The following is a 115,343-nucleotide window of genomic DNA, read 5'->3' as shown; positions in this document are numbered from 1 at the left end:
AATGGGCTTGGTTAAATCCCCCTGCGATACCGACAGCGCGGCCTCGGCGGCTTCGGCCGGCTCTCCGCCGACGGTGCGCAGTACCTTGCGGGTGAAAATAACGCCCACCACGGCGGAAACCACGACGATGCTCAGTAGGGTCAGCAGTATGGCGATATTGCGCTGCTTCACGGCTTCCGCCATCACCTGATTGACCGGGATCGCCAGGCCCAGCACCCAGGGCGTGCCGGTATTGCCGATGGCGATCGGGGCGTTGATGTTGAACACCTCGGTATTCAGCGTGTCGCTATGGCGCTCCTGTATGCTGATTTTTCCGTTCGCCACGCTCTCCAACAGTGCCTGACTACTTTGGGACCTCTCACCAATCCGCTTCGCATCCGGATGCGCGATAAAGACGCCGGTGTGGGAAAACATCTGGGCGTAGGCGCCGGGATAGGGACGAATGAGGCCGACGAACTGTTGCAGGCTGGCGAGCGAGAAGTCGGCGGTGACGGAGCCGTAAAACTTGCCGTTGATCATAATGGGGACGGCGAGGGAGGTCAGCAGCGTATCCACGCCGTTATAGCTATAGCTGTAGGGGTCCAGAATAACCTCTTTTTGCAGCTTGCGCGGCAGCAGATAGTAGTCGCCGCTGCCGGGCGTTTCGTAGTCCGTCAGGTTGTGCAGCGCGATGTTGCCGGCGGGGTCGCGGTCGACGTAGCGGACGAAGCGGCCGTTGGGGTCCTGATCGGGCAACGCGGCGTACTGGCGATCTTTTCCGTCGAACGCGTCGGGCTCCCAGGCCAGCGACATGGAAAGCAGTTCAGGATTATTTTTAAGCGTATCTTTTAACATAGCCTCCGCGGTGCGGCGATCGGGGTTGCCCACTTCCTGCAACGTTTTTACGTTTTGCACCAGCGAGCGGGCGGCGGAAAAGGCGCTATTGAGTTTATTCTGCATCGAAGAGATATTCGAATACGTCATCTGGGTCAGGAATTCCTGGGCGATATACTTTTGCTGCTGGCCGGATTGCCAGAGCAGCAGGCCGACGGTAATCATAAATCCCAATGCGATTGCGGTGATGGTGCTGATTAATACCAGGGCCCGGGTGGAAAGTTTCTTTTTTTTAGAAAATAGCGGCTGAGATGAAGAATAGGAAACCAATTCGTTTGACATCGGGTCGTCCCCTTTTAACCAAAATGCCTAATAGTAAGAGCAGCCGGCCGCGCTTTTTTCACCGTCGAATGGCATGTTATGCCGGTGGATTTCAAGGCCCGGAGAGGGGCGAATCATAAGGCCAGCTCACCGGCGGCCGGGGATTGATGTGATAAAGATCACTTGAAATTTATCGACCCAATCCCTTGTTTCTTTAGTGGTTTTCAGCCGCCGGTTTGAAGAAATATTTATTACGCTATCGCTACACAAATTCGCTTACCGCCGCGGATAGCGTTTTTTTTCGCCGTAAGAAAAGTTGTAAAAAGGGCTGTAATCCGTCGGAAACGTTATATCCGCTATTATTCTCTGACGAATCCCTGGTTTTCCGCCGGCTGGCGCGCGGAGAAGAGAGGGCGATTCGCCGGTATGACGGCCGTTAACGCTAAACAATTCGCATTCGCGTATTGCATTTTTCGGGCTTTCATTGCTGAATCGCGTTAGCATAAAAACAGTCATGTGCTGCTGGAAAAACTATGTCTATTAAACTGATCGCTATTGATATGGATGGGACGCTGCTGACGCCCCAGAACCAAATTTCGCCCGCCGTAAAATCCGCCATCGCCGCCGCCCGGGCAAAGGGCGTCCAGGTGGTGTTGGCTACCGGCCGTCCGTTTATCGGCGTGGCTCCTTACCTGGCCGAGTTGGATTTACAGCAGGAGGGCTGCTACTGCATTACCAACAACGGCGCGCTGGTGCAGCGCGCCGTCGACGGCGAGTGTGTGGCGCAGACCACGCTGAGCTTTGACGACTATCTCTACTTCGAAGCGCTGGCGCGTAAGCTCAATGTTCATTTCCACGCGCTGGATTTCAATTTCGTCTATACCGCGAATAAAGACATCAGCGCCTATACCGTCCATGAGTCGAACCTGACCGGGATGCCGCTGAAGTATCGCGCGGTGGAGGAGATGGACCGCAGCCTTCGGTTTCCGAAGCTGATGATTATCGATGAGCCGCCGGTGCTGGATCGCGCTATCAGTCAGATTCCCCCGGAAGCGTTCGAGCACTACACCCTGATGAAGAGCGCCGAGTTTTATCTGGAAATTCTGGATAAGCGGGTTAATAAAGGCGAAGGCGTGAAAATGCTGGCCGAACACCTGAAGATTCCCCGTGAAAGCATCATGACGATGGGCGATCAGGAAAACGATCTGGCGATGATTGACTACGCCGGAATTGGCGTAGCGATGGGCAACGCCATCGATAAGGTGAAAGCGGCCAGCCAGTTCGTCACCAAAACCAATGCGCAGGACGGCGTGGCCTACGCGATTGAGAAATTCGTTCTCAACGCCTGAATCTCTTCTTATCCCCGATAGCGGGTCGGGGATAGTTATTTCACCCATCGTCTCTTAGCGCCGCTCATCGCACTTTGTCAGCGAACTCAAACGCTTTCGGCGTTTTTGTCCCGTAATTCGAATTATTCGGCGCGTAACCATTTTAAATAGATAAATTTCGCAATTAATTATTCGATAAAAGCAATTGGGGGATAATTGAGCGAAATATATATAGTGTCCTAATTTATTTTAATGTCAGGCAATTCGCTATTTTTTCCTTCATCACTTCGGTGACCTGATTGACTAACAGGCTTCTGGGAATTTGCGGCGGGTAAACCGCGCAGTACGCTATTTTTATATTAGGATTAAATGGCTTAACAATAATCGGCAAGGGACTGTTCAATGCGGTAATAAAATCCACGATGCCGATGCCGATATTTTTCGCCGCCAGCGCGCAGCTGTTGGCCATCGAGGTTTCAATCGGATTATGCAAATAGCCAATTTCGTTGCGGATCGATATATCGATTTGCGCCCGTAGCGGCGTGGTTCTCCCCGGCAGAATGGCCCGGTAATGGATGAGGTCGGCAATGGTAATCCGCTCCGCTTCCGCCAGAGGATGCGCCATCGATAGTACGGCTACGGCGCTGGCTTCACCCAGCGGTTCGGCCTCCAGGCTCTTGTTGCCGCTCTGGCCAAAGATAAAGCCCACGTCGTAGTGGTTGGCCGCAATGGCCTCGCTGATATGGCTTGTGCTTTCTATGTCTAAAAACAAAGAGATATCAGGATACTCCTTGATTAGGGCCGGGAGCATATCCTGCGAACAGAGCGGCGATAGCGCCTGAACCGAGGCGATGCGCAGCACGCTGCCCTTGGCGTGACGGATTTCATCGGCGATGAGGGCGATGTGATCCAGCCCCAGATAAAGGCGATCCACCTCCCGATAGAGCTTCATCGCTTCGGCGCGGGGAATCAGGCCGCGCTTGTCCCGGTCGAACAGCTTCAGGTTCAGGGCGTCTTCAAAGTCCCGAATCAGGCGGCTTACCGCAGGTTGGGTAATGTGCATCATGTGGGCGGCCGCCGTGATCCCGCCGGTAAGGATGACTTTATGAAAAGCCTCAACCTGGCGGGGATTGATTCGCATATCCTTCACTCCGAAACATAATATTTGGTTATCGATTTAACAGAAAATGTAATTTTTATTTGTTTAGTCTAACGCATAGACTTCAGGAATATAATATTTTATGCATGACATAAATCCGCCATGGAATAGAGAGGTTAGTGCATGAAACAATCAACAATGGCATTATTTTTTACGTTTTTATTTTCATCTTCACCTTTGGTTTCCGCCGCCGATTTGAATATCGGCTTGGCGACATCCACCACGTCAATGGATCCTCAGTTTTATGTGGGCGGACAAAATAGCGCAATGGCGCGTAATATTTTTGACGGTTTAGTTTCTCAGGATGAAAAACAACAAATTTCTCCGGCTTTGGCCGTATCGTGGAAAATTATTGACGATAAAACCTGGGAATTTTCATTACGACCGGGCGTGAAGTTTCATGACGGCGGCGATTTTACCGCCAAAGATGTTATCGCCAGTATCAAACGCATCGCGCTGGCGTCAAAAAACAGCCCGAGTTCTTACGCGCCTTACGTCAACGAGATTGCCGACGTTAAGGCGATCGATCCGTTAACGGTTCAGATCGTGACCAAGGGGCCGGCTCCCCTGCTGCTGAATAACTTAAGCCGGATTTCAATTTTGCCCGCCCGTCTCGAAACGGTGCCGACGGAGACGCTGAATGCCGGGAAGGACGTGATTGGAACCGGCCCGTTCAAGTTTGTTTCCTGGGTGCCCGATGACCGGGTCGTTCTTGAGCGTAATGACAACTATTGGGGAGAAAAAGCCGAGTGGGACAAGGTTACCGTTCGCGTATTTAAAAACAGCAGCGCTCGCGTAGCCGCCATTTTATCCGGTGATGTGGACATGATCGAAAGCGTTCCAACAGCCGACAGCCGTAATATTTTAAAAAATAATCAGTTACGTACGATTTCAACACCAGGGAATCGTATTATTTATCTGCATATGGACCAGCAGCGCGACGTATCTCCGTTCGCCAAAGGTCCTGACGGCAAAAATCCGTTATTAAAAAAAGAGGTCCGCGAGGCGATGTCTTTGGCGCTTAATCGTCAGGCCATCGTCGACCGTATTATGGACGGGCAGGCCACGCCGGCTTCCCAACTGGTGCCTAAAGGGTATTTCGGCTACTCCGCCTCCATTCCTGCGCCGGTTTACAACCCGGAGAAAGCCAAACAGGAGCTGGCGGCGGCGGGCTACCCCGACGGCTTTACGCTGACGTTTCATGCTTCAAACGACCGTTATCCCAATGACGCTAAAATCGCCCAGGCCATCGGTCAGATGTTTACCCGCGTCGGGATAAAAACCGACGTGGTGACGATGCCGGGCAGCGTCTATTTCTCGCGCGCGGCGCGCCTTGAATTCAGTTTGATTATGGGCGGCGCGGCCATCGAAACCGGGGAAGCGTCGGGCGTTCTGGGGCCGCTGCTGGAGACCTTCGGTCCCAACGGCGGGCAGGGCAACCGCGGCCGCTACTCCAACCCCGCGTTTGATAAAGCGCTGCTTGAGGCCCGCGCTACGATGGATAGCGCGCGGCGGGAGGCGCTCTTGGACGAGGCGATGAACATCGGTATGGACGATCGGGGCGTGATTCCGGTGATGTTCCTGTCCAATACCTGGGCGATGAAAAAGCAGTATACCTACGTGGGGCGCTCCGATGCCTACACGCTGCCCTATTTCGTTCGCTCCGCCAAATAACCAACGGCTAAGCAAGAGGACCGCCATGAGCGCATTCCGCGGCGTTTTTCCCTATCTGGTATCACCGATTACGCCGCACGGTCAGGTTGACCGTGCGGTATTGGCCCGGCTGACGGAGCATCTTATCGGCTGCGGCGTTCACGGCCTGGTGCCGCTGGGCAGCACCGGCGAGTTCGCCTATCTCTCCGCCGCGCAGCGGGAAGAGGTGGTCAAAACGGTGATCGACGCCGCCCGCGGCCGCGTGCCGGTGATAGCCGGCGTGGCCTCGACCACGATTCGGGACGCGCAAGAGCAGACCCGGCGCTATTGCGATCTGGGCGCCGACGGCATTCTCGCGATACTGGAAGCCTATTTCCCGCTTCAGGACAGCGGCGTGGAGAGCTACTTCCGCGCCATTGCGGACGCGGCGCGCAACAAACCGGTGGTGCTCTACACCAACCCCCAGTTTCAGCGCTCCGATCTCAGCCTGCCGGTGATTGAACGGCTGAGCCAGGTCGATAACATCCGCTATATCAAGGACGCCTCCACCAATACCGGGCATCTGCTGTCCATCATTGAACGAACCCGCGGCCGGATGGAGGTTTTCTCCGCCTCCGCCCATATTCCCGCCTGCGTGATGCTGATCGGCGGCGTTGGCTGGATGGCCGGTCCGGCCTGCATCGTTCCCAAGCAAAGCATTGCCTTGTACGAAGCCTCCCGCTCGGGCGACTGGGTAACGGCGATGGCGCTGCAGCGCCCGTTGTGGCGTATCAATGAAATTTTTGCCCGTTACTCCATCGCCGGCTGTATTAAGGCGGCGCTGCAATTGCAGGGATTCGCCGTGGGGGAGCCGTTGCCTCCGCAGACATCGCTGGATGAGCGGGCGCGCAAAGAGATCGCCGAAGTTCTGGCGTCCGTCGGCGCGTTATAAGCGCCATAAAGTCTAAAAGTTTAAAAAAAGGAACGGTCGTCGGATGAGTTCTGTGCCGATTATTATTGATTGCGATCCGGGAATTGACGACGCTATCGCGCTGCTCAGCGCCTTTGTCTCCCCTGAGCTGGAGATTCTCGGGATCTGCGCGGTGTGCGGCAACCAGCCGCTGGCGCGCACGCTCCATAACGCGTTGCAAATTACCGAACTGGGGAGACGCGCGGATATTCCCGTCTACGCGGGGTGCCACCGTCCCCTTTTCCGCGATCCCATTCATGGGCAGTTTCATGGGGAAAACGGTTTGGGGAACATGCGTTTACCCGAACCGCGCAAGTCGGCCGAGTCTCAGCATGCGGTGAGCTTTATCATTGAACAATGCGAACGGGCCGCGGCCGCCGGTAAGCCCATCACCCTATGTACGCTGGGGCCGCTGACTAACCTGGCGACCGCGCTGATTATGAAACCCGATATTGTCAACGGCATTGCGCGCGTCGTGATGATGGGCGGAGCCTACCGGGAAGCGGGCAATCGCAGCCTGACGTCGGAATTCAATATGCTGGCCGACCCTCACGCGGCGTACGTGGTGTTTTCTTCATCCCTCGCCATTGTCGCGCTGCCGTTGGACGCGTCCCATCAGGTGATTCTGACGCCGGCGCACGTGGCGCGGTTTATCGCGCTTTCCGGGCGAATTTCCGCTCCGCTGGGGGAAATGATGGCGTTCTGGGATCGCAACGATATTCGCCGTTACGGCTCCCGCGGCGGGCCGTTGCACGATCCGTTGGTTATCGCCTGGCTACTGGCGCCGGAGTGTTTTCAAGCCGAAAAAGCGCGGGTCTACGTTGAGCATGAAAGCGAGCTGTGCATGGGGCAGACCGTGGCCGACTGGTACGGCAAGACCGACGAACAGCCCAATGTGGATGTGGTGACGCGCGTTGATGCCGAAGGGGTTTTCGCGCTGTTTGCCGAACGTCTGAGCCGCTATGAAGAGTCAGCCTGATATGGTCAGAGAACGTATTATTATTGATACCGACCCCGGTGTGGATGATGCGATCGCCATCTGGCTGGCGATGGCGGCGCCGGAGCTGGAGATCCTGGGCGTCACGGTGGTGGCGGGCAACGTGCCGCTTGCGGATACGCTGGTTAACGCCTGCAAGGTGGTGGGGCTGAGCGGCAGACGCGACGTGCCGGTTTTCGCCGGCGCGCCGAGGCCGCTGGTGCGCGCGCAGGTCTACGGAAAATACGCGCATATCGGCGCATTCTCGTCGGAGCTGGTGCCGGACTCCTCTTTCCGTTCGCAGCGGGAGCATGCGGTCGACTTTCTGGTGCGCGCCGCGCGCCAGGCCGCGGCGGACAACAACCCGATTACCCTGTGCGCGCTGGGGCCGTTGACCAACCTGGCCTTGGCGCTGCGCCATCATCCGGATGTCGCCCGCGGCATCAAACGGATTGTGACCATGAGCTGCGCCTTTGGCGCGTTGGGCAACCGCGTTCCCTGGGCGGACTTTAACGTTTATGCCGATCCTCATGCGGCGGAAATCGTGTTTTCCTCCGGCGTGCCGGTGGTGATTATGCCGCTGGATATGACCTTTCAGGCGCTGATTCAGCGGGAGCAGGTCGATGACCTGGCGCGCCGCGGCGGTGCGCCGGGGGCGGCTCTGGCGGCGCTGTTACGCCGCTTCGATCGCAACGAGGTGGCGCGCTTCGGCCGTGAAGGCGCTCCGATTCACGACGCCACGGTGGTGGCGTGGCTGCTCCGGCCGGAACTGTTTAGCGGCGTCAACGCCGCCGTCGGGGTGGAGGTGTGCGGCCGTACGGCGGGCTATGTGTTTGCCGACTTTTATCATAAGCTCGCCGAGCCCGCCAACGCGCTGGTGATGCGGGATATCGACGAGCAGGGCTTCCTGTCGCTGCTTGCCGACTACCTGAGCCGCTATGGTGGCGAGGAGAGCTGATGATTGCCTACCTGTTGAGCCGTATCGGACAGACGTTCCTGACGCTGATCGTCATGTCGGTGCTGGTATTCGCGGGGGTTTATCTGGTGGGGAATCCGGTGGATATGCTGCTGGGGGCTACGGCGACGCCCGCTGAAAGAGCGGCGGTGATCCAGTCATTCGGTCTGGACAAGCCGGTCTGGGAGCAGTACGGACTCTTTGTGCTGAACGCCGTGCAGGGCGATATGGGGAACTCCTTTATCTTTAACCAGCCGGCGCTGACGCTGATTTTTCAGCGTATGCCCGCCACGCTGGAGCTGGCGATGACGGCGTTCGTCATCGCGCTGGTTATCGGCGTCCCGCTTGGCATTTATGCCGGCCTGCGCCCGGACGGCGCGGTATCAAAATCGATCATGACGTTTTCCATCTTCGGCTTTAGTCTGCCGACCTTCTGGATTGGTCTGGTGATGATTATGCTGTTCAGCGTCAAGCTGGGGCTATTGCCGGCATCGGGGCGCGGACAAACCGGCGATCTGTTCGGCGTTCCCTTCAGCTTCTTGACCAAAGACGGCCTAGAGCACCTGATCTTGCCGGCGTTCAATCTGGCGCTGTTTAAAACCTCGCTGATTATTCGCTTGATGCGCGCGGGCGTGATCGAGTGTCTGCAGCAGGATTACGTGCAGTTCGCCCGCGCCAAAGGGCTGTCGGAAACCCGGATTGTGCTGGTGCACGTGCTGCGCAACACCCTGATCCCGCTGATTACCGTTATCGGCCTGGAGCTGGGGTCGCTTATCGCCTTTGCCGTGGTGACGGAGACCATCTACGCCTGGCCCGGCATGGGCAAGCTGATTATCGATTCGATAGCGGTGCTCGACAGGCCGGTGATCCTCTCTTATCTGATGATTACCGTGGTGATGTTCAGCGTCATCAACCTGCTGGTCGACCTGCTGTATGTGCTGGTCGACCCGCGTGTCCGGCTGGGAGGGAACCGCTGATGCCCGCCAATACGGTACATCGACGCGCGCCCGGGCGGGAGCGCAATCGCTCCTCCCTGACGCGGGTTTCGATCGCGCTGCTGAAAAACAGACTGGCGCTGTGCGGCCTGATTATGCTGGCGCTCTTTATCCTGCTGGCGCTGTGCGCCCCGCTGCTCTCGCCGCAAAATCCTTACGATTTGATGCAGCTTGATATCATGGACGGACGTCTGCCGCCGGGCTCCGACAGCCTCGGCGGAATCACCTATTGGCTGGGGACCGACGATCAGGGGCGCGACTTGCTTAGCGCCATTTTGTATGGCACGCGCATCAGCTTGGCGGTCGGTTTTTCCAGCGCGCTGCTGGCCCTGCTGATCGGCGCGTCGCTGGGGCTGATCGGCGCCTATGCCGGCGGCAAAACGGACGCGCTGATTATGCGTATCGTCGATATTCAGCTCAGTTTCCCGCCGATTCTGATCGCGTTGATTTTACTGGCGGTGCTGGGGCAGGGCGTCGATAAAATCATCCTGGCGCTGGTGGTGACCCAGTGGGCTTACTACGCGCGAACCATCCGAGGGTCGGCGCTGGTCGAACGGCGCCGCAGCTACGTGGATGCCGCGCGCAGTATGGCCTTATCCAATCGACGGATCCTGTTTCGTCATATTCTGCCGAATTGCCTGGCGCCGTTGATTGTGGTTGCGACGATGCGCATTGCCTACGCCATTATGCTGGAGGCGACGCTCTCTTTTCTCGGCATCGGCCTGCCGGTGACCGAACCGTCGTTGGGGTTATTGATTGCAAACGGTTTTGAGTACCTGATGTCGGGCGACTACTGGATCAGTTTTTTCCCCGGGCTGACGCTGCTGCTGCTGATTGTGGCGATCAATCTGGTTGGGGACGCGCTGCGCGATATCCTCAATCCACGGCATGAAGGGGGGAGTTCATGACGTCGCCAATTATGTCGGTATCGCATCTCACCACGGCCTTTCGGGTGAACGGCGAGTGGATGGATGTGGTGCGCGACCTCTCGTTCGCTATCGGCGAGAAAGAGACCGTCGCCGTCGTGGGAGAGTCCGGCTCGGGCAAGAGCGTGATGGCGAAATCCATCATGCGGCTATTGCCTGTCGGGCAGAGCCGCATCGCCGGGGAGATTCATTTCGGCGGCGCCGAGCTCCTCTCCTTGTCGCCGCGCGAAATGCGCGATGTGCGCGGCAATCGCATCGGAATGATTTTTCAGGAGCCGATGACCAGCCTTAATCCGGTATTGCCGATCGGCTACCAGATTACCGAGGTGCTGCACCGCCACCGCGGCATGGATGGCGCGCGGGCCAGGGCGGAAGCCGTGCGCCTGCTGGAGAGGGTGCGTATTCCCGGCGCGAAATCGCGGCTCAATGAGTATCCGCAAAGTTTTTCCGGCGGCATGCGCCAGCGCGTGGTGATCGCCATCGCGCTGGCCTGCAATCCGCGGCTATTGATCGCCGATGAGCCGACCACGGCGCTGGATGTCACCATTCAGGCGCAGATCCTGGCTTTGATTAAAACCCTTCAGGAAGAGGAGGGGATGTCGGTACTGTTTATTACCCATGATATGGGCGTGGTGGCCGAGGTCTCCGATCGCACGTTAGTCATGCATCAGGGCGAGATGGTGGAGAACGCCGTCACCCGGGAAATTTTTCACCATCCCAAACACCCTTACACCCGCATGCTGCTCTCCGCCGTACCCAGACTGGGCGCCATGTCGGGCTGCGGCCTGCCGCAGCGTTTCCCGCTGGTGGATCGCCAGACCGGCGAGAGCCTGCCGATACCGAAAACGGTCGACACCGTCGGCGGCGGCCAACCGATATTGGCGGTGAAAAACCTGGTGACCCGCTTTGCTATTCGCTCCGGTTTTTTCCGGCGTTTGGCCGGGCGGGTGCATGCGGTGGAAAATGTCTCTTTCGATCTCTGGCCCGGCGAAACCTTGTCGCTGGTGGGGGAGTCGGGCTGCGGGAAATCCACCACCGGCCGCTCGATCGTCCGTCTGACCGAGGCGGACGGCGGGGAGATTCTGCTGCGGGGGCGCAATCTCCTGACGGCGGATAAGCATGAGCTGTCCGAATATCGCCGGCAAATTCAGATGGTTTTTCAGGATCCCTACGAAAGCCTGAACCCGAGAATACGGGTGGGCGACGCCATTGCCGAGCCGATGCTGGCGCACGGGCTGGCCGGGGCGAAAGAGGCCCATGCCCGCGTCGGGAAACTGCTGGAACAGGTCGGTTTGCCGGGCTGGATGGCGGAACGCTTCCCCCACCAGTTCTCCGGCGGGCAGCGGCAGCGGGTATGTATCGCCAGGGCGCTGGCGCTGGAGCCGAAAATTATCATCGCCGATGAGTCTGTCTCGGCGCTGGATGTTTCCGTTAAGGCGCAGGTCATTAATCTGATGCTGGATTTACAGCAGCAGCTGGGGCTCTCTTTCCTGTTTATTTCCCACGATATGGCGGTCGTTGAGCGGATAAGCCACCGCGTGGCGGTGATGTATCTGGGAGAGATCGTCGAGATTGGGCCGCGCGCCGCCATCTTCGGCAACCCGCAGCATGAGTATACCCGGCGGCTGATTGCGGCGGTGCCGATCCCCGATCCCGACGTCCGGCCGGCGCGCGCCGCGGCGAGCGACGAACTGGAAAGCCCGGTAAGAGCGCCTGATTTCGTCTGCCCGCCGCGGCGCTACCGGGAAGTCTCTCCCGGCCATTTCGTGCAGCTGTGACGGGCCGTTCCCGGCCTGTTAACTTTGCGACGCCTTGCCCGGCGCATAGCGGTTGGCGACGACTTCGCCGGAGGCTTTCACCGCGCGCAACGGCGCGGGATGCGCCAGATCGAGGTGCGGGAACAATAGCTCGCCGACCCGATAAGCCTCTTCCAGGTGCGGATAGCCGGAGAGGATAAAGGTGTCGATGCCGAGATCGGCGTATTCCCGAATACGCGCGGCGACCGTCGGCCCGTCGCCCACCAGCGCGGTGCCGGCTCCGCCGCGCGCCAGCCCCACCCCGGCCCACAGATTGGGGCTGATTTCCAGACGATCCTTGCTACCGCCGTGCAGCGCGGCCATGCGCCGCTGTCCGACCGAATCGAAGCGGGCGAAGGCGGCCTGTGCCGCGGCGATGGTGTCATCATCCAGGCGGGCGATTAACCGTTCGGCGGCGCGCCAGGCCTCCTCGGTGGTTTCGCGCACGATCACATGCAGGCGGATGCCGAATCGCACCTGACGGCCTTTGGCCCGCGCCTTGGCGCGCACTTCATCCAGTTTCTCCTTCACCTGCGCGGGCGGCTCGCCCCAGGTCAGATAAAGATCGACCTGTTCGGCCGCCAGATCCTGCGCCGCCGCGGACGATCCGCCGAAATAGAGCGGCGGCCGCGGCTGCTGCACCGCAGGATAAATCAGCTGCGCGTTTTTTACCTGAAGGTGCTTGCCGGCAAAATCGACCGTTTCGCCCTCCAGCAGCCGGCGCCAGATTTGGGTGAATTCGGCGGCGGCCTCATAACGCGCGTCGTGATCGAGAAACACGCCTTCGGCGGCCAGCTCTTCAGGATCGCCGCCGGTCACCAGGTTGAACAGCGCCCGGCCGTTCGACAGCCGATCCAGCGTGGCGGCCTGGCGCGCGGCGATGGTCGGCGAGATAACGCCGGGACGCAGGGCGACCAAAAATTTCAGCCGCTGGGTCACCGGAATCAACGACGCGGCAACCAGCCAGGAGTCCTCGCAGGAGCGGCCGGTCGGCAGCAATACGCCGCCGAAGCCCTGCTGCTCGGCGGCCTGCGCCACCTGCTGCAGGTAGCCGTGGTCCACATGGCGCGCGCCCTCCGCGCTGCCGAGATAGCGGCCGTCGCCGTGCGTAGGTAAAAACCAGAATACGTTAAGACTCATGGGGTTATCTCCTGAATGACCGTGCATGCGTTGCGGCGATGCGCCGTGGCGTAACGTTTTCGTCGCACCCCTCATCGTGAATACCGTCCGTACGCAGACCGCTTATAACCAAAAATTAAAATAAAGTGACGATTCGCAACATAAAGAGGATAAACATAGCAGGCGCCGCGCGGGTTTTTTAAATCTCAATTTCTGGTTTCGATAGTCACAAAAGGGAAAAGACATGGATGGCGCATTTTCCTTTCCACTCCGGCCCACTTTGTAAAAATCTTTCGAATATATTCATGTCTATTTTGTTAAATTGCCTGTTTTGTGATCTTGATTGTAGTACTGATTTATTTATTGGTACTACAATCATCAGCAAGAAGAAGGAACAGTGATAAATATTGTGCAGCACTTCAGCGACGCTCAGCGGTGTGCCGGGTAAAGTAGCAGCGATATGTAGCAACGTGTTTTTATTCCGCTGAGGTGACGATGAACAAACATGAACTAAGCAAAACCGACCGCATCATTCTGGCTATCGGCCAACAGATTGTCGGCGGTAAGTACGCGCCGGGAGCGCCTTTGCCGGCGGAAGCGGAACTGTGCGAAGAGTTTCAGACCTCGCGCAACATTATTCGCGAAGTTTTCCGCGCGCTGATGGCGAAACGCCTGATTGAGGTTAAACGCTATCGCGGCGCATTCGTTGCTCCGCGCAACAAGTGGAACTACCTGGATACCGACGTTTTGCAATGGGTGCTGAGCAGCGATTACGACCCGCGCCTGATCGGGGCGATGAGCGAAGTACGTAATCTGGTTGAACCGGCCATCGCCCGCTGGGCGGCGGAACGGGCGACCTCCAGCGAGCTGGCGGTGATTGAACAGGCGCTGAACGACATGGTTACGCACCACCAGGACCGTGATGCGTTTAATGAAGCGGATATTCGTTTTCACGAAGCGGTGCTGGCATCGGTACATAACCCCGTATTGCAGCAATTGAGCGTGGCGATCAGCTCGTTGCAACGGGCAGTATTTGAACGCACCTATATGCCGGATAACGAAAATATGCCGCGAACATTGCGTGAACACCAGGATCTTTATGATGCCATCCGGCATCAGGATGTTGAAGCAGCGGAACGGGCGGCATTCGGTATGATCGCCAGCTCGACCAAACGGTTAAAGGATATTACATGAATGACGGTTATATCGCGATTGACTGGGGATCGACCAACTTGCGCGCCTGGCTTTATCTGGACGGCGTCTGCGTCGATAAGACGCGGTCCGAGGCCGGGGTAACGCGTTTAAGCGGCCAAACGCCGCAGCAGGTTTTTCAGCATATTGTCGCGCCCTGGCGGCAACATGACGTGCCGGTATTGATGGCCGGCATGGTCGGCAGCAATGCCGGCTGGCTGTCGGTGCCTTACCTGCCGTGTCCGATCCGCTTGACGGAGGTGGCGCGCCGCTTAACCCGAGTGGACGCGGCGCAACCGCTGGCGGCCTGGATTATTCCCGGGTTGAGCATCGATCGCGAAGATAACCGTAATGTGATGCGCGGCGAGGAGACGCAGCTGATCGGCGCTTACCGCGAATGCCCGTCGTCGCTCTACCTGATGCCGGGCACGCACGCCAAATGGGTGCGAACGGATGGCGACGCCGTGATCGATTTTCGTACCGTGATGACCGGCGAACTTCATCATCTGCTGATAAAGCAGTCGCTGATCGGCGTCGGCATCGGCGAACAGCGTCCGTCTCCGGACGCCTTTCAACGCGGGTTGGAGCAGGGATTCGCTGATGAAAACCTTATCCGTTGCCTGTTTGAAACCCGCGCGGCGCACGTGTTGGGGCGGCTGGAAAAAAGCGCCGTCAGCGACTGGTTGTCCGGATTGCTGATCGGCAATGAAGTGGCGCAGATGCAGCGTCAATATCAGGTCGCCGCCGGGACTACCGTAACCGTTATCGGCAATCCCGCCCTTGGCGCGCGTTACCAACAGGCGTTACTTAAAGCCGGACTGCGCTTTCAGCCGCTCGACGGCGACCAGGCTTTTCAGGCAGGTATAAGGAGTATTGCGAATGAGTTGGAATACTGATCTCCCCTTAATCGCCATTCTGCGCGGCATCACGCCGGAAGAGGTGCTGGCGCACGTCGCCGTGCTGTTGGAGGCCGGTTTTGACGCGGTGGAGATTCCGCTGAATTCGCCGGACCCCTACCGCAGCATTCAGTTGACGATCGAGCGTTTCGGCGGCCGGGCGCTGATCGGCGCGGGTACGGTGCTGAAGCCGCGGCAGGTTGATGAATTGAATCATATTGGCGGCAAATTGGTGGTTACGCCGAGCACCAATCAGGCGGTGATCCGCCGGGCAGTTGATCACGGCATGACGGTTTGTCCCGGCTGCGCGACGGCAACGGAGGCGTTCGCTGCACTGGATGCCGGCGCCCAGGCGTTGAAAATCTTTCCCTCCGTCTCTTTTGGCCCGGGTTACATCAAGGCGCTGAAGGCGGTGTTGCCAAAAGAGATCCCGGTGTTTGCCGTCGGGGGCGTGACGCCGGCGAATTTGGCGGATTATCTTGGCGCCGGCTGCATCGGCGCGGGGCTGGGCGGCGACCTCTATCGCGCCGGCCAATCTGTTGACGTTACCGCACAACACGCTCGTGCATTTGTTAAAGCTTATAAGGATGCTGTTCAATGAAAATTACCAAACTCACCACCTACCGGTTGCCGCCGCGCTGGATGTTTCTGAAGATTGAAACGGATGAAGGCATTGTCGGCTGGGGCGAACCGGTGATAGAAGGCCGAGCGCGTACGGTCGAGGCCGCCGTGCATGAGCTTGCCGATTATCTGATCGGTCAGGATCCGGCGCGGATAAACGATATCTGGCAGGTGCTTTACCGCGCCGGTTTTTACCGCGGCGGCCCGATTTTGATGAGCGCCATCGCCGGTATCGATCAGGCGTTATGGGATATCAAGGGCAAGGCGCTTGGCGTGCCGGTCTATCAACTGTTGGGCGGTCTGGTGCGGGATAAAATCAAGGCCTATAGCTGGGTGGGCGGCGATCGTCCTTCGGAAGTCATCGCCGGCATCAATAAGCTGACCGAAATTGGCTTTGATACCTTTAAGCTGAACGGTTGCGAAGAGATGGGCATTATCGATAATTCGCGCAAAGTCGACGCCACGGTCGCGGTGGTGGCGGAAATTCGCGCAGCCTTTGGCAATCGTATTGAGTTCGGGCTGGATTTCCACGGACGCGTTGATGCGCCGATGGCGAAAATCCTGATCAAAGAGCTGGAGCCTTATCGTCCATTATTTATCGAAGAGCCCGTTTTGGCCGAACAGGCCGAGTATTATCCGCGCCTGGCAGCGCAGACGCATCTGCCGATTGCGGCGGGAGAACGTATGTTTTCGCGTTTTGACTTCAAACGCGTTTTGGCGGACGGCGGTCTGGCGATTATCCAGCCCGACCTATCCCACGCGGGAGGCATTACCGAATGCTTTAAAATCGCCGCGATGGCGGAAGCCTATGATGTGGCGCTGGCCCCGCACTGTCCGCTGGGACCGGTTGCCCTGGCCGCGTGTTTGCACCTTGATTTCGTTTCCCGCAACGCGGCGTTCCAGGAACAGAGTATGGGAATTCATTATAATAAGGGCGCGGAACTGCTGGATTATGTGGTGAATAAAGAGGACTTCGCCATGAGCGACGGCCATTTCTACCCGTTGAATAAACCAGGACTGGGGGTGGAAATTAATGAAGAGCTGGTGATTGAACGTAGTAAACATGCGCCGGACTGGCGTAACCCGGTATGGCGTTATTCTGACGGCGCCGTAGCTGAATGGTAATTGGCCAACATTAATAAAACGTAATTAATAAAAATTAAATTTATTTTAATTGTCACTGTGTATTCAGTGGCGCGGCTTGTTATTGCTGTAATGCTGAATACCCTATTATTTGAGGTAATAAATAATGACTGCCGATCTGTACTCGACAACCCTCAAGCAACTTAATGCGAAGATAATACCATTTATAATTATATGTTATTTTGTTGCTAATTTAGATAAAACCAATATATCTATCGCCGCATTGCAAATGAATGCCGACCTGGGCCTTTCAACCAGTATGTATGGGCTTGGCGTGGGAATGTTTTACATTTCTTATATTATATTTGAAGTACCCAGTAATATTTTAATGACTAAAGTCGGGGCGCGTATTTGGATCGCCAGGATTATGATAACCTGGGGGATTATCAGCGCCGGCATGTCATTTATTCAAAGCGCTAATCAATTATATGTTATGCGCTTTCTATTAGGCATGGCGGAAGCCGGGTTTACGCCGGGGATTATCTATTATATTTCCTGCTGGTTCCCTAAAAGCAATCGCGCGCGGGCCATGTCGTTCTTTTATATGGGATCCGTACTGGCCTCGGTTATCGGCCTGCCGATTTCGGGCAGTATCCTCAATATGCACGGCATTGCCGATATCGCCGGATGGCGCTGGCTGTTTGCCCTTGAAGGGATACCTGCGGTGGTGCTGGGCTGCCTGGTTTTGTGGCGTTTGCCGGACACGCCGGAACATGCCGACTGGTTAAACCAATCTCAGAAAAGCTGGCTAATGGCACAGTTGAAAAAAGATAATGCCGGCGTTGAAGTGGGGAAAACGCATTCATGGGGCAGCGCATTAAGAAATAAAACCGTATTGTTGCTGAGCGTGGTTTGGTTCTTGCAGGCATTTGGATCCATTGGCATTACGCTATTCCTGCCGCTGATTATAAAAAGCGTCGTAACCGAGCAGAGCAATTTTATCATCGGTGTATTGTCAGCTATCCCTTTTATTTTTGCAGCGGCTTTTATGTATTTAAATGGACGCCACTCCGATCTGACTAAAGAACGTCCGTTGCATATGGGATTGCCGCTTATTTTTTCCGGAATATTGCTGGCGACATCGATTTATACCAGCAATCTGTTTGCCGCCTATATTCTTCTGGTGCTGACGGTCGGGTTTAATTTTGCATTAACTCCGATATTTTGGGCGGTTACGACAGAGAAATTGGCAGGCGTGGCGGCGGCGGCGTCCATTGCGTTTATTAATGCAATCGCTAATTTCGCCGGTCTGGGGCTACCTCCTATTCTGGGGAAAATAAAGGATGCGACAAACAGTTATGAGTATGGACTATTGATTGTCGCGGTGGCGTTAATCATTGGCGGAATTATCGGAATTATTATTGCCCGCCCTGGCAAGTCTATTGGTCAGAGCACATCGGTCTCTTCACTCTCATAGTTTTAAGGCTTATGTATTAAGGTTAATTATGAAACATAAAATATTAAAGCAGGCATCGCTACCGGCACAGTTAGACGAAGAGCTGAATGCGCTGTATGACGTGTATGAATACGCCGCATTGACGCCGTCCGGATTTTCGCAGTTGGCGGAGGAGTTTCGCGTCGTCATCACCAACGGCGAAGCGGTGGTGACGCGGGAGTTCATTAACACTTTGCCTAATCTGGCGCTGATTGCGGTTTTCGGCGTGGGCTATGACGGCGTGGACGTCGCGGCGGCGAAGGCGCGAGGGATTGCGGTGACGCATACGCCCGGCGTATTGACCGACGATGTGGCCGATCTGGCCCTTGGGCTGTTGCTGGCGACGTCCAGACAAATTGTGGATGCGCAAACCTTTATTCAGCAAGGCGGCTGGAAACGGCAATCCTATATGTGGACGCGTAAAGTGTCGGGGTCGACGCTGGGAATTATCGGCCTGGGGCGAATTGGCCGCGCGGTGGCGCAACGGGCATTGGGTTTTAATTTAACTATCGCTTATACCGATCGTCAGGCGGCGCACGATGTGGATTTCGCCTTTTATCCGACGGTGGAGGCCTTAGCGGCCGCCAGCGATTATCTGGTGGTGTGTACGCCGGGTGGTTCCGATACCCAATGCCTGGTCAATGGCGACGTATTGCGCGCATTGGGAGCGGATGGGATGTTGATTAATATCTCCCGCGGATCGGTGGTGGACGAGCAGGCGCTGATTGAGGCGCTTGAACAGGGAACCATTGCCGGCGCGGGCCTGGATGTTTTCGCCCATGAACCCAATGTGCCGGCGGGGCTGCTGGGGAAACCGAATGTGGTCGTAACGCCGCATATGGCCAGCGCCACCTGGTCGACGCGCGGAGAGATGTCGCGTCTGGTGATGGAAAATGTCAACGCCTGGTTTGCCGGGCAGGCGCTGGTTACTCCAATCCCTTAAGTTAACGACAAAAAAAACGGGTTTTCGCCTAATGTGGGAAAACCCGTTTAGTTCTTATTATTGCGTATGATTAATTATAAATTACCGCGGTGCCGCGCAGCTGGTTGTTGCCGGTGGCGGAAGTGATGGTAAAGGCCTTGGCGCCCGCTTTATCGGCTTTTTCAGCCAACTGCGCTTTCAGCGAGTCCAGATCGAACGCCGTAGCGGAAACCACGCCCACTTTGTTCAACTGATTGGCCTGCTGCGCCGAGACATATTCGGCAGCGGAAGCGCCGAAAGATACGGTGGCGAGAACAACGGCGGCGGCGATAGTTTTGATGTTTTTCATAATAGTTATCCTGTTCAGAGTGATGGAATGAAAGGTCATCGCCTTTCGATGGAAGAAAGGTTACGCCGATGTTTACAGACTGAAAATCTAATGTTTCTGACATCATTATTCAATTTTTTTGAATAAAAACAATCTCGTTATCTCTTATTTTTTAAATATAAAACAAATGGTTATACATAAAACTGAAAAATATTTACAATGTGTTGATATTTTTTGATTATACGGTTTTATATGTTTAAATATGATTATTTTTTGATATTTAATTCTATTTAAATTTTATTTAATAGCGTTATTTTCTGATTTTATCGCTAAGTGTCGGCTATTTATGGCGTTATCCTCGCCAATTTTCATCCATAAGGCTGATTATGTCGAATGCGCCATTCTGCGGCCGGCAACGGGTAGCAACGCCGGCCGGCGCCGCGCGCGAAGAAAATTGCGCGGCGGAGGTCGCGCCCAGGCCGGTTTTTATGGCAACTTATGGCGAGTGAGCGGTTAGCGTTTGCTGATAGAGTAAACGAAATGGATGGGGTGATATTTTGCACGAAGAGTTACAGTTAACATTTAATGCCGCCGGACATCAGATCACTAATATTAACGTCTGGTCATGTGATGGAAACTGGCTGGTTTATGATGTTCGCCCTCAAGGGGCTCTGTTCACCGGAGAGACGATCGAACGGGTAAATATACATAGCCGGGAAAGCGAAGTGATTTATCGTGCGCGCGACGGCGCGCATGTGGGCGTCGTAACCTGTAGTCCGGCGGCGCCGCTGCGCTATGCGTTTATCCACGGGCCGGAAAACCCGGATAGCCGCTGGCGATATGATTTTCATCACCGCCGGGGAGTGATAGTCCGCGACGGGGAGCGTGACAAAGCGACAACGCTGGATGCGCTTGCGATTACGCCGCCTTATCAGGCGGGAGCGCTGCGCGGCGGCTCGCACGTGCATGTCTTCAGCCCGGACGCCAGCCGCCTGAGTTTTACCTATAACGACCATGTGCTGCATGAATACGATCCGTCGCTGGATTTACGCAACGTCGGCGTCGCCGTGCCGCTGCGCTCCGTATCGATCGCGAAGCGGCATCCCCGCGAGTATGACGGCAGCCATTATTGCGTGCTGGTGAGCCGCACTACGCCGCATCCCCGCCCTGGCAGCGACGATATCGATCGCGCTTACGAAGAGGGCTGGGTCGGTTCGGCGGGGTACCGTCGGCCGGATGGCACGCGGCAGCGCTGGGCTCTGGCTTTTATCGGCGATACGCGCGCGGCCGACGGCGGGAGAGTCCCTGAAGTGTTCCTGGTCGATTTACCCGAACAACTGGCCGATTACGCCCGAGCCGGCGACGCGCCGCTGGCGGGCACGCCGACCACCATGCCCGCCCCGCCTTTGGGCGTTCAGCAGCGTCGGTTGACGTTTACCCATCATCGGCGTTATCCCGGTTTGGTGAATCAGCCCCGTCACTGGCTGCGCGCCTCGCCAGACGGCAGCGAGATCGCTTTTTTAATGAAAGACGATGCGGGGATTGTGCAACTGTGGTCGGTTTCGCCCAACGGCGGCGAACCCCGGCGGATTACCGCCGCCGAATCCGGCATTCAGTCGGCTTTTAACTGGCATCCGCGGGAGCGTAAATTAGCCTTTGTTTGCGATAACAGCATTATGCTGTGCGATGCCGATAGCGGGAAATTAGTCCGCCAGACCGCGCGTACCGAAATCGCGCCCAGCGCGGATGCGGTGGTGTTTTCCCCGGACGGGGGGCATATCGCTTATATGCGTGAAATCGACGGTTTTAATCAGATATTCGTCGTGGCGGTAACGCCATACTGAAGGTCGCCGCTTATCAAGCAGACGTTCGTTTACAGCTGATTGTTGGGCTCGGTGGCGGCCTGCGAGCTGGCCGTCTGGTTTAGCTGCTCGCTTTGCAAAATACGGTCATGCGTGCTGGCGTCTTTATTGTCCGCCCGGTAGTAGTCGTAAGGCAACAATAGGGTGTCCGCCACGGCGGAAAACGGCAGATCGAGCGCGACCAGCGGCAGCATCGCCCAGCTGGTGTCGTCGTCGCGCAGTATGTTCATGCTGGCGCGCGTTCCCGGATAGTACCCCTGATTGTTTCCGGTGTGCGTCATGACGCTGGAACAACCGCTTGTCGCCACCATTCCGCCGCCGGCGATGATGAAAGAGAATAAAGCACTTTTCAGCATGGTCATACTTACCGTCCGTTATGGGGTAGGGAGGGCATCTCCGCCCTGACTTTCAAGATAACTTTATCGCCAGAGTCCACCAATCTTGCTTGCCGGTTTCTCTTACCCCGATTGGCGCAGAGGCATCGGCAGCTTTGCGGCTGCGCCGGATAAGCGTAATGCCCAGATTACATTATGGCGTCGAATGCTTTAAGTGTATGTGATAACAGAACCCTTATCGGTGAATTTTATATAAAAAGCGACAATTTTTTCTATTTGCCTATTGAAAACCTGAGAACGGCTACCATTTTGATAACAGGTTCGGAGAGAAAGATATGCCGTAAGGGTATCCATCCGAACGACGGCCTGTCCTGAGGGAAGGCTAATTGCGAATCCTCGCTGAATTTTTAGGAGGCTGTTGTGCGTAACCCCGATTTTTCGCCGCTTTATCGTTCCGCTATTGGTTTCGATCGTTTGTTCAATCTGTTGGAGACGGGTCAAACCCAGAGTAATGGCGGCTATCCCCCTTACAATGTCGAGCTGGTCGACGAAAACCAATACCGCATCGCTATTGCCGTCGCCGGTTTCGCCGAGCAAGAGCTGGAAATTACCGCGCACGATAATTTATTAATCGTGAAAGGCGCGCATGCCGATGCGTCAGCGGCCCGCAACTACCTATATCAGGGCATCGCCGAGCGTAATTTCGAGCGCAAGTTCCAACTGGCCGAGCATATTCAGGTCAAAGGCGCCAATCTGGAAAACGGTTTGCTGTATATCGATCTGGAACGTATTGTGCCGGAAACGATGAAACCGCGGCGCATCGAAATTAAATAAGCGTTAGCGTAACAAATTAAGGTAAACACCTCTCGTTCGCCGCATGGGAACGGGCCCGGTGACCTTGTCGTGACCGGGAGAGATTATCTCGCTTCATAGAAGGAGTAATGAGTATGCGTAACTATGATTTATCCCCCTTACTGCGTCAGTGGATCGGTTTTGACAAACTGGCCAGTTCGATGCAGGGCGGTCAGGAACCCGTCGAGTTTCCTCCCTACAACATTGAGAAAAAAGACGATAACCATTATCGCATTACGCTGGCTTTGGCCGGCTTCCGGCAGAGCGATCTGGATATTGAGGTCGAAGGTCCGCGTCTGACGGTAAAAGGCGCTCCGACGCCGCCGGAAGAGAAAGTGGAATATCTGCACCAGGGGTTGGTGTTCAAACCCTTCTCCCTGAGTTTTACGCTGGCGGAGCATCTGCATGTTTCTGCAGCGAAGTTTGAAAACGGGTTGCTGCATATCGACATGGTGCGTGAAGTGCCGGAAGCCTTGCAGCCGCAGCGGATCGCCATCGGCGGCGCGCGCCCGGTATTGAGCCAGCCGGCCGAAGAGGAGACGACGCAGCCTGCGGCCGAGTCATAACCGCCGAATATGACGGCTATACGGGGCCGCTCCCCGTTGTGACTGAGAAAGATGAGTCGCCCGCGCAGGCGATGGCCGTAAGACGCCCGCCTACGCGGGCGTTTTTTATGCTGGAAATTTTTTGTGTCGCCCGCCACGTTTCCCGCCTGGCTATTCTGCCAGAATCAATAACGGTACCCTGTTGATGTTTCACGGAACCGCTTATGCCAGCTTCCCCTCTCGATCGGATGAAGGATTCGAAGTATGAGTGATATCGCGCTGACCGTCAGTATGCTGGCGCTGGTGGCCGTTTTGGGGTTATGGATCGGCAACTGGCGAATTTACGGCGTTGGTTTAGGGATCGGCGGGGTGTTGTTCGGCGGCATCATCGTCGGGCATGTCGCTCAGCATTACCGGTTCGCGCTCAATGACGACATGCTGCTTGTTATCCAGGAGTTCGGGCTCATTCTGTTTGTTTATACCATCGGTATTCAGGTTGGGCCGGGATTTTTCTCTTCATTACGCGTTTCCGGCCTGCGTCTTAACGGGTTCGCCATTCTGACGGTACTGCTCGGCTGCGTGGTGACCGCCGTCATTCATAAAATCTTCAATGTCCCCCTGCCGATTATTTTGGGGATCTTTTCGGGCGCGGTAACCAATACGCCCTCTCTGGGAGCGGGACAGCAAATTCTCAGCGACCTCGGTTCCGACGCCGGGCTGGTGAATCAGATGGGCATGGGGTACGCCATGGCTTATCCATTGGGTATCTGCGGCATTTTGCTGGTGATGTGGCTGATGCGCGTCCTGTTTCGCGTGGCGATTGAGGCGGAAGCCCGCCAGTTTGAGATCGATAACGGCATGCGCCATGAGCAGCTGCATACCATGAACGTCTCCGTAACCAATGGCAACCTGCAGGGATTGGCGATTCAGGATGTGCCGATTCTCAATCGCGACGCCATTGTCTGTTCCCGTTTGAAGCGCGGTAATGAACTGATGGTGCCTTCGCCGGCCACCATTATTCAACTGGGAGACTATTTGCACCTGGTGGGGACGAAAAACGATCTGGAGCAGGCGCGGCTGGTGATCGGCGATGAAGTGGATACCTCGCTGTCGACCCGCGGCACCGATCTGCACGTCGAGCGCGTGGTGGTGACCAATGAGAAAGTGCTGGGCCGCAAGATACGCGAATTAAATCTGAAGCAAAATTACGATGTGGTGATTTCCCGCCTAAACCGCGCCGGCGTCGAACTGATCGCCAGCAACAACGCCAGCCTGCAGTTCGGCGATATCCTCAATCTGGTGGGGCGGAAAACGGCGATTGATGCGGTCGCCGATATCGTGGGAAATGCGCAGCAGAAGCTGCAGCAGGTGCAGATGTTGCCGGTGTTTATTGGCATCGGCCTCGGCGTGCTGCTGGGCTCGGTTCCGCTGTTTATTCCCGGCTTTCCGGCCGCGCTGCGCCTGGGGCTGGCCGGAGGGCCGCTGGTGGTCGCCCTGATTCTGGGGCGCATCGGCGGTATCGGTAAGCTATATTGGTTTATGCCGCCCAGCGCTAATCTGGCCCTGCGCGAGCTGGGGATTGTGCTGTTTCTTGCGGTTGTCGGGCTGAAATCGGGCGATGCCTTCGTCGAGACGTTGTTGTACGGGGATGGCCTCTGGTGGGTTGGCTACGGCGCGCTAATTACCGTTACTCCTTTGCTGATCGTCGGGGTGCTGGCGCGGATTGTCGGCAAAATGAACTACCTGACGCTGTGCGGTATGCTGTCCGGGTCAATGACGGATCCCCCCGCGCTGGCGTTCGCCAATGGATTGCATGCCACCAGCGGCGCGGCGGCGTTGTCTTATGCCACGGTGTACCCGTTGGTTATGTTTCTGCGTATTATGTCGCCGCAAATTTTGGCGGTTTTATTCTGGGCGATATAGCGGCGCCGTCTCGCCGCTATCATCATGATGACGCGGAAGCTTGTCGCTGCGTTTTTTTTCCGCGGCCCCGCTAGCGCTGTAATAATACAGATCTGAACCGCCGATTCCGCCGCGCGTTATTTTTACCCGCGTGCCGGTGGCCCGGCGTTTATATCCCTGACGAATGATCCTAATACCCTTCACTTAAGCCGGTCTTTAGGGGAAAACCGGTGGTCGCCCCGTGTATCTCGATGTTTAAACGATCGGCATTGTGACGAATGATCCCGGCCTTTTTCTTATACTTGGCGGCGCAGGATTATACCCTTCATCTTTCAAGTGGCGGGCGCGTTGGCTTTGTTGCTCGCTCATTTTATTTTGATAATTTGAACTGCGTCACTATAAATTATGTTGCATAACGGATTCTACGTATAATATTGCAATCTCTTTATCATATATTCCGGCGTAATATTTTTTATTTTTACGTTGGGATTCATGGAGTAATGATTTTCCCCCTCTCTCATCTATCGATGAATACCTTTTTTCGCGCGCCTATTTTTATCGTATTCGGTTTTTGTGGTTTTTAACGGCGGCATCGGCCGCGTTTTTTCTTTCTCGTCAGCGTTATTTTTTCTGGAGACGGATTTTTTAATGTTTACGTTAAATTTATGTTTTGTTATTGTTGTTGAATATTGGGATACGTAGGATTGTATAGGGGATTTATTTAACTCTTGTTTATTAATTAAACTAATTATCACATTTAGTAAGCAAAGTAATCAGTGTTTGTCACGGTGTTACATTATTATGATCCTATGATTTATCAGGATTTAGTGGGCGAGAAATCACCCTTACCATTACTTTCTTGACCTTTTTGGCCGATGTTTCCCGTTGCGAGCGTTAATACTGTATTAATCGATAGCGTGATGAAGGAAGAATAATAAATACCAGCTCCTTCGCATGGAACATCCGTTATTAGTTAGCGAATTCCGTATTAATAATGAAGAGTGGTATTTTATGTCTGCAAATAACAGCAGGTTGTTAAAGCTTCTGGTTATTATCTGTATCGCCGGCGGGCTATGGGCGCTCCCGGTTCCTTCCGGAGTGACTCCCGCAGCCTGGCATTTAATGGCGATTTTTATTGCGACGGTGGTGGGGCTAATCCTCTCTCCCTACCCGCTGGGCGCGATGGCGATGTTCAGTCTGACGTCGGTCTCGATATTGGGTCTGTTGCCCATCAAAGACGTTCTGGCGGGGTTCAGCGACCCGACCATCTGGATGATCGCCTGCGCGTTTTTTATCTCCCGCGGCTTTATTAAAACCGGCTTCGGCCGGCGCATCGGTTTGCTGTTTATCAGCAAATTGGGCAACAGCTCTCTGGGGCTGGCGTATGGGCTCGTCTTCACCGACTTGCTGTTTGCTCCGGCGATGCCTTCGACCTCCGCGCGCTGCGGCGGGATTATCACCCCGTTGTTCCGCTCCATCTCCGAGGCCTATGATTCGACGCCGGAGAAGGGAACGCAGCGCCGCATCGGCGCTTTTCTGGTGCAGTCCATTTTCCAGTGCAACGCCGTGACCTCCGCCATGTTTATGACCTCCATGGCCGGAAACCCGATGGTCGCCAAGCTGGCGTCGCAGTTCGGCATTCATATCACCTGGACGGACTGGGCGCTGGCTACGCTGCTGCCCGGCTTCCTGTCGCTGGCTCTGATTCCTTATCTGGTTTATCGCTTCTACCCGCCTGAGTTGAAAACGACCACCGAAATGCGTGCGATTGCGGTGGAGCGCCTGCGCGAAATGGGGGCGATGAGCCGTAACGAGTGGGTGGTGCTGGGCGTGTTCCTGGGGCTGGTCACGTTTTGGGTGCTGGGTTCGACGCTGAAGATTGACGCGACGCTGACGGCGCTGGCCGGCCTGAGTGTGCTGCTCTTGAGCCGCGCTTTGACCTGGGACGATGTCGTCAGCGAAAAGGAAGCCTGGCATACCGTGGTATGGTTTGCCGTGCTGATGACGCTGGCCGGCCAGTTGAACAAGATGGGGCTTATCGCCTGGTTGGGGAATATGGCGGGCAGCGCCGTCAGCGGTATGCACTGGCTGCCGATGCTCGGTCTGCTGCTGCTGGTTTACTACTATAGCCACTATCTGATGGCGAGCGCGATAGCCCATATCAGCGCCATGTACGCCATTTTCGTATCGATTGCGCTGGCCGCGGGCGCGCCGCCGATGCTCACTGTGCTGGTGTTCGGTATCTTCAGCAACCTGTTTATGTCCACGACCCATTACTCCAGCGGCCCGGCGCCGATTCTGTTCGGCTGCGGTTACATGCCTTTAAGCACCTGGTGGAAGATCGGCTTCTTTATCAGCCTGGCGATCATCCCTATCTGGCTGGTTGTTGGCGGCATGTGGTGGAAGGTGCTCGGTTACTGGTAAGCCCGGTCTTCCCCGGAGCCTTGACGGCGGCGGCAGAGAGCCTTAGCCGCCGGCAAGGGCGCCGCTTGAACGGGAGTGGTTTTCTGTGGCCCGGCTGACGATGCTTCCGCAGAGCCGCTCGCCCGTCGTTCCGGAGGTTTCTGAGAAACTATCGGTTTACGTTATTGTTTTTATATTTATTTTATCCGCAATGGCATGCTCTGCCCTCCAGTTGCCGGCGTATTCCGCGTTTGCCTGCACGCGAAACGCGGCGAAAAAGTATAAGATAATGATGTCATGATGGTTATTCCGGAGAGCAACATGAATAAGAAAAAAACACCGTTGAAGCTGGGGACATCGGTGTTTCTGATGGTTTCGGCGGTGATCGGCGCGGTTCTGTTGGTAGTGTACGCCTTAATGTTTTTTCGCATTACCCAGCTCTCTGAAGATCATCTGCGGGAAAAAGCCTTCGCCATTGCCCGCACTTTTGCCGCTTCGCGTCTGGTTATTGACGATCTGAAAGGGATCGGCAACCCGGACTCGATACAGGATGCCGCTGAACGCATCAGCCTGCGTAATCAGCTGCTTTTCATTACCGTCACCGATATGGACACCATTCGCCATACGCATCCCGAACGCGAACGAATCGGCGAACACTTTGCCGGTCAGGATATCTACCCCGCGCTGCTGGGGATGGAGAACTCATCCATCAGCCGTGGTACGCTTGACCCGGCGCTGAGGGTATTCACCCCTGTTTTTGACGAGAATCATCAGCAGGTCGGCGTTGTCGCGTTGGGCATTGCGTTGACCAGCGTGCAGAAAGTGATCAACGAGAACCGCTGGATGATCCCCTGGACGATTCTGGCGGGCGCCCTGGTCGGCTGGCTGGGCACGTTGATTTTGGTGAAGATACTTAAACGCATCATGTTGGGTTTTGAGCCGTTTGAGATTTCGAATCTGTTTGAGCAGCGTAATGCGATGCTGAAGCAGATTAAGGAAGGCGTGATCGCGGTCGACGGCAACGCCCATATCACGGTAATCAACGATGAGGCGATACGCTTATTTCGCCACGGAGGGAGCCAGTCGCCGGACGAAACGGCGGAGAGCATCAGCCAGCACTGGCTGGATCGCTTGCATTTGAAGCAGGTTCTGGGGAACGGTATTCCGCGCCGCGATGAGGAAATCAACGTGCACGGCCATTTGCTGCTGACGAATACCGTACCGGTATTCGTCGAAGGCGATATGATCGGCGCGATCGTGACATTCCGTGATAAAACGGAGGTCAGCCAGCTATTGCAGCGTCTGTCCGGCATGTCCTACTATGCGGACGCCCTGCGGGCGCAATCGCATGAATTCATGAACAAGCTGCATGTGATATTGGGTATGCTGCATTTGAAATATTACACCCAGCTAGAGGCTTATATTTTAAAAACCGCCAATAACTATCAGGCGGAAATTGGTTCGATTATCCGTAAGGTGAAATCTCCGGTGATTGCCGGTTTCTTGTTGGGTAAGATTAACCGGGCCCGCGATCTGGGCATTACGCTGTCGATCAGCGAGGATAGCCTGTTGCTCGACACGGATGATGTGGATGCCACCAATGAACTTATTACGGTGCTGGGCAACCTGATTGAAAACGCGATGGACGCCATCGGCGGGCAGGAAAATTGTGAAATCAGCGTGAGCTTTCACCATCAGGACGGGCGCTTGCATCTCACCGTCGGCGATGACGGCCCCGGCATTTTACCAGAGAACCAGGAACATATTTATGAACAGGGCTTCTCTACGAAAGGCAGCGGCCGGGGCATTGGCCTGTATCTAACGAAACAGAGTTTGGAAAAGATAGGCGGAAATATCGATTTTGAGTCGGAACCTGAGGTGTATACCCAGTTTTTCGTTAACATACCTTATCAAGCAAGGCCGTTTGACCATGATTAATGTACTGATTGTTGATGACGATGCCATGGTTGCAGAACTGAACAAATCTTATCTGAGTCAGATTTCCGGATTTAGCTGCTATGCGACGGTACCCACGTTGCAGCAGGCGCGAAACTTACTTATGCAACCGGATTCAGGCATCGATCTGGTGTTGTTGGATATTTATATGCAGCAGGATAACGGATTGGATCTGTTGCCGACCATTCGCGAGTTCAGTGAAAGGACGGATGTGATCATCATTTCATCCGCCAGCGACGTGTATTCCATCAAGAAAGCGCTGCACTACGGCGTGGTGGACTATCTGATTAAGCCTTTTCAGTTTTCCCGTTTCGAACAGGCATTAACCGCCTATCGTGAAGAAGCCAACTTGCTGAAACACCGTGAGTTTGTGGCTCAGTCCGATATCGATAACCTGATCAGACGTACCAACGGCAACTCCGCCAGCGAGCGTAAGAAACTGCCAAAAGGCTTGACCAGTTTAACGCTGCGTACCGTGTGTGAATGGATTGAAGGGAATCAGGGCGCCGAGTTTTCAACGGAAATGCTGGCGAACGCCATCGGCATCTCCCGCGTGTCCTGCCGTAAGTATCTCATTTACCTGGCGGATACCGGTATTCTCGCCACCAATATCCTTTATGGCTCTACCGGCAGGCCGGTGTATCTCTACCGTCTGCTGCCCGAAAAGCAGGACGCGATGCGTCAATACTGCGAGTAGTGCGGGGGTCAGGGCCGTTTCCGGCCCTGACGGCATGTTATAACGTATAGCCGCTAGCCTGGCGCAGCCATGCGCCGGCCCCGAGCAGACCGGGGTGGGCGTGGGTAATCAGGTAAACCGGAATATCGGCCAGATAATCTTTAAACCGGCCTTTATCCTCAAAGGCGGTACGGAAGCCGGAGTTGAGGAAGAAATCCAGAAAACGTGGAACAATGCCGCCGGCGATATATACGCCGCCAAAGGTTCCCAGCGTTAACGCCAGATTCCCGCCGAAACGCCCCAGCAGAACGCAGAATAGCGACAGCGCGCGGCGGCAGTCCACGCTGCTGTTTTCCAGCGCCCGGGCGGATATATCCTTCGGCGTCAGCGCTTCCGGCGTTCTGCCGTCGGCGATGACGATCGCCCGGTACAGGTTAACCAGGCCGGAGCCGGACAGCAGGCGCTCCGCCGAAACATGACCGAATTCCTTACTCAATATTTTGAGGATTAATGACTCTTCCTCGCTGTTCGGCGCAAAGTCGACGTGCCCGCCTTCGCCGGGCAGGCTGAGCCACTTGCCGCCCGCCGGCACCAGATGCGCCACGCCGAGCCCGGTGCCGGCGCCGTAAACGGCAATGGGTTTGCCTGCGACGGCCTGGTTGCCGCCGAACTGGAGTACGTCATCCGGGCCGAGCGTCGGTATCGCCATGCTGACGGCGGTAAAATCGTTGATAATGTCCAGACGGTCAAAATTCAGATTCCGGGTTTTCTCGGCGATGGAAAAAGCCCAGTTATGGTTGGTCATGGCTACCCAGTCGCCGACGATGGGGCAGGCGATAGCGATGCAGCCTTGTTTGATGGTCAATGAGGGATGTTCGGCCAGAAATAGCCGAATAACGGTTTCCAGGCTATCGTGCTCGGAGACGGCATAGTTTTTGTTGCTTGATATCTCTCCGGTTTCTAATGCGCAAAGCGCCAGACGCGCGTTTGTCCCCCCGACATCGCCCACTAAGGCATACTGATACATAACGTATTATCTCCGCTTAGATTGCAAAAATCTTACTTTCTGTTGGTTCAAACGGCAGATCGCCTGCCCCGGTTGTCGGGTCTTCGGCCAATGGAAGAAGGGGGTCTGCGCGTCGACATGTAACCTATGGGTATATATAAACAGAAAGTGGGGGGGAAGGTCACTGTAAAATCAGCGCGGTAGGCTATTTCGCCCAGATAAAATCCAGACATGGTCCATGTTCAGCGCGCATGCGCCATCGGCAACCGGCCTTGAGGCCGTCGTTATCTTGAACCGAGAAGCGGTGAGTCAGGAAAGATCGGCGGCGCCCGTGAAGGGGCGGCTTCATCGCGACGAGGGGTTATCCCCCGGCGGGGAATTTATTAACATCGATTAAATTATTTACTTATTTAAATAACGTGGTATTTTTATCTTATCTCCAGTGACGTTCCCGCTTTTATATCTCAGATATTCCCCAAATCCCGCAGTAAATTAATTTAATTACAAAAAAATGACGTAAGTTATTTAAATAGAACTTGCTGATAAGTTCACAAATACAGCATTAACATATTATTTTTAACATTTGCCTATGATAGATTACCTCCAATATAAATTATCCAATAAATAACACCTGCCATTTTTTATTGCATATTGATGTACCCTAAATAATTCGAGTTGCAGGAAAAAAACGCCAAAGCGTTTTTGAACAGCGCTTGTGCTGACCCCGAAGGGGTGAGGCTATCAGGCCGAATAACGCGGCGACGCAGAAAATCCCCAGGCGCTTACTGAATTCAAGTGACTGGCGCGATTAACCAAGTCAACGCACAGGCAACTTGAAGTATGACGGGTATAAAAATAAAAATGGATTTTCTTACTCCCTGAAAATAAACACAGGTTTCCTGTACCATACTGTCTAGCTGGGTGAATACAATGAAAAAAACTGACGCGGATATTCTATGTAAGAGTGAGCTTGCCATGGATACACCCCCTTCGTTTATGGAGATAATTTTTAACAAGAAAATAGGTTCTGTTCCTTTTCCTCTGTTTATTGCTATCGGCGTTATTATTTTTGTTGCGGCGTATGCGGGATACTTGCCCAAAAATATGATCGGCGGTTTCGCTGTTATTATGAGTATGGGTTTTTTACTGGCGCATATCGGGCATAAAATTCCGGTATTTAAGGATATCGGCGGACCGGCAATTCTTTGTCTGATGGTGCCTTCTATTCTGGTGTATTTTCATCTGTTCAACGACAACACCATGAAGACCGTGCATCTGCTGATGAAAGAGGCGAATTTTCTGTATTTCGTCATCGCCTGTCTGGTGGTCGGCAGTATCCTGGGTATGAACCGGAAAGTCCTGATCCAGGGCATGGTCCGCATGTTCGTACCGTTGGTGGTGGGAACGGCGACGGCTCTGGCGACCGGTCTGCTGGTCGGTAAACTCTGCGGCTACAGCTTCTACCATACCTTCTTTTTCATTATTGTTCCGATCATCGGCGGCGGTATCGGCGAGGGGATCCTGCCTTTATCGCTGGCCTACTCCGCCATTTTAGGGGAAACGCCGGATGTGTATGTCGCGCAGCTGGCGCCGGCCGCGGTCGTCGGCAATATCTTCGCCATTTTCTGCGCCGGTATCCTGTCTCGCCTCGGTATGCGTCGTAAGGATCTGAACGGCGAAGGCCGCCTGGTGCGCAGCGATGAAGACAATGCGATATTTTCCGTAACCGAAGCGCCGAAAGCGGTTGATTTCCACCTGATGGGCGGCGGTTTGCTGATGATCTGCGCGTTTTTCATCGTCGGCGGCCTGTTTGAGAAACTGGTGCATATTCCAGGCCCGGTGTTGATGATTTTGATCGCCGTATTCTGCAAATATAGCCGCGTTATTCCCGAATCAATGGAGACCGGCGCGCACAGCGTTTATAAGTTTGTCTCCAGTTCGCTGGTGTGGCCGCTGATGATTGGGTTGGGTATGCTGTACATCCCGCTGGAAAGCGTCGTCTCCGTCTTCTCCATCGGCTATGTCATCGTGTGCGGTTCGGTGGTGCTTTCCATGGCCCTGGTCAGCTTTTTCATCGCGCCGTACCTGAACATGTATCCGATAGAAGCGTCTATCGTCACCACTTGCCATAGCGGACTTGGCGGCACCGGCGACGTGGCCATTCTCTCCGCGTCCAATCGTATGTCGCTAATGCCTTTCGCCCAGATCGCCACTCGTATCGGCGGCGCTTCCACCGTGATCGGCGCCACCCTGTTGCTGGGTTGGATCATCTAATCTAACGGCTCTTCTCCGAACTCAGGCCGGTCAGCGTCGCTGACCGGCCTGTTTATCATCTATACTATACCCGTCATCCTTCAGACCGCTTGACCCCTCTATGGGCCAGCGCTTGCGGCGCCCCCAACGGGGGCGAGCTCCATGGATGGAGCGAGTAACAAAGCCAAGGCACCCGCAGCTTGGAGTATGAAGGGGATAAAGGGAAAAACCAGTGAATGCCTGAATCATCATCGTATTCATCGGCTATAGGCGAGTGCTGGTCACTTAAGCCGGTTTTTAGGGGAAACACCGGGGGAGGTTGCCGTAGGGACGCCTCACCCCGGTGGTCGCCCCGTGTATCTCGATGCTTAAACGATCGGCATTAGGCCATCGGCTTTCTTGCCGCTTCCTCCGTTATTTTACTTTTGCGCCTTCGGGCAAGGTACGGGCCATTACACTTAAAAATAGGGTCCGGCCTAATGCACCACACAACATCATCCACAGGAGCACAAATAATGAAAAATTCCTTGGCGACATCAAGGGTTTTAAAACTTGGGCTTGGCTTGCTCGCTCTCTCTGTCGCAGCCGGTCTGCAGGCGAAAACGCTGGTTTACTGTTCCGAAGGCTCCCCGGAAGGGTTTAATCCGCAGCTGTTTACCACCAGCACCACCTACGACGCCACTTCCGTGCCGATTTACAACCGGCTGATCGAATTCAAACATGGCTCCACCGAACTGGAACCCGGCCTAGCGGAGAAATGGGACGTCAGCGACGATGGTAAAACCTATACTTTCCATCTGCGCAAAGGGGTGAAGTGGCAGGATAATAAAGAGTTTAAGCCGTCGCGCGATTTTAACGCCGACGATGTGCTGTTCACCTTTCTGCGCCAGCAGGACGCCAACCACCCTTACCATAAAGTATCCGGCGGTAACTACGAATATTATGCGGGAATGGGAATGCCGGATTTGATCGGCAAGATTGAAAAATTGGACGACTACACCGTCCGCTTCGAGCTGACCCGCCCGGAAGCGCCTTTCCTGGCCGATCTGGCGATGGACTTCGCTTCCATCCTGTCGGCGGAGTACGGCGACAACATGCTGAAAGCCGGTACGCCGGAGAAGATCGACCTGAATCCGATCGGCACCGGGCCGTTCCAACTGTTGCAATACCAGAAAGATTCCCGCCTGCTCTATAAAGCGTTCGACGGCTTCTGGGGTAAGAAGCCGGGCATTGACCGGCTGATATTCACCATCACGCCGGATGCCTCCGTGCGTTACGCCAAACTGCAGAAGAACGAGTGTCAGGTGATGGCTTTCCCTAATCCGGCGGATATCGGCCGTATAAAGCAGGACAAAAACGTCACGCTGCTGGAACAGCCGGGGTTGAACGTCGGGTATCTTAGCTTCAACGTCCAGAAAAAACCGCTGGATAACCTGAAGGTGCGCCAGGCGCTGACCTATGCGGTGAATAAGCGCGCGATTATCGACGCGGTCTACCAGGGCGCCGGACAGGCGGCCAAGAATCTGATCCCGCCCACCATGTGGAGCTATAACGACGCGGTGCAGGATTACGGCTACGATCCGGAAAAGGCCAAGGCGCTGTTAAAAGAGGCCGGTCTGGAAAACGGCTTTGAGACCGACCTGTGGGCGATGCCGGTGCAGCGGCCTTATAACCCCAACGCGCGCCGTATGGCGGAGATGATTCAGGCGGACTGGGCGAAGATCGGCGTGAAGGCGAAAATCGTCACCTACGAGTGGGGCGAATACCTGAAACGCGCCAAGGACGGCGAGCATCAGACGCTGCTGATGGGCTGGACCGGCGACAACGGCGATCCGGACAACTTCTTCGCCACGCTGTTTAGCTGCGATGCCGCCGAGAAGGGTTCCAACTACTCCAGATGGTGCTATCAGCCGTTCGAGGCGCTGATTCAGCCCGCGCGCACCACGTCGGATCATGAAAAACGCGTTGAGCTGTATAAGCAGGCTCAGGTGGTGATGCACGATCAGGCGCCGGCGCTGACCGTCGCGCATTCCACTTACTATCAGCCGATCCGCAACAATGTGAAAGGCTATGAAATAGAACCGCGCAGCGTCCATAACTTCAACTACGTGTCTTTAGACTGATAACGACGCCCCCTCCCGCCATACCGGCAAACGCGCCGGTATCCGCTCTGTAGGCGGAACGCCGTCCGCACGCGGAGGCCGGCCGGTCGGGAGGCGGCATGTCGTATTATTCGCGCAGGAACATGAGCGGCCCGATGGCTTGAACATCGGGCGATTTGTCTTTAAGAGAAAGTAAATATGTTGCAGTTCATACTCCGGCGTTTGGGGCTGGTTATCCCAACGTTTATCGGTATTACGCTACTGACCTTCGCGTTTGTGCATATGATCCCGGGCGACCCGGTGATGATTATGGCCGGCGAACGCGGAATTTCCGCCGAGCGCCATGCGCAATTGATGGCCGAAATGGGGCTGGACAAGCCGCTGTGGCAGCAGTACGCCAACTATATCGCCGGCGTACTGCACGGCGATCTCGGTGTCTCCCTCAAGAGCCGCATTCCCGTCTGGGAAGAGTTCGTTCCGCGCTTTAAGGCGACGCTGGAATTGGGGATTTGCGCGATGTTTTTCGCCATCGGCGTGGGGATTCCCGTCGGCGTTTTAGCGGCGGTAAAGCGCGGTTCCATTTTCGATCACACCTCCGTCAGCCTGGCGCTGGCGGGCTACTCCATGCCCATTTTCTGGTGGGGGATGATGCTGATCATGCTGGTGTCGGTTCACTTTAATCTGACGCCGGTATCCGGGCGCATCAGCGATACGGTTTTTCTCGATGAAAGTATGCCGCTGACTGGCTTTATGCTGATCGATACCCTGTTCTGGGGGGAAGAGGGCGATTTTATCGATGCGGTGCAGCATATGATCCTGCCCGCGGTGGTGCTGGGCACTATCCCGCTGGCGGTGATCGTGCGCATGACGCGTTCCGCCATGCTGGAAGTGCTGGGCGAGGACTATATCCGCACCGCCCGCGCCAAAGGGTTAAGCCGCCTGCGGGTGATTGTGGTGCATGCGCTGCGTAACGCCATGCTGCCGGTGGTGACGGTTATCGGGTTGCAGGTCGGCACCATGCTGGCCGGCGCCATCCTGACCGAAACCATCTTCTCCTGGCCGGGACTGGGGCGCTGGCTGATCGATGCCTTACAGCGTCGTGATTACCCGGTGGTGCAGGGCGGGGTACTGCTGGTGGCCAGCATGATTATTCTGGTGAATCTGCTGGTGGATGTGCTTTACGGCGTGGTCAATCCGCGCATCCGGCATAAGAAATAAGGGGGAAGGCTGAGATGACACAAATAACGGAGCCTGTCGCAGGCAGCGTGCCCAAGCCGATGACCCCGCTCCAGGAGTTTTGGCACTACTTCAAGCGTAACAAAGGGGCCGTGGTCGGCATGATCTACATCGCGCTGATGCTGATTATCGCGATCGGCGCGAATGTACTGGCGCCGCACCTGCCTTCCGAGCAGTTCCGCGATGCCTTGCTGCATCCGCCGGTATGGCAGGATGGCGGCAGTTGGCGCTTTATTCTGGGTACGGATGACGTCGGCCGCGACATTTTATCCCGGCTGATGTACGGCACGCGTTTGTCGCTGCTGGTCGGCTGCCTGGTGGTGATACTGTCGCTGATTCTGGGCGTTATCTTCGGCCTGCTGGCCGGCTACTTCGGCGGCGTGGTGGATGCCGTCGTCATGCGTGTCGTCGACATCATGCTGGCGCTGCCCAGCCTGCTGTTGGCTTTGGTGCTGGTGGCGGTCTTCGGACCGTCGATCGTCAACGCCTCGCTGGCGCTGACCTTTGTCGCGCTGCCGCACTATGTGCGTTTAACCCGCGCGGCGGTGCTGGTTGAGGTGAACCGCGACTATGTGACGGCGTCGAGCGTGGCGGGCGCCGGGGCGATGCGCCAGATGTTCGTCAACATTTTTCCCAACTGCCTGGCGCCGCTTATCGTGCAGGCGTCGCTGGGTTTTTCCAACGCCATTCTCGATATGGCTGCTTTGGGTTTCCTCGGTATGGGCGCGCAGCCGCCGACGCCGGAGTGGGGCACCATGCTTTCCGACGTGTTGCAGTTTGCGCAAAGCGCCTGGTGGGTGGTGACGTTCCCCGGCGTGGCGATTTTACTGACGGTGTTGGCATTTAACCTGATGGGGGACGGCTTGCGTGATGCTCTCGACCCCAAACTCAAGCAGTAACAGAGGTAGAGAGATGGCGTTGCTCAATATAGAGAAACTGTCCGTGCATTTTGGCGATGAGGGCGTGCCGTTTCGCGCGGTCGACCGTATCAGTTACCAGGTCGAACAGGGGCAGGTGGTGGGGATTGTCGGCGAGTCGGGTTCCGGTAAATCGGTCAGTTCCCTGGCGATTATGGGGTTGATCGATTATCCCGGCAAGGTGATGGCCGACAGGCTGGAGTTCGACCGGCGCGATCTGACGCAGCTATCCGAGAGGGAGCGGCGCCGGTTGGTCGGCGCGGAAGTGGCGATGATTTTTCAGGACCCGATGACCAGCCTGAATCCCTGCTATACCGTGGGATTCCAGATTATGGAAGCCATCAAGACGCATCAGGGCGGCAACCGCAGAACCCGCCGCCAGCGCGCGATCGATTTGCTGACGCTGGTGGGGATCCCCGATCCCGCATCGCGGCTGGATGTCTATCCGCATCAGCTGTCCGGCGGGATGAGCCAGCGCGTGATGATCGCCATGGCGATTGCCTGTCGGCCTAAGCTGCTGATCGCGGACGAACCGACCACAGCGCTGGATGTGACGATTCAGGCGCAGATTATCGAACTGCTGCTTGAACTGCAGCGGCGCGAAAATATGGCGCTGATTCTGATCACCCACGACCTGGCGCTGGTGGCGGAAGCGGCGCATCACATCATCGTGATGTATGCCGGACAGGTGGTGGAGTCCGGCGCGGCGGCGGCTATTTTCAGCGCGCCGCGCCATCCGTATACGCAGGCGCTGCTGCGCGCGCTGCCGGAATTTTCGACGGACAAAGCGCGCCTGGCGTCGCTGCCGGGCGTGGTGCCGGGAAAATATGACCGTCCTAACGGCTGTCTGCTGCATCCGCGCTGTCCCTATGCGAACGATCGCTGCCGCCGCGAAGAGCCTGAACTGCGGGCTATTCCGGGGCGGCGGGTGAAATGTCACACACCGCTGGATGATGCGGGGAGGCCAACCCTATGAACTTAAATAACGCTGCGCCGCAGCCGCATTTACTGCATGCCATAGACCTGAAAAAGCACTATCCGGTGAAGCGCGGCTTATTCAAACCGGAAAGCGTGGTCAAAGCGCTGGACGGCGTCTCTTTTACGCTGGAACGCGGAAAAACCCTGGCGGTAGTGGGGGAGTCCGGCTGCGGCAAGTCGACGCTGGGGCGGCTGCTGACCATGATCGAGATCCCGTCGGCGGGCGAGCTCTACTATCAGGGGCAGGATCTGCTCAAGCCGGATCGCACGGCGGAGAAGCTGCGCCGGCAGAAGATCCAGATCGTGTTCCAGAATCCTTACGCCTCGCTGAACCCGCGTAAAAAGGTCGGTCAGATCCTGGAGGAGCCGCTGCTGATCAATACCGGGCTGTCGAAAGCCGAACGGCGTGAAAAGGCGCTGGCCATGATGGCGAAAGTGGGCCTGAAAACCGAGCATTACGATCGCTATCCGCATATGTTCTCCGGCGGGCAGCGCCAGCGTATCGCCATCGCCCGCGGCCTGATGCTGGGGCCGGACGTGGTGATCGCCGATGAGCCGGTTTCCGCGCTGGACGTCTCGGTACGGGCGCAGGTGCTGAACCTGATGATGGATTTACAGCAGGATATGGGGCTGTCTTACGTCTTCATCTCCCACGATCTGTCGGTGGTCGAACATATCGCCGACGAGGTGATGGTGATGTATCTGGGACGCTGCGTGGAGAAGGGCGGCAAAGAGGCGATCTTCAGCAATCCGCGCCACCCCTATACGCAGGCGCTGCTGTCCGCGACGCCGCGGCTGAATCCGGACCTGCGCCGCGAGCGCATTAAGCTGGTCGGCGAGTTGCCCAGCCCGCTGAATCCGCCGCCGGGATGCGCCTTCAACGCCCGCTGCCGGCGCTGCTTCAGCACCTGCACCCAGTTCCAGCCGCGCTTGACGGACTATGGCGGGCAGCAGGTCGCCTGCTTCGCCGTCGACCAGGACGAACAGGGCGCGCAGCCTGCGCATGCCGGCTAATCAGTTGTCGAGAGCTCGCGCCCTTTTCTTTGGGGCGTGAGTTATTCTGGTTCGCCGTAAAGTGAGCGCAGGTCTCAACGTATTCAGCCGATAAGCAAAGTAAACCCGGTAGTAAATATAGCGGGAGAAGAATTTATATTATTGGCGCATATTTTACAGACCGTATTTTGTGACGAACGGGATGATGAAAATATTGTGGCAAGAAGAACAGATCTCAGAGGTGTGATTGTTGATGCCGTTGATTTTGTAACCACCGGCGGTTAACGCTAGCGGAACGGGGACGAGCGCATCAGGCGAAACGCCTCGGCCAGCCGGGCGACGCCGGGTTCGATGCGTTCGGGCTTAATGGCGTGGAATCCCAGCCGGAAGTAGTTTCCCGGCGGTTGCCGGTCGAGGAAATGGTCCTGCCCCGGTTCGATCAGCACGCCGGCGTGGGCGGCCCGCCAGGCCAGCTGCTGCGTATCGATTGATTGCGGCGTGCGAATCCAGAAGGCGTTGGCGGGCGTGCTGCCGGGAATGCGGGTGCATTCGGGCAGATGGGTATTCAGCGCGTCGTTGAGAATATTCCAGCGCTTGGCGGAGTCTTCGCGGTAGCGGTGCAGGTAGGTTTCGTAGTATCCCTGCGCCAGAAAATGCGCCATCTGGTATTGAATATTGGTGGGCGGATGGCGGTAAACCAGCCGGCGCAGCGCGCGCAGCTCGTCAATCAGCTCCGACGGCGCGACCAGATAACCCAGACGCAGCCCCGGCGAGAGCGATTTCGACAGGCTGCTGACGTAAATCACCCGATTGTGCATGTCGCCGGCCTTTAGCGCGGCTCTGGGCTGGGGATCGAAGCTGCTTTCGGAATCATAGTCATCCTCTATGATAATCTGATCGTATCGGCAGGCGTGCTCAAGCAACTGCGTTCTGCGGGCGTTGCTCATGCTGACGCCCGTCGGCGCCTGATGGCTGGGCGTGACATAAAAATAGTCGCAGGCGCGGGACTCCTCCGTAAGCCGCAGGCCTTCGCTGTCCAGCCCGTGGGGGATGATGTGCGCATCCTGTAGGGCGAAGGTGTTAATGGCTTCGCGGAACGCCGGATTTTCCACCCCGATACGCGTGTTCCTATTCAGCAGCAGGCGGGAGAGCAGATAGAGCGCGTTCTGCGAGCCGAGCGTGATCAATATTTCGTCGCCGCGGGCGATAATGCCGCGCTTGGGCAGGATACGCTTGCGCACCTGTTCAATCAGCGGCGTAACGTCCCGGTCGATATTGTCGTATAGCCAGCCGTGATCGCGATGTGCGCCCGTCACTTTACGCATTGTTTCACGCCACTGCTCCAGCGGGAAAAGTCGCGTGTTCGGCTGACCGTAGATAAAAGGATAGGGATAGTCCATCCACTGCGCGGGTTTTAGGATCGCCAGATAGTTGCTGGGGCATTTATTGAAGCGTCTGCTCCATTCCGGTGCCATGGGCGCGCTTTGCGGGGTATCGTTGCTACATGCGATATCCGGCAGGGCGCCGCTCTGGTGGTAGTCCGGATGCAGGAAATAGCCGCTGCGCGGGCGGCTGATCAGGTAGCCGTCGTTAAGCAGGCCTTCGTAGACCAGCGCCACCGTATTGCGGGAAATATTCAGCTGGCACGATAGCTTGCGACAGGAAGGGAGCGGTTCGTTTATCGGAAACACGCCGGCGAGAATAGACGTGACCAGCGTTTCCCGCAGCTGCTCTTGCAGGCTTCGGTTTGATACAAAGTCGATATACAGACAGCGATCGTTCATCTCCCGCCTCCCCTTTTCGCAATATATATCCGAGAAACAAGCAAATTACATACCGGAATGGCGGAGTGGGCGGAATCATCGGGCGGTCAGGATAGCTCCTGCGGCCGTCTCCCTTCTCCGGGAGCCGGCTTGCCTTATGCGATGAACGCGTCTAGTCTGTTTTCCCGAATTTTACGCGGCGGGCCGAGGTTCGTTTGCGTGGTTCGATACAGGGAACGTACGAAACGGGGCGCCGTTCTTCCGCTCGGATACCCGTACGCAACGTCAGTAATCATCGCCCTTCAGAAGCGCTCATGGCGGCGCTCTGTTCGTTTCAGAAAGTAAGACAGAGAGTGATTCCTCATATGGCACAAGCACATTGCAAAAAAATCTTCCTTGGCGCCGCCGTCGGTATGGCGCTACTCACGCTGGCCGGCTGCGCTCAGCATCCGAAAGACGAACAGCAGGCGCCGCGGCAGTTATCCAATCAAATGGTGCTGGCGCTGAACTGGTTCCAGCAATCCGGCGAATACCGGGCGTTGGCGCACCAGGCGTTTAATAGCGCGCAACGCGCTTTTGATCAGGCTAAGCCTGCCGCGGGTAAGAAGAAAGCCGTGGTGGTCGATCTGGATGAAACCATGCTGGATAACAGCGCTTATGCAGGCTGGCAGGTGCGGCAAAATAAAACGTTTGACGGCGCATCCTGGGCGAAATGGTCGCAGGCCGCTCAGGCGCAGGCCATTCCTGGCGCGGTGCGGTTCGCCAACTACGTCAACAGCCATGGCGGCACCATGTTTTATGTCTCCAACCGCAGGCAGTCGGAGTTCGATGCCACCGTCGCCAATATGCGCACGCTCGGCTTTACCGGTATGTCGGCGAAAACCGTACTGCTCGCCCAGGATTCATCGAACAAGCAGGCGCGCTTCGACAGCATTAAAAACGCCGGTTACGACATCGTGGTCTACGCGGGCGATAACCTGAACGACTTTGGCGCCGCCACCTATCATCAGGATAACGCGCAGCGGCGGGCGTTTGTCGGCGCGAACGAGGATAAGTTCGGCGCCGAGTTCATCGTTCTGCCCAACCCGCTCTACGGCGACTGGGAAAGCGGCCTGGCGACGGACTATAACAAGCTGACGCCGCAGCAAAAGCTACAGGCGCGCGCGCAAGCGGTTCAAGCCTGGGACGGCCGGTAAGCGCTCGGTCGGGGGTGCCGGCGTATGCCGCCATCCCCATCTTCGCGCAGGCGGAGGGCGCCCGCGCTTTTCTTAGGCGTCAATCGCGATCGATGGCGAACGAAGACCACGCCTGTCGTACCGGCATCACTTCGAGCCGGTTGATATTCATATGATCCGGCAGGGTGGCGATGGTGTAAATCTGCCCGGCGATATCCTCTGCGGTGAGCGGCGTGGTTCCCTGGTAGAGCTTGTCCGACGCCGCCTGGTCGCCTTTGGTTCTGACCAGCGTGAATTCAGTTTCCGCGATGCCGGGCGCCAAATCGGTCACCCGCACGCCGGTGCCCTGCAGATCGCAACGCAGGTTATAGCTGAACTGCTTCACAAATGCCTTTGACGCGCCGTAAACGTGGCTGCCGGGATACGGCCACTGCCCGGCGATGGAGCCGAGATTGATGATGCTGGCGCCTTTCCCGGTTGCAATCAAGGTCGGCAATAACGCGTGGGTGACGTTGACCAGCCCGGTAACGTTGGTGTCGATCATGGTATGCCAATCTTCCAGATCGACCTTCTGCGACGGATAGGGCGCCAGCGCCAGACCCGCATTATTTACCAGCGTTTTCACCGCTTTGAATTCCGCCGGCAGCGTCTCGACCAGTTTTTTGACCGCCTGCGCGTCTCTGACGTCCAGCGCCGAATAGTAGACCGGAACCTTGCCGGACAGCTCATCCGACAGCGCCTGCAGCCGCTCTTCCCGACGACCGGTAAGGATCAGCGACCAGCCGTTGGCGGCAAAATGGCGCGCCGCGGCCTGGCCGAATCCGGAAGTTGCCCCGGTGATAAACACAATATTCTGCATTGAAAGCGCCCTCTGAAGTTTGATGTATCGTTTTTCCAACCTGATTAGGGCGGTTTTCCGCCGCATGCCGGTCACTTAAGCCGGTGTTTCCTGTATCTCGCTGCTTAAACGATCGGCACTAGGCTTTCCGCTCCTGGTTTTTCCACTTTACGGAGAGGAAAACATCTCCGACAGAGCCAGTTGCACGGAATTGATGGGACAAACTGGCCCATAGTTATTCGCAATCTGGCTCTATGAACGCCGGCGTTTTTGTCTCTAGTCTGATTCTGAAGAAGAAACACACCCTGCGCAACCCCGCCGCTCAAGACGAAGCGGCACCGAACGAATAAGTGCGCGGCCTGTACCGCGCAATGATGAGGATGAGAAGATGACGAATCACAATGACGCCGCGTTGTCCAATGACTATGTCCGTCAGTTGGACAGGCAGTATGTTTTTCACTCCTGGTCAACGCAGGGGGCGCTGAACCCGATGGTTATCGCCGGCGGCGAGGGCTGCCGCCTCTGGGACTATGAAGGGAAAACCTATCTGGACTTCAGCAGTCAGCTGGTGAACACCAATATCGGCCATCAGCATCCGAAGGTGATTGCGGCCATCAAAGCCCAGGCGGCGGCGCTGGCGACCATCGCCCCGGCCACGGCCAATCTGGCGCGCGGCGAAGCGGCGAAACGCATCGTCGCCCGCGCGCCGGAGAAGTTCAACAAAGTGTTTTTCACCAACGCGGGCGCGGACGCCAATGAAAACGCGATCCGTATGGCGCGCCTGTTTACCGGCAAGGAGAAGGTGCTGTCCGGCTACCGCTCCTACCATGGCAATACCGGCAGCGCGATCGGCGCGACCGGCGACTGGCGCCGTCTGCCCAATGAGTATTCCCGCGGCCATGTTCACTTCTTCACCCCTTATCTGTATCGCAGCGAATTTATGGCGCAAACCGAACAAGAGGAGTGCGAGGCGGCGCTGCGTCACCTGCGCCGCATTATCGAGTGCGAAGGGCCGAACACCATCGCCGCCATTTTGCTGGAAACCATTCCGGGCACCGCGGGCATCCTGGTGCCGCCCGCCGGCTATTTGCCCGGCGTTCAGGCGCTGGCCAACGAGTTCGGCATCGTGCTGATTATGGATGAAGTGATGGCCGGCTTCGGGCGCACCGGCTCCTGGTTTACGTTTGAACATTACGGCGTCGAGCCCGACCTGATCACCTTCGCCAAAGGCGTGAACTCCGGTTACGTGCCGGCGGGAGGCGTGCTGATTTCCGATCCGATCGCCCATTTTTTCGATACGCGCATGTTCCCCGGCGGTTTGACCTATTCCGGCCATCCTCTGGCGATGGCGGCCATCGTGGCGACGCTGGATGCGATGGAAGAGGAAAAAATCGTGGAAAACGCGGCCAAAATCGGCAACGGCATACTGGCGGCCGGTTTGCGAACGCTGGGCGAAAAATACGCCATTGTCGGCGAGGTGCGCGGCATCGGCCTGTTCCATGCGCTGGAGCTGGTCGCCGATCCGGTGAGTAAAACGCCGTTGCCGGCCGCCGCCATGGGCGAGTTTAAAGCCCGGCTGCTGGATAAAGGGCTCTTGGGCTTTGTGGCGGAAAACCGTCTGCACGTCGTGCCGCCCTGTATCGTGACCGCGGATGAGGTGACCCAGGCGCTGGGAATGATTGATGAGGCGCTTGCCGAACTAAACGCGAAGTTCGCCTGAGCCCGCAATGCGCCGGAGCGCCATTTAGCCAATAGCCGGGGCAAGGGGGCGGGGCGTTTGAGCCCCCTATCTCGGCGCATAACCTAAGAATGGCGCTATTTTAGCGCCCGAAATATCCCCTGCCGTGGAATATGAATACCGTTCACTTAAGCGGGTCTTGAGGGGAAGCTCCGGGGGAGGCTCCCGTAGGGACGCCTCACCCCGGTGGTCGCCCCGTGTATCTCAATGCTTAAATGATCGGCATCATGCCGTGGAATATGGCAATTTCTGGAAATTCCCGCTGCCTGCGAACAACGCCAATCAAACAGGGTTATCCATTGCCCCCGGGCAACCCCTTCATAAAAACTTAAATATACGTTTTACCTATATATCTTGCGCCAAATAGAGGCAAAAAGGCGGCCATTTGCACCAAATGTGTTTTTCCGCATTACGGGAGATAAGGAATATTCCCCTGTTATTAGTGTGGTTGGGGGAAAAATAAACATTGGCATGAAAATGGCATCCGCTTAGTCAGAAATTTAACCAAACAGTCAGAAACCGCCAATACCCTATAGGACAACCGGTATGAGCCAACCCATGTATGCAGATGAGCCATCACTCATAACGACGACGCCGGCCCCGAGTACGGCCAGACCGGCAATCGTGGTGCGTGACGCCAATGTGATTTATCCGGCGGCCGATAAGCCGGTACACGCGTTGCAGGATATTAATCTGACCATCCGTCAGGGGGAGTTCGTTTCCTTCATCGGCCCTTCCGGCTGCGGCAAAACCACACTGCTGCGGGTGATTGCCGACCTGGAGCCCATCACCTCCGGCGAGGTCGCGGTCAACGATATGACGCCCGCTGAGGCCAGGCTGGCGCGCGCATACGGATATGTGTTCCAGGCGCCCGTTTTGCTGCCGTGGCGCACCGTGCTGGCCAATGTGTTGCTGCCCTTGCAGATTCAGGGCGTCCCGCCGGTGCGCGCCGAGGAGATCGCGCGCGAACAGCTGGCGCGGGTCGGCCTGAGCGGGTTTGAGAAAAAGTACCCGTGGCAGCTTTCCGGCGGAATGCAGCAGCGGGCGTCCATTGCGCGCGCCCTGGGATTCGAACCCAAAATTTTGATGATGGATGAGCCTTTCGGCGCGCTGGATGAGCTGACCCGCGATAATCTGAATCAGCAGTTGCAGCAGCTCTGGTTCAACGAACGGCGCACGATGGTGTTCGTGACCCACTCCATTGCCGAAGCGGTCTATCTGTCCACGCGCATTGTGATTATGTCGCCCCGTCCCGGCCGCATTGTCAAAATCATCGACTCGCCTTTACCCCACGAACGGGATCTGTCCATGCGGGATACGCCGGAATTTATGCGTCTGGCTCAGGAAGTGCGCGCAGCGCTAATCGAGGGACATCATGAACATTGACGCTCTGCGCTACCGGGTCTTCCCGGTCGCCGTGATTATCGCCGCGGCGCTGGCGTGCTGGTATCTGCTGGCGATAGCGCTGAACGCGCAGGGCGCGATTGAACGCAGCCTCTCCGGCGACTGGGGCTGGCGCGAACTGGCGCGGACTACGCTGAACATGTCGCGCCCGGTGTTGCCCGCGCCGCACCAGATTGCGGCCGATATCTGGACCAGCCTGACGAAATGGCCGCTGACCTCGCCGCGCAATCTGCTGCTGCATGCCTGGGTGACGGCCAGCGCCGCCCTGACCGGCTTTGCTATGGGCGTGGCGCTTGGCCTGGCGCTGGCCGTTTGCATTGTGCATTCCCGTACGCTGGATAGGGCTCTGCTGCCGTGGATTGTGGCGTCGCAAACGGTGCCGGTGCTGGCGATAGCGCCGATTGTGCTGATTATCCTGGGCAGCCTGGGGATCGTCGGCCTGCTGCCGAAAGCCGCCATCGCCATGTACCTCTGCTTTTTCCCGGTCACCATCGCCACCGTGCAGGGGCTGCGCGCGCCGCGGCAGCTGGAAATGGAACTGGTTCACACCTATGCCGCCAGCCGCATTGATACCTTCTGGATGGTGCGGCTGCCCTCCGCCTTGCCTTATCTGTTTCCGGCGTTCCGGGTGGCGATCGCCAGCGGTCTGGTCGGCACTATGGTGGCGGAGCTGCCGACGGGCGCGCAGGCCGGTCTCGGCGCCCGCCTGCTAACCGGTTCCTATTACGGTAACACCATTCAAATCTGGTCCGCCTTGACGGTGGCCTCTTTGCTGGGGCTGTTTCTGACCGCCCTGGTCAGCCTGACGGAATATGCCGTCATGTCGCGTCGTAAGGGAGGTTAGTGATGCGTAAATCCGTTACCGGCGGTTTCGGCCTTGTCGTCGCCTTGATCGCGGTTCTTATGGCGCTGGGGCAGCTGATCCCCGGCGGCGCGGCGCAAAGCGGCCTTACTCAGGCGGTGGTCATCGAACTGTTGCTGCTGTGCGCGGCGCTGTTGGCGCTGTATCCCTCTTCATCGCCGTGGCTCCCGGCCCTGGTGGGCGCGCCTACGCTTGCGGCGGCCGCAATGTTGATTCAGCCCGGCGCGATGGCGCAGCCTGACGCCGCGTATTGGCTGGCGATATCGGCGCTGGCGCTGCTGGCGTGCCACAGCGTGCAGCGCCTGGCGAACGGCGCCGGCAAACGTCTGCCGGCCGGCGCGGTCGCCGCGCTATCCGGCGCCTGGGTTCTCTACTTCTGGCAACTGCTGGTCACGGTGTTCGCCGTGCCCCAGGTTCTGCTGCCGGCGCCGACCGGTATTGTCCGCGCATTGTATGAGAACGCCGGGATGCTGACGGGCGACTTTGTGCAGACGGTGCTGAAGTCGGTGCTGGCGGGCTACCTGCTGGGCAGCGGCATGGGCATCGCGCTGGGGATTCTGATCGACAGATCGCCGTTTCTGCAGCGCGGCCTGCTGCCGCTGGCCAACCTGACCAGCACTATCCCGCTGGTGGGCGTGGCGCCGATTGCGGTGATGTGGTTTGGTTTTGACTGGCCTTCCAAGGCGGCGGTCATCGTGCTGGTAACGTTTTTCCCCGCGCTGGTCAGTACGCTGGCGGGCCTGCGGGCCAGCGGCAAACTGGAGCGGGAGCTGATGTATTGCTACGCCGCGACGCCGCGCGTCACCCTGCGGACGCTGCGTTTCCCGGCGGCGCTGCCCTTTATTTTCGGCGCGCTGAAGGTTAACGCCACGCTGGCGATGATCAGCGCGATTGTCGCCGAATATTTCGGCTCTCCCACGGCGGGGCTGGGGTTTCGTATCTCGACCGAGGCGGCCCGTATGCATATGCCCATCGTGTGGGCGGCTATCGTGGTGGCGTCCGTGGCGGGATCGCTGTTTTATGCGCTGCTGGTTTGGTTGGAACGGCGCGTGAATTTCTGGCATCCCTCCGTGCGCGGCGCGTCGTAAACGGAGAGCACGGCCGCTCCGGGAACGGCGGTCAAAAACCGCGTCTCCGACAAAGATTTTTTGAAGAAGATGTTGTTACTCAGATAGATGGCGTTGTTAAACATTGGCGTGTTTCACCCTAACCCGAGGATACCCCTATGAGAGATCGTTCTGCCTTTCGCAAGTGCTTGACTGCGGCCGCCACGACGTTGGCGCTGTCACTGACCGCCGGCGCCTATGCCGCCGAAAAAGTGACGCTGCAGCTTAAGTGGTTACCTCAGGCGCAGTTTGCGGGCTACTATGTGGCGCAGGCCAAGGGCTATTACCAGGATGCCGGGCTGGATGTCACCATCAAGCCGGGGGGAACCGATATCTCTCCGGTACAGGTTATCGCCGGCAAATCGGCGGACGTCATCGTTAACTGGATGCCCGACGCCCTGGCCGCACGCGAATCCGGCGTGCCGCTGGTGAATATCGCCCAGATATTCGATCGTTCCGGCATGATGCTGACCTGCCGCAAATCGACCGGCATCAAGACGCCGGCGGATCTGAAGGGCAAAACGCTGGGCGTCTGGTTCGGCGGCAATGAGTATCCTTTCTTCAACTGGATGCATAAACTGGGCTATAAACCGGACGCCGACATTAAAGTGCTGAAGCAGGGCTTTAACGTCGATCCGCTGTTGCAGAATCAGGCCGCCTGTATTTCCGCCATGAACTACAACGAATACTGGCAGTTGATCGACGCCGGAATGAAACAGAGCGATCTGATTTCGTTCCCGTATGAGGATCAGGGCGTCTCCACCCTGGAGGATGGGCTTTACGTGCTGGAATCCAGCCTGAAAGATCCGGCTTTTGTGGCGAAAATGGCGAAATTCCTACAGGCCACCTACAAAGGCTGGAACGAGGCGGTCAATAACCCGGCCGAAGCCGCGGAGATTGTGGTTAACGAAGACGCGTCCGGCTCCGCCACGGTGGAAGTTCAGCAACGGCAGATGGAAAACGTCGCTAAACTGATCACCAATGCCAATACGCCGCGAATCGGCTATCTGGATCCCGCCGCCTACCGCCGCACCGTGGAGGTTTTGCTGAGCGGCGGCGGCGCTTCGGTGATCAAGAAAGACCCCGGCGACGGCGCCATGACGCACGCGGTCTGGGAAGCGGCGGCGAAGTAACAAATAGTGGGAGATCGCCCTTTCTTTGCGTCTGGGCGCGCCGCTGCCGCCGTTTCGTCAACGCTCGCTTTCTCTTGCCGGGAAGGCGAGCGGCGATAAGCGAGGTGATAAATGCTAAAAAAGACGTTAACCGATGAAGCGGCGAAAGGCCGCATCCGGCTTGATAATGAAGCGGTGATCCTGCTGGCCGCGGAGCAGGTGTTTGCGCGTTTTGGGTTTAAAGGCGCCACGATGGCGCAGATTGCGCAAGAGGCCAGGCTGCCGAAACCGAACCTGCACTACTATTTCGGCAATAAGCAAAACCTGTATTTGCGCGTTCTGGACGGCATTTTGTATGACTGGCTGTCGCCGCTGGAGCACTTCCAGCCGCAGGCCGATCCGCGTAGCGTCATCGAACAGTATGTGCGGCAAAAAATGGTATTAACCTTTGAGCGTCCCTACGCCTCCAAACTGTTTGCCAATGAACTGCTGCAGGGCGCGCCGATGGTGCATAATATATTGAAAACGCAGCTGCGCGATCTGGTCGCCGCCAAGTCGGCGGTGGTTGACGGTTGGATAGCGCAAGGGCTGCTGTCGCCTCTCGATAGCCCACACTTCTTTTTCTCCATCTGGGCGATGACGCAAACCTATGCGGATTTCGATATTCAGATCGCCGCCGTGCTCGGCGCAGAGGCCGACGCGCCCGAGGGGCGCCGGCGCGCCATCGATCATGTTCTGACCAGCGTGTTTAGAATGTGCGGGTTGGATTAACGCCGGCCCGATTATCATGCGGTCAGCCCGCGCCCTCGCGGTAAAAAATAGCATGACCCTATCCCCGCTTTGCCTGCGCCGTATTCTCGTTCCATCAACCGAGATGCCGCCAGCGGCGTCAATTTTCGCGACGTCACCGGCAGCGCGTTTGGAGAGCTGATGCATTTAGCCGCCGTTTCTTCCCGGCCGCCATATCACTTAGCGTGAAGGCGCTCTCGCCGCCGTTTTCACCCCCCTCCGCAGCACAAAAATAGCGCAGCGCAATGAAATAAATCGCCTGGCTTGCACCGTATTTGGTCAAAATTTGTTCTTATGGCTCAGCGTAAATATCGCTAATTATCTATTTTTATTGGTTTTTATTTATCCCGCGGAAATGGCACATAAATAGCATGGTTAGTTTGGGAAAGTTAACCATTTGGTCAAGATACGTTGGAAAACGTGGCGCCAGCGGATTTTTCCTTCATTCGACATTAGCGGGAGAACCACTATGAACCAGCGAAAGCAAGGCGATGCGAGCGGGCGGTTGAGCGGCTTACCGCTGTGCCCCAGAGACCCTGATGCAAACCAGCCGGAGGAGCGTGCCGCATGAAAACACCATTACCGCTCGGCGTCGATGCGCCCGGTATTCAGGCCGGGCGACTGAGCGACGCCCAGTACGCGGACAACTTCGCCGACAGCGTCGTTCCGCTCGGCAAAATTCAGGCGGTGATTGAGGCGGAGCGGTGCTACTACTGCTACGACGCGCCCTGCACCCGCTCGTGTCCGGCGGATATCAACGTCCCGAGCTTTATTCATCGTATCGCCCAGGAAAACGTGCGCGGCGCCGCCGAAGCCATTTTGAGCGCCAACGTGCTGGGCGGCATGTGCGCCCGGGTTTGTCCGACCGAAACCCTGTGCGAACAGGCCTGCGTGCGCAACCAGCAGGACGGCAAGCCGGTGCGCATCGGTCTGCTGCAGCGCTACGCCACCGATGCCTATCTCTCCAACCCGGGGCAGCCGCTGTTTACCCGCGCGACGCCGACCGGCAAAAGGGTGGCGGTGGCGGGCGCCGGTCCGGCGGGGCTAACGGCGGCGCATCGTCTGGCGCAGTGCGGGCACCATGTCGTGGTGTTCGACGCGCGGGAAAAGCCGGGCGGCCTGAATGAATACGGTCTGGCGACTTACAAAACCACCGACGATTTCGCCCAGCGGGAAATCGCCTGGCTGTTGTCCATCGGCGGCATTGAGCTGCGCCTCAATCAACGGCTGGGACGGGATATCTCGCTGGATACGCTGCGCGCGGATTACGACGCCGTTTTCCTCGCCATGGGATTAGGCGGCGTCAATGCGCTGGGCATTGAGGAAACGCCGCTGGAGGGCGTGCGCGAAGCGGTGGATTTTATTGCCGAACTGCGTCAATCCGCGCATCCGGGCGCGGTGCCGGTCGGCCGCCGCGTGGTGGTGATCGGCGGCGGTATGACGGCGGTGGACGCCGCGGTTCAGGCGAAAAAACTGGGGGCGCGCGAAGTCACCATGGTGTATCGCCGCGGCGAAGCGGACATGAAAGCGTCCGCGCATGAGCTGGCGTGGGCGAGAGCCAATGACGTCGTCCTGCGCTACTGGGCGGCGCCTCAGGCGATTCACGGTGAAGATAACCGCGTCACCGGGGTGTCGTTTAGGGTGATGCGCGCGCGGGAAGGGGCGCCGGCGGCAAGCGGCGAAACCTTCACCTTGCCGGCCGATATGGTGCTCAAGGCCATCGGCCAGCGCTATGACGCCGGCGCGACCGGCGGCGCGATCGCGCTGAAAAACGGCCGTATCGCCGCCGATGAGGAGGGCCGCATCTCGCTGCCCGGCGTCTGGGCCGGAGGGGACTGCTGCGCCGATGGCCTGGATCTGACGGTAGACGCGGTACGCCAGGGCAAAGCGGCGGCTGCGTCGATAGACGCGGCGCTGCGTCCTTGCGCCCGTCCGCCGGTCAATCATAAACCTTCAACCAGCGGAGAGTACTCACATGGCTGATATCAGCAGCAATTTTTTAGGCATCAAGAGTCCGAATCCTTTCTGGCTGGCTTCCGCTCCGCCCACCGATAAGGAGTACAACGTGGTGCGCGCGTTCGAGGCGGGCTGGGGAGGCGTGGTGTGGAAAACGCTGGGTCAGGATCCGCACGTGGTGAACGTCAACGGGCCGCGCTACGGCACGCTGCGTACCACCGACCGGCGCATTATCGGTTTAAACAATATCGAACTGATTACCGACCGCTCGCTGGAGACCAATCTGGAAGAGATTGCCCGCGTGAAGCGCAACTGGCCCGACCGGGCGATGATCGTCTCGATTATGGTGCCCTGCGAAGAGGACGCCTGGAAAAGCATTCTGCCGCTGGTGGAGCAGACCGGCGCGGACGGCATCGAACTGAACTTCGGCTGTCCGCACGGCATGAGCGAACGCGGTATGGGCGCCGCGGTGGGCCAGGTGCCGGAATATATCGAAATGGTCACCCGCTGGTGCAAGCGGTATTGCAGCCTGCCTGTGATCGTCAAACTGACGCCGAATATCACGGATATCCGCTATCCGGCGCGCGCGGCGCGGCAAGGCGGCGCGGACGCGGTGTCGCTGATAAACACCATCAACTCGGTGATAGGCGTGGATCTGGACCGGATGGTGATGTCCCCCGATACCGGCGGCAAGGGGTCGCACGGCGGGTACTGCGGTCCGGCGGTTAAGCCGATCGCCCTGAACATGGTGGCGGAGATCGCGCGTGATGAACACACCCGCGGATTGCCGATTTCCGGCATCGGCGGCGTCTCCACCTGGCGCGACGCCGCCGAGTTTATCGCGCTGGGCTGCGGCACGGTGCAGGTCTGCACCGCGGTGATGGTGCACGGTTTTCAGATCGTTAGCGACATGATCAGCGGCCTGTCCAACTTTATGGACGAACGCGGCTACCGCACGCTGGAGGCGTTCCGCGGGCGCGCCGTCGGCTCCGTCAGCGACTGGCGCTACCTGAACCTCAATCATATCGATAAAGCGGTCATCGATCAGGAGAAGTGCATCAAATGCGGCCGCTGCCATCTGGCCTGCGAGGACACCTCGCATCAGGCGATTACCAGTATGAAAGAGGGCGAGCGCCACTATGAAGTGAAGGAAGAGGAGTGCGTGGGCTGCAACCTGTGCGTCTCCATTTGTCCGGTGGAAGCCTGTATCTCCATGCGCAGCCTGCAGCCGGGGGAGGTGGATTTGCGCACCGGGAAGACGGTGAGCGGCGAGTACGCCAACTGGACGACGCACCCGAATAATCCGATGGCGACCACGGTCTGACGCGCCTCTGGGCCGTTATTGTCACCAGAACCAGCAATTAAGAGGGGTAAATAATGAGTCATAACCTGTTAATCAAAGGCGGTACGGTCGTTAATGCCGATCGGGAATTTCGCGCCGATGTGCTCTGCGCCGACGGCATCATCGTCGCGGTGGGCGAGGACGCCGCCCGCGCCGCGCCGGCGGGAACGGAGGAGATCGACGCCGGCGGTATGTATGTGATGCCGGGCGGCATCGATCCGCATACCCACATGAATTTCCCCTTTATGGGGACGGTGACGGTGGACGACTTCTACAGCGGAACCGCGGCGGGGCTGGCGGGCGGCACCACCACCATTATCGACTTCGTGATCCCCAACCCGCGTCAGCCGCTGATGGAGGCCTACCGCCAATGGCGAGGCTGGGCGGAAAAAGCGGCCTCCGACTATAGCTTCCACGTCGCCATCACCTGGTGGGACGAGAGCGTGCATCGCGATATGGGCACGCTGGTGAACCAGGAGGGCGTCAATAGCTTCAAGCACTTTATGGCCTATAAAAACGCCATCATGTGCGACGACGAAACGCTGATGAACAGTTTCCGCCGTTCGCTGGAACTGGGGGCGATGCCGACCGTTCACGCCGAAAACGGCGAAATGGTCTTTCTGTTGCAGCAGGAGATGATGAAGCGCGGCATCATCGGGCCGGAGGGGCATCCGCTGTCGCGTCCGCCGGAAGTGGAAGGGGAGGCGGCCAGCCGCGCCATCTCCATCGCCAACGTGCTGGGGGTGCCGATTTATGTGGTGCATGTTTCCTGTCAGGAGTCGGCCGAGGCCATTGCCCGCGCCCGGGCGCGCGGCCAGCGGGTTTACGGCGAGGTGTTGGCCGGCCATCTGGTGGTGGATGACAGCGTGTACCGCGATGCCGATTTCGCCAAGGCCGCCGCCCACGTCATGAGCCCGCCGTTCCGTCCGCAAGCGCATCAGGAGTCGCTGTGGCGCGGGTTGCAGTCCGGCCAGCTGCACACCACCGCCACCGACCACTGTACGTTCTGCGCCAGCCAGAAAGCCGCCGGCGACGGCGATTTCACCAAAATCCCTAACGGCTGCGGCGGCGTGGAGGAGCGTCTGGCGGTTATCTGGGACGCCGGGGTGAATAGCGGGCGCCTGACCCCCAGCGAATTCGTGGCGATCACCTCCGCCAATACCGCCCGGCTGTTCAATATCTACCCCCGCAAAGGCCGGGTGGCGGTAGGGTCCGACGCCGATCTGGTGGTCTGGGATCCCGACGGCAGCAAAACCCTGTCCGCCAAAACGCACCACTCAAGAAACGACTTCAACATCTTTGAGGGCCGTACGGTGCGGGGCATTCCGCGCTACACCGTCAGCCAGGGGACGCTGGTCTGGGCCGACGGCGATCTGCGCGCGCGGGAAGGGGCGGGCCGTTATATCAAACGCCCCGCCTTTAACGCCGATTTCAGCGCCTGCGCCCTGCGGGAGCGTCTGTCGGCTCCCGCGGCCGTCTCGCGTTAAGCGAAGCACTATTGACGAGAAGGCAACGTCACTCCATCCATGAGGAAATCTGTTATGAATAGCGAAGCGTTATCGACCGCGAAAAATAAAACCGAGCTTGCCGATCTGCGTATCGACGGCGATCGTCTGTGGCAGTCGCTGATGGATTTGGCGAAGATCGGCGCCACGCCGAAAGGCGGCGTATGCCGGCTCACGCTGACCGACCTGGATCGCCAGGGGCGCGATCTGGTCATCGGCTGGGGGAAGGCCGCCGGACTGTCGGTTGAGATCGACAAAATCGGCAACGTCTTTATGCGCCGTCCGGGTCGTAATAACGACCTGCCGCCGATCGTCGCGGGCAGCCATATCGATACCCAGCCGACCGGCGGAAAGTTTGACGGCAACTTCGGCGTGCTGTCGGCGTTGGAAGTGATCCGCACGCTGAACGACAATAAAATCGAAACCGCAGCGCCGGTGGAGATGGTGTTCTGGACCAATGAAGAGGGCTCGCGCTTTGTGCCGGTGATGATGGGGTCCGGCGTGTTCGCCGGCATTTTCCCGCTGGAATACGCCTATGCCGCGCAGGATGCGCAGGGTAAAACGGTGAAGGACGAGCTGGAGAAAATCGGTTATGCCGGGCCGAAAACGCCGGGCGATCATCCTATCGGCGCCTATTTTGAAGCGCATATCGAACAGGGGCCGATTCTGGAAGATAAAAATATTGAAATCGGCGTGGTGCAGGCGGTGTTGGGCATTCGCTGGTATGACTGCGTCGTCACCGGGATGGAGTCTCACGCCGGGCCGACGCCGATGGAGCTGCGCAAAGATGCGTTGCAGGTTTCCACCCGTATCATGCAGGAAGCGATCGCCATCGCCGATCGTTTCGCGCCGCACGGCCGCGGTACGGTGGGGATGGTGCAGGTCCATCCCAACAGCCGTAACGTGGTGCCGGGCAGCGTGAAGTTCTCCATCGATTTCCGCAATCTTACCGATGCGCTGGTGGATGAGATGGATGCGGCGCTAAAGGTCTACCTCGCCGAACTCGAGGCGGAAACCGGGCTGGGCATTCAATTGACCCAGGTCTCTCACTATCCCGCCGCGCCGTTCCATGCTGATTGCAAGGCGGCGATACGCCGCGCCGCCGATATGCTGGGTTACTCAAACATGGATATCGTTTCCGGCGCCGGGCACGATGCGGTTTACATGTCGGAGCTGGCGCCGACCGGGATGATCTTTATTCCGTGTAAGGACGGCATCAGCCATAACGAAATCGAGTATTCCTCTCCTGAGCAGGTGACGGCCGGCGCGAATGTGCTGCTGCACGCGGTGCTGGAAACCGCCGGGGCGGTAGGGCGCGGGGACGCCTAATTTCCGTCATTCCCGCGGCACCCCGACGTCATCCCTGCGTCAGTAGGCGGGGATCTCCTGCCGACACCGCAGACCGCGTAGCCGAGATGCCCGCCTGCGCGGGCATGACGAAATTAAAGCGCGGGGATGACGATGCGATCAAGCGCCGGGGCGGGTTAACAGCCGCTTTCCCGCATGGCTTTTGCCACTTCTTCAGCCAGAATGGCGATGCCGCGCTCCAGGCTCTGCGCATCCGGCACATAGTTCATACGCAGGCACTGATGCGCGTGCGGCCACTCCTGCTCCAGACCGGGGAAGAAGTAGTGGCCCGGCACCATCAATACGCCGCGCTTTTTCAGCCGCTGATAAAGCGCTTCGGTGGTGATGGGCAAATTCTTAAACCATAGCCACAGGAAAATCGCCCCCTCCGGCTTATGAATAAGGCACTGTTCCTCCGACAGATAGCGGCGGATCAGCGCGATGGTTTCCGTGACGCGCCGCTGGTAGAACGGGCGGATCGTCTCATTGGCGAGCCGCAGCAAATCGCCGCGCCGGATCATCTCATGGGCGATCGCCGGCCCCACCGCGCCCGGCGACAGACTGATAATGCCGTTCATATTGCCCAGCGCGGAAACGATCTTCTCATCGGCAACGACGATGCCGCAGCGCGAGCCGGGCAGCCCCAGCTTGGAGAGGCTCATGCACAGAATCGTGTTCGGGTTCCACAGCGGCGTGGCTTCGCTGAAGATGATGCCGGGGAAGGGAACGCCGTACGCATTATCAATCAGCAGCGGCACGTCGTGCTGCTGCGCCAGAATATCCAACCGCATTAGCTCTTCGTCGGTCAGTACGTTGCCGGTTGGGTTGGTCGGCCGGGAGACGCAAATCAGCCCGATATCCTCGGCGATCGACAGGCGATCGAAATCGATGTGATATTTGAATTGCCCCGCGGGCAGCAGCTCAATCTGCGGACGGATGGAGACAAACATGTTTTCATCCAGACCGGAATCCGCATAGCCGATGTATTCCGGCGCCAGCGGGAACAGCACCTTGCGCCGGCCGCCGTCGGCATGGCGTCCGGCAAACAGGTTGAATAAGTAGAAAAACGCGCTCTGACTGCCATTTGTTAGCACAATATTCTGCGGTCCGATCTGCCAGCCTAACTCGTCGCGCAGCAGATCGGCGAGCGAGTTAAGCAACGCGTCTTTTCCCTGCGGGCCGTCGTAATTGCACAGAGCCTCGGTGAGTTTTCCCTGTTCCAGCATCTCCTGACAGAGTTGTTGAAAATAGGCATCCATCGCCGGAATATGCGCCGGATTGCCGCCCCCCAACATGATTGCCCCAGGCGTGCGGAGCCCCTCGTTCATGTCATCCATTAGCTGCGTGATGCCTGCATGACGGGTGAATTTGTTGCCGAAAAGAGAGAAGTTCATAGTTTGTCGATCAATGGCCATACATGAATAGAGCGCCACCATAGCGCCTGCGCAACCAGGATGCAATGTGGCGAATAATCAAACGTTCGGGATATTATTCTAATATATATTTATATTTAGGAATAATGCGCTGGCCGCGCGGCGGCTTCATTTGCCATGTGCGATGCGCGCCGCGATGGTGATATTCCACGGCCGGCAGCGGCTAATGGCGAGCTGAATCGATGTCAGCTTTAGCCGATCCATACGTCTTTTTTGTGCAAAAAACATTAATGTTTTTGATGATAATGTGATCTCGGTAGGAAATATTGAGTGGCAAAAGTCTATTTCTTGAACTGGTGATTCGTATCACATTCCGAATCGTTGCTGATTTGTAGTCTTGGCGCGTACCGGCTAAATCAATTCAGCAAAAAGGAACGACGAAATGAAAAAGTTACTGGCACTGGGCATTTCTTTGGCCCTCGCATCATGGCAGCTATCGGCTCAAACGTTTGTGCTGACGGATGCTGAAAGCAACGTGGAGAAAGGGAATTGGCAAATTGGCAGCGATGCGCTGAAGATTAAGGATCAGCACTTCAGCATTGAGCAAAGCGTGTTGCGCGGCGGGCGTCAGGAAGGCAGTAAAATCATTACCATCACCAGTCAAAACGGGTTAAAAATCGTACTGAGCCCAAGCCGCGGCATGGATCTGCTGCACGTCACCGGTAAAGATATCCGCTTGGGGTGGGACTCCCCGGTCGATGAGGTGGTGAACCCGAATACCATTAACCTGGAAAGCCGCGGCGGGCTGGGCTGGCTGGAAGGCTTCAATGAGATGATGGTGCGCTGCGGTTATGAATGGACCGGCCACCCGGTGGTCGATAAAGGCATGGTGTATACCCTGCACGGCCGCGCCGGCAATACGCCCGCCTCGAAAGTGGTGGTCGACGTCAGTGAAAAAGCGCCTTATCAGATCACCGTGCGCGGGCTGCTGAAAGAGAACAGCTTTAAGAAATCGAATCTGGAAACCTGGACCGAGCTGCGTTACATCCCCGGCAGCGAATCCTTCACCGTTCATGACGTGCTGACCAATAAATCCGACTATGTGCGCGATTACCAAATTATTTATCACAGCAACTTCAGCACGCCGATTCTGGAACAGGGCGCGCGTTTTGTCGCGCCGGTGAAAGAGATTTCGCCGTTCAACGACTACGCCAAAGCGGGTCTGAAAGAGTGGCAAATTTATCAGGGTCCGACCAAGGACTTTGATGAAATGGTCTTTAACCTGACGCCGTATGCCGACGGACAGGGGAAAACGCTGGCGGCGCTGTTCAATCGCGCCGGCGATAAAGGCGTATCGATTGATTTTGATACCCGCCAACTGCCGGTGCTGACGCTATGGAAAAACACCGATACGGTGAAACAGGGCTATGTCACCGGCATTGAACCGGGCACCAGCTACGCCTATCCGGTGACCATCGAGCGTGAACAGGGACGGGTAAAACAGCTGCAGCCGGGACAGAGCACCACCTTTGAGCTGACCTACAGCCTGCTGAGCAGCGCCGAGGCGGTACAGAAAACGGAACAGCGGGTCAAAGCCATTCAGGGAGAGAATAAAACCACGGTGACGGAAAAACCGATCGCCGTTGAGTAACCGGCAGACGCCGGCCGCGTCCCGATGCCGCTTTGCCTGTCGCCGGGCAAAGCGGCGTCTCTATTTTGCCGCCGTGCGATTTATCCCCATGGAACAGGATATCCCTTCGCCGAAGGGGAAGGGCGCTAAATGACGGATCCTATTTCAGCACCTGCGGATTAACGCAGTTTTCTTTCACCTGCCCGCTCAGCGCGGCGATCAGATTATCGACGGCGCAGGCCGCCATGGCGTAGCGGGTTTCATGCGTGGCCGAGCCGATGTGGGGCAAAGCCACCACGTTGGGCAGGCTCAGCAGCGGGGAGTCGACGGGCAGCGGTTCCTGAGAGAAAACGTCCAGCCCCGCGGCGTGGAGGGTGCCGTCGCTCAGCGCGTCGATAAGCGCGCGCTCGTTGACCACGGCGCCGCGGCCGATGTTGATCAGAATGGCGCCGGGTTTCATTTTCGCCAGCTGCGCGCGGTCAATCAGGTTATGCGTTTCGGCCGTCAGCGGCAGGGTAATGCACAGGAAATCGGAGCCGGCCAGCAGGCTATCCAGATCGCAATAGCGGGCGTTAAAGCGCGTCTCGGCTTGCGCATGACGGCGGCGCGCGTTATACAGTACGGGCATGCTGAATCCTAAGTGCGCGCGCTGCGCGACGGCAAGGCCGATACGCCCCATGCCGAGAATGCCGATGGTTTTATGATGGACATCCGTGCCGAACCAGTCGCTGCCGATCCCCTCTTTCCATTCGCCGGCCTTGACCCTTTCAGCCACTTCCACCACCCGGCGCGCGCTGCTCAGCATCAGCGCCAGCACGGTATCCGCCACGGTTTCCGTTAATACCGTGGGGGTATGCATCAGAATGACGCCCTGCCCGCTCAGCGCATCAACATCGAAATTATCGTAGCCCACCGAAATGGTGGAGGCCGCGCGCAGGCGCGGACAGCGTTGCAAAAAGGCTTTATCCACTTTACCGCCCGAACCGATGATGCCCTCTGCCTGAGCCAGCGCCGGGTGATTACCGCAGGGGAGATCGTCCAATTCGGTGACGGCGAAGTGTTGGTCTAAACGGGCGCGTAAGTCGTCAGGGATCTTTCTGTACAGAATAACGTTAGGTTTCATCGCGAACTCCGGCAATTTAAGGAGATTAAAGCACGCATACCGATTGGCGGCATCGTATGGCCGTAGGCCACACGATAATAGTATGCACGATGAAATAACGTTAGCGGTAAAAGAGAATCAGTATTGGGTGGCCGGCGTCCGACGCACCGGTTCCCGCAGGCTGCGCAAACGCAGAAGTTCGCCGCTGTAGCGCTCGACGTCCAGCTTGTTGACCTCATCCAACCGTTGTTTGAAATGAGGCGCGATGCTGGTTACGCCGTTTATGGCGCCGCAAATGGCCGTCGCCATCGCCCCGATGCTATCGGTATCGCCGCCCAGATTGGCGCACAGGATGGCGCAGCGGTTGGCATCGGTTTGCGCCAGCTCGACCATGGCGATCGCCGCCGGGACCGATTCAATCATTTCCGCGCCGGTGCCGATCAGATCGTAAATGCGCGACATTGCGCCCTGAGCGCAGTTGGCGCGCGTTACCGTCTCCAGCGCCAGTTCGATACGGCAGGCCAGAGACGCGCTATGGGTGGTTACGCGCCTATTTTGCGCCGCCTGGGCGACCGCGGGGAGTTCATTGCGGATCCCGCCCCAGGTGGAGGCGCCGTCAACCGCTTTCGATATCGCCCAAGCTATCGTGGCGGCGCCGGCGACGGCGATATCGGATTTATGCGTCACGCTGGACGCCAGCTCGATATTACAGATGAAATCGCTTAGCGAATGCGTGGACAACAGACAGCCTAATGGGGATACCCGCGCGGCGGCGCCGTTGGTGACGCCGTTGTTTTCCAATTCACGGATATCGCTTCCCTGTCGTAACGCGTTCAATGCGCTCTTTGACGCCGGGCCGAGGATATTTTTCTCAAATGCGCCGCAGGCGAGCGCCCACTTCAGAATGCGGCGCCCGATTACCGTCGGTTCTATCTGGCCTTCGCACTCTATCAGGGCGTCCGCCAGCGCGATCGCCATTGCGGTGTCATCGGTATATTGCGCGGCGTTAAAATAACGGGCGGCGATATTCTCCTGCGGGCCGGGCAGGAAACGATCGATCCAGCCAAAATGGTTCTTTATCCGTGTCCGTGGCCACAATTCCGACGGCATTCCCATTGCATCGCCCAACATTTGACCATATAACGCACCACTAATATGGTTTTGTTTATTTGATGTCATGGCACATCCTTAACAAGCCAGGATGGTTTCTTTTTCCAGAAGAGATTATCCAATTGGCTATGTCGTTATGATTGGTTGATTTTTCAATTAAATAGCTTAAGCAATGACCGGGTCGTGATTAAACAACTAAGGCGGAAGCATTAGTTGATAGCGTAACACCAGATATAAAAAGGATAGAACGTTTACGGATGTTGGTTGAGGTAATTGTGAGGGTTTATTTTATCGGCGCTGAGAATAAAGGCGTGGAGAGAGAGTTAATAGTGGCGGATAAAAGGATTAGCCCACTGCATAATAAGTGTTGCGGACTGAGTTTCCTGATTAAACTTTTCATCGACGACGACAAAGCCCTGTTTGCGGTAAAACGCGCAGGCGCGCGCATTTTGCTGGTACACCTCCAGGCTAAGCAATGGAAACTGGCGCTGAACGTGGTTGATTAAAGCGGCGCCGATCTGCCGGCCATAATCGCGCCGTTGTATAAACAGCGCGCCGATAAAACGCTTTTCCAGCACGCTGATAAAGCCGGCGAGGCGTTGCGGCTTTTCATATACCCAGGTTTGCGACTGCGGAAGATAAACGTTGCGCACCAGCGGAGCGCTTTCCCGCCAGTAGTCCGCGTCAATAAAAGGGTGCGCCAGCGTAGTGCTTTCCAGCCAGAGCGACATCAGCGGCTCCAGATCCCGCGCTCGGTATTCGCGGATCATGGCGCCAGGTCCTGCCGGCGGAAACAGTCGGCGACGTGGTCGTTAACCAGTCCGCCGGCCTGCATAAACGCATAACAGATGGTGGACCCGATAAATTTGAAGCCGCGTTTTTTCAATGCCTTCGACATGGCGTCTGAAATAGCGGTTTTGGCCGGCACGTCGGCGAGGGACGCCGGGCGGTTAAGCTGCGGCTGATTGTCGACGAACGACCAGACAAAACGGGAGAAGTCTTCGCCCTGACTCTCCATCGCCAGCCAGGCGCGGGCGTTGGCGATGATGGCCTCTATCTTTCCGCGGTGGCGAATGATGCCGCTGTCTTGCATCAGCGCATCGACGTCCGCCGAAGTCATTTGGGCGATGCGGCGCGGATCGAACCGATGGAAACAGCGGCGGTAGTTTGCGCGTTTTTTCAGCACGGTAATCCAGGAAAGCCCGGCCTGCTGACCCTCAAGACAGAGTAGCTCAAACAGTTTTTGGCTATCGGTGCAGGGTTTTCCCCATTCGTTATCGTGATAATCCAGATATAACGGATCCTGGGTGACCCAACCACATCGTTTCATCGCTTTATCCTATCGTTAAGCTCTGGATACGGATTGTTATTTAGTGAGGTTGCTGATATTGATATTGCGCCATCATGACATTTTAACTGCTGTATATGCAACCAGCCTTATGCGTCCGGCGTGCGGTCGGCGATGAAGCTATCTAACAAAAGCGATAATGAGTAACAGTCGGGGGACGGGGAATGGCGGTTGAATGGATTTTAGCCTATCTGGCTTTAGGGGCGGTCGTTGGTTTTATGGCCGGACTATTGGGCATCGGCGGCGGCGGCATCATGGTTCCGCTGCTGACGGCGATGTTCGCCGCTCAGGGCGTGCACAATGCGCATCTGGTGCATCTGGCGCTGGGCACGTCGATGGCGGCGATTGTGATTACGGCGATTTCCAGCCTGCGCACTCACCATCAGCATCAGGCGGTGTTATGGCCGGTGGTTTGGCGCATTACGCCCGCTATCCTGATCGGCACCTTCGCCGCCACCTGGCTGGCGACACTGCTGCCGACGCGGGCGCTGGCGATCTTCTTCTCCTGCTTTATGGCCTATGTCGCGCTGCAAATGGTGCTGAATATCAAGCCTAAACCACAGCGCCAGTTGCCCGGCAACGCGGGGATTTCGCTGGCCGGACTGTGCATCGGCGGCATTTCCGCGCTGGTGGCTATCGGCGGCGGTTCATTAACCGTCCCTTTTCTGACGTGGTGTAACGTGCGTATACAACAGGCCATCGGCACCTCGGCGGCGGTCGGTCTGCCCATCGCGCTGGCGGGGGCGCTGGGATACATGATAAACGGCTGGTCGGCGGACGGATTGCCCTCCTACAGCCTCGGCTATGTTTCTCTGCCGGCGGTGGTGCTGATTTCGGCGGTAAGCTACTTCACCGCGCCGGTCGGCGCCCGCTTGGCCCACCGTTTGCCGGTCGCCACCCTGAAAAAAATCTTTGCCGGTCTGCTGCTGCTGCTAAGCCTGAAGATGCTGCAGACGGTGTTTGCCGGTTGAGTCGCCGGGCCGCCTGCGGCGGCTTCAACGGGGCGCGGCTGGCGGATGGGCCGCGCAACAAGGCCAACGCAGGCAGCTTGAAGTATGAGGGGATACCTTGGCCGTAAAATAGCATCGATATGAACTTGTTGCCGCATTCCGGCTGTATATCTCGCACTCAGAGGGTATACTGACGCCTTTCATTGTCAATCCACTGTATCGCGTGCGAATCCAAATGCAAAAGTTTGATACCAAGACCTTCCAGGGCCTGATCCTGACGTTACAGGATTATTGGGCGCGCCAGGGCTGCACCATCGTTCAACCATTGGACATGGAAGTCGGCGCAGGCACTTCACATCCGATGACCTGCCTGCGGGCGCTCGGCCCGGAGCCGATGGCGACCGCCTATGTACAACCGTCCCGCCGTCCTACCGATGGCCGCTACGGCGAAAACCCCAACCGTCTGCAACACTACTACCAGTTCCAGGTCGTCATTAAGCCCTCTCCCGACAATATCCAGGAGCTGTACCTTGGCTCTTTGCAAGCGCTGGGGCTGGATCCGACGGTCCACGATATCCGCTTCGTGGAGGATAACTGGGAGAACCCGACGCTGGGCGCCTGGGGGCTGGGCTGGGAAGTGTGGCTGAACGGTATGGAAGTGACCCAGTTTACCTACTTCCAGCAGGTCGGCGGTCTGGAGTGCAAGCCGGTCACCGGCGAGGTGACCTACGGTCTGGAACGTCTGGCGATGTACATTCAGGGCGTGGACAGCGTTTACGATCTGGTCTGGAGCGACGGCCCGTTGGGCAAAACCACCTACGGCGATGTGTTCCACCAAAACGAGGTGGAGCAATCGACCTACAATTTCGAACACGCCGACGTCGATTTTCTGTTTACCTGCTTCGAGCAGTATGAAAAAGAGGCTCGGCACCTGCTGGCGCTGGAAACGCCGCTGCCTCTGCCCGCCTACGAACGTATTCTGAAAGCGGCGCACAGCTTTAACCTGCTGGACGCGCGCAAGGCGATCTCCGTTACCGAACGTCAGCGCTACATCCTGCGTATTCGTACCCTGACCAAAGCGGTGGCCGAAGCCTACTACGCTTCCCGCGAGGCGCTGGGCTTCCCTTTGTGTACCAAGAACATAAGCGATAAGAAAGAGAGCTAAGAGGCAGCCATGACTGACAAGACTTTTCTGGTGGAAATCGGCACGGAAGAGCTGCCGCCGAAGGCTCTCCGTAATCTGGCGGAATCTTTCGCCGTGAACTTCGGCGCGGAGCTGGACGCCGCCGGCCTGACCCACGGCGACGTGGAATGGTTCGCCGCGCCGCGCCGCCTGGCGCTGAAAGTGGCGAACCTGAGCGACGCGCAGCCGGATCGCGAAATAGAAAAACGCGGCCCGGCGATAGCGCAGGCGTTTGACGCCGCGGGCAAGCCGACCAAAGCGGCCGAAGGCTGGGCGCGCGGCTGCGGCATTACGGTCGATCGGGCTGAGCGCCTGAAAACCGATAAAGGCGAATGGCTGCTGTACCGCGCGCAGGTTAAAGGCGCGCGGACCCAGGCGCTGCTGGCGGGCATGGTCGGCGCATCGCTGGCTAAACTGCCGATCCCGAAATTGATGCGCTGGGGCGATAAAGAGACCCAGTTTGTGCGCCCGGTGCACACCGTCGTCATGCTGCTGGGCGATGAGCTGATCCCGGGACAGGTGCTGGGGATCGATTCCGCCCGCACCCTGCGTGGCCACCGTTTTATGGGCGAAGCGGAGTTCACCATCGACAGCGCCGAGCAATATCCCGGCATCCTGCTGGAGCGCGGCAAAGTGATGGCGGATTACGCGGCGCGTAAGGCGAAAATCAAACAGGACGCAGAATCCGCCGCGCGCAAGATTGGCGGTAACGCCGATCTGAATGACGCCCTGTTGGAAGAAGTGGCCTCGCTGGTGGAGTGGCCGGTGGTGCTGACCGCCAAATTTGAAGAGAAATTCCTGGCGGTGCCGGCGGAAGCGCTGGTGTATACCATGAAAGGCGACCAGAAATACTTCCCGGTTTACGACGACGACGGCAAGCTGCTGCCGAACTTTATTTTCGTCGCCAATATTGAATCCAGCGACCCGCGGCAGATTATCGCCGGCAACGAGAAAGTGGTGCGTCCGCGTCTGGCGGATGCGGAGTTCTTTTTCAATACCGACCGGAAAAAACGTCTGGAAGATCATCTGCCGCGTCTGGAAAGCGTGCTGTTCCAGCAGCAGCTCGGCTCATTGCGCGATAAAACCGATCGTATTCAGGCGCTGGCAGGCTGGATCGCCGAACAGATCGGCGCCGATGTGAATCACGCTACCCGCGCGGGCCTGCTGTCCAAGTGCGATCTGATGACCAACATGGTGTTTGAATTTACCGACACCCAGGGCGTGATGGGCATGCACTATGCGCGTCATGACGGCGAGGCGGAAGATGTCGCCGTCGCGCTGAACGAGCAGTATCAGCCGCGCTTCGCCGGCGACGATTTGCCCTCTTCCCCGGTGGCCTGCGCGCTGGCGATTGCCGACAAGATGGACTCGCTGGCGGGGATCTTCGGCATCGGGCAGCATCCGAAAGGGGACAAAGACCCGTTTGCGCTGCGCCGCGCGGCGTTAGGGGTATTGCGCATCATCGTTGAAAAGCAACTGCCGCTGGATCTGCAAACGCTGACGGAAGAAGCGGTGCGCCTGTACGGCGACAAGCTGACCAACGCCAAGGTGGTGGACGACGTGATTGAGTTTATGCTCGGCCGTTTCCGCGCTTGGTATCAGGAGGAAGGGCACAGCGTGGACACCATTCAGGCGGTGCTGGCGCGCCGTCCGACCCGTCCGGCGGATTTCGACGCCCGGGTGAAGGCGGTGAGCCATTTCCGCACGCTGGACGCTTCCGCCGCGCTGGCGGCGGCCAACAAACGGGTTTCCAATATTCTGGCGAAATCCAGCGATACGCTGAATGAGCAGGTGAATGCGGCGGTTCTGAAGGACCCTGCGGAAATCAAATTGGCCACCTATCTGGTGGTGTTGCGCGACAAGCTGGAGCCGCTGTTCGCCGCGGGACGCTATCAGGAAGCGCTGGTTGAGCTGGCCGAACTGCGCGAACCGGTCGACGCCTTCTTCGATCAGGTGATGGTGATGGCGGACGACGAGGCGGTGCGCGTCAATCGCCTGACGCTGCTTGACGCGCTGCGTAACCTGTTCCTGAAAGTGGCGGATATTTCGCTGTTGCAGTAGTGCCTTCACGCCCTCTCTTCGCGCTGAAAAGGGGGCGTTTATCCCGGATACGCCCGCCGGCGGGCGTATCAACGCGCGGGCGGGGAATAAACCGACGCTGTTTTTCATCGTCGTCGGAATATTTCATCCTGTACGACGCGACCGGATGAAAACGCCTTTTGGGGCTAATTGATTAACAGGTAAATATAAATTAAACATCATTTTATTAACGAACATAATTAATTCACATTCCACATTTTCAACATTCCTGCGGTTATTTTTACGTATATCAATGATGCCGTTTTAATTAACTATCCCCCTAAAAAAGTGTTGGTTTTATTCGGTTTCATTTTTTATGAAATAGAATAAAGATCACAATTATCACCCGATGCCACGGTTATACTGCGAAGAAATTCAGGCTATGCCTGGTTTAAATGGGAGTAGAAATAAAATAATAGCATGATGTTATTCAGCGCTTATGCCAATAGGCGTTATGTTCGTTATCTTTCAAACTTCAGGTAGGCTGGTTCTTGCTCGCCCCGTAGGCGGCGTTCAACCTGCTTCTGGCTGATTTTTCAGTCTCCCCAGTCAGTTACTGGCGTAAAATCTAGGGGATTAAATAAGATGTCGGGTATTTTTTTGCTCCTAGAAAATAATGAATAATTATTTTTAAATTCAGTTAAGTAACAATGAATTGTTTTTCAAGGCATATGGTTTACGTAAAGAAATCGCGCTGACGCCGGCTCAGCAGGAGAAAATCCATAAATGGGGCGAATAATAGAGCCAACGCAGATGCAGCGGAAAAAGGTATTTAATCTCTTGATGACCAGACAGAGGCGCAGTCCTGTTGTTGAACGGCTGGAATGAAAAAGAATAAAAATAATATACTCTAAATAATTCGAGTTGCAGGAGGCGCCGGCAAACCCGGCGCCGCATTGTGCAAGTTGAAATACGACGGGTAAAGCCGGGGATTTCCCCCCCGATGGCACCGTGACTCTCTGTTTGCCGTAGCACTATTTTATATAGCTTACTATTAATTACAGGAGTTCATTATGAGTGCGATTAATTTTTCCATCCCGCGTGATATCACCTACGGCGAAAATGCGCTGGCGCGGCTTACCTCCCTGCGGGGCAGCCGGGCGGCGATCGTTACCGGCGGCAGTTCGATGAAACGGCATGGTTTTTTGGCTCAGACCGAGAAACTGCTCAATCAGGCCGGGATGGATTGCCTGCTGATTGACAACGTCGAGCCGAACCCCTCCGTGGCGACGGTGCAGCGCGGCGCCAAAGCGATGCTTGAATTTCAGCCGGACTGGATCGTGGCGATTGGCGGCGGGTCCGCTATCGATGCGGCAAAAGTCATGTGGTGTTTCTATGAGCATCCGCATCTTACGCTGGCGGATATCCTGCCCGTCGGCGCGATGCCCCCGCTGCGCAACAAGGCCAAGTTCGTCGCCATTCCCTCCACCAGCGGCTCGGCTTCGGAAATCACCGCATTTTCCGTGATTACGGATACGGAAAGCCATATTAAATACCCCATCGTGGCGTCGGATATGGTGCCGGATATCGCGATTCTCGATCCGGCTATTCCGGCGACCTGTCCGCCGCACATTACGGCGTATTCGGGGATGGATGTGCTGACCCACGCGCTGGAGGCCTATGTCTCTACCGCCGCCAGTTCGTTTACCGACCCCTACGCGCTGGAAGCGATTCGGCTGGTATTCGAGAATCTGGAAACCGCCTACCTCTCCCCCGACAATATGCAGGCGCGTTTCCATATGCATAACGCCTCCGCGCTGGCGGGGATCGCTTTCACCAACGCCTCCCTGGGAATCATTCATTCGCTGGCGCATAAGATCGGCGGCGAGTTCGGCGTTACCCACGGACTGGCCAACGCCATCATGCTACCGTACGTGATTCAGTTTAATCGCCACTGGACCCATAAATATCAACAGATTGAGAAGCGTTTCGGCATTATCAATCTGGCCGAGGCCATCCGCGATCTGAATCATCGGCTAAACATTCCCGATACGTTCCGCGAGTGCGACGAGGTGGATTTCAGCGAAGATAAATTCACTCAAGTGCTCGACCGCATGAGCCAGAATGCGCTGGACGACCCCTGTACGCTAACCAATCCCGGCCATCCGAAAGTGGAAGATATGAAGGCGCTGTATACCGTCTCTTACTACGGAAGCTAACGGCGGCCGTCCGGCGATGCTAACGCCCGTTCTCGACGCGTCGGGAGCGGGCGTTATTTTTTGCGCGCGCCTGATGAACGCGTTACGCGGATCGACTAACCGATAGCGCGTTTCGCCCGTCCGATTCGCCATTCAATCGCAAATAAATTGTGATTTCTCTCCCATAAATTGAACAAATGCATGTTACGAAATTGTGATTTGCATCACATCTTCGTTACTCCCAAAATGCGCAAATTTTGTACAAAAACGCCTTTTTTTGTGATTAACATCACTTATTTGCGCCCATTTTGCGTGTCAGAAATGTGATCTATATCACAAAATTCCATCTGATTGCTAAGTGAAAACAGAATGTTAGAGTCCGACCTGCATACGGGGATGCGGACGGAAATTGCTCACTCCGTCTCACGATCATGACCACGCGCTCTCATTGTCAGCGCGTTCAATAGGAGTGTGTTTTTATGCTTTCACCAGACATCAAGATCAAAGTTCAGAACTTTGGTCGCTTTCTTAGCAACATGGTGATGCCCAACATTGGCGCATTTATCGCCTGGGGTATTATTACCGCGCTATTTATTCCTACCGGCTGGCTGCCTAACGAAACGCTGGCGAAACTCGTCGCGCCGATGATCAGCTATCTGCTGCCGTTGCTGATCGGCTATACCGGCGGTCGCCTGGTCTTCGGCGAACGCGGCGGCGTGGTCGGCGCCATCACCACGATGGGGGTGATCGCCGGGACGGATATTCCCATGTTTATGGGGGCGATGATTGCCGGCCCGCTGGGCGGCTGGGCGATTAAGCGTTTCGACGGCCTGGTCGACGGCAAAATAAAAAGCGGTTTTGAAATGCTGGTCAACAACTTCTCCGCCGGTATTATCGGCATGCTGTTGGCGATCCTGTCGTTTCTGGCCATCGGCCCGCTGGTCGAACTGTTCTCTCAGGCGTTGGCCGCCGGCGTTAACGTGATGGTGCGCAACGGCCTGCTGCCGTTAGCCTCCATTTTCGTCGAGCCGGCAAAAATTCTTTTCCTGAACAACGCCATTAACCACGGCATCTTCTCGCCGCTCGGGATTCAGCAGGCGACCGAAACCGGCAAATCCATTTTCTTCCTGATTGAAGCGAACCCCGGTCCCGGCCTGGGCGTGCTGATCGCCTATATGCTTTTCGGCCGCGGCAACGCGAAAGAGTCCGCTCCGGGCGCCGCCATCATCCACTTCTTCGGCGGGATTCACGAAATTTACTTCCCTTACGTGCTGATGAATCCGCGTCTTATTATCGCCGTTATCCTCGGCGGGATGACCGGCGTGTTTACGCTCGGCCTGCTGGGCGGCGGTTTGATCTCTCCGGCGTCTCCCGGATCGATTCTGGCGGTGTTGGCTATGACGCCAAAAGGCGCCTACTTCGCCAATATCGTAGCGATTGTGGCGGCATTCGCGGTGTCTTTCGTGGTTTCCGTTATTTTGCTGAAAAGCGCGAAAAACAAAACGGAGGAAGATCTTGGCGAAGCCACCCGTCGTATGCAGGCGCTGAAATCGTCGGCAAAAGAAGCGGATCGCGCCGAGGTCGGCGTCAGCGGCGATTTGAGCACCGTGCGTAAAATCATCGTCGCCTGCGATGCCGGGATGGGCTCCAGCGCCATGGGCGCCGGCGTGCTGCGTAAGAAAGTGCAGGACGCCGGGCTGAAAAATGTTTCCGTAACCAACTGCGCAATCAATAACCTGCCGCCGGATGTCGATCTGGTGATTACCCACCGGGATCTTACCGAGCGCGCGCTGCGTCATGCGCCGCAGGCTCAACATATCTCGCTGACCAACTTCCTTGATAGCCGGCTGTATAGCGATCTGGTCGCCCGCCTGACCGCCGCGCAAGGCAGCGCCTCTCCCGCCGCGCCGGAAGCCGCGGCCGCCAAACCGGATGTCGCCGGCGAAGGGGCGAAGCTGTTCCAGCTTGGCGCCGCCAACGTTTTCCTCAACCAACATGCAACCACCAAAGAACAGGCCATCCGTTTCGCCGGCGAACAGCTGGTGAAAGGGGGCTACGTCGAGCCTGCCTACGTCGACGCCATGCTGGAGCGCGAAAAACTGACGTCGACCTATCTGGGCGAATCCATCGCGGTGCCGCACGGGACGATCGAAGCCAAAGATCAGGTGCTGAAAACCGGCGTGGTTTTCTGCCAGTACCCCGACGGCGTGCGTTTCGGCGAAAACGACGATGAGGTCGCGCGCCTGGTCATCGGTATCGCCGCCCGTAATAACGAACACATTCAGGTAATTACCAGCCTGACCAATGCACTGGACGATGAATCCGTGATTGAGCGTTTGGCGCATACCCAGAACGTACAGGACGTGCTCGACCTGCTGTCGGGCACAAAGAGCGCCTGAGTTTACGGTGACGCCGCCCGCGCGGGCGGCCTCTTGTCAGCATGTTGTTTTAAAAGGGTAAAGCATAATGAAAGCATTACATTTTGGTGCTGGAAATATCGGTCGTGGATTCATCGGTAAACTGTTGGTCGACGCCAATATCGAACTGACCTTCGCGGACGTGAATCAGCCGCTGTTGGATGCGCTGAACCAGCGCAAAAGCTATCAGGTTCGCATCGTGGGAGAGCAGACGCGGCTTGATACCGTCAGCAACGTCAGCGCCGTTCATAGCGGCAGTCCGCAAGCGGCGGCGCTGATTGCCGACGTCGATCTGGTCACGACGGCCGTCGGGCCGCAAATTCTGGAAAAGATCGCCGGCGCCATCGCGCAGGGGCTGGTGAAGCGCCACGCGGACGGCAACGCGCGCCCGTTGAATATTATCGCCTGTGAGAATATGGTGCGCGGCACCAGCCAACTGAAACAGCATGTGCTGAAGCTGCTGCCGGCCGATCGGCAAGAGTGGGTGGCGCAGCATGTGGGTTTCGTCGATTCCGCCGTCGATCGTATCGTACCGCCTTCCGAAGCCGGCAGCGACGATGTGCTGGCCGTGACGGTTGAAACTTTCAGTGAATGGATCGTCGACCAGACGCAGTTTAAAGGAACGCCTCCGGCCATCCCGGGCATGGAGCTGACCGATAACCTGATGGCTTTTGTCGAACGCAAACTGTTTACGCTAAACACCGGTCATGCCATCACCGCCTATCTGGGCCGGCAGCTTAAGCATCAGACGATTCGCGACGCCATCCTCGATCCTAACGTACGCGCCGTGGTTAAAGGCGCGATGGAAGAGAGCGGCGCGGTATTGATTAAACGCTACGGTTTCGATCCGGCGAAACATGCGGCCTATATCAATAAAATTCTCAGCCGTTTTGAAAACCCCTACCTGCATGATGACGTCGAACGCGTGGGGCGTCAGCCCTTGCGTAAACTGAGCGCCGGCGACCGGCTGATCAAACCGCTGCTGGGGACGCTGGAATACCTCTTGCCGCATGATAATCTAATCGTCGGTATCGCCGCCGCGATGCATTTCCGTTGCGAACAGGATCCGCAGGCGCGCGAACTGGCCGCATTGCTGGAAAAACAGGGACCGCAGGCGGCGCTGGCGCAGATTTCAGGTCTGGATGCGCAGAGTAAAGTTGTCGCGCAGGCGGTGAGTGTGTATAACGCCATGCGGTAATGGGCGGATCGTTTCTGCTTGGTGATCCCTGATTACGTTTATATCCTACATACTTCGCGTTGCGGGACACAAGGTTACCGTTTTGCGCAACGCGACGCGTGGGCCTTTTACGGACCGGGCCGGTGTATGACGGGTATATAACCGTTGATGTTTGGAGCTGGCGATGCCGGGTATAACCGGCGTCGCCGCATTCGCCGGTAGAAAGCATCGCCGGGTCGGAGATAATCTGTGTGCGGGTAGCGGGACGAGAAGTAGCGATGGAAGAGACACAGGCGTTTGAAAACCGGGTTCTTGAATCACTCAATTCAGCATCCACGGTACGTGATTTTATGCTCCGGGCGGCCGACTTACTGGCCGAAGCGGTCAGTGTTCTTATGTTGCAAGTGTTCCGCAAGGATGACTATGCCGTTAAATATGCGGTTGAACCATTGATGATGGGCACAGGTCCGCTCGGGGATCTGTGCGTGCGCCTCAAGCTGATTTACGGGCTGGGCATGATCGGCCGTAAAGAGTATGAGGACGCGGAATTGCTGATGGCGTTGAGCGACGAGTTGTTGCACGACGGACGTCATTACCGTTTTACCGATGATGAAATTCTTGGCCCGATCGGCGAACTGCACTGCGTCGGCATGTTGCCCGCGCAGCCGCCGCTTCCCGCCGGGGAAGATGTCGCCGATGACCTACTGATTAGCATGCAGCAACAGCGTTATCAGCAGATGGTCCGCTCCACGCTGGTGTTATCGCTTACGGAATTGATTTCCCAAATCAGCATGAAAAAAGCCTTTTAGCCGATATTCCCACCGCACTGCACCTGCGATAGGGTTTAGTGTATGCTTGCACCCCGCATGATCCCCCCGTTATACAGGTTGATACGTTATGAAAGAGCAGGAAAAAGCAGAAATTAAACGTCTTAGCGATCAATTGGATAAATTGAATCGTCAACAGGTCGCCCTACTTGAGCAGGGAGACGCCGAAGCGACGGCGTTGAATCTGGCAGCGTGCGAAAAGCTGACGGCGGAAATCGAACGGCTGCGCAATGCGCGGGAGCGGAAACTCAGCCAGGAGGCGAAGAAGCTGACTCGCCTGCCTTTCAGCCGCGCCATCGACAAAAAAGAGCAGGCGAATCTGGGCGCGCTGAAGAAAAGCGTCCGCGGACTGGTGGTGGTGCACCCCATGACGGCGCTGGGGCGCGAAATGGGGTTAAAAGAGATGATGGGCTACGCGCCGAAACCCTTTTAAGCCGCCGGTGCGGCACTGAGCGGCAGGCTATCCGCTTCTTTTCCGTTATCCCCGCCGGCGATTCCCGCCTTAGCGGGAATAACCAATTAAAGCGCGGGAGTGCGCCGGCGGCAGCGGACGTTACCGCTTGTCGTTCAGCTGTAGCGACGGGCGGGAGAGCGCGATGCCGGACGGCGTGTCGTCGTCCTGCGTGCCTGACAGACGAAATACGGACACCGCCTGTTTCAGCAGCGCGGCCTGCTCTTCCAGCGAATCCGCCGCCGCGGAGGATTGCTCGACCAGCGCGGCGTTTTGCTGGGTGGTGCTGTCCATCTCCACGATCGCCTGATTGATCTGCGTAATTCCCCGGCTCTGTTCGTCCGAAGCGGTGGCGATCTCACTCATAATGCTGTGCACCTGAGTCACCGAAGCGACGATATCGTTCATCGTTTTACCCGCGTTGCCGACCAGTACCGCCCCGTTGCTCACTTGTTCGACGGATTCGGCGATCAGGCTGGCGATCTCTTTGGCGGCCTGGGAGCTGCGTTGCGCCAGATTGCGCACTTCGCTGGCGACCACGGCGAATCCCCGCCCTTGCTCGCCCGCGCGGGCGGCTTCAACGGCGGCGTTCAGGGCCAGGATATTGGTCTGGAAAGCGATGCCGTTAATCACGGAGGTGATATCCGCGATACGCCGGGAGCTGTGCTCGATATCGGTCATGGTTTTCACCACGTTATTCACCTGCTCGCCGCCCTGTTGCGCCGTTTGGGAGGCGCTGAGCACCAGCGTATTGGCGTGGTGCGCATTGTCCGCGTTTTGTTTTACCGTGGCGGTCAACTGCTCCATGCTGGCGGCGGTTTGCTCAACGGCGGCGGCCTGCTGCTCGGTCCGGGAGGAGAGATCGGTGTTGCCGGCGACGATCTCCCTGGAAGCGGTGAAGATCTGGCTTACGCCGACGCGGATCTCATCGATCATGTTATGCAGGTTGGCGTTCATCTTCGACATGGCGCTGATGAGCTGGCCCAGTTCATCACGGCGGGTGGTATTGATGGTCATGGTGAGATCGCCGGTGGCGATACGTTCGGCCATATCCAGCGTATTGTGCAGCGGCGTCGTAATCTGGCGTGAGATAAACCAGGAAACCAGCAACCCGAGCAGAAGCGTAATCAGCGCGGTGATGCCCATCTGGATCTCGGAGCTGCGGATATCATGCTGGGTAAGCCGTAGCTGTTCGTTAAGCAGGGACTCGATGATCTGGTTGAGCCGATCGGCGATAGTCCGCATCTGCTGCGCTTCGGCCATCTCTTCCTGATAGGCGGGAATATACGCCATCGCGCGCCCTTGATAAACGCTCATCGTGCCGAGGACCGGCGTAAGCGTCTCCTTCTGCTGCGCCGACAGATCCGGGTGCTGGTGCAGCGCGTTCAGCGCGGTTTGCGCCTCTTTAATCGCGGCGGCGAGTTTTTCCTGCGCCTCCTCATCGCGCGACAGCAATAAGCCGCGCACGTGGTAGCGTACGGCCATCAATTTATAATTAAGATCGGAAAGCAGCAATTGCAGCGCCGGCGTGGCGTAGTCCGTAATGAGCTGTGCGCCCAGTTGTTTTAATGGTTCTTCCGTTTCGGAAAGATTCCAGCTTTTCCTGACGCTATCTTTTTTATTAATCGCCTCGATATAGCTCTGCTGCTTTTGCCGATATTCGGCAATCATACTTTCTATCTGAGGAAATTTGGCGCTGATGTTTTCCGGCCAGCTTTTTTCTTTGGCATGAGCGATATAGGTGTTGATCTTATCAATGCTGACATTGTTTTGCTGTATATCTTCGGGATTATAAGTTGTGCTATAGCGTACGCGATAATATTTGGCCTGGTTAATTTCGTTATTGATATTATTACTTAAATTTACCTTATCAATACTTTCTTTTAGCTCTTCGATATGCATGACGCCTGCGCCGGCAATAATAACCGTCATTATTAAGACCAGGAAGAAACCTAAGCCTAATTTTTTACCGACGTTGATATCTTCAAATTTTATCGCCATTTTTTTCTTCCATTATCTTATAAACAGAATACATCCTCCGGCGCCCGCATCACATTTCATACCGCCGACCATGGAAAGCTGCGCCATTAAGATGTCGTGTGAAGTACAACGTATCGGCATATACCCTAAATAATTCGAGTTGCAGGACAAAAACGCCAAAGCGTTTTTGAACAGCGCTTGCGGCGGCCCCAACGGGGCGAGCCCCACGGATGGGGTGAGTAATAAAGCCAACGAACAGGCAACTTGAAGTATGACGGGTATCAAAATCATACGATAAAGTCACGTACGAATTATCGGCAATAAGCAATAAAGCTTTAACATTTCGGATGGCCGCGCGGCGGGGGAAATAGGCGGTAAAACAGCGCCGGGAGCGCTTTTCAACGTCGCGTGCAGGGCGTCGGGCTGGGGGCGCAGGATAAAAAACCGGAATAACGGCTAATGCCGGTCGTTTAAATATCGAGGTAGACGGAGCAACCACCGGGGTGAGGCATCCCTGCGGGAACCTCCCCCGGTGTTTCCCCTAAAAATCGGCTTAAGTGATCCGCCGTTTGGAATAACGGCTCGTTATTCCGGTTGTGCGTTACGTCGGATTAGCGCGGGCGGCTCTCCGGCGCGCGGATTATTTTTTCGCTTCAGCAAAGCGTTTCGCGGCTTCGTCCCAGTTCACTACGCTCCAGAACGCCTTGATGTAGTCAGGACGGCGGTTCTGGTATTTCAGGTAGTATGCGTGTTCCCACACGTCCAGAGCGACGATCGGGTAGCCGGAAGCGCCGGAAATGGCTTCGCCCATCAGCGGGCTATCCTGGTTGGCCGTGGAAACCACCGCCAGTTTGCCGTCATCTTTCAATACCAGCCAGGCCCAGCCGGAGCCGAAACGCGTGGCCGCGGCCTGCTCGAATTTCTCTTTGAAAGCGTCGACGCTGCCGAAATCGCGCTCGATGGCGGCTTTCAGATCGCCGGTCAGCGTGGTGCCAAGCTTCAGGCCTTTCCAGAACAGGCTGTGGTTGGCGTGTCCGCCGACGTTGTTACGCAAAGCGGTTTTTTTCTCCGCCGGCACTTTATCCAATTGCGCGATCACTTCCTCTGGAGGCAGTTTGGCGAACTCAGGCAGGGATTCCAGCGCTGCATTAGCGTTATTGACGTAGGTCTGATGGTGCTTGGAGTGATGAATTTCCATCGTTTGTTTGTCGAAATGAGGCTCCAGCGCGTCATAAGCATAGGGCAGGGATGGTAGTGAATAACTCATGTTTAGCATCTCCGTGGTTGTAGTACCGAAATGTTGTAGTACTGAAAAGCGGTATCGTACACAATTATTCTAGTACACAAAATATTGCGGCACTGCTTTTGTTAGCGCCGCGTAAGAATTAGGTTCATTATAGTTAATTAAATGATATTGAAAATGATTATTCTTGTTTGAAAACGATCCGACCGGTCGCTTTAGGCCCATATAACAGGCGCTTATGGGGGGCCGCGGTGAGATAAAAACAAATTAATCTAAGTCATGCTCGATAAGACTAAGCGCCGTTCCGCGTTTGCCGACAAAGTCCGATGAGCGGCGGTAATGGATGGCTCGTAAAGACGCTGCACGCGCCCGATGCGCCACCGGCTTTCGCGGCGTCCTGCCGCTCACCTCAGCGCGATTTTTTACGCGAAGGGAAAAACAATATACTGTTATTTATGGCGATTGATTAAATAACGTTTAATTATTTTCTGGGGATTCGTCAGCCTTTCTGGGTCGTCGCAAGCGACGTTCAAAGGCGTTCTCTACGCGCTTGCCTCTGGCGCGGACATTATTCGCGCAGCCGCTGCGGATGGGTATAGACGGTGGCGCGCCCCGGACGGCAAAAGCCCACCAGCGTCAAATTGCAGCGCGCGGCGACCTCGACGGCCAGTGAGGTGGCGGCGGAAACCGCAAACAGGATCTCGACGCCGCACATGGCGGACTTCTGCACCATCTCATAGCTGGCCCGGCTGGAAACCAGCGCGGCGCCTTGCCGCCATGGATTTTTCGCCCGCATGCCGAGCAGCTTGTCCAGCGCGACGTGGCGCCCGACATCTTCGCAGCCGCCGGCCAGCAAGCCCTCCGGCGTGATCCAGGCCGCGGCATGGGTACAGCCCGTCAGCCGGCCCACCTGCTGTACGTTTTCCAACTGCGCCAGCGCAGACTCAAGACGGCTGAGCGAGAAGGTTTGGCTAAAGGGCAGGGGGGAGACGGGCTTGCCGATCTCCGCCAGCTGCTCCACGCCGCAGACGCCGCAGCCGGTACGGCCATCCATCGCCCGGCGCCGCGCTTTTAAGCCGGAAAAACGGCGGCTGGACAGCTCGATTTGCACTTCAATGCCGTTGCATACCGGTTGAACGTCAATGCCGTAAATCTCCTGCGGCGACGCAATGATGCCCTCCGACAGCGAAAAGCCCAGCGCGAAGAGCTCAAGATCTTTCGGCGACGACATCATCACCACGTGCGAAATACCGTTATAGACCAGCGCCACCGGTACTTCCTCCGCCAGCCAGTCGGTCTGCGGCTGCGCCAGCGTCCCCTGATGGCTGACGGCATGCCGGCGCGCGCCCGGCGGCAACGCTATCGTTTGCGGATTAACAACGTCTTTCACCTGGAATTCCTATGAGTCGTAAGTCAATGTCGCTGATTTATCCCGCTATTATTTCACCGCCTCCCGGCCGATGCGAACTTTTCTCTGAAAACAGCGATCGCGTCCGGATTCGGGTTGTCGATTTGTTTTATTTTGGTTGTAAAAATGTGATTTGCTTCGAAGAGTTAAGATTCTCTTTTGCCGGGCGCTGTCATAAACGCCCATCGCTGGTTACGATTTAACCATGTTCTCTGACTGACGTTCGTTTGCGCCTTGCCCCCCTGTTTCCACCGCGGCTCCGCCGCGTACCAGACCGCGAGAAGGAGATTGAAATGGCCTATGACATCGCTGAAAGCCGGGCGACGACCGGTGAATATGACGCGCTTAATCTGAAAAAACGCTACGACAACTTTATCGGGGGCGCCTGGGTTCCGCCCGAGGGGGGACAGTATTTCGTCAACCTGACGCCGGTCACCGGCCAGCCTCTGTGCGAAGTCGCCAGCTCCACCTCTCGGGATGTCGATCATGCGCTGGATGCGGCCCATCAGGCGAAAGCCGAATGGGGGGGAATGTCGGTGCAACAGCGCGCGCTGTTGCTGAACCGTATCGCCGACAGAATGGAGCAAAACCTTGAACGGCTGGCCGCGGTGGAAACCTGGGATAACGGGAAACCCATTCGAGAAACCCGCGGCGCGGATGTCCCGCTGGCGATCGATCACTTCCGCTATTTTGCCGCCTGCATACGTTCCCAGGAGGGGGCGATCAGTGAAATCGACGGCGATACCGTCGCCTACCATTTCCATGAGCCGCTGGGGGTCGTCGGCCAGATTATTCCCTGGAACTTCCCGCTGTTGATGGCCTGCTGGAAGATGGCGCCCGCGCTGGCGGCGGGCAACTGCATCGTGCTGAAACCCGCCAAGCTGACGCCGATGTCGGTTCTGGTTCTGATGGAGCTGATTCAGGATATCCTGCCGCCGGGCGTCGTCAACGTGGTGAACGGTTCGGGCAGCGATATCGGCGAATATCTGGCTACCTCGAAACGCATCGCCAAGGTGGCGTTTACCGGTTCGACGGAAGTGGGCCAGCAAATCATGGGCTATGCGGCCCGGAACGTGACGCCGGTTACGCTGGAACTGGGCGGCAAGTCGCCCAATATCTTCTTCGCGGACGTCATGGATAAAGAGGACAGCTTCTTTGACAAAGTGCTGGAAGGGTTCACGCTGTTCGCCTTTAATCAGGGGGAGGTCTGTACCTGCCCGAGCCGGGCGCTGGTGCAGGAGTCAATCTACGAGCGCTTTATGGAGCGGGCGATTAAGCGCGTTGAAGCTATTCGCATCGGCCATCCGCTGGACGCCAAAACCATGATGGGCGCTCAGGTGTCCGCCGGGCAGCTGGATACCATTCTCAACTACATCGACATCGGTAAGCAGGAGGGGGCCCGGGTGCTGACCGGTGGACGCCGCAAAGAGATGCCGAGCGAACTGGCGCAGGGATATTATCTGGAGCCCACCATCCTGTTTGGCAAAAACAGCATGCGCGTCTTCCAGGAAGAGATCTTCGGGCCGGTGCTGGCGGTGACGACCTTCAAAACCATGGATGATGCGCTGGAGATCGCCAATGATACCGAATACGGCCTCGGCGCGGGCGTGTGGAGCCGCAACGGCAGCGTCGCCTACCGGATGGGGCGCGGCATTCAGGCCGGCCGCGTCTGGACCAACTGCTACCATGCCTACCCGGCGCACGCGGCGTTCGGCGGCTACAAGCAGTCGGGCATCGGGCGTGAAAACCACAAGATGATGCTGGAGCATTACCAGCAAACCAAGTGCCTGCTGGTGAGCTACTCGGAGAAGCCGCTGGGATTGTTCTGATCGATATCGCGTCTCCGCCATGCCCGCGCAGGCGGGCATCTCCGGCGACATTCCCGTATTCAACCCATTCCCCATTGTGTGGTTTATCCACACGTCTTACCCTGTGCGATATCTTTTGTCTCGCCAAGAGGTTATGCATGAGCGGTAAGATCGTCTGGATTGATAATCTGCGGGCGGTGGCCTGTATGATGGTGGTGCTGATCCATAGCACCGCCTATTACATCACCGCCGGCGGCGCGCCGGGCGATACGCACTGGGATGTGGCGAATGTTCTCAACTCCGCCTCGCGGGTGTGCGTGCCGCTGTTCTTTATGATTTCGGGGTATCTGTTTTTCGGCGCGCGCAGCGCGCAGAAAAAACATTTCCTGCGCATCGGCCTATGCATTCTGTTTTATAGCGCGGTTTCCCTGATTTATATGGCGCTGCTAACGCCCATCAACCCGCTGAACGCCGCCAGATATTTCCTGCAAAAACCGATTTTTTACCACCTGTGGTTTTTCTATGCCATCGCCGTGGTCTATCTGCTCTCGCCGTTAATTAATGTTAAGCCCGTATCGGGCAGGTATCTGGCGATCTTCATTGTGGCGCTGGCGGTGGTTGCCAACCCGAATACCGGGCGGGTTGATTTTGCCGGCGTGAAGCTATTGCCGGTCAATCTCTATGTTTACGGCGATACCTTTTACTATTTGCTGTACGCGCTGATCGGACGGGCGCTGGGCATGCTGGAGATTCCCCGCCAGGGGGCGATCGCCGCGATTCCGGCGTTTATTGCGTGCGTGCTGCTGGTGGCGATGGGAACAAAGCATCACTCGATAATGAGCGATAATTTCAACCAAACGTTTTACATCTACTGCGGTCCGCTGGTTTTTCTGGCGGCGGTCAGCCTGCTGATGGCGTTTAAACGCTACCTGAATCATCGGGTATTGCCCGGGCTGGCCCTGATATCGCGCCACTCCCTGGCGATTTACGGTTTCCATGCGCTGATTATTCACTATCTGCGCACCCACGGTATGAGCGTCGAATCCTGTCCGGTGCTGGATATCTTCTACATCTTCAGCGCCGCGTTGCTCGGCAGCCTGCTGCTGTCGATGGCGTTGCGGAAAATCGATAGCCGGCGTCTGGTCAGCTAAGGACGCCGCCGGTTATTCGTCATGCCGTGTCCGGCGCAGCAGCGCGCGGCGTAACTGGCGGGCGGAGGAGAACCCCGCCATCAGGGCTAACGCCGATCGTTTAAGCATCGAGATACTCGGGGCGACCACCGGGGTGAGGTGTCCCTACGGGAACCTCCCCCGGTGTTTCCCCTAAAAACCGGCTTAAGTGAACGGCATTAGCCATCAGGGCGGATTTTTCCAGCCCGATACCCTGTTGCAAACGTTGTTGCGCTATTGCAATGCGTAGCCGCTCATGATATTCGCGCACGCTGATGCCCAGATGTTCACGGAAAAGGCGCGTGAGGTGACGGCTGCTGACGTGTACTTTGTCCGCAACGGCGGATAGCGTCCACGCGGCTTCCGGTTCAGCAGACATGATGTCCTGCGCCCGGTGAATAACCGGATGCAGATGATTACGGTGCTGTAGCCACGGCGAAAGCTGGGCGTCGCTGCCGGCGCGGCGGAAATAGACCACCATCACGCCGCGCTGAAGAGGAAATTTACTCCGGCGCGCGCCAGTAGTCGTAATCGATATGTTCAACCTGGAAGTTGGCGTTTTCCTTATCCCCCGTCAGGCGATAGGCGATAGTAAAGGCGAAATCAAAAGCGACGCCCAGTCCCTTACCGCTGATCAGGTTGCCGTCTTCGACGACTTTCTCGTTAACGTAGATCCCGTCGGCAACGTTTTGCCACAGTTCGCCGGAACAGACATAACGCCGGCCTTTCAATAAATGGTTGCCGCCCAGCACGCGCGCCGCCGCGGAGCAAATCGGGCAGATCAGCCGATTGGCTTCATCATGGCGCCGAATAAACTCCACCACCAGCGGGTTCGCCGCCAGGTTAACCGTTCCCTGCGGGCCGCCGGGAATGATCACCGCATCGAACAGCGCATCCCGATTTCTTTCCAGCAGATCGTCGGCGAACATACGAATATTGTGGTAACTGCGCAGCTCCAGCCTGTCGTCGCAGGACAGCATGGCGACATCTATTTTCATGCGGTGCAGTACGTCAATCACCATAATCGCTTCCGCTTCTTCAAAACCAGGGGCCAGCAGAATGGCGACTTTCTTAGACATAACATCTCCAGCAATATACAGAGGGAGCAGGGAGGATAGCAGAGAATGCCAAATAAAATGAAACGATGTTTTGTTTTTGCGGGAAGGGTCGAGTAACCCGCCTTTAGCGCTTAGCTTGTTGATGAAATCGCGTTATACTTGATCACTTGGGCGCAAACCGAGCGCGGATTTTTTTGCTTAAAGCACCACTCTTCTCTTCCTGTGCCGGCAAAAAGATGATTAAATTATCACTCACTTATTTTGCATAAATATGCATTTATTGGGAGTATGGTTTTGCCGATAGGACGCGCCGGACTCCTCCGCCGTTCGGTGAAGTCATGGCCTCTCATCAATGTATTGCGTAACATATCAGGGTGTGGCTGCTAGCTTCTATCCATCGATCTTCGAGCAGGGATTTTATTTATGACAACGATTCTCAAACATCTTCCGGTCGGTCAGCGTATTGGTATTGCGTTTTCCGGTGGTCTGGATACCAGCGCCGCGCTGCTTTGGATGCGCCAAAAAGGCGCGGTCCCCTATGCTTATACCGCGAATCTGGGTCAGCCGGATGAGGATGATTACGATGAGATCCCTCGCCGCGCGATGGAATACGGCGCTGAAAACGCCCGCTTGATCGACTGCCGTAAACAGCTGGTTGCGGAAGGCATCGCGGCGATTCAGTGCGGCGCTTTCCATAACACCACCGCCGGCGTCACCTACTTTAATACTACCCCGCTGGGGCGCGCGGTAACCGGCACCATGCTGGTCGCCGCCATGAAAGAGGACGGCGTTAACATCTGGGGCGACGGCAGCACCTATAAAGGCAACGATATCGAGCGTTTCTATCGTTACGGTCTGCTGACCAACGCCGAGCTGCAGATCTACAAACCCTGGCTGGATACCGACTTTATCGATGAGCTGGGCGGCCGTCAGGAGATGTCCGAATTTATGGCGCAGGCCGGTTTTGATTACAAAATGTCGGCCGAAAAAGCCTATTCCACCGACTCCAATATGCTGGGCGCGACGCACGAAGCCAAAGATCTGGAGTTCCTGAATTCCAGCGTCAAAATCGTTAACCCGATCATGGGCGTTAAATTCTGGGATGAAAACGTTAAAATCGCGGCGGAAGAGGTCACGGTGCGTTTTGATCGCGGCCATCCGGTGGCGCTGAACGGCAAAACTTTCGCCGATGACGTCGAACTGATGATGGAGGCCAACCGCATCGGCGGGCGTCACGGTCTGGGCATGAGCGATCAAATTGAAAACCGGATTATCGAAGCGAAGAGCCGCGGCATTTACGAAGCGCCGGGAATGGCGTTGCTGCATATCGCCTATGAGCGTCTGCTGACCGGTATTCACAACGAAGATACCATCGAACAGTACCACGCCAATGGCCGCCAGCTGGGCCGCTTCCTCTATCAGGGCCGCTGGTTCGATTCTCAGGCGCTGATGCTGCGCGACTCTTCCCAGCGTTGGATCGCCAGCGCCATCACTGGCGAAGTTACGCTGGAACTGCGCCGCGGCAACGACTACTCGATTATGAATACCGTTTCCGACAATCTGACCTACAAGCCGGAACGTCTGACGATGGAAAAAGGCGACTCCGTCTTCTCGCCGGACGATCGCATCGGTCAGTTGACCATGCGTAACCTGGATATCACCGATACCCGGGAAAAATTGTTCAATTATGCGAACACCGGGCTGCTCTCTTCTTCCAAGGCCGGCGTACCGCAGGTTGAGCAGCTGCAGGACAAAAGCAAAAAATAGTCCACGGTGGCTCGACGACTAACCGATGTGCAGGCCCGGCGGCGTTCTTCGTTGCCGGGTTTTTTTATGAAAAGCGTTAAGCTCCGGGAAGGGCGCGGCCGGCAGATGGCGCCGCCCGCGTCCGCCAAAGCACGCCGGCGCGCATCATCGCGGATTGTTCGATTGAGCCGGCGTTATTCATCCGGTTTGTCGCAAATCATGAAAAATATGACGCAACGCTCTATTTTATAGTGGTCTTCAGGGCGGGGTGAAATTCCCCACCGGCGGTAATCAGACCATGGTGCTGAAAGCCCGCGAGCGCTTCGGATTCATTTCTGAAGGTCAGCAGATCTGGTGGAATTCCAGAGCCGACGGTGATAGTCCGGATGAAAGAAGAGCGACCGAAACGTATTCGGCCGGCAGACTATGCCCTGAAACGCTGACAATTATGTTTATTTGAGGAGCGTTTCATATGAGTAAGCCGCAAAATATTTATGATGACCCCGTTTTTTTTGAGCAATATAAATCTCTTCGTAGAAACGATACCGGTCTCAACGGCGATCTGGAAGTTCCCGCGCTGCGCGCGTTATTGCCCGATCTTCACGGCGCCTGCGTATTGGACCTGGGCAGCGGTTTCGGCGATTTTTCCCGCTATGCGCGCCAGCTCGGCGCCAAACGCGTTACCGGCGTTGAGGTTTCGCGGAAAATGTTAGCGGAAGCGCAAAGATTGACCCATGACGACCATATTAATTATATCAATGCGGCCATAGAGGCGTTTAACTTTGACAACGATCGCTACCATCTTGTCGCGTCATCGCTGGCGCTTCACTATATAAATGATTTTAGCCAGCTCTGCCGCCGCGTATTCTCCAGTCTAAAAAAAGGCGGTTATTTTATTTTCAGCGTCGAACATCCTCTATGCACCGCCTGGCCCGTCGGTTGGCTAGGGGCGGATGAGAATTTATTTTGGCCCGTGCGCGATTATTATGACGAATCATTAAGGCATACGAAGTGGTTCGTCGATGACGTGGTTAAATACCATCGCACTACGCAAACATACCTTTCTGATTTAATTGATTGCGGGTTTAACATATGCGCGTTTAAAGAGCCGCAACCGCTGCCCGAAGCGGTAAAAAAACGGCCGGAACTGGCCGTGCATAATATGAGGCCGCCGTTTTTAATGATTAGCGCCAGAAAATAGCCGTCGCTGTCTATACGCCATCCCGAATTGCTTAGGATGGCGTTTTTATTTTTCTATAAATCGGGTCACGCCTCTTTATTGTCCGTTTTTTGTCTTTTAAAGCATTCGCTTATCGCCGCAAGGGTCGCCTGAACGCGGCCCGCGGACCAGACGTCCGGATTGACCACCAGCCAGATGTCGGCGCGTCTGATCTTTTCCCTGTCGGCGGCGCCGTTGACGCTGCTGATGGCGCTATCGGCGCTGGTTCATCTACTGCTGGCGCTGGTGATTGCCTTTGCGCTGAGTATTCATGATTGAGCGCTCTAGCGGGGGCGTCGGCTCGTGAATCGCACCATGCAGCGGCGGCCGCCGCGCCGCCATTAAGCGCGATCCAGTTCAAATAATTGATTAAAAATCTCCAACGCGAAGTGATGTGTATACCGTTTGACAGCTATGGCCAATGGCCATTGTTAGATTGCGGTTATCGGCCCGTATCACTTTACTATTGGGATGAATAATGAAGATTACTAAAATTACGACATTTATCATGCACGTACCGGTAACCAAAAATATTATTGGCGACTCCACACATAAAATTACCCACTGGGGTATGCCGGGCGTGATGATTGAAACCGCATGCGGCCTGGTGGGATATGGATATACCGGAACGCACGCCGACATAACGACCGATAGGCTGATCGCCACCATCATCAGCGACGTATTCGGTCCGATGCTGATTGGCGAGGATGCTGATGAGGTCCGCCATTTGCATCGTAAACTGCTACGCAGTTCGACCAATATTTGGGTCGGCCGGGGCGGATTAATGCAAATGGCGCTTTCCGCTATCGATATCGCCTTATGGGATGTAAAAGCCAAACGGGCGGAGCAGCCGCTGTGGCGGCTGTTCGGCGGTTCAAAAGACGCGCGGGTGTCGGCGTATAACACCGACTGCGGCTGGCTGGTGCGGGATACGCCGGAACTGGTGGATGACTGCAAGAAAATGATTTTCGAAGAGGGCTTTAACGCCATCAAAATGAAGATCGGCAAGCCGAACCCGCGCGAAGATTTAAAACGCATCGAGGCGGTAAGAGCGGCCGTCGGCGATGACGTCAATCTGATGGTAGACGCCAACGGCAAATGGGATATCAGTACCGCCAAACAGTATGGCGCGCGTTTGGCCGACTTCGACATCACCTGGTTTGAAGAGCCGATGTGGCACGATGACGTCGCCAGCCACCGCCAGCTTGCCGAACACATTGATACGCCGATTGCGCTGGGGGAATTATTGTACCATCAGGATGCCTTCAAAGAGTTTGTGCTGGCCGGCGCGGTCGACTATCTGCAGCCCGACGCCACGCGCTGCGGCGGCCTGACCGCGGTCTGGGAAATCGCCGATCTGGGGATGGCCTTCAACCTACCGGTGACGCCGCATCATGGGGATATGATGCAGGCGCAACTGCATCTGGTCATGGCGCACCCCGCCTGTTCGCTGCTGGAGTTCATTCCGTGGACGCTGGACTGCTTCGTCGACCCGGTTGAGGTTAAAGACGGCGAGTATAGCGTGCCGACCGCGCCCGGCGCGGGCACCACGCTGCGTCGGGATGCGCTGGAGCGCTTTAGCGTCAAATAAAACAACAGAAAAGATCGGACTGCTGACAAACCTATCGTCCTTTATCGCCGCTCACCGGACTTTGTCAGCAAGCTCAAGATCAATACGCTTTCATTTCTTATGACGACTGACCCGGGCAGATTATCGCCCGGGCGGGTCAGGGTCATACTTAATATTCGTGAGGTAAGTCATGTCCACCCCTACCGATGTTGATTTATCGCAGGCCATTAGCAAATCCATACGCCGCATTATTCCAATGGTGACATTGATGTTTATTCTGGCGTATCTCGACCGTTCTAATATCGGCTTCGCCAAACAGGAGTTTCAGTTAGATACCGGGCTTAGCGACGCGGCCTACGCTTTCGGCGCCGGTATCTTTTTTATCGGCTATGCGCTGTTCGAAGTGCCCAGCAACATTTTACTGTACCGGGTCGGCGCGCGCGTCTGGCTGGCAAGGATTATGATCACCTGGGGGCTGGTTTCCGCCGCCATGATGTTCGCCCATACCGAAGGGGTTTTCATCTTCCTGCGTTTTCTGCTCGGCGTTAGCGAGGCCGGCTTTTTCCCTGGCGTTATTCTTTACCTGACCTTCTGGTTTCCGCAGCATATCCGCGCCAGAGTCACCGGTTATTTCCTGTTCGGCGCGCCGCTGGCTTTTATCATCGGCGGGCCGCTGTCCGGTTCGCTGCTCTCTCTTGAAGGGACATCGCTGGCTTTCGGTTTACGCGGCTGGCAGCTGATGTTTGTCGTCGAAGGGCTGCTGGCTTCGTTTGTCGGCGTCTGGGTTCTGTTCTATCTGGACGATCGCCCGGTGGACGCCGACTGGCTGACGAAACGGGAAAAAGAGGCGTTGAGGCGCACCCTGGATCAGGAAGAGCAGGTTAAATTGTCGCACGGGCCGAAAGGCGTGTGGCAGGCGCTGCTGGATATCCGCGTGCTCTATCTGTGCCTGATCTGGTTTACCGTTCAAATTTGCGGCTACGGCATCTATTTCTTCCTGCCGACGCAAATCGCCACGCTGCTGGGGAGTAAGGTGGGGCTGCTGGTGGGATTCGTCACGGCGATTCCCCCGCTCTGCGCCGCCATCGCGGTTTACTGCGTACCGCGTATCTCCGAAAAATTGCAGGAGCGCCGCATCGTCGCTGCGCTGACCTTTATGCTGGGTTCGCTGGGCATTGCGGTGTCGGGGCTGGCGGACAGCGTTCCCATTGTGGCTATCGCCGCGCTGTGCGTCGCCGCGGCCGGTCATCTGGCGATGCAGCCGCTCTACTGGACATTCCCGTCCTCTTATCTCGGCGGCGCGGCGGCGGCTTCCGGCATCGCGCTAATCAACTCCATGGGCAATCTCGGCGGATTCGTGGCGCCCAACCTGCGCGTCTGGGCCGAACAGACCTTTGAGTCGGCCAGAGCGGGGCTCTATTTCTTGGCGCTGGTCACTTTCCTGGGCAGTTTGATGATTCTGACGCTACGGCGCTGCGGCATCGATAAGAACATCCACGATGAGCGGCCCGCGCCGGTCAGCGCGGCGCAGACGGGAGAGGCGCAATGCATAAAATAATCTTAATTCACCCCGACGACTCGGTGATGATCGCCCTTACCGCGCTGGCTAAAGGGGAAACGGTGACCGACGGTAAGGCTCGCGTGGTTGTGGCTCAGGATGTGGATAAAGGGGCGAAAATCGCGCGTAACGCCATGCCGGCGGGGGCGCAGGTGATTAAATACGGCGCGCCGATCGGCTATCTGACCCAAAGCGTGGGCGCGGGGGAGTGGATTCATACCCATAATCTTAAAACCGGCCTGAAAGCGCGGCAGGAGTACCGCTATACGCCCTCTTTCCCGGCGGTGACCACGCCCTGCCGGCCGCGGGAAATCAATGTTTATCCGCGCGCCAATGGCGATATCGGCATTCGTAATGAGCTGTGGATCCTGCCGACGGTGGGGTGCGTGAACGCCATCGCGCAGACCATCGCGCAACGTTTTCGCGCGCAGCATGCGCTGGACGATATTGACGGGGTGCAGGTTTTCACCCATCCCTATGGGTGTTCCCAACTGGGAGACGACCATGAGAATACCCGGCGAATTCTGGCCGATATGGTGGCGCATCCGAATGCGGGCGGCGTGTTGGTTATCGGCCTGGGGTGTGAAAACAACCAGATTCAGGCGTTTCAGGCGCTGGTCGGGGAGGTCGATCCCCGCCGGGTGCGTTTTATGGTGGCGCAGCAGGAGCGGGACGAACTGGCGGTCGGCTTAGGCCACCTTAATGACATTTATCAGGCTATGCGTCAGGATCGCCGCCGGCCCACGCCCATCGGCCGGCTGCGGGTCGGCCTTGAGTGCGGCGGCTCGGATGGATTATCGGGGATTACCGCCAACCCGATGCTGGGGCGCTTCTCCGATTATCTGATCCTAAACGGCGGCAGCAGCGTGCTGACGGAAGTGCCGGAGATGTTCGGCGCCGAACATCTGCTGTTCTCGCGCTGCGAGAACGAGACGGTCTTTCGTCAGGCGGTAACCATGATCAATGATTTCAAACGTTACTTCGTTGAACACCATCAGCCGGTGTATGAGAATCCCTCGCCCGGCAATAAAAAAGGCGGTATCTCGACCCTGGAGGATAAATCGCTGGGATGTACCCAGAAGGCGGGGGCGTCAAAGGTGGTCGACGTGCTTGAGTATGGTCAACGCCTGACGCGGGCGGGGCTTTCGCTGCTCAGCGCGCCGGGCAACGACGCGGTCGCCACCTCGGCGCTGGGCGCCGCCGGCTGCCATATGGTGCTGTTTTCCACCGGCCGGGGGACGCCGTACGGCGGCTTCGTGCCAACGGTAAAAATCGCGACGAACTCGGAGCTGGCCGCCTGGAAGCCGCACTGGATCGATTTCAACGCGGGCGCATTGCTGGAGGGCGAGGATGCTGATACGTTGCTGGAGGCGTTTGTTACGCTGGTTGCGCAAATAGCCGGCGGAAAACCCACCTGCAATGAGATCAATCAGTTCCGGGAACTGGCCATATTTAAAACGGGCGTTACGCTGTAAAAGAGGCCGAAAATCGCGATAACATGCTGTTCGATGAGGTGGAAATGGCTAAGTTTTGTGACAACGGGGAAGATTTTCCGCAGACGCCGGATGGGGCCGGCGCTTTGCCTGACGAGGATATTTTACCCGTATTGTTAAGCAACAACTGGTTCAGGGCGCTGCCCGACTATCTTATCGAACAGATTATCGCCCGGGCCGCCCTGCGGCATTACGACAAAGGCGAAATCGTGCACTATCGCGGCGATGCCTCGCGCGGGCTGTACGCGGTAATCAGCGGCGCGGTGAAAGTCAGCTCCATTTCGTCGGACGGCAAGGAGTGTATTTTCCGCTATTTATCCCCCGGCAACTGGTTTGGCGAAATCGGCATGATCGATAAGTCGGTGCGTACCCATGACGCCAGAGCGATCGGCAAAACGCTGCTGCTTACGCTGGCGCCCAAGGACGTGGAGTACCTGCTGAAAACCTACCCGATTTTTTATCAGTTTCTCGCCATACTGTTATGCAAGGTGATTCGTAATGCCTTCACCATGCTGCACGACAGCACCTTGCTGTCGGTGTCCGCCCGTTTGGCCAAGCGGCTGATTAGCCTTGCGGAAGGGTACGGCGAGCCTCATGAGAAGGGGATATTGATCAACCTGCATATCACGCAGGACGATCTGGCTACGATTATCAACACCACCCGACAGACCATTAACAAACGGCTGGTCGCCTGGGAAAAACTGGGCTGGATTGACGCTAAATATGGAAAAATTCTGATCGTCAACGCCGCGGCATTGAAACAGCTGTATGAAGATGGGGATGAGTAAGGCGCGAAATCAGCGCGTCCGCCATGTTCGCCCGCAGTGCCCGTTGCGCCATCGCCGAGGCGCGACGGGCGCCCGGCGGTTATTCCGGCGGCGCTGGTTTTTAGCCGTTGCTCTGACGTTTTAGCACGATCGAGCAGGTATACCGGTCGGCGGGATGGATCGACACCGTGGTTTCAAACGTTTCGCCGTTGCGATCGATATAGCGCCGCACAATTTTCAAGGCGGGCGAACCGCTTTCGACGCCAAGCGTTCTGGCTATTCTGGCGGGAATGCTGACGGCGGAGATGGTCTGCCTGACTTCCTCACTCTGCACGCCATAGTGCTCTTCGATTAAGTCGCTGATTAACGCGAAGGGATCGCTGCGCACTAACTGGCGTATTTTGGTGTATCGCGGACTCGCATAGCTGTCGGTCCAGCATATCGGTCGATCTTTTTTCTCGCTGTCTTCGCGGATACTGGCGATATGCAGCCAGCGCGCTCCGGGGGCGCCGCCGATAACCCGGGAAAGCTCATAATCCGCGACGATCTCATCGATCTTTTTCACTACCCGCAGATTGTTTTTCGCCAGGAAAAAGAGATCTTCAAGATACGCCAGCGGATGGTTAAGCCCTTTATTTGCCGTTCTGTCGGCCACCAGGGTGCCTATGCCCTTACGCCGCAGAATCAACCCCTGCTCGGTCAGGTCGCGCAGGGCTTCGCGCACCGTATGGCGGCTAACCTGATACTGCTCGCATAACTCCAGTTCGGACGGCAGAAGAGATCCTACCGGAAACTGACCGGATGCGATGTTTTGAACCAGCTCACGCGAAATACGTTTATACAAAGACTCTTTCATAGGTAACGGCTCAATAAATATTAATGATCCCCATCACAAAGGGATACAAAAAAACTTCCCCACAAATGTCCGTACATTTAGTCTTGTCTGTACAAATTAAATGTACGGACATTTGATGTTGTTCGGTCATTTAACCGGACGCGTGTCTCATCATCATACGGCATTCAATAGGTTGTTGCCGCGTTCTGGCGTAAGGCATGCCGCATTTTATCACTCTTCATGATTTATCAAGGATTCTTTTATGGCCTCGAATGTACTTGATTCTGTTTTGTTTCGTGATTCTTTCGGCACGCCGGAAATGCGCGCTATTTTTGACGACCACGAACTGATCCGTAAATACGTGGAAGTGGAGATCGCGCTGGCGAAAGCGCAGGCCCGCTGCGGCGTTATTCCTGAAGCGGCCGCGCAAGAAATCGCCGCCAAATGCGACGCCGACAAACTGGATTTCGATCTGCTGCGTCACGAAACGGAAATCGTCGGTTATCCCATTCTGCCGCTGGTGCATCAAATCTCTAAGCAGGCGGGTGAATCCGGCGGTTATGTCCATTGGGGGGCGACCACTCAGGACATTATGGATACCGCCGTGGTGCTGCAGATACGCGACGCTTTTGAACTGATCAATGCGGATATTAAAACGCTGCGCGGTACGCTTGCCGGTCTGGCGAAGCGTTACCGGAACACCCCGATGGCGGGACGTACCCATTTGCAACAGGCATTGCCGGTGACGTTCGGCTACAAGGCGGCGATCTGGCTTGATATTTTTGACCGCCATGAAGAGCGCCTTCAGCAAGCCCGCCCGCGCATTCTGGTCGGCGAGTTCGCCGGCGCGGCCGGCACGCTGGCCTCGTTGGGCGATAAAGGGCTGGAAGTGCAAAAAGCCATGATGGAAGAGCTTGGCCTGGGCGTGCCGGTGTCAACCTGGCACGTGGCGCGCGACGGATTTGCCGAAGCGGTCAATTTATTGGCGCTGATTACCGGCTCCCTGGGCAAGATTGCTTATGACGTGATGCTGATGGCCTCCAACGAGTTCGGCGAACTTTACGAGCCTTTCGTCAAAGGGCGCGGCGCCAGCAGCACCATGCCGCAGAAACGGAATCCTATCTCCAGCGAACTGATGCTGGCCTGCGCCAAAGGCGTGCGTCAGCAGGCGGGTCTAATGCTGGATGCCATGGTGCAGGACCTGGAGCGCGCGACCGGACCGTGGCATGCGGAGTGGATCGCCATCCCTGAAAGTTTCGTTCTGACGGCCGGCGCGCTGCATCAGGCCAAGTTCATGTTGAGCGGACTGATCGTGGATGAGGAAGCCATGGTCAGAAACCTCGATATGACCAAAGGGTTAATTGTCGCTGAAGCCGTGATGATGGGGTTGGCGCCGTATATCGGCCGCCAGGATGCGCACGATATCGTTTACGACGCCTGCCGCATAGTCAATGAGAAGGGCGGCCGCCTTGCCGATGTTTTAAATGCGATGCCCGGCGTTTCCAGTCGTCTTGACGCTGAATTAATTGAACGGCTGACGAACCCTGTCAATTACCTCGGCATGGCGCCCGCCATGGTCGATCGGGTATTAAAAAGTTCGGCTAGTCGGAATTAATCCACGGTAATTGAATTACCTAACGATTGAGGAAATGATGATGTCATCCGGATCGTCTATAGGGAAAAAGATCGCTGCTGTGATTATTCCTATCGCCATCGGCGGAATAATCTGGCTATGTCCTATCCCCGGAGGTCTTACGCCTCAGGCATGGCACATGTTCGCTATTTTTGCCGCGACCATCGCGGCAATACTGACGCAGCCATTGCCTTCCGGCGCGGTTATGTTAATTGCGCTTTGCGTGACGATTTTTACCAATACGTTAACGGAAGCGAAAGCATTATCCGGTTTTTCCAGCGGAACCGTGTGGTTGATATTTTGCGCCTATATTCTTTCTCTCGGTTTTGTGGCGTCCGGTCTGGGAAATCGAATCGCGTATAAAATGTTATCGTTGTTTGGCGGCAGCAGTCTGGGTATTGCCTATTCGTTGGGCGTCTCCGATTTGATCATGGCGCCGGCGATGCCTTCGGTAACGGCGCGATCCGGCGGGATTATTTTTCCGATCGCCCGTTCGATTAATGGCGTCCTGGGCTCCGCGCCGGGCGAAAGCGGGAAAAGAATTGGCGATTTTCTAACGATGGTCTGCTTTCAGTTTACGCCCATCACCGGCGCTATTTTTCTTACCGGGATGGCGGCAAACCCGCTGGTCGCCAGTCTGGCGAAAAACTCGCTGGGTGTGGAAATCACCTGGGGCGGTTGGTTTATCGCGGCCCTGGTTCCCGCCATGGCGTGCTTTTGTCTGATGCCGCTGCTGGTGTATAAAATTCTCAATCCGGAACTAAAACGCACCCCCGAAGCGAAAGCTATGGGACGCCGTTCGCTGGAAGCGCTGGGGCCCATGACGCGGGTGGAGAAAAAGGTCGCGTTTGGTTTTATTCTTGCGCTGATCGGATGGGGAACCAGCCTCATCACCGGGTTATCCGCCACATCGGTTGGACTTGGACTGGCGGCCTATCTGTTTGCCGTGCGCGCCGTCGACTGGAAAGCGTTGCTGAGCGATCACGCGGCCTGGGATACCGTCATCTGGTTCAGCGTGATTATCAGCCTGGCCGGCGGGCTTTCCGAACTGGGCTTCATTAAATGGATGGCCGCGATATTAGGCAGCTCGATTCATGGTTTCGGCGCGATACAGACGTTCGTGTTGCTGGGGATTCTGTATATTTATGTGCATTACCTCTTCGCTACCGCTTCCGGGCATGTCGCCGCGCTGTATGTTCCCTTTGCCGCTACGGTAATCGCCGCGGGCGCGCCACCCATGATGGTCGCTATTTGCTTCGGTATTTTCAGCAACCTGATGTGGAGCACCACGGAATACGGCGGCGGGCCGGGGCCGATCTATTTTGCCCAGGGATATTTCGAACGCGCGCGTTTCTATAAAATCAACTTCTTCATTGTCACCTGCAACGTCTTTCTGATCTTCGTCGTCGGTTTGGCGTGGTGGAAGCTGCTCGGTTATTACTAAGCTGAAAGAAGGCCGTACCCCTGATTGAAATTAGGGCCGAATGCGGGTCACTTAAGGAGCCGGTTTTTAGGGGAAACGCCTCACCCCGGTGGTCTCCCCATGTATCTTGATGCGTAAACGGCCGGCATTAGGATATGGCCTCTTCATGGGTTTGGCGCGGACATGGGTCTGAATGATATCTGCGCGGTACGGGAATTCGCGTTCCTGATAAGCCGCCAGCCATATTGTTCACTCATGTCCGCCCGCCTTTTTCCCCGGCGCGTTAAGCCCGGGAGAGCGGCGTTATGCGCGCGCCAGGTTGGCGACGTGCACGCCGGGTCTTCTGCCGCCGTTCCATTTGCCGCCGATGGCGCGTTCAATCTGCGCGGCAAGCTGCAACAGCAGGCCGTCGTCGCCCTGACGCGTTTGCGCCTGAATGCCGAACGGCAACCCATTCTCCTGCGCCGCCAGAGGCAGGGAGATCGCCGGAATGCCGCAAAGGTTGGATAGCGGCGTATAGGCGAAGTTTTCCCATAGGTCGGCGAACCAGTCCGTCACCGACGGGTTATCGCTCAGCGTCAGATATTTCATGGTGCCGATTTTCGGCGTGGGCAGCGCGGTGATGGGCGTGAGGATAATATCCCAGGATTCGAAGAAAGCGCCGAAGGCGCGCGAGGTGTTGTTGAATACGGTTTGCATCGCCGCCCGCTCGCTGAAAGAGAGATCTTTCCCGGCTTCCCAGATTCGGATATTGATGGGCTCAATCCTATCCGCCGGCGGCGCGTCCAGCCCCAAATTTTTCAGTATGCCGGAGATCGTCTGGGCGAAATTGCTGATATAGCAGGTGGTCTGCGCCGCGAAGGCGGCGCGAAAATCCACCTGCGGCGTCACCCACTCCACGCGGTGGCCCAGATCGGCGAGAAAACGGCCGGCTTTCTCCAGTTCGGCGACAAAATGCGGCGTCGCCCGGTAATCGCCCCACTCATGGGAGAGCGCGATGCGCAGCGGAGCGGGATCGCGCGCAATCAGCTCGCCGTAGCTTTCCGCCGCGCTCCAGTAGGGCATAAACTCCCCCGGCGCGCCGCCGCGGCAGTGGTCGACAAAGGCGGCGGTGTCGCGCACCGTGCGGGTATGACACCCCTGAATCGACACCAGGCCGCTGAGGTCGGAGGCGTAAGGAGCGATGGAAAACACCCCGCGCGAGGGTTTCAGGCCGATGTTGCCGTTGAATCCGGCCGGAATACGGATCGAGCCGCCGCCGTCGGTGGCATGGGACATCGGCACGATGCCGGCGGCGACCGAAGCCGCGGTGCCGGCGGAGGAACCGCAGGTGGTGTAATCGGTATTCCAGGGGTTCCTGGTGATATAGAGCGCCGGATTTTCCGCCGAGCTGCATACGCCGAATTCCGGCGTGGTGGTGCGGCCGATAAGATTCAGCCCGGCCTGGCGCATTTTACCGACCAGAAAGCTGTCGCTCGGCGAGCGATTGCCCTGCATCAGCAGCGATCCCATCTCCTGCAAACGGCCTTTCAGGGTCGGTCCCAGATCTTTCATCAGAAAAGGCACGCCGGCGAAAGCGCCCTGCGGGTTCATGCCGTCTTTCAGCGGATCGGCGACCGCATCGTCGAAGACTTCAACCACCGCGCTTAACGCGGGATTAAGCAGAGCGATGGCCCGCGCCGCCTGCGCGGCCAGTTCCGCGGCGCTCACCTCGCCTTTACGTATCAACTCCGCCAGACCTACGGCGTCATAGGCCGACCATTCATCCCAGTCCATCACTCGTGATTTCATATACCACTCCCGGTTGCAATATTAAGGACATTGTCCGCTGCCCGAAAAATAAGCGAATTATCAGACTGTTGATAAAGCCTATTATTACTCGCCCCGCTAACGGGGCTCGTCCCTTGGGCCGCCGCAAGCGGCGTTCAAAAACGCACGCGTTTTTGTAGGGGAAATACGGGGGAGGCTCCCGTAGGGACGCCTCACCCCCGTGGTCGCCCCGGGTATTTCGGCTTAGCAGACAGGTTTGTCAGCAAAGGCATTATCTCGTCGTCGCCAAACGCGGCGCGGCGGCCAGCAGGCGGCGCGTGTAGTCATGTTCGGGTTGGCTGAACAGCTGAGAGGTGACGCCCTGTTCAACCACCTGGCCCTGATGCATAACGATGACGCGGTCGCAAAGCTGGGCGGCGACGCGCAGATCGTGGGTGATAAACAGCAATCCCAACCCCAAGTCCCGCTGTAGCTCGCGCAGCAGATCGAGAATTTGCGCCTGCACCGACACGTCCAGGGCGGAGACGGCTTCATCCGCCACCAGCACCTGGGGATCGCAGGCGATGGCTCGGGCGATGGCCAGCCGCTGCCGCTGTCCGCCGGAAAACTGATGCGGATAGCGCTCAAGCGATGCGCGCGGCAGATTGATGCGCTCCATCAACGCTTCGGCGGTGCGGCGCGCCTGCTGCCGGCTCTGGCCGAAATTCATCGCGCCTTCCATGATCGAAGATCCGATGGTGCGGCGCGGATTCAGCGATCGGTTGGGATCCTGAAACACTACCTGAACGCGGGAGCGCAGCGCCCGCACCTGGGATTCGGGCAGATGCTGCACTTCCCGGTCGCCCCATAGGATCTTGCCCGAGCTGGGTTCGATCATGCGGATCATGCAGCGGGCAAAGGTGGATTTTCCCGACCCCGATTCCCCCACCACGCCGACGGTTTCGCCGCGGTGCACCGCGACGCTGGCCTGTCGCAAGGCGTCAAAGCGCCTGGCGCGGCCCAGCCAGTCGCGGCTAACGTAGGTTTTGCTGACGGCCTGGCCCTGCAGCAGCGGCGGGAGCCGGCTGCCGGGAGGGTGTCGCGGCGGCGGCGGCGTAATATCGGGCACCGCCGCCAGCAGCGAGCGGGTATAGTCGGTCGTGGGGCGCCGCAGCACCTGTTCACAGCTTCCCTGTTCAACCATCTCGCCGCGGTACATCACCATAATGTGGTCGGCGATTTCCGCAACCACGCCCATGTCATGGGTAATGAAAAGCACCGCGCTGCCTTGTTCCGCCTGAAGTTCGCGGATCAGCCCGAGGATTTCCGCCTGCGTGGTGACGTCCAGCGCGGTGGTGGGTTCGTCGCAGATCAGCAGCCGCGGCTTAAGAACGATCGCCATCGCGATAACGATGCGCTGGCGCTGGCCGCCCGAGAGCTGATGGGGATAGCTTTTATAAATGCGCGCCGGGTCGGGCAGGCGAACCCGCGCAAACATCGCCAATATTCTGGCTTTGCGTTCGGCGGCGGACCAGTCGGTATGGGCGCGCAGCAGTTCGTCAACCTGTTCTCCGCAGCTATGAACCGGGTTCAGCGCGGTCATCGGCTCCTGAAAAACCATTCCCATACGGGTGGCGCGCATCCGGCGCAGCCGGCGGCCGTCGGCGTAGAGGCCGGAATCCAGCAGCGTATCGCCCGCCAGCCGGATGGTGCCGCTGTTGATGCGCAGCTCTTTGGCCGTCAGTCCCATAATGGCGGTGGCCAGCACCGATTTTCCCGAGCCCGACTCGCCGACCACGCACAGGGTTTGTCCCGCCGCGATCTCCAGGTCGAGGTGTTGAATGGCGTACGGGCGGTCGGCGTCCGCCGGCAGGGCGACCTGCAGGCCGGAGATTTGCAACACCGGCGCACGTTTCTCTGGTTTATTCATCGCACTCCCCCTACAGCCGTTTTGAGAATTTGGGATCGAGGACATCGCGCAGGCCGTCGCCGAGCAGGTTGATGGCCAGTACCGAGGGAACCAGGAATAGCGCGGGGAACAGCACGTCCCCCGGGCTTTGCGAGAACATCACGCGGCCTTCGGCCATAATGTTCCCCCAGGTGGGAATGTCGGAGGGCAGGCCCAGGCCGAGAAAGCTGAGAATGGCCTCGGTCAGCACCGCCGACGCCGCCACAAAGGTTCCCTGAACAATCAGGGGCGCCATGGCGTTGGGTAAAATATCGCGCCACAGGATCATCAGGTTGCTGGTCGCCAGCGCGCGCGCCGCCTCGACGAACGCCTCCTGGCGCAGGCTTAGCACCAGCGAGCGCACCAGCCGCGTAACCCGGGGCACTTCAGGCACCGCGATGGCGATGATGACGGTGGTCAGATTGCCGCCGAACATCGCCACCAGCGTAATGGCCACTAGCACCGAGGGAATCGCCATCAGCCCGTCCATAATGCGCATCAGCAGCATATCCAGCGCCGGGAAATAGCCCGCCAACATGCCCAGCAGGCAGCCGGCCAGAATGGCGGCCAGCGCGGTCAGCAGGCCGACGGACAGAGAAACTCGCGTGCCGTAAAGTACGCGGCTCCAGATATCGCGTCCCAGGCTGTCGCTGCCCATCCAGAACGTATGCGCGATTTGCGTGCCGTCCAGCAGAGTAACCTGTCCGCTGACGCCTGCGCCGACGGAGATAAAATTCATGTCCATCACGCTGGGGTCGAACGTGCCGAGCCAGGGCGCGCCGATCCCCATCATGGCCAGCGCCAGCAACGTCAGCGCGCCGATTTTTACCGAGGTATTACGCCAGAGTCGTTTCGCTGTATTCATTATTCATCCCGAATGCGTGGGTCCAACAACAGATAGCTCAGATCTATCAGGAAATTCAGCAGGATATAGGTTACGGCGAAGAACAGAACCACGCCCTGCAATACCGGGAAGTCGCGGTTGAGCACGGCGTCCACCGTAAGCTGTCCCAGGCCGGGAATGGCGAAAACCGTTTCCGTCACCACCACGCCGCCCAGCAGCAGGGCGGCGCTGACGCCGATCACCGTCGCCACCGGCACCGCGGCGACTCTGAGCGCGTGATGCCTGAGCACCTGTAGCTCGGTGATGCCTTTGGCGCGCGCGGTGCGGATAAAGTCCTCGGTCAACGCTTCGCTGACCGCGGCGCGCGTTACCCTGGCGAGCAGCGCCACATAGGTCACCGACAGCGTAAGGCAGGGGAGAATCAGGTTGTTCAACCACGGGAGGAAGCCCTTGGACAGCGGGTTATAGCCCTGCACCGGCAGCCATTGCAGCTTGAGCGCCAGCGCATAGATCAGCAGATAGCCGATCACGAACACCGGTATGGAGAAGCCGACCACGGAACAGGACATCACGCAGCGATCCAGCCAGCCCCCCATGCGCCACGCCGCCAGCGCCCCCAGCGGCAGCGCGATCAGCACGGTGAACAGCAGCGTGCCGAACGTCAGCGACAGGGTGGGCTCCATCCGCTGCATCAGCAGCGAAGTCACCGGCTGATTCATGAAAAAGGAGTAGCCGAAATCGCCATGCAGCACGCCCTGCGCCCAGATGGCGAACTGCTTCCACAGCGGCAGGGTCAGACCCAGCTGCTCGCGGATGCGGTCAATATCCTCGCTGGTGGCGCTATTGCCGCCGATGACCGCGGCGGGGTCGCCGGGAATCAGCCGGACGATCATAAAGATGGCGATCGCCACCACCAGTAAGACGGGTAGCGTCGCCAGCAGGCGTTTGCCGGTAAATGTCAACATACTCGTTCCTCGCTGCGGCCGTCGGGGTCACTGTTTACGAATATTCCAGTACACCTGCGCCCCGGAAGAGACCAGGCCGGTCACGTTGGCCCGAACGGCCGCCCGCAGCTCGTATTGGCCCAGCGGCACATGGGTGACGGTTTCAAAGGCGCGCAGCTGAATTTGCGCGGCGAGCTTTTTCTTCTCCCCGGCGTCCATGGCGCGGGCGAAGCGCGCCTTCATGGCTTCCAGCTCCGGGTCGTCCTGCCAGCCGAACCAGCCTTTTTCTCCGCGCGCGTTCATCATCGCCATGGTTAGCGGGTTGAGCACATCCTCCGCCGCCCAGGCGGTCATAAACGCATTCCAGCCGCCGGCCGAAGGCGCGTCTTTTTTGGCGCGCCGGGCCACCAGGGTCTGCCAGTCCATATTCTGCAAATCGACTTTGAAGCCGGCCTGTTCAAGCTGCTGTTTGGCGACCAGCGGCAGCTTGGCGATGGTCGGGGAGTCGGTGGGGCGCATCAACACGATGGGTTGACCCCGGTAGCCGGCCTCTTGCAGCAGCGCCTTGGCTTTTTGCGGATTGGCGACGCCGGTAAATTCGCCGGTTTCGTCCGAGGCGAAGGCGGTGCCGCAGGGATACATGCTTTTGCAGAATTTTTGCAGTTCCGGCACGCCGATCTGCACGCGCAGCATCTGCTGTTCGCCCAGGGCCAACATGGCGGCGCGGCGAATACGCACATCGTTGAACGGCGGCTGCAGGAAATTAAAGCGGATGATTTGCAGCATCCCTATCGGCTGCGCCTTGACCAAATTGATATTGGGGGTTTTGCCCAGCGAAGGGATCTGCTCAAACGCCGGCTGTTCCAGAATATCGGCCTCGCCGTTGACCAAGGCGTTATATTGCGTCTGCGGATCGCGGATGATGAGCCACTCTACGCGGTCGATGTAGACTTTTTTCCCGCCGGCGGTGCCGGAAGGCGGCTCATCGCGCGGTACGTAGTAGGGGTTTTTAACGTAGACCACCCGCTCGCCGGATTTAAACTCGTCGGCCTTGAACATATAGGGGCCGGAGCCGACGGTGCTGCGGATCTGCACATCGCCGGATGTTTGGGCGGCCGCCTTCGGCATAATAAACGGTACGTTGGAGGAGGGCTTGCCCAGCGCCTCCAGCATCATGCCGAAGGGCTCTTTCAGAGTGATGGTAAAGGTTTTCGCATCCACCGCCTGATAGCGATCGATAAACGCCGCCAGCGCGCCGCCGAAGCTGTCGCGCGTAGACCAGCGCTGCAGGGAGGGGATTACGTCATCGCTGGTTACCGGCGTGCCGTCGCTGAATTTCAGCCCGTCGCGCAGCACGAATGTCCAGGTCAGGCTATCGTCCGATACTTTCCAGCTATCGACCATCTGCGGCTTGATGTTGCCGTCGATATCGGTGCCGAACAGGGTGTCGTAAATCATGTAGCCATGATTACGGGTCACGTTGGCGGTGGTCCATATGGGGTCGAGCGATACCAGGTTGCTGCTGGGGATGATTTTCAATACGTCGGCGGGCGTTGCGGCGAAAGACGATAGGCTGAAAAACGTCGCCAGCAGGCCGCACATTATTCGACGAGAGATTATTCTGGCAGAGATTTTATCGATAAATGCATTTTTAACCGTCATGAGTTTCATAAGTATCCCCGATGTTATCTATACCCTTCATACTTCAAGCTGCATGTGCGTCGGCTTTATTGCCCGCCCCATTCATGGGGGTTACTCCCGCGGGGTCGGCGCAAGCGCTGCGTAAAAACGCTTGGGTATTTTCGTTCCGCGACTTGAAATCTATTGGGTATAGCTGGCTATGGCATTAAGTGGAATTGAAAGTAAAAAGCATTATTGAAATATCACGGCATTAATAAAATAACAGTCCTCTTTCGCTATTAAAAACACTACAAAAGTATGCCTCATGAAGCTATCACAACATCAGCGACTCAGTGTCGATAAAAAGTAGACGCCGATTTATCTTCGCCAAACAAGGTATGAATTTATTATCTATATTTATCAAATGGTTATTATTTTTATCCGCAATCCTGTGCAGGAAAAAGGTAGCCAATAAGGCGGTTCGTCGGGGTCGTGCCGCATAGTAGTGCAGCCTGACAAGAAATACTATTATTGCTTATGCAGATTATTTTTATAGTAAATCGATGTTTTTAATTAATAATTGGTTGGCGATATCGCTTACGCCAAATTTTTTATTCTGCGCCGTTGGAGCATGCACTTATCGCTCTCGCTAACTTGCACTGGCATAGTGCAAATCAGCGGCGCGATTTCCGTTTTGTTAACCATAAGAAAATAGACTGTCTTACATGGGATTTAATTTTCTTTTAAAAGAGCGTCATGAAAAACCCTGAATCGGAATAAGAGAAGATCGGCCAATAGATTTACGGCGTTCGGCCTGCCTGCGCCGGCGGCTTGAAAGAGAAGGGAGACTATTGGGGAATGGCATGCTTATTGCTCATGCTTATTACTGAAAATACAGAATTATGTCGTTACTTTCAGGAGCCGTCATGCAACTCAGGGCATTACGATATTTTAATGAAGTCGCGCAATGCGTTTCGTTACGTAAAGCGGCCACCCGACTCTACGTGACGCCCAGCGCGGTCAGCCGCCAGATTGAGCAGTTGGAGCATTTTTATGGCGCGTCGCTGATTGAAAGAAATCCGCGCGGCATCCGGTTAACGCGGGAGGGCGAATTTTTGGCGCAGGCCATCAATGCCACATTGCGCGAGCTGGATCATGTGAAGGAGCATATCGCCAACAGCCAGGGCGTGGTGGCGGGAACCATCCGCATGTTCGTCAGCGAGGGCTTAATCTCCGGCATCCTGGCGCCGGCGCTGGCGCAATTTTCCCAGCGCTATCCCAAGGTGCAGTTTCAGATCGAAACCGGCAGCGCGCCGCGCATCGCGGATGCGTTTCGCGCCGGGGAGGCGGATATCGGCCTGGCCTTCTACATGCCGCCGTGCGCTGAAATTGAAGTGACCCACCACTGTGATTTATGGCACCGGATCCTGGTGCCGCAGGGGCATCCGTTTACCGAACGTCATTCCATCACCATCAAGGATCTGGCCGGACAGCCGCTGGCGATTCCCAATTCCACCTTCTCCACCCGGCAGATCATCGAAGCCGCCGCCAGAAAAGAGGGCGTGCAGCTTAACGTCGCCTATACCACCAGCTCGGTGGAAGTGCAGAAGTGCCTGGCCCGAACCGGTATTGCGCTGCTGGTTCTGCCGCAGGCCGCGCGTCAGGAGCGCGATCTGGGCGACGGCCTGGCCGCCGTGCCGCTGCTCGACCCGCTGATTGAGCGCGTGCGGGTCGATCTCTGTTTGCCTCGGCAAAGAACGGCATCCATCGCCATCAAGACCTGCCAGAGTATGTTGGCGCAGATTATGGCGGATTGTTCGATTTAGCCTGATGTATGCGCGCCCCTGCGCGATGAGAATAGTGGCGGCGCGTGGACGCGCCGTCGGGCTACAATATTTCCCCGCCGTCGATCGCCAGCGCCATTCCGGTGACGAAGGATGAGCGGTTCGACGCCAGATAGACGATGCCGTCGGCAATCTCTTGCGGGCTGGCCCAGCGACCCATCGGGATGGTATCGGAAACATAGCGCTCCAGCGCTTTGCGTCCGCCCATCTGGCTTTCGAAGCCCGCGTTGAACGGGGTATCGACAAAACCGGGGCACAGCGCGTTGAAACGAATATTTTCGCGCGCGTAGTCGGCCGCCATCTGGCGCACCATGGCCACGGCCGCGTGTTTGGTGGTGGCGTAGGAGATCATGGCCCGATCGTACTGCAGACCGGAGTTGGAGGCGGTAATAATGACCGACCCGCCGCCCTGGGCGCGCATTGGGGCAAGCACCTCGCGCGCCGCGACGAAGTGCGCGCGCACGTTCAGCGCCCAGGCCATATCCATCTGCTGCGGGGTGACATCCTCCAGCCGGCCGCCAATCTGGATGCCGGCGTGCGAATGCAGAACATCGAGCCGGCCGTGGGTGCGCAGCACCCTGGCGACGGTGGCGGCGATCGCCGCGTCGTCGCGCACATCCAGCGCCCACGACTCGGCCCGTCCGCCCGCCGCCGCAATCTCGCCGACGGTTTCGCGCGCCAGCTCGGCGCGTAAATCGGTGACGACGACATAGGCCCCTTCGGCCGCCATCGCGGCGGCGCCCGCCCGGCCGATGCCGGAGCCAGCGCCGGTGATCAGGGCGATGCGCCCCGTTAAACAACCCGTCATTTTTACCTTCCTTTCGGTCAGCGCCCGGCAGCGGGACGATCCCCGCGCCGTAGCGTCAGTTGCGCGACTACCAGCACCAGTAGCGATACGCCCATCACCATCGTGCCGATAGCGTTGATTTCCGGCGTCACGCCGCGCCGGATCGAGGAAAAGATATAAATCGGCAGCGTGGTTTCGGAGCCCGCCACGAAGAAGGCGATGATGAAATCGTCGAAACTGAAGGTGAAACTCAGCAGAAACCCGGCAAAAATGGCGGGCGCCAGCAGCGGCAGGGTGACCTGGCGCAGGGTGGCGACCGGCCCGGCGCCCAGATCGCCCGAGGCCTCAAGCAGCGAAATATCCATGCCTTCGATGCGTGCGCGCACCAGAATGATGACCAGCGACATGGTGAACAGCGTGTGCGCCGCGATCAGCGAGTGATAGCCCATCGACAGCCGCACCCCGAGCAGCGCCTCCAGCAGCGGGTTAACCGTATCGAAGACCGAAACCAGCGCGATCAGCGTGGCGATGCCGATCACAATGCCGGGGATCATCACCGCAATATAGATCATGGCATCGAACAGCAGCCGTATGCGCCCTTTCATGCCCGTCAGGGCCAGCGCCGCCATGGTGCCGAATAGACTCGCCAGCAGCGCCGAGAGCAGCGCGACGGAGGCCGAGGTTTTCAGCGCATCCATCACGAAGGGGTTGGACAGCGCCTTGCCGTACCACTGCAGGGAAAACCCCTGCATCTGGCTGGCGCTGCGACCGGCCGAGAAGCTGAACAGCGCGATGATACCGATCGGTAAATAGAGGAAGGCATAGATTGCCAGTGCGTACATTCTCATCTCTGCTCTCCGCCTTAAATCAAACCCACATTTTCACGCGCCGCGCCGATCCGACGCAGCAGGCGCATGTAAAGCGCCACCACCACCAGCATGATGGCCACCAGCGTCATCGAAACGGCGGAGCCGAAGGCCCAGTTGCGCGACTGCAGGAACAGGTCCACCAGCGCGTTGCCGACGAAAAACACTTTGCCGCCGCCCAACATCTGCGGGATCAGGTATTCGCCCATCAGCAGAATGAACACCAGCATCGAGCCGGTCGCGACGCCGGGCAGCGACAGCGGCACCGTCACCTGCCAGAAGCGGCGCCACGGCGGGGCGCCCAGATCGCCGGCCGCTTCCAGCAGCCGTTTGTCCAGCTTTTCGAGGCTGACGTAGATGGGGAACACCATGAGCGGCAAATAGCCGTAAACGATGCCGATCAACACCGCGCAAGGGGTATTCAGCAGACGCACGTCGCCCAGCCCCAGATCGTGCAGTAGCTGCGGGATCCCGCGTCCGCCCAGCAGAAAGATCCAGGCGTAGCTGCGGATCAGGATTGAGGTCCAAAACGGTACGATGACCAGCACCAGCAGCAGCGTTTTCCATTTAGGCCCGACGCGAACCGCCAGAAAATAGGCGAGCGGATAGGCGATGACTAACGCCGCGATCATGCCGACCGGCGCCAGCGTCAGCGTATTGCTGAACGCCGTCCACCGCGAAGGCAGATTGGCGTACTGCTCCAGCGTGAACCCCGGCGCGTAGCCGCCGGCGGCGCCCCGTTCGCCGAAGGAGTAGATCAGCACGACAATCAGCGGCAGCAGCAGCAGCGCCACATACCACAGTGCGGCGGGGCTGAGCAGCAGCCAGCGCGCCTGCCTTCTCGAAATGACCATGCTTGCTCCTTTACGCCGACTTGAAGCGGGCCATCAGTTCCGCCCGATCGGGGTTGGTCAAGGTTACCGCGGTGCCGAACTCCAGCGCGTTCAATAGATCCGCCGCCGGGTATAGGATGGGATCTTCCAGCATCTCCTGCGGCAGCAGCGCGTTCACCCGCGAGTCGGCCACCGGAAAACCGTGCGCCATCGCTTCGCGCGCGTTGACCTGCGGGTCGAGAAGGAAATTGATCAGCGCATAGGCCGCGTCCCGGTGCGGCGCGCTCTTCGGCACGGCGTAATAGTCCGACCAAATTTCTCCCCCGTCCGCGCCCAGCGCAAAATGTATTTCAGACATGTCGCGGTTCATCTGCTTCCCTTCGCCGGTCCAGCACATCGTCAGCCAGGCGTCGCCGTTGCGCATCGGCGGTTGGTAGTCGGAAGTGATGGCGAACAGGTGCGGCTTGATCTCCAGCAGCAGCTTCTCCGCGTCGGCCAGCTCTTTCGCATCGATGGAATTAAAGGAGTAGCCGTAGTATTTCAGCGCGTTGCCGATCGTCGTCAGCTGATAGTCATGCACGATGGTCCGGCCGGAAAAGCGATCGCGCGTCAGGTCAAAGAACATTTTCCAACTGGTCAGCGGCGTCTCGCTCTTGGTGCTGTCCCATGCCATGCCGGTGGTGCCCCAGTTCTTCGGCACGGCATAAAGCTTACCGTCGACCATGCCCGCTTCAGAGAAGCGTTTGTCAAAGGCCGCGGGGCTATAGTTCGGCAGTTTGGACAGATCCAGCGGCTCGATCAGGCCGGCCTCGACATAGGTCGAAATCGTGTAGTTGGTCGGCACGAACACGTCCCAGCCGCTGCCGCCCGCCTGCAGTTTGGCCAGCATTTCTTCGTTCGAACCGAAGACATTGACCAGCGTCCGCACGCCCGATTGTTTGGCGAAGATATCGAAATTGGCCGGATCGTGGTAGTTCGGCCAGGTGGCCAATACGACGCGATTGCCCAACTGGGCGGCTTCGGCGCGGCCGAACAGCAGCGAGGGCATCGCGGTCCCCATTACTGCCATCGCGGTGCCCAGCCCGGTAATGCCCAAAAAATGGCGGCGCGAGATCGATCCCTTTTGATAGCGGCGCAGCTGTTCCATAAACTTCTGCCGGCTGATTGGCTTGTTATCGTCTTTCATGGTGGTGCTCCTGTATTGGAGAAGGTCAATCCTGGCCCAGGATCAGGCCCGTTCCGTGCTCCCAGACAACGTGGATCAGGCTGCCCACATCGGCGTCGCACAGCGCTTTTTCCGCCTGCCTCGGCACCATCACCAGCACGTTGCCGAGTTCAGGATGGCTAAGCAGGAATTCGATATGTTCGCCGAGAAAGATGCGTTGCAAGACGGTGGCGGATATGACGCTCGACTCTCTGGGCGCCGCAGAGATCTGGGACGTCAGGCGCAACGCCTCGGGGCGCACGGCGACCTCGACCCTTTGACCGGCGCTGGTCGGCGCTATTGTCTCCACCACGACAGATAAGCCCGCATCCAGCGCCACCTGCGCCATACCGCCTGCAACGGAGGAGACGCTTCCGGCAAAAATGTTCGCGCGCCCGATGAAGCCGGCGACGTAGCGGTTGGCGGGGCGATCGTACAGCTCCCGCGGCGTGCCGATTTGGGCGATGCGGCCTTTACCCATGATGCAGATGCGGTCCGACATCGCCAGCGCCTCCTGCTGGTCGTGGGTGACGAGAATGAACGTGATGCCCAGCGTGCGCTGCAGGCTGAGCAGCTCTACCTGCATTTCCGCCCGCAGCCTGGCGTCGAGCGCCGCCATCGGCTCATCGAGCAGTAAAATTTTCGGTTCGTTGACGATAGCGCGCGCCAACGCCACGCGCTGCTGCTGGCCGCCCGACATTTGCCAGGTGCGGCGCGCGCCGAACTCCGTCAGACGGACGGTTTCCAGCGCCTGGCCGACGCGTTTGTCGATCTCGGCGCGCGGTATCTTCGGACGGCGCTGGCGCAGGCCATAGGCGACGTTCTGCGCTACCGTCATGTGAGGGAAAAGGGCATAGTGCTGAAAGACCATATTCACCGGGCGGTGATGGGCCGGCGTATCGCCCACTTCACGGCCGTCGATCAGAATATCGCCGTCGCTCGGCATCTCGAATCCCGCCAGCATTCTGAGCGCCGTGGTTTTGCCGCAGCCGGAAGGCCCAAGAAAGGATAGAAATTCGCCTTTGGCGATGCGTAAGTTTAATTGGTCCGCGGCCAGCACATCACCATAGCGTTTGGTGGTGTTAATGAATTCTGCGATGGTATCGGCGGAACGCAAAGCGGGTGCGCGCGTGGCGTATGTCGCATATGTCATATATCCCTCTTCTCCCGTCAAATGCGTCAGAAACGGTTTATTTCTTTATCGAAAAAAAGAGTAGGAATTTTCCGCAGGGGTGTATATACCTCAAAAAGCATAGAGATCCGCCATTTCAAATAAAACCGGGGGAGCGAACGGCGGAAAGGGCCGCCGGGCGCGCCTTCGCCAATGATTTGCTATATGAATTTCCTATTTATATCCGTCATATTTCACGTGGCGGGAGGGGAAAATATGCCGAAAAATAGGCAGCCGGAAGCGGCTGAAAATGGCCTAAATATAAATGACGAACGGCGATTTTTACGCGAGGCATCCGTCGACAATATAAATTATTTATATTTGACTTATGCACAGAATTAAGCGTGACTGAATTAATAATATTTTATTGATGGACCAAGATATTTTAGTTTTATCGTTCGGTCTGATGGGCAGAAAAACGTGTTAAGGAGCAGGCTTGGGTGGATTGGGTCGAGAGCAGTGCTAAAGTTGTGGATTCCCTGGGCACGCCGGATTTCGCCCCCAGTTTGATCGACGCGCTGCGCACCGTTGTGCCTTTCGAATATACGGTGATTTTCGCCTATTACGAAGGGCGCAAACCCCTTGCGCTACATGATGATTTCCCGGATAAAAAACGCCGCGTGATGGTCGATGACTATCAGGCCGGTCCTTATCTTTTAGACCGGTTCTTTCGTCATGCGGCCGCCTGCGCCGCGCCTTGCCTGGTGAGGCTGCGCGATTTGGCCCCCGACCGCTTCTATCAGGGCGAGTACTTCCGTAATTACTATATCCAGACCGGTCTGGCCGAGGAGATCGGCTTTATGGTCAACTCCGGCCAGGGGGTGAGCGTCGTGATATCGGCCATGCGGGAATCCCGCCGGTTCTCGGCCCGGGAGTTTCGCAAACTGCGCGATGTGCTGCCGTTCGTCAACGCCGCTGCGCGCCGCAACTGGGGGAGTTTGGTGCAGCAATTCGCCGAGCGGCCGTCTCCTTCGCAGGAACCTAAGCTGGTCGATTTGATCGACAGGGCCTTCCAGAATATCGGCTCCAATCTGCTGACGCCGCGCGAGGCGGAAATCGTGGGGTATATCCTCAAGGGATACTCGGCCAAAGCGACCAGCCAAGCGCTCGGCATCTCGCCGGGAACGGTGCGCATTCACAAGCGCAACCTCTACGTTAAACTGCGCATCGGCTCGCAGGGCGAACTGTTTTCCCGCTTTATCACCGCGCTGACGGCGCTGGAGTGAAAATAACGCTTTTCTCGCCATGGCATGGCAAGTGTCACAGCACGATGTGCTGCCCGTTTAGACTCGTGTCGTTGGGGAAGCGGGCTTTTAATGTAAGCGCTCTTGTACACGGCTTTTATCCATGCCCGATCTGTATATCGGTCAATTTGCTCATATGTCGCTCGTTACCAGAGGGGATGTACTTAAAGAAGTGTGCGTAAAACTGAATAAGTACACCTTAAAGACACCTGAAACACGCGCTGTAGTGATACGACATAAGACTATATAAAGCAAAAAAGGCCATGATTTACAATGGCCTTTTTATCCTTTCGAGACTTAGTGAAACAACGCGAGATCGCGTGAAACGTTATTCGATGTTCTGGATCTGTTTGTTGAATATAAAATAAAAGTATTAAAAATTAGCTTATTAGTAGAATTTTTTCTGTGATTGCGGCGGTTTACTACCCGATGTACTACCCGTTTTGGGGGAGCGTTTTGAGTTTTTGCTAGGTTTCCGGCTTTTCACGAGTTGCCGTTTCTTTGATCCTTGCACAATATAAATAAGGCCTACAATCCTAGTCGTGTGAGGGATTACAAGAAATATTATTTTAAATACCTCTAAGGGTGATGTAAATACTTCGATTAGCAGATTAATTATTTCAATAGCTCATTATTGATATCGGATATTCTAGGAAATAATGATTTTTTATATCAAAAGTTCAGGACATTTTCCTTGAGGGCTGCTATTTTGAGCAGGTGTACGCTGAACGTACGTTTTGTATATAAAATGTGTCAAAAAAGGGTGTTTCATGTCTGAACTAGTATGGCCTAGGTGTATAGGTATATGTGCAACGATTAGCTGCTTAGTTAACGTGAGATAGTGTTGTAAGCTGACGTATCAGTTTTAATGATGTTGTAATGCAATAGTATTGTGGAAACAGGAGAGGTTGTTTTTTTATGATATCGGGGGGGAATATGGTGGCTAAGCCATTACCTAGTGAATTAGTGTCATTGATTCATTATGTTGAATTAAACCAAAGTGGATGGTGGAAAAAGGCCACTGGACAAATTATTAAAGGTTTTTTGTGTGATGAACCGGAACCTGTATCTTTGGAATATGTACATGATAAAATAAATAAAACCCTAGGATTATACATTCCAGATGATAATTTTAAAGATCAGATAAATGATCTTTTATCACGCCACTCTATTATTAAAATAAATAATAGGTTTTCACTTTCAGAAACAGAGTTGCAACTTTTATCTAAGAATAGATTAAAAGCAAAGCAAGAAGAAATAGATACTGAAATTTTTTTTAAAAAAACATTAAATGAAAGTGGGTTAGATATAGATTATGATAGTGCCTGGTTTTTTTTAAAAGAAGAATTAATAAAATCTATACATAATATTGGTGCAAATACTTATAAATTTCTCCGTGATGGATCTCTTCGCAGAGATCACGATTGGCTAAGAAGTTTCCTGAGTAAATACCCAGAAAAAAACCATATTTCATTAAAAAGATGTATTTCTGAACTTTTAAGCCCAAGTAACCAATCTACAAAAAATTACATACTGAGACTCCTTAATGCACACTTTTTTGTAGAGGCAACACAACTAAGCAAGGCAACAATAGATTCTCTTGATAAAGTAAATAAGCAAAGGGAAATAAAAATAATTCTAGATACTAATTTTGTTTTTTCAGTGTTAGGACTACATGATAATCCATCGAATGAATCTGCTGAATCTCTTCTGGAATTGCCTGGTAAAATAGGGGGGTTAACCATTCGGTATTATGTCCTAAGAAGAACTCTTGAAGAGATTGAATCAGTATTGTCATACCAATTAGAACGATTAAAAAACTTCAAATTTTCACCTAATCTCTCGGTTGCCGTTCGTAGAACTGGATCAATAAATGGTATTATCGCCAAATTTTTCGAAGAATGTGAAAAAAATAAAGAAACATTATCTCCTGAGGCTTATTTTTTACCCTATACTAAAGGGTTATCTATACTTTTAGATTCAAAAAATATAAAAATTCTTGAATGGCCCACCTTACATTATCCAACCCAACAATCTGTTATTGATGATTTAATTAGAATAGAGGAACATCAAAAAAATAAACCAATCTCAGAGAGAAAACGTTACGAAGCAATCTTACATGACATTATATTTTGGAATGCTATACAAGATAATAGGGATAAAATTGCAAGCTCTCCATTAAATGAAAATTGTTGGGGGGTTACCCTTGATTGGTCACTAATAAGATTTGATCAAGTAAAGAGAAAGTATAATAAATCTAATTTGCCTGTAGTATTACACCCAACAAATTTTTTGCAGTTAATCCAGTTTTGGATCCCTAGAGGCGAAAAATTAGAGTCAGGGATAATGGATAGTATGCGTTTGCCATTGTTTTTTAGTGAGTTTAATGCAGAAGATGAGCAAATAACACTTGAAATAATAACTAAACTTTCCACATATAATAATATTAAAGATATTGATGTTGATACTCTGAGTCACATATTAGCTGACACTGCTTTAAAAGATAAAATTAAAGAGGGCGATAAAAGCAATGAGAATATTATTTCTATAATTGAATCAAAATTTTCTGATTTAGCTAATGAGTATAAAAAAGAGTTAGATGAAAAAGAACAAAAAATAGCAGAGTATAAAGAAATCATTGAGAGTGTGAAAATTGAAGAGAAAACTTCTAAGCAGGATGTTAAAGATAAAAAGAGACAGGACAACGAAATTATTAGATTGAAAAGAGAAAATCGACATCTTAAAAAGAGAAGGGAATTGGATAAATTAAAAACCAGATCAAAAATAGAACGATGGAAATATATAGCAATAGTTCTATTTCATACACTTATTCCTTTGATCTTGACTTGGATTATTTGGCATTATTTAACCCCATGGATAAGTATAAAATTTAACCTTGACAAAGCAAATAATTTACTTCTACTAGGATTTTTAGCTACAGTATTAGTTTTTTCCTCAATCCAAAGCATGAAGTTAATTATAAAGAAAAACTCTAGTTATGAACAATGTGTACTTAACAAAGTATTGAAGAGTGGTTATGTTAACTTCATTTCTCCTATTATTGGCTTCTTTCTTGCATTTAAAGAACAAGTTATAGATATATTGAAAGGTATTAATTAATGATTATATTTTTAAATTCTATCGTAATGTTTTTAGATAAAAATGCATTGCATAATGATTAGCTATCAGCCGTCTTTTAGAGGCTGTAATGAAAAATGTGTAATTGCCTTTTTTATATTTTAACTTGGTGGTTGGTAATGAGTATGTTACATTTTAACAATTTCTTGGTGTTTTAATTTCATTTTGAAGAAAATCATAGAATTTTTTTAAAATCTCATCGTTATTTTTACGTTCAAACCCAAGTTGATAAAATCCTATACAAGCAGATAATATTGCTTTACTTGTTAGTCCACTATATTTGCTGGCATATAACGGTTCTATATCTCTGTACAAGGACCATGATCCATGAACGATTGTAGATCTAATTTTATACATTTCCTGTGCTATTATGTACCATTTTTCAAATTCACCATGATAAGAACTTACTAATATAGCGACACGTTTTCTAAAATTTAAAGCAATTTTATCATTGTAATCTTCACTTGAAAGACTAACCAGTCTTTCTAGAGCTGTTGCTAATTTGATTAATTTTGAACTTTCATCTTTGTCTTGAAGAGCGCTACTAAAAATGTAAATTGCATCTATAAGTCTATCAGTTATAACTGAATCATCTTTGGGTTCAGTAGCTAGTTTAATAACCTCATGTAAAACAATACCTAAATCTCCACTGATGTCTTCTTGGAATTTTATCCAAAATTCATCGCTCCACAATATTCTTCCTTTACTAGAGAAATTATAAGAAATATCACCCATATCTTTCTTTGAAAAATAAAATCCATTATAGTTTGGATATGGATTAAATGATAAAGAGATTAACTCGGATGATATCCCATAATGTTCACTGAACAAATGTAAAATCCCAACTATAAAATTCGCTACTTGTTTTGAGAATCGTGTTCTGCTCTCCTTAGAACGCCTGCTTATCGTTACCTTTAAGAAATGCTCAAAGGGAAATGTATGAGCATCGCAAAATTTTTTAGCTTCAGAAATGACAGTAATTTCTATATGCTTTTCTGCATATTCAAAAATTTCATCTCTTGGGATTATCTCTGCGGGTCCAATAATCACTTTTCTTTTCCCTAATCCATGAGCTAGAATGGGAAAATAAAATTCTTCACTTGTCATTTTTCTTTTTGCTAACTTAACCGCGTTATTTATTATCTTTGTACATCCTTTCATATCAATCTCACCTTTGTCTATGAAAAGGTGATTGTATAATGCATCACGTAAGTCACGATTAAATTCTGATATAGTAACTAACATCCCTAGCTTGTATGATTTTACTTTCCTTTGTGTGATCTCCAATAATCTATTATTGGATGAATATGACAAATAAATTTGTCTTCTAGGGACTTTTAGAGTTATTTTATCTCCATTGTTTGGTGTGTCTATAATCATACCAATGGTGCCATATTCTCTATTGTATTCTTTTTTTAAAAAATCTAAAGCCCCTTCCTCCTCAAAGCCATTATTTATTCTAATGGCTTCTGAAATGATAAATTCAAAATCTTTTAGGTCTTCTTTGGTCGCGCTCATAGAGTATTCTCTTAATTTAAAATAAAACGTTAATGTTATTGTGTTTTTATTTATTATTATATTTTTCTTAATGACATATATTTTATGACTGAGTAGCCTTACTTACCACTATCTTTTAGTTTTTTTGTTTTACTGTTTGTGGACTCCCTCGCTCCTGAACGGATTTCTATGGAATGGAAATCCGTTAGGGAGCCAACAAGCGCAGCGCGTTAGCCTCTTGATATACGGATTTTGGCGCAGTAGATTGTCAGTGTCACACCGCTGCTGCACGCAGCATTCCCATGTTGCCACGACCTTCAAGGCAACGCGCAGGACCAACCTGTGTGGTCGACTCCCAACCCGCCTCGCTACCAGTCTGCGGGTGATCGCTGCGGCGATGGTAGCTACCTTATCCCAATGCCTTAGGGCTGCATCCTTTTTGCTCTTAGTGAAGCAACTGCTTTTTACATACGCACTGAT

90 protein-coding genes, 1 pseudogene and 1 riboswitch (1 of these 92 running past the window's edge) are annotated in these 115,343 nt (G+C 56.2%); of the genes and pseudogenes, 61 read left to right on the top strand and 30 right to left on the bottom strand.

Features of this window, described 5'->3' with window-relative positions; all coding sequences use genetic code 11:
* Nucleotides 1-1,155: the 5' portion of a methyl-accepting chemotaxis protein gene (locus VSX58_RS16200; RefSeq protein WP_327618992.1), read on the bottom strand. It extends 831 nt beyond the left edge of the window; only the first 1,155 of its 1,986 coding nucleotides appear in the window; the start codon lies at nucleotides 1,153-1,155; its stop codon lies off the left edge, out of view.
* Nucleotides 1,156-1,667: 512 nt separating this feature from the next.
* Here VSX58_RS16200 and yidA point away from each other — a divergent pair.
* Complete coding sequence (gene yidA, locus VSX58_RS16195) at nucleotides 1,668-2,483, top strand: sugar-phosphatase (protein ID WP_327618991.1); 816 nt, start codon at nucleotides 1,668-1,670, stop codon at nucleotides 2,481-2,483.
* A gap of 223 nt (nucleotides 2,484-2,706) precedes the next feature.
* Here yidA and VSX58_RS16190 read toward each other — a convergent pair whose 3' ends face one another.
* Nucleotides 2,707-3,603 carry a LysR family transcriptional regulator gene (locus VSX58_RS16190; protein ID WP_327614828.1) on the bottom strand — a complete coding sequence of 299 codons (897 nt, stop codon included), beginning with the start codon at nucleotides 3,601-3,603 and terminating at the stop codon, nucleotides 2,707-2,709.
* Nucleotides 3,604-3,744: 141 nt separating this feature from the next.
* Here VSX58_RS16190 and VSX58_RS16185 point away from each other — a divergent pair, with 141 nt between their 5' ends.
* The 7 genes from VSX58_RS16185 to VSX58_RS16155 are packed head-to-tail and all read left to right on the top strand — an operon-like array spanning nucleotide 3,745 to nucleotide 11,853.
* The gene (locus tag VSX58_RS16185; protein WP_327618990.1) at nucleotides 3,745-5,295 is read left to right on the top strand and encodes an ABC transporter substrate-binding protein; all 1,551 of its coding nucleotides are present in this window, start codon (nucleotides 3,745-3,747) and stop codon (nucleotides 5,293-5,295) included.
* A gap of 25 nt (nucleotides 5,296-5,320) precedes the next feature.
* On the top strand, nucleotides 5,321-6,205 hold the full coding sequence (locus VSX58_RS16180; protein WP_327618989.1) for a dihydrodipicolinate synthase family protein: 885 nt from the start codon (nucleotides 5,321-5,323) through the stop codon (nucleotides 6,203-6,205).
* Between the two features lie 43 nt (nucleotides 6,206-6,248).
* Nucleotides 6,249-7,202, top strand: a complete 954-nt coding sequence (locus tag VSX58_RS16175) for a nucleoside hydrolase (protein ID WP_327618988.1) — start codon at nucleotides 6,249-6,251, stop codon at nucleotides 7,200-7,202.
* Between the two features lies 1 nt (nucleotide 7,203).
* Nucleotides 7,204-8,157: a nucleoside hydrolase gene (locus VSX58_RS16170; RefSeq protein ID WP_327619039.1), complete on the top strand. Its 954-nt coding sequence runs from the start codon at nucleotides 7,204-7,206 to the stop codon at nucleotides 8,155-8,157.
* Nucleotides 8,157-9,131, top strand: a complete 975-nt coding sequence (locus VSX58_RS16165) for an ABC transporter permease (protein WP_327618987.1) — start codon at nucleotides 8,157-8,159, stop codon at nucleotides 9,129-9,131. Before VSX58_RS16170 ends, VSX58_RS16165 begins: the two co-directional genes overlap by 1 nt.
* Nucleotides 9,131-10,057: an ABC transporter permease gene (locus VSX58_RS16160; protein WP_327618986.1), complete on the top strand. Its 927-nt coding sequence runs from the start codon at nucleotides 9,131-9,133 to the stop codon at nucleotides 10,055-10,057. The genes VSX58_RS16165 and VSX58_RS16160 overlap by 1 nt, the downstream gene beginning before the upstream one ends.
* Nucleotides 10,054-11,853 carry an ABC transporter ATP-binding protein gene (locus VSX58_RS16155; RefSeq protein WP_327618985.1) on the top strand — a complete coding sequence of 600 codons (1,800 nt, stop codon included), beginning with the start codon at nucleotides 10,054-10,056 and terminating at the stop codon, nucleotides 11,851-11,853. The genes VSX58_RS16160 and VSX58_RS16155 overlap by 4 nt, the downstream gene beginning before the upstream one ends.
* A gap of 18 nt (nucleotides 11,854-11,871) precedes the next feature.
* Here VSX58_RS16155 and ssuD read toward each other — a convergent pair whose 3' ends face one another.
* Nucleotides 11,872-13,011, bottom strand: a complete 1,140-nt coding sequence (ssuD, locus tag VSX58_RS16150; RefSeq protein WP_327618984.1) for an FMNH2-dependent alkanesulfonate monooxygenase — start codon at nucleotides 13,009-13,011, stop codon at nucleotides 11,872-11,874.
* Between the two features lie 474 nt (nucleotides 13,012-13,485).
* Between ssuD and dgoR the strand changes: the two genes are divergently transcribed.
* From dgoR to VSX58_RS16120, 6 genes are all read left to right on the top strand, one after another.
* A complete protein-coding gene (dgoR, locus tag VSX58_RS16145) occupies nucleotides 13,486-14,184 on the top strand; it encodes a D-galactonate utilization transcriptional regulator DgoR (RefSeq protein ID WP_327618983.1) in 699 nt (232 codons plus the stop codon).
* A complete protein-coding gene (locus VSX58_RS16140) occupies nucleotides 14,181-15,077 on the top strand; it encodes a 2-dehydro-3-deoxygalactonokinase (protein ID WP_327618982.1) in 897 nt (298 codons plus the stop codon). The genes dgoR and VSX58_RS16140 overlap by 4 nt, the downstream gene beginning before the upstream one ends.
* Nucleotides 15,061-15,678 carry a 2-dehydro-3-deoxy-6-phosphogalactonate aldolase gene (locus VSX58_RS16135; RefSeq protein WP_327618981.1) on the top strand — a complete coding sequence of 206 codons (618 nt, stop codon included), beginning with the start codon at nucleotides 15,061-15,063 and terminating at the stop codon, nucleotides 15,676-15,678. The genes VSX58_RS16140 and VSX58_RS16135 overlap by 17 nt, the downstream gene beginning before the upstream one ends.
* Nucleotides 15,675-16,823, top strand: a complete 1,149-nt coding sequence (dgoD, locus tag VSX58_RS16130) for a galactonate dehydratase (RefSeq protein WP_327618980.1) — start codon at nucleotides 15,675-15,677, stop codon at nucleotides 16,821-16,823. Before VSX58_RS16135 ends, dgoD begins: the two co-directional genes overlap by 4 nt.
* Before the next feature lie 124 nt (nucleotides 16,824-16,947).
* On the top strand, nucleotides 16,948-18,258 hold the full coding sequence (locus VSX58_RS16125; RefSeq protein ID WP_327618979.1) for an MFS transporter: 1,311 nt from the start codon (nucleotides 16,948-16,950) through the stop codon (nucleotides 18,256-18,258).
* A gap of 28 nt (nucleotides 18,259-18,286) precedes the next feature.
* Nucleotides 18,287-19,219 carry a 2-hydroxyacid dehydrogenase gene (locus VSX58_RS16120; protein WP_327618978.1) on the top strand — a complete coding sequence of 311 codons (933 nt, stop codon included), beginning with the start codon at nucleotides 18,287-18,289 and terminating at the stop codon, nucleotides 19,217-19,219.
* Nucleotides 19,220-19,289: 70 nt separating this feature from the next.
* Here VSX58_RS16120 and bhsA read toward each other — a convergent pair whose 3' ends face one another.
* Nucleotides 19,290-19,547 (bottom strand): multiple stress resistance protein BhsA, encoded by a 258-nt coding sequence (gene bhsA, locus VSX58_RS16115; RefSeq protein ID WP_327614807.1) that lies wholly within the window; start codon nucleotides 19,545-19,547, stop codon nucleotides 19,290-19,292.
* A gap of 536 nt (nucleotides 19,548-20,083) precedes the next feature.
* On the opposite strand from bhsA, the gene VSX58_RS16110 reads away from it, so the two are divergent.
* Nucleotides 20,084-21,370, top strand: coding sequence for a DUF3748 domain-containing protein (locus VSX58_RS16110; protein ID WP_327618977.1), 1,287 nt, complete (start codon nucleotides 20,084-20,086; stop codon nucleotides 21,368-21,370).
* 29 nt (nucleotides 21,371-21,399) lie between these two features.
* Here VSX58_RS16110 and VSX58_RS16105 read toward each other — a convergent pair whose 3' ends face one another.
* A complete protein-coding gene (locus tag VSX58_RS16105) occupies nucleotides 21,400-21,750 on the bottom strand; it encodes a YceK/YidQ family lipoprotein (protein ID WP_327618976.1) in 351 nt (116 codons plus the stop codon).
* A gap of 393 nt (nucleotides 21,751-22,143) precedes the next feature.
* Here VSX58_RS16105 and ibpA point away from each other — a divergent pair, with 393 nt between their 5' ends.
* The 6 genes from ibpA (at nucleotide 22,144) to dcuR (ending at nucleotide 30,078) form a co-directional block, all read left to right on the top strand.
* Entirely contained in the window at nucleotides 22,144-22,557 is a 414-nt protein-coding gene (gene ibpA, locus VSX58_RS16100) for a small heat shock chaperone IbpA (protein WP_327614804.1), read from the top strand.
* Nucleotides 22,558-22,670: 113 nt separating this feature from the next.
* Complete coding sequence (ibpB, locus tag VSX58_RS16095; RefSeq protein ID WP_327618975.1) at nucleotides 22,671-23,141, top strand: small heat shock chaperone IbpB; 471 nt, start codon at nucleotides 22,671-22,673, stop codon at nucleotides 23,139-23,141.
* Between the two features lie 243 nt (nucleotides 23,142-23,384).
* Nucleotides 23,385-25,043, top strand: coding sequence for a putative transporter (locus VSX58_RS16090; RefSeq protein ID WP_327618974.1), 1,659 nt, complete (start codon nucleotides 23,385-23,387; stop codon nucleotides 25,041-25,043).
* 990 nt (nucleotides 25,044-26,033) lie between these two features.
* Nucleotides 26,034-27,446 carry a DASS family sodium-coupled anion symporter gene (locus VSX58_RS16085; protein ID WP_327614801.1) on the top strand — a complete coding sequence of 471 codons (1,413 nt, stop codon included), beginning with the start codon at nucleotides 26,034-26,036 and terminating at the stop codon, nucleotides 27,444-27,446.
* 300 nt (nucleotides 27,447-27,746) lie between these two features.
* Nucleotides 27,747-29,363, top strand: coding sequence for a sensor histidine kinase (locus tag VSX58_RS16080; protein WP_327618973.1), 1,617 nt, complete (start codon nucleotides 27,747-27,749; stop codon nucleotides 29,361-29,363).
* Nucleotides 29,356-30,078, top strand: coding sequence for a two-component system response regulator DcuR (gene dcuR, locus VSX58_RS16075; RefSeq protein ID WP_327614799.1), 723 nt, complete (start codon nucleotides 29,356-29,358; stop codon nucleotides 30,076-30,078). Before VSX58_RS16080 ends, dcuR begins: the two co-directional genes overlap by 8 nt.
* A 37-nt stretch (nucleotides 30,079-30,115) precedes the next feature.
* Here dcuR and glk read toward each other — a convergent pair whose 3' ends face one another.
* Nucleotides 30,116-31,084 carry a glucokinase gene (glk, locus tag VSX58_RS16070; RefSeq protein WP_327618972.1) on the bottom strand — a complete coding sequence of 323 codons (969 nt, stop codon included), beginning with the start codon at nucleotides 31,082-31,084 and terminating at the stop codon, nucleotides 30,116-30,118.
* Between the two features lie 954 nt (nucleotides 31,085-32,038).
* On the opposite strand from glk, the gene VSX58_RS16065 reads away from it, so the two are divergent.
* The 6 genes from VSX58_RS16065 (at nucleotide 32,039) to dppF (ending at nucleotide 39,563) form a co-directional block, all read left to right on the top strand.
* Nucleotides 32,039-33,337 carry a 2-hydroxycarboxylate transporter family protein gene (locus VSX58_RS16065; protein WP_407654880.1) on the top strand — a complete coding sequence of 433 codons (1,299 nt, stop codon included), beginning with the start codon at nucleotides 32,039-32,041 and terminating at the stop codon, nucleotides 33,335-33,337.
* 494 nt (nucleotides 33,338-33,831) lie between these two features.
* Nucleotides 33,832-35,439 carry a dipeptide ABC transporter periplasmic-binding protein DppA gene (gene dppA / locus VSX58_RS16060; protein ID WP_327618970.1) on the top strand — a complete coding sequence of 536 codons (1,608 nt, stop codon included), beginning with the start codon at nucleotides 33,832-33,834 and terminating at the stop codon, nucleotides 35,437-35,439.
* Between the two features lie 177 nt (nucleotides 35,440-35,616).
* Nucleotides 35,617-36,636 carry a dipeptide ABC transporter permease DppB gene (gene dppB, locus VSX58_RS16055; protein WP_327618969.1) on the top strand — a complete coding sequence of 340 codons (1,020 nt, stop codon included), beginning with the start codon at nucleotides 35,617-35,619 and terminating at the stop codon, nucleotides 36,634-36,636.
* A gap of 14 nt (nucleotides 36,637-36,650) precedes the next feature.
* Nucleotides 36,651-37,553, top strand: a complete 903-nt coding sequence (dppC, locus tag VSX58_RS16050; protein WP_327618968.1) for a dipeptide ABC transporter permease DppC — start codon at nucleotides 36,651-36,653, stop codon at nucleotides 37,551-37,553.
* 13 nt (nucleotides 37,554-37,566) lie between these two features.
* Entirely contained in the window at nucleotides 37,567-38,547 is a 981-nt protein-coding gene (dppD, locus tag VSX58_RS16045) for a dipeptide ABC transporter ATP-binding protein (protein ID WP_327618967.1), read from the top strand.
* Nucleotides 38,544-39,563, top strand: a complete 1,020-nt coding sequence (gene dppF, locus VSX58_RS16040; RefSeq protein WP_327618966.1) for a dipeptide ABC transporter ATP-binding subunit DppF — start codon at nucleotides 38,544-38,546, stop codon at nucleotides 39,561-39,563. The genes dppD and dppF overlap by 4 nt, the downstream gene beginning before the upstream one ends.
* 266 nt (nucleotides 39,564-39,829) lie before the next feature.
* On the opposite strand, the gene pdxR is transcribed toward dppF, so the two are convergent.
* The gene (gene pdxR / locus VSX58_RS16035) at nucleotides 39,830-41,326 is read right to left on the bottom strand and encodes a MocR-like pyridoxine biosynthesis transcription factor PdxR (protein ID WP_327618965.1); all 1,497 of its coding nucleotides are present in this window, start codon (nucleotides 41,324-41,326) and stop codon (nucleotides 39,830-39,832) included.
* 344 nt (nucleotides 41,327-41,670) lie between these two features.
* Here pdxR and VSX58_RS16030 point away from each other — a divergent pair, with 344 nt between their 5' ends.
* Complete coding sequence (locus tag VSX58_RS16030) at nucleotides 41,671-42,501, top strand: 5'-nucleotidase, lipoprotein e(P4) family (RefSeq protein WP_327618964.1); 831 nt, start codon at nucleotides 41,671-41,673, stop codon at nucleotides 42,499-42,501.
* Between the two features lie 79 nt (nucleotides 42,502-42,580).
* Here VSX58_RS16030 and VSX58_RS16025 read toward each other — a convergent pair whose 3' ends face one another.
* Nucleotides 42,581-43,339: an SDR family NAD(P)-dependent oxidoreductase gene (locus VSX58_RS16025; protein ID WP_327618963.1), complete on the bottom strand. Its 759-nt coding sequence runs from the start codon at nucleotides 43,337-43,339 to the stop codon at nucleotides 42,581-42,583.
* A 367-nt stretch (nucleotides 43,340-43,706) separates the two neighbouring features.
* Between VSX58_RS16025 and VSX58_RS16020 the strand changes: the two genes are divergently transcribed.
* From VSX58_RS16020 to VSX58_RS15975, 10 genes are all read left to right on the top strand, one after another.
* Nucleotides 43,707-45,038: an aspartate aminotransferase family protein gene (locus VSX58_RS16020; RefSeq protein ID WP_327618962.1), complete on the top strand. Its 1,332-nt coding sequence runs from the start codon at nucleotides 43,707-43,709 to the stop codon at nucleotides 45,036-45,038.
* A gap of 564 nt (nucleotides 45,039-45,602) precedes the next feature.
* Entirely contained in the window at nucleotides 45,603-46,442 is an 840-nt protein-coding gene (locus tag VSX58_RS16015) for an ABC transporter ATP-binding protein (protein WP_327614785.1), read from the top strand.
* On the top strand, nucleotides 46,432-47,304 hold the full coding sequence (locus VSX58_RS16010; RefSeq protein WP_327618961.1) for an ABC transporter permease: 873 nt from the start codon (nucleotides 46,432-46,434) through the stop codon (nucleotides 47,302-47,304). Before VSX58_RS16015 ends, VSX58_RS16010 begins: the two co-directional genes overlap by 11 nt.
* 2 nt (nucleotides 47,305-47,306) lie before the next feature.
* On the top strand, nucleotides 47,307-48,410 hold the full coding sequence (locus tag VSX58_RS16005; RefSeq protein WP_327618960.1) for an ABC transporter permease: 1,104 nt from the start codon (nucleotides 47,307-47,309) through the stop codon (nucleotides 48,408-48,410).
* Nucleotides 48,411-48,547: 137 nt separating this feature from the next.
* Nucleotides 48,548-49,561, top strand: a complete 1,014-nt coding sequence (locus VSX58_RS16000) for an ABC transporter substrate-binding protein (protein WP_327618959.1) — start codon at nucleotides 48,548-48,550, stop codon at nucleotides 49,559-49,561.
* A 111-nt stretch (nucleotides 49,562-49,672) separates the two neighbouring features.
* Nucleotides 49,673-50,311: a TetR family transcriptional regulator C-terminal domain-containing protein gene (locus VSX58_RS15995; RefSeq protein ID WP_327618958.1), complete on the top strand. Its 639-nt coding sequence runs from the start codon at nucleotides 49,673-49,675 to the stop codon at nucleotides 50,309-50,311.
* Nucleotides 50,312-50,896: 585 nt separating this feature from the next.
* Nucleotides 50,897-52,312 carry an NAD(P)-dependent oxidoreductase gene (locus VSX58_RS15990; protein WP_327618957.1) on the top strand — a complete coding sequence of 472 codons (1,416 nt, stop codon included), beginning with the start codon at nucleotides 50,897-50,899 and terminating at the stop codon, nucleotides 52,310-52,312.
* Nucleotides 52,305-53,609: an NAD-dependent dihydropyrimidine dehydrogenase subunit PreA gene (gene preA / locus VSX58_RS15985; RefSeq protein ID WP_327618956.1), complete on the top strand. Its 1,305-nt coding sequence runs from the start codon at nucleotides 52,305-52,307 to the stop codon at nucleotides 53,607-53,609. Before VSX58_RS15990 ends, preA begins: the two co-directional genes overlap by 8 nt.
* A 53-nt stretch (nucleotides 53,610-53,662) precedes the next feature.
* Nucleotides 53,663-55,114: a dihydropyrimidinase gene (hydA, locus tag VSX58_RS15980; protein WP_327618955.1), complete on the top strand. Its 1,452-nt coding sequence runs from the start codon at nucleotides 53,663-53,665 to the stop codon at nucleotides 55,112-55,114.
* A gap of 54 nt (nucleotides 55,115-55,168) precedes the next feature.
* Complete coding sequence (locus VSX58_RS15975; RefSeq protein WP_327618954.1) at nucleotides 55,169-56,461, top strand: Zn-dependent hydrolase; 1,293 nt, start codon at nucleotides 55,169-55,171, stop codon at nucleotides 56,459-56,461.
* A 155-nt stretch (nucleotides 56,462-56,616) separates the two neighbouring features.
* Here the strand turns inward: VSX58_RS15975 and VSX58_RS15970 are convergent, their stop codons facing one another.
* Nucleotides 56,617-57,873, bottom strand: coding sequence for a valine--pyruvate transaminase (locus tag VSX58_RS15970; protein ID WP_327618953.1), 1,257 nt, complete (start codon nucleotides 57,871-57,873; stop codon nucleotides 56,617-56,619).
* 421 nt (nucleotides 57,874-58,294) lie between these two features.
* Between VSX58_RS15970 and VSX58_RS15965 the strand changes: the two genes are divergently transcribed.
* Nucleotides 58,295-59,503, top strand: coding sequence for an aldose 1-epimerase family protein (locus tag VSX58_RS15965; protein WP_327615105.1), 1,209 nt, complete (start codon nucleotides 58,295-58,297; stop codon nucleotides 59,501-59,503).
* A gap of 139 nt (nucleotides 59,504-59,642) precedes the next feature.
* Here VSX58_RS15965 and ghrB read toward each other — a convergent pair whose 3' ends face one another.
* The 4 genes from ghrB to VSX58_RS15945 form a co-directional block, all read right to left on the bottom strand.
* The gene (gene ghrB / locus VSX58_RS15960) at nucleotides 59,643-60,605 is read right to left on the bottom strand and encodes a glyoxylate/hydroxypyruvate reductase GhrB (protein WP_327618952.1); all 963 of its coding nucleotides are present in this window, start codon (nucleotides 60,603-60,605) and stop codon (nucleotides 59,643-59,645) included.
* Nucleotides 60,606-60,722: 117 nt separating this feature from the next.
* Nucleotides 60,723-61,763, bottom strand: coding sequence for an ADP-ribosylglycohydrolase family protein (locus VSX58_RS15955; protein ID WP_327618951.1), 1,041 nt, complete (start codon nucleotides 61,761-61,763; stop codon nucleotides 60,723-60,725).
* A 254-nt stretch (nucleotides 61,764-62,017) separates the two neighbouring features.
* Entirely contained in the window at nucleotides 62,018-62,464 is a 447-nt protein-coding gene (locus VSX58_RS15950) for an N-acetyltransferase (protein ID WP_327618950.1), read from the bottom strand.
* Entirely contained in the window at nucleotides 62,461-63,024 is a 564-nt protein-coding gene (locus VSX58_RS15945) for a DNA-3-methyladenine glycosylase I (RefSeq protein WP_327618949.1), read from the bottom strand. The genes VSX58_RS15950 and VSX58_RS15945 overlap by 4 nt, the downstream gene beginning before the upstream one ends.
* Nucleotides 63,025-63,206: 182 nt before the next feature.
* Here VSX58_RS15945 and VSX58_RS15940 point away from each other — a divergent pair, with 182 nt between their 5' ends.
* The 8 genes from VSX58_RS15940 (at nucleotide 63,207) to VSX58_RS15905 (ending at nucleotide 74,246) form a co-directional block, all read left to right on the top strand.
* Nucleotides 63,207-64,013, top strand: coding sequence for a sulfite exporter TauE/SafE family protein (locus tag VSX58_RS15940; protein WP_327618948.1), 807 nt, complete (start codon nucleotides 63,207-63,209; stop codon nucleotides 64,011-64,013).
* 214 nt (nucleotides 64,014-64,227) lie between these two features.
* A complete protein-coding gene (glyQ, locus tag VSX58_RS15935; RefSeq protein ID WP_327618947.1) occupies nucleotides 64,228-65,157 on the top strand; it encodes a glycine--tRNA ligase subunit alpha in 930 nt (309 codons plus the stop codon).
* A gap of 9 nt (nucleotides 65,158-65,166) precedes the next feature.
* Complete coding sequence (gene glyS / locus VSX58_RS15930; RefSeq protein ID WP_327618946.1) at nucleotides 65,167-67,236, top strand: glycine--tRNA ligase subunit beta; 2,070 nt, start codon at nucleotides 65,167-65,169, stop codon at nucleotides 67,234-67,236.
* 1,031 nt (nucleotides 67,237-68,267) lie between these two features.
* Nucleotides 68,268-69,413 (top strand): iron-containing alcohol dehydrogenase, encoded by a 1,146-nt coding sequence (locus VSX58_RS15925; RefSeq protein ID WP_327618945.1) that lies wholly within the window; start codon nucleotides 68,268-68,270, stop codon nucleotides 69,411-69,413.
* A 458-nt stretch (nucleotides 69,414-69,871) separates the two neighbouring features.
* Entirely contained in the window at nucleotides 69,872-71,791 is a 1,920-nt protein-coding gene (locus tag VSX58_RS15920; protein WP_327618944.1) for a PTS mannitol transporter subunit IICBA, read from the top strand.
* A gap of 67 nt (nucleotides 71,792-71,858) precedes the next feature.
* Nucleotides 71,859-73,007 carry a mannitol-1-phosphate 5-dehydrogenase gene (locus tag VSX58_RS15915; protein WP_327618943.1) on the top strand — a complete coding sequence of 383 codons (1,149 nt, stop codon included), beginning with the start codon at nucleotides 71,859-71,861 and terminating at the stop codon, nucleotides 73,005-73,007.
* Between the two features lie 257 nt (nucleotides 73,008-73,264).
* Nucleotides 73,265-73,795 (top strand): MltR family transcriptional regulator, encoded by a 531-nt coding sequence (locus tag VSX58_RS15910; protein ID WP_327618942.1) that lies wholly within the window; start codon nucleotides 73,265-73,267, stop codon nucleotides 73,793-73,795.
* 88 nt (nucleotides 73,796-73,883) lie between these two features.
* Nucleotides 73,884-74,246, top strand: a complete 363-nt coding sequence (locus VSX58_RS15905; RefSeq protein WP_327618941.1) for a YibL family ribosome-associated protein — start codon at nucleotides 73,884-73,886, stop codon at nucleotides 74,244-74,246.
* Nucleotides 74,247-74,366: 120 nt separating this feature from the next.
* Here the strand turns inward: VSX58_RS15905 and VSX58_RS15900 are convergent, their stop codons facing one another.
* The 3 genes from VSX58_RS15900 to fdhD form a co-directional block, all read right to left on the bottom strand.
* Entirely contained in the window at nucleotides 74,367-76,265 is a 1,899-nt protein-coding gene (locus tag VSX58_RS15900) for a methyl-accepting chemotaxis protein (protein ID WP_327618940.1), read from the bottom strand.
* A 619-nt stretch (nucleotides 76,266-76,884) separates the two neighbouring features.
* The gene (gene sodA, locus VSX58_RS15895; protein WP_327615086.1) at nucleotides 76,885-77,511 is read right to left on the bottom strand and encodes a superoxide dismutase [Mn]; all 627 of its coding nucleotides are present in this window, start codon (nucleotides 77,509-77,511) and stop codon (nucleotides 76,885-76,887) included.
* 544 nt (nucleotides 77,512-78,055) lie between these two features.
* On the bottom strand, nucleotides 78,056-78,877 hold the full coding sequence (gene fdhD, locus VSX58_RS15890) for a formate dehydrogenase accessory sulfurtransferase FdhD (protein ID WP_407654879.1): 822 nt from the start codon (nucleotides 78,875-78,877) through the stop codon (nucleotides 78,056-78,058).
* Nucleotides 78,878-79,188: 311 nt separating this feature from the next.
* Here fdhD and exaC point away from each other — a divergent pair, with 311 nt between their 5' ends.
* Both exaC and VSX58_RS15880 read left to right on the top strand, forming a co-directional pair.
* On the top strand, nucleotides 79,189-80,724 hold the full coding sequence (gene exaC, locus VSX58_RS15885; RefSeq protein WP_327615085.1) for an acetaldehyde dehydrogenase ExaC: 1,536 nt from the start codon (nucleotides 79,189-79,191) through the stop codon (nucleotides 80,722-80,724).
* 137 nt (nucleotides 80,725-80,861) lie between these two features.
* A complete protein-coding gene (locus VSX58_RS15880; RefSeq protein WP_327618939.1) occupies nucleotides 80,862-81,854 on the top strand; it encodes an acyltransferase in 993 nt (330 codons plus the stop codon).
* A gap of 100 nt (nucleotides 81,855-81,954) precedes the next feature.
* Here the strand turns inward: VSX58_RS15880 and VSX58_RS15875 are convergent.
* A pseudogene (locus VSX58_RS15875) lies at nucleotides 81,955-82,353 on the bottom strand (helix-turn-helix domain-containing protein); the annotation flags it as partial.
* A gap of 22 nt (nucleotides 82,354-82,375) precedes the next feature.
* Nucleotides 82,376-82,951, bottom strand: coding sequence for a DJ-1/PfpI family protein (locus VSX58_RS15870; RefSeq protein ID WP_327618938.1), 576 nt, complete (start codon nucleotides 82,949-82,951; stop codon nucleotides 82,376-82,378).
* A 402-nt stretch (nucleotides 82,952-83,353) separates the two neighbouring features.
* Here VSX58_RS15870 and argG point away from each other — a divergent pair, with 402 nt between their 5' ends.
* The 7 genes from argG (at nucleotide 83,354) to VSX58_RS15835 (ending at nucleotide 91,304) form a co-directional block, all read left to right on the top strand.
* The gene (gene argG, locus VSX58_RS15865) at nucleotides 83,354-84,697 is read left to right on the top strand and encodes an argininosuccinate synthase (RefSeq protein WP_327615080.1); all 1,344 of its coding nucleotides are present in this window, start codon (nucleotides 83,354-83,356) and stop codon (nucleotides 84,695-84,697) included.
* Nucleotides 84,698-84,926: 229 nt separating this feature from the next.
* Nucleotides 84,927-85,078: riboswitch (FMN riboswitch) on the top strand.
* A 70-nt stretch (nucleotides 85,079-85,148) separates the two neighbouring features.
* Nucleotides 85,149-85,877 (top strand): class I SAM-dependent methyltransferase, encoded by a 729-nt coding sequence (locus tag VSX58_RS15860; protein ID WP_327618937.1) that lies wholly within the window; start codon nucleotides 85,149-85,151, stop codon nucleotides 85,875-85,877.
* Between the two features lie 159 nt (nucleotides 85,878-86,036).
* Nucleotides 86,037-86,174 carry a hypothetical protein gene (locus VSX58_RS15855; protein ID WP_327618936.1) on the top strand — a complete coding sequence of 46 codons (138 nt, stop codon included), beginning with the start codon at nucleotides 86,037-86,039 and terminating at the stop codon, nucleotides 86,172-86,174.
* A 199-nt stretch (nucleotides 86,175-86,373) separates the two neighbouring features.
* Entirely contained in the window at nucleotides 86,374-87,486 is a 1,113-nt protein-coding gene (locus tag VSX58_RS15850) for a mandelate racemase/muconate lactonizing enzyme family protein (RefSeq protein ID WP_327618934.1), read from the top strand.
* Between the two features lie 169 nt (nucleotides 87,487-87,655).
* Entirely contained in the window at nucleotides 87,656-89,023 is a 1,368-nt protein-coding gene (locus VSX58_RS15845) for an MFS transporter (RefSeq protein WP_327618933.1), read from the top strand.
* Nucleotides 89,011-90,498: a UxaA family hydrolase gene (locus VSX58_RS15840; RefSeq protein WP_327618932.1), complete on the top strand. Its 1,488-nt coding sequence runs from the start codon at nucleotides 89,011-89,013 to the stop codon at nucleotides 90,496-90,498. The genes VSX58_RS15845 and VSX58_RS15840 overlap by 13 nt, the downstream gene beginning before the upstream one ends.
* A gap of 44 nt (nucleotides 90,499-90,542) precedes the next feature.
* Nucleotides 90,543-91,304, top strand: a complete 762-nt coding sequence (locus VSX58_RS15835) for a Crp/Fnr family transcriptional regulator (protein WP_327618931.1) — start codon at nucleotides 90,543-90,545, stop codon at nucleotides 91,302-91,304.
* A gap of 100 nt (nucleotides 91,305-91,404) precedes the next feature.
* Here the strand turns inward: VSX58_RS15835 and VSX58_RS15830 are convergent, their stop codons facing one another.
* Nucleotides 91,405-92,139 carry a GntR family transcriptional regulator gene (locus VSX58_RS15830; RefSeq protein WP_327618930.1) on the bottom strand — a complete coding sequence of 245 codons (735 nt, stop codon included), beginning with the start codon at nucleotides 92,137-92,139 and terminating at the stop codon, nucleotides 91,405-91,407.
* Between the two features lie 241 nt (nucleotides 92,140-92,380).
* On the opposite strand from VSX58_RS15830, the gene VSX58_RS15825 reads away from it, so the two are divergent.
* Together VSX58_RS15825 and VSX58_RS15820 are read left to right on the top strand one after the other, a co-directional pair.
* Nucleotides 92,381-93,733: a class-II fumarase/aspartase family protein gene (locus tag VSX58_RS15825; protein WP_327618929.1), complete on the top strand. Its 1,353-nt coding sequence runs from the start codon at nucleotides 92,381-92,383 to the stop codon at nucleotides 93,731-93,733.
* A 40-nt stretch (nucleotides 93,734-93,773) separates the two neighbouring features.
* Nucleotides 93,774-95,195 carry a DASS family sodium-coupled anion symporter gene (locus tag VSX58_RS15820; RefSeq protein WP_327619037.1) on the top strand — a complete coding sequence of 474 codons (1,422 nt, stop codon included), beginning with the start codon at nucleotides 93,774-93,776 and terminating at the stop codon, nucleotides 95,193-95,195.
* Between the two features lie 282 nt (nucleotides 95,196-95,477).
* Here VSX58_RS15820 and VSX58_RS15815 read toward each other — a convergent pair whose 3' ends face one another.
* The 5 genes from VSX58_RS15815 to VSX58_RS15795 all read right to left on the bottom strand — a co-directional run bounded on the left by VSX58_RS15815 (nucleotide 95,478) and on the right by VSX58_RS15795 (nucleotide 102,330).
* The gene (locus tag VSX58_RS15815) at nucleotides 95,478-96,965 is read right to left on the bottom strand and encodes an amidase (protein WP_327618928.1); all 1,488 of its coding nucleotides are present in this window, start codon (nucleotides 96,963-96,965) and stop codon (nucleotides 95,478-95,480) included.
* A 250-nt stretch (nucleotides 96,966-97,215) separates the two neighbouring features.
* The gene (locus VSX58_RS15810) at nucleotides 97,216-98,853 is read right to left on the bottom strand and encodes an ABC transporter ATP-binding protein (protein ID WP_327618927.1); all 1,638 of its coding nucleotides are present in this window, start codon (nucleotides 98,851-98,853) and stop codon (nucleotides 97,216-97,218) included.
* Between the two features lie 10 nt (nucleotides 98,854-98,863).
* On the bottom strand, nucleotides 98,864-99,736 hold the full coding sequence (locus tag VSX58_RS15805; protein ID WP_327618926.1) for an ABC transporter permease: 873 nt from the start codon (nucleotides 99,734-99,736) through the stop codon (nucleotides 98,864-98,866).
* Nucleotides 99,736-100,680, bottom strand: a complete 945-nt coding sequence (locus tag VSX58_RS15800; protein ID WP_327618925.1) for an ABC transporter permease — start codon at nucleotides 100,678-100,680, stop codon at nucleotides 99,736-99,738. The genes VSX58_RS15805 and VSX58_RS15800 overlap by 1 nt, the downstream gene beginning before the upstream one ends.
* A gap of 27 nt (nucleotides 100,681-100,707) precedes the next feature.
* Nucleotides 100,708-102,330, bottom strand: a complete 1,623-nt coding sequence (locus tag VSX58_RS15795) for an ABC transporter substrate-binding protein (RefSeq protein ID WP_327618924.1) — start codon at nucleotides 102,328-102,330, stop codon at nucleotides 100,708-100,710.
* 875 nt (nucleotides 102,331-103,205) lie between these two features.
* Between VSX58_RS15795 and VSX58_RS15790 the strand changes: the two genes are divergently transcribed.
* Nucleotides 103,206-104,105 carry a LysR family transcriptional regulator gene (locus VSX58_RS15790; protein ID WP_327618923.1) on the top strand — a complete coding sequence of 300 codons (900 nt, stop codon included), beginning with the start codon at nucleotides 103,206-103,208 and terminating at the stop codon, nucleotides 104,103-104,105.
* A gap of 61 nt (nucleotides 104,106-104,166) precedes the next feature.
* Here VSX58_RS15790 and VSX58_RS15785 read toward each other — a convergent pair whose 3' ends face one another.
* The 5 genes from VSX58_RS15785 to VSX58_RS15765 are packed head-to-tail and all read right to left on the bottom strand — an operon-like array spanning nucleotide 104,167 to nucleotide 108,966.
* Nucleotides 104,167-104,931, bottom strand: a complete 765-nt coding sequence (locus VSX58_RS15785) for an SDR family NAD(P)-dependent oxidoreductase (RefSeq protein WP_327618922.1) — start codon at nucleotides 104,929-104,931, stop codon at nucleotides 104,167-104,169.
* 17 nt (nucleotides 104,932-104,948) lie between these two features.
* Nucleotides 104,949-105,758, bottom strand: a complete 810-nt coding sequence (locus VSX58_RS15780; RefSeq protein WP_327618921.1) for an ABC transporter permease — start codon at nucleotides 105,756-105,758, stop codon at nucleotides 104,949-104,951.
* A gap of 14 nt (nucleotides 105,759-105,772) precedes the next feature.
* Nucleotides 105,773-106,630, bottom strand: coding sequence for an ABC transporter permease (locus tag VSX58_RS15775; RefSeq protein WP_327618920.1), 858 nt, complete (start codon nucleotides 106,628-106,630; stop codon nucleotides 105,773-105,775).
* 10 nt (nucleotides 106,631-106,640) lie between these two features.
* Nucleotides 106,641-107,795, bottom strand: coding sequence for an ABC transporter substrate-binding protein (locus VSX58_RS15770; protein WP_327618919.1), 1,155 nt, complete (start codon nucleotides 107,793-107,795; stop codon nucleotides 106,641-106,643).
* 25 nt (nucleotides 107,796-107,820) lie between these two features.
* Nucleotides 107,821-108,966: an ABC transporter ATP-binding protein gene (locus VSX58_RS15765; RefSeq protein WP_327618918.1), complete on the bottom strand. Its 1,146-nt coding sequence runs from the start codon at nucleotides 108,964-108,966 to the stop codon at nucleotides 107,821-107,823.
* A gap of 458 nt (nucleotides 108,967-109,424) precedes the next feature.
* Between VSX58_RS15765 and VSX58_RS15760 the strand changes: the two genes are divergently transcribed.
* Both VSX58_RS15760 and VSX58_RS15755 read left to right on the top strand, forming a co-directional pair.
* Nucleotides 109,425-110,210 carry a helix-turn-helix transcriptional regulator gene (locus tag VSX58_RS15760; RefSeq protein WP_327618917.1) on the top strand — a complete coding sequence of 262 codons (786 nt, stop codon included), beginning with the start codon at nucleotides 109,425-109,427 and terminating at the stop codon, nucleotides 110,208-110,210.
* Nucleotides 110,211-111,164: 954 nt separating this feature from the next.
* Nucleotides 111,165-113,348, top strand: a complete 2,184-nt coding sequence (locus VSX58_RS15755) for a hypothetical protein (protein WP_327618916.1) — start codon at nucleotides 111,165-111,167, stop codon at nucleotides 113,346-113,348.
* A gap of 153 nt (nucleotides 113,349-113,501) precedes the next feature.
* Here VSX58_RS15755 and VSX58_RS15750 read toward each other — a convergent pair whose 3' ends face one another.
* Nucleotides 113,502-114,884 (bottom strand): hypothetical protein, encoded by a 1,383-nt coding sequence (locus tag VSX58_RS15750; RefSeq protein ID WP_327618915.1) that lies wholly within the window; start codon nucleotides 114,882-114,884, stop codon nucleotides 113,502-113,504.
* Nucleotides 114,885-115,343 lie beyond the last annotated feature (459 nt).

Origin of the sequence: Brenneria populi (genome assembly GCF_036016195.1) — a bacterium.
Classification (GTDB): domain Bacteria; phylum Pseudomonadota; class Gammaproteobacteria; order Enterobacterales; family Enterobacteriaceae; genus Brenneria; species Brenneria populi.
Note: the sequence above shows the minus strand (reverse complement) of the source record. Positions and strands in the feature narration are given on the sequence as shown.

Excerpts from the sequence above, each read along its gene's own strand:
- yidA (WP_327618991.1), top strand. The coding sequence starts at position 1,668 with ATGTCTATTAAACTGATCGCTATTGATATGGATGGGACGCTGCTGACG.
- VSX58_RS16190 (WP_327614828.1), bottom strand. The coding sequence starts at position 3,603 with ATGCGAATCAATCCCCGCCAGGTTGAGGCTTTTCATAAAGTCATCCTT.
- VSX58_RS16185 (WP_327618990.1), top strand. The coding sequence starts at position 3,745 with ATGAAACAATCAACAATGGCATTATTTTTTACGTTTTTATTTTCATCT.
- VSX58_RS16180 (WP_327618989.1), top strand. The coding sequence starts at position 5,321 with ATGAGCGCATTCCGCGGCGTTTTTCCCTATCTGGTATCACCGATTACG.
- VSX58_RS16175 (WP_327618988.1), top strand. The coding sequence starts at position 6,249 with ATGAGTTCTGTGCCGATTATTATTGATTGCGATCCGGGAATTGACGAC.
- VSX58_RS16170 (WP_327619039.1), top strand. The coding sequence starts at position 7,204 with ATGGTCAGAGAACGTATTATTATTGATACCGACCCCGGTGTGGATGAT.
- VSX58_RS16165 (WP_327618987.1), top strand. The coding sequence starts at position 8,157 with ATGATTGCCTACCTGTTGAGCCGTATCGGACAGACGTTCCTGACGCTG.
- VSX58_RS16160 (WP_327618986.1), top strand. The coding sequence starts at position 9,131 with ATGCCCGCCAATACGGTACATCGACGCGCGCCCGGGCGGGAGCGCAAT.
- VSX58_RS16155 (WP_327618985.1), top strand. The coding sequence starts at position 10,054 with ATGACGTCGCCAATTATGTCGGTATCGCATCTCACCACGGCCTTTCGG.
- ssuD (WP_327618984.1), bottom strand. The coding sequence starts at position 13,011 with ATGAGTCTTAACGTATTCTGGTTTTTACCTACGCACGGCGACGGCCGC.
- dgoR (WP_327618983.1), top strand. The coding sequence starts at position 13,486 with ATGAACAAACATGAACTAAGCAAAACCGACCGCATCATTCTGGCTATC.
- VSX58_RS16140 (WP_327618982.1), top strand. The coding sequence starts at position 14,181 with ATGAATGACGGTTATATCGCGATTGACTGGGGATCGACCAACTTGCGC.
- VSX58_RS16135 (WP_327618981.1), top strand. The coding sequence starts at position 15,061 with ATGAGTTGGAATACTGATCTCCCCTTAATCGCCATTCTGCGCGGCATC.
- dgoD (WP_327618980.1), top strand. The coding sequence starts at position 15,675 with ATGAAAATTACCAAACTCACCACCTACCGGTTGCCGCCGCGCTGGATG.
- VSX58_RS16125 (WP_327618979.1), top strand. The coding sequence starts at position 16,948 with ATGACTGCCGATCTGTACTCGACAACCCTCAAGCAACTTAATGCGAAG.
- VSX58_RS16120 (WP_327618978.1), top strand. The coding sequence starts at position 18,287 with ATGAAACATAAAATATTAAAGCAGGCATCGCTACCGGCACAGTTAGAC.
- bhsA (WP_327614807.1), bottom strand. The coding sequence starts at position 19,547 with ATGAAAAACATCAAAACTATCGCCGCCGCCGTTGTTCTCGCCACCGTA.
- VSX58_RS16105 (WP_327618976.1), bottom strand. The coding sequence starts at position 21,750 with ATGACCATGCTGAAAAGTGCTTTATTCTCTTTCATCATCGCCGGCGGC.
- ibpB (WP_327618975.1), top strand. The coding sequence starts at position 22,671 with ATGCGTAACTATGATTTATCCCCCTTACTGCGTCAGTGGATCGGTTTT.
- VSX58_RS16090 (WP_327618974.1), top strand. The coding sequence starts at position 23,385 with ATGAGTGATATCGCGCTGACCGTCAGTATGCTGGCGCTGGTGGCCGTT.
- VSX58_RS16085 (WP_327614801.1), top strand. The coding sequence starts at position 26,034 with ATGTCTGCAAATAACAGCAGGTTGTTAAAGCTTCTGGTTATTATCTGT.
- VSX58_RS16080 (WP_327618973.1), top strand. The coding sequence starts at position 27,747 with ATGAATAAGAAAAAAACACCGTTGAAGCTGGGGACATCGGTGTTTCTG.
- dcuR (WP_327614799.1), top strand. The coding sequence starts at position 29,356 with ATGATTAATGTACTGATTGTTGATGACGATGCCATGGTTGCAGAACTG.
- glk (WP_327618972.1), bottom strand. The coding sequence starts at position 31,084 with ATGTATCAGTATGCCTTAGTGGGCGATGTCGGGGGGACAAACGCGCGT.
- VSX58_RS16065 (WP_407654880.1), top strand. The coding sequence starts at position 32,039 with ATGGATACACCCCCTTCGTTTATGGAGATAATTTTTAACAAGAAAATA.
- dppA (WP_327618970.1), top strand. The coding sequence starts at position 33,832 with ATGAAAAATTCCTTGGCGACATCAAGGGTTTTAAAACTTGGGCTTGGC.
- dppB (WP_327618969.1), top strand. The coding sequence starts at position 35,617 with ATGTTGCAGTTCATACTCCGGCGTTTGGGGCTGGTTATCCCAACGTTT.
- dppC (WP_327618968.1), top strand. The coding sequence starts at position 36,651 with ATGACACAAATAACGGAGCCTGTCGCAGGCAGCGTGCCCAAGCCGATG.
- dppD (WP_327618967.1), top strand. The coding sequence starts at position 37,567 with ATGGCGTTGCTCAATATAGAGAAACTGTCCGTGCATTTTGGCGATGAG.
- dppF (WP_327618966.1), top strand. The coding sequence starts at position 38,544 with ATGAACTTAAATAACGCTGCGCCGCAGCCGCATTTACTGCATGCCATA.
- pdxR (WP_327618965.1), bottom strand. The coding sequence starts at position 41,326 with ATGAACGATCGCTGTCTGTATATCGACTTTGTATCAAACCGAAGCCTG.
- VSX58_RS16030 (WP_327618964.1), top strand. The coding sequence starts at position 41,671 with ATGGCACAAGCACATTGCAAAAAAATCTTCCTTGGCGCCGCCGTCGGT.
- VSX58_RS16025 (WP_327618963.1), bottom strand. The coding sequence starts at position 43,339 with ATGCAGAATATTGTGTTTATCACCGGGGCAACTTCCGGATTCGGCCAG.
- VSX58_RS16020 (WP_327618962.1), top strand. The coding sequence starts at position 43,707 with ATGACGAATCACAATGACGCCGCGTTGTCCAATGACTATGTCCGTCAG.
- VSX58_RS16015 (WP_327614785.1), top strand. The coding sequence starts at position 45,603 with ATGAGCCAACCCATGTATGCAGATGAGCCATCACTCATAACGACGACG.
- VSX58_RS16010 (WP_327618961.1), top strand. The coding sequence starts at position 46,432 with ATGAACATTGACGCTCTGCGCTACCGGGTCTTCCCGGTCGCCGTGATT.
- VSX58_RS16005 (WP_327618960.1), top strand. The coding sequence starts at position 47,307 with ATGCGTAAATCCGTTACCGGCGGTTTCGGCCTTGTCGTCGCCTTGATC.
- VSX58_RS16000 (WP_327618959.1), top strand. The coding sequence starts at position 48,548 with ATGAGAGATCGTTCTGCCTTTCGCAAGTGCTTGACTGCGGCCGCCACG.
- VSX58_RS15995 (WP_327618958.1), top strand. The coding sequence starts at position 49,673 with ATGCTAAAAAAGACGTTAACCGATGAAGCGGCGAAAGGCCGCATCCGG.
- VSX58_RS15990 (WP_327618957.1), top strand. The coding sequence starts at position 50,897 with ATGAAAACACCATTACCGCTCGGCGTCGATGCGCCCGGTATTCAGGCC.
- preA (WP_327618956.1), top strand. The coding sequence starts at position 52,305 with ATGGCTGATATCAGCAGCAATTTTTTAGGCATCAAGAGTCCGAATCCT.
- hydA (WP_327618955.1), top strand. The coding sequence starts at position 53,663 with ATGAGTCATAACCTGTTAATCAAAGGCGGTACGGTCGTTAATGCCGAT.
- VSX58_RS15975 (WP_327618954.1), top strand. The coding sequence starts at position 55,169 with ATGAATAGCGAAGCGTTATCGACCGCGAAAAATAAAACCGAGCTTGCC.
- VSX58_RS15970 (WP_327618953.1), bottom strand. The coding sequence starts at position 57,873 with ATGAACTTCTCTCTTTTCGGCAACAAATTCACCCGTCATGCAGGCATC.
- VSX58_RS15965 (WP_327615105.1), top strand. The coding sequence starts at position 58,295 with ATGAAAAAGTTACTGGCACTGGGCATTTCTTTGGCCCTCGCATCATGG.
- ghrB (WP_327618952.1), bottom strand. The coding sequence starts at position 60,605 with ATGAAACCTAACGTTATTCTGTACAGAAAGATCCCTGACGACTTACGC.
- VSX58_RS15955 (WP_327618951.1), bottom strand. The coding sequence starts at position 61,763 with ATGACATCAAATAAACAAAACCATATTAGTGGTGCGTTATATGGTCAA.
- VSX58_RS15950 (WP_327618950.1), bottom strand. The coding sequence starts at position 62,464 with ATGATCCGCGAATACCGAGCGCGGGATCTGGAGCCGCTGATGTCGCTC.
- VSX58_RS15945 (WP_327618949.1), bottom strand. The coding sequence starts at position 63,024 with ATGAAACGATGTGGTTGGGTCACCCAGGATCCGTTATATCTGGATTAT.
- VSX58_RS15940 (WP_327618948.1), top strand. The coding sequence starts at position 63,207 with ATGGCGGTTGAATGGATTTTAGCCTATCTGGCTTTAGGGGCGGTCGTT.
- glyQ (WP_327618947.1), top strand. The coding sequence starts at position 64,228 with ATGCAAAAGTTTGATACCAAGACCTTCCAGGGCCTGATCCTGACGTTA.
- glyS (WP_327618946.1), top strand. The coding sequence starts at position 65,167 with ATGACTGACAAGACTTTTCTGGTGGAAATCGGCACGGAAGAGCTGCCG.
- VSX58_RS15925 (WP_327618945.1), top strand. The coding sequence starts at position 68,268 with ATGAGTGCGATTAATTTTTCCATCCCGCGTGATATCACCTACGGCGAA.
- VSX58_RS15920 (WP_327618944.1), top strand. The coding sequence starts at position 69,872 with ATGCTTTCACCAGACATCAAGATCAAAGTTCAGAACTTTGGTCGCTTT.
- VSX58_RS15915 (WP_327618943.1), top strand. The coding sequence starts at position 71,859 with ATGAAAGCATTACATTTTGGTGCTGGAAATATCGGTCGTGGATTCATC.
- VSX58_RS15910 (WP_327618942.1), top strand. The coding sequence starts at position 73,265 with ATGGAAGAGACACAGGCGTTTGAAAACCGGGTTCTTGAATCACTCAAT.
- VSX58_RS15905 (WP_327618941.1), top strand. The coding sequence starts at position 73,884 with ATGAAAGAGCAGGAAAAAGCAGAAATTAAACGTCTTAGCGATCAATTG.
- VSX58_RS15900 (WP_327618940.1), bottom strand. The coding sequence starts at position 76,265 with ATGGCGATAAAATTTGAAGATATCAACGTCGGTAAAAAATTAGGCTTA.
- sodA (WP_327615086.1), bottom strand. The coding sequence starts at position 77,511 with ATGAGTTATTCACTACCATCCCTGCCCTATGCTTATGACGCGCTGGAG.
- exaC (WP_327615085.1), top strand. The coding sequence starts at position 79,189 with ATGGCCTATGACATCGCTGAAAGCCGGGCGACGACCGGTGAATATGAC.
- VSX58_RS15880 (WP_327618939.1), top strand. The coding sequence starts at position 80,862 with ATGAGCGGTAAGATCGTCTGGATTGATAATCTGCGGGCGGTGGCCTGT.
- VSX58_RS15870 (WP_327618938.1), bottom strand. The coding sequence starts at position 82,951 with ATGTCTAAGAAAGTCGCCATTCTGCTGGCCCCTGGTTTTGAAGAAGCG.
- argG (WP_327615080.1), top strand. The coding sequence starts at position 83,354 with ATGACAACGATTCTCAAACATCTTCCGGTCGGTCAGCGTATTGGTATT.
- VSX58_RS15860 (WP_327618937.1), top strand. The coding sequence starts at position 85,149 with ATGAGTAAGCCGCAAAATATTTATGATGACCCCGTTTTTTTTGAGCAA.
- VSX58_RS15850 (WP_327618934.1), top strand. The coding sequence starts at position 86,374 with ATGAAGATTACTAAAATTACGACATTTATCATGCACGTACCGGTAACC.
- VSX58_RS15845 (WP_327618933.1), top strand. The coding sequence starts at position 87,656 with ATGTCCACCCCTACCGATGTTGATTTATCGCAGGCCATTAGCAAATCC.
- VSX58_RS15840 (WP_327618932.1), top strand. The coding sequence starts at position 89,011 with ATGCATAAAATAATCTTAATTCACCCCGACGACTCGGTGATGATCGCC.
- VSX58_RS15835 (WP_327618931.1), top strand. The coding sequence starts at position 90,543 with ATGGCTAAGTTTTGTGACAACGGGGAAGATTTTCCGCAGACGCCGGAT.
- VSX58_RS15830 (WP_327618930.1), bottom strand. The coding sequence starts at position 92,139 with ATGAAAGAGTCTTTGTATAAACGTATTTCGCGTGAGCTGGTTCAAAAC.
- VSX58_RS15825 (WP_327618929.1), top strand. The coding sequence starts at position 92,381 with ATGGCCTCGAATGTACTTGATTCTGTTTTGTTTCGTGATTCTTTCGGC.
- VSX58_RS15820 (WP_327619037.1), top strand. The coding sequence starts at position 93,774 with ATGTCATCCGGATCGTCTATAGGGAAAAAGATCGCTGCTGTGATTATT.
- VSX58_RS15815 (WP_327618928.1), bottom strand. The coding sequence starts at position 96,965 with ATGAAATCACGAGTGATGGACTGGGATGAATGGTCGGCCTATGACGCC.
- VSX58_RS15810 (WP_327618927.1), bottom strand. The coding sequence starts at position 98,853 with ATGAATAAACCAGAGAAACGTGCGCCGGTGTTGCAAATCTCCGGCCTG.
- VSX58_RS15805 (WP_327618926.1), bottom strand. The coding sequence starts at position 99,736 with ATGAATACAGCGAAACGACTCTGGCGTAATACCTCGGTAAAAATCGGC.
- VSX58_RS15800 (WP_327618925.1), bottom strand. The coding sequence starts at position 100,680 with ATGTTGACATTTACCGGCAAACGCCTGCTGGCGACGCTACCCGTCTTA.
- VSX58_RS15795 (WP_327618924.1), bottom strand. The coding sequence starts at position 102,330 with ATGAAACTCATGACGGTTAAAAATGCATTTATCGATAAAATCTCTGCC.
- VSX58_RS15790 (WP_327618923.1), top strand. The coding sequence starts at position 103,206 with ATGCAACTCAGGGCATTACGATATTTTAATGAAGTCGCGCAATGCGTT.
- VSX58_RS15785 (WP_327618922.1), bottom strand. The coding sequence starts at position 104,931 with ATGACGGGTTGTTTAACGGGGCGCATCGCCCTGATCACCGGCGCTGGC.
- VSX58_RS15780 (WP_327618921.1), bottom strand. The coding sequence starts at position 105,758 with ATGAGAATGTACGCACTGGCAATCTATGCCTTCCTCTATTTACCGATC.
- VSX58_RS15775 (WP_327618920.1), bottom strand. The coding sequence starts at position 106,630 with ATGGTCATTTCGAGAAGGCAGGCGCGCTGGCTGCTGCTCAGCCCCGCC.
- VSX58_RS15770 (WP_327618919.1), bottom strand. The coding sequence starts at position 107,795 with ATGAAAGACGATAACAAGCCAATCAGCCGGCAGAAGTTTATGGAACAG.
- VSX58_RS15765 (WP_327618918.1), bottom strand. The coding sequence starts at position 108,966 with ATGACATATGCGACATACGCCACGCGCGCACCCGCTTTGCGTTCCGCC.
- VSX58_RS15755 (WP_327618916.1), top strand. The coding sequence starts at position 111,165 with ATGGTGGCTAAGCCATTACCTAGTGAATTAGTGTCATTGATTCATTAT.
- VSX58_RS15750 (WP_327618915.1), bottom strand. The coding sequence starts at position 114,884 with ATGAGCGCGACCAAAGAAGACCTAAAAGATTTTGAATTTATCATTTCA.